Origin of the sequence: Duganella sp. 1224 (genome assembly GCF_013408245.1) — a bacterium.
Taxonomy (GTDB): Bacteria; Pseudomonadota; Gammaproteobacteria; order Burkholderiales; family Burkholderiaceae_D; genus Rugamonas.
In genome coordinates this window covers 112,404-225,853 of sequence record NZ_JACBYS010000005.1, presented here as the reverse complement: position 1 = coordinate 225,853, position 113,450 = coordinate 112,404, and the positions used below count along the sequence as shown (strand labels likewise).

Here is a 113,450-nt window from a genome sequence, read left to right as displayed (position 1 = left end):
GGCTCTCGACGCCGATCCAGCCGCGCACCACGTGGCCGGTCTTGATGATGGCTTCCATCACGTTCTTGGCGGTCGACACCGGAATCGCGAAGCCGATGCCGACCGAGCCGCCGGACTGCGAATAAATCGCCGAGTTGATGCCCAGCAGATTGCCGCCGGTGTCCACCAGCGCCCCGCCCGAGTTGCCGAAGTTGATGGCGGCGTCGGTCTGGATGAAGTTCTCGAAATGGTTGATGTGCAGGTTGTTGCGCCCCAGCGCGGAAATGATGCCCATGGTCACCGTCTGGCCGACGCCGAAGGGGTTGCCGATGGCCAGCACCACGTCGCCCACCTGCGCCTGCTCGGCCTGGCCCAGCACGATCACCGGCAGCTTGTCGAGGTTGATCTTGATGACGGCCAGGTCGGTCTCCGGATCGGTGCCGACCAGCCGGGCGGCGGCCTTGCGGCCGTCGGCCAGCACCACCTCGATCTCGTCGGCCGCCTCCACCACGTGGTTGTTGGTCAGGATGTAGCCCTGCGCCGAGACGATCACGCCCGAGCCCAGGCTGGACTCCTCGTCGTCATCGTCGCGCTCGCGGTTGTCGAAGAATTTCTTGAAGAACGGGTCGCGCAGCAACGGGTGCTTGCCGCGCTTGGGCATCTTGCTGGTGATGATGTTGACCACCGCCGGCATGGCGCGCGCGGCGGCCGCCCGGTACGAGCCGGCCGCCGACAGCGGCGGCTTGGACGGCCCGGCCTCCAGCATCGCCGCCGGATGGTCGGTGCTGCCCATCTGCTGCACCCGCACCGGCGCCGGACGCTCGCCGCCCACCGCCTTATAAACAAAATACAGTGCCAATACGACGGTCACCGTTTGCGCAAACAATAACCAGAGTCGTCGCATCGCAGTCCAGCCTGCCGCTCGTGAGGCGGCTTCCAATTATTTTTTCAGAGAATCGCGAATTTCGCGCAGCAGCACAATATCTTCCGGCGGTGGCGGCGGCGGCGCGGCGGCAGCGGCGGCCTCGTCCTGCTTGTGGCCCAGCGTGCGCGCCTTGTTCATCAACCGCACCATCTGGAAGATGACAAACGCCAGGATGATAAAGTTCAGCAGGATAGTAGCAAAATTCCCGTAGGCGAACACGGCGCCCAGTTTCTTGGCTTCCGCCAGGCTCAGATTGGCCGCCTGGCCGTTGAGCGGGATGTAGTAGTTGGCGAAGTCCAGCCCGCCAAACAGCTTGCCGATCGGCGGCATGATGATGTCGGCCACCAGCGAATCGACGATCTTGCCGAAGGCGCCGCCGATGATGACGCCCACCGCCAGATCGACCACATTGCCCTTCATCGCGAATTCTTTGAATTCCTTCATCATTGCCATATTTTTATCCTCGCTGTGTGGTCAATTGTGAACAAAACTGCACTTGGATCATACTATTTTTTCAATTGGATTCCAAACACGCTTGTCGTTTACGCATTTGCAAGCCGAATTACGCTATAAATTGACCTACATCAATTTCCGCTCATCCCCCGAGCCTCTATCATCGCACCGGGAACGGTGTTCAGCCTGTACAACTTGGGAATCGAGCAACGTTGGTGTAAAGAGTTGCATCTTGCATACCTTCTCATGTAAGGTTGCTGGATTTCGTGCTTTATCCAAGTTTTCAGGCTTTCAGGCTGTACACATTTCTCTAGATTTTGTTCGCACTTTGACTGATTGGGGTTTGTATGAGTAACGAAAAGCAGGTCGATTCAGGCCGCCGCGGATTGCTGGTGGCGACCGGCGCGGCGGGCGGGGTAGTGGGACTGGCCACCGCGGGCGCATTGGTAAGCACCTTTCAGCCGTCGGAACGCGCCAAGGCGGCCGGCGCGCCGGTCGAAGTGGATATCTCCACGCTCAACCCGGGCGAAATGAAAACCGTCGAATGGCGCGGCAAGCCGGTCTGGATCATCAAGCGCACGCCGGACATGATCGCGTCGCTCAAGAAAACCGACGGCAAGGTGGCCGACGCCGACTCCAAGCGCAATCCCGAAGAATTCACCCCCGAATACGCCCGCAACGAATGGCGCTCGCGCAAGCCCGAGCTCATGGTTGCGGTCGGCATCTGCACCCACCTGGGCTGCTCACCCTCGTCCAAGTTCACCCCCGGTCCGCAGCCCAACCTGCCGGACGACTGGGAAGGTGGCTTCCTCTGCCCTTGCCATGGCTCGACTTTCGACATGGCTGGCCGTGTATTTAAGAACAAACCGGCACCGGACAACCTGCAGGTGCCGCGCTATATGTTTTTGAGCGACACCAAGCTGGTCATCGGTAAAGACGAGAAAGGCGAGGCATAACATGGGCGCGTTCAAGGAGACAAAATTCCCGGCCGACGCACCGGCCGCACAAAAAGCCCTGGGCTGGATCGACGACCGCTTCCCGCTCAGCAAGCTGTGGAATGATCAGTGGGGCAAGTACTACGCCCCGAAAAACTTCAATTTCTGGTACATCTTCGGCTCGCTGGCGATGCTGGTGCTGGTGCTGCAGATCGTCACCGGCATCTTCCTGACCATGCACTACAAGCCGGACGCCAACCTGGCCTTCGGCTCGGTCGAATACATCATGCGCGAGGTGCCGTGGGGCTGGCTGGTGCGCTATATGCACTCGACCGGCGCCTCGTCGTTCTTCATCATCATCTACCTGCACATGACGCGTGGCCTGCTGTACGGCTCGTACCGCAAGCCGCGCGAGCTGATCTGGCTGTTCGGCTTTGCCATCTTCCTGTGCCTGATGGCCGAGGCCTTCTTTGGCTACCTGCTGCCGTGGGGCCAGATGTCGTACTGGGGCGCGCAGGTGATCGTCAACCTGTTCGGCGCCATCCCCTTCATCGGCCCCGACCTGTCGCTGTGGATCCGCGGCGACTACGTGGTGTCCGACGCCACGCTGAACCGCTTCTTCGCCTTCCACGTGATCGCCATCCCGCTGGTGCTGCTGGGCCTGGTGGCGGCGCACCTGATCGCGCTGCACGAAATCGGTTCGAGCAACCCGGACGGCATCGAGGTCAAGGAAAACCTCGGCGCCGACGGCCACCCGGTCGACGCCATCCCCTCGCACCCCTACTACACGGTGCACGACCTGTTCGGCGTGTCGGTGTTCCTGCTGCTGTTCAGCGCGGTGGTGTTCTTTGCGCCGGAAATGGGCGGCTACTTCTTGGAGTACAACAACTTCCTGCCGGGCGACTCGCTGAAGACCCCGCTGCACATCGCGCCGACCTGGTACTTCACCGCGTTCTACTCGGTGCTGCGCGCCACCACCGCCGACTTCATGTGGGTGCTGATGTGCTTTGTGGCGGTCTACGTGGTGTTCATCTGGCTCAAGTCGCGCCTGGCGCGCACCACCAAGATCGTCATTGCCGCGATCGCGCTGCTGGCCATCGTCGGCATGCTGCCGCAGGTGCTGGACGCCAAGTTCTGGGGCGTGGTGTTCTTCGGCTCGTCGGTGGTGATCCTGGCCTTCCTGCCATGGCTGGACAAGTCGCCGGTCAAGTCGATCCGCTACCGCCCGAGCTGGCACAAATACGTGTACGCCGTGTTCTTCCTGTCGTTCCTGACGCTGGGCTACCTGGGCACGCTGCCGCCGACCGACGGCCGCACCATCGTTTCGCAAGTGTGCACCCTGCTGTACTTTAGCTTCTTCCTGTTCATGCCCTGGTGGAGCGCCATGGGCACGTTCAAGAAGGTGCCGGACCGCGTGGTCTTCCACGCCCACTGACCGCTAAAGGATAAAAGGACAACACATGAACTTCCCGAAACGACTGCTTGCCATGCTGGCCCTGCTGCCGGCGCTGGCCCTGGCCAACGAAGGCGGCGTGGCGCTGGACAAGGCGCCGGACCGCTCCAACAACCTGGCGGCGCTGCAGCACGGCGCCAAATTGTTCGTCAATTACTGCCTGAACTGTCATAATGCGTCCTCCATGCGCTACAACCGCCTGAAAGACCTGGGCTTGAGCGAGGAGCAGATCAAGGCCAATCTGCTGTTTACCGGGGACAAGGTGGGCGAAATGATGACCACCACCATGAATCCGAAGGACGCCAAGGCGTGGTTCGGCGTGGTGCCGCCGGACCTGTCGGTGATCCAGCGCGCGAAAGCCTCGGGTGCGGGCACCGGCAGCGACTACCTGTACACTTACCTGCGCACGTTCTACAAGGACGACACCCGCCCCACCGGCTGGAACAATCTCGTGCTCAACAATGTGGCGATGCCGCATGTATTGTGGGAATTGCAAGGTATTCAGCGGAAAATTGACAAAGAAGTACCGGATCCGCACGAACACGGCAAAATGATTCACGAGTTTGCTGGATTTGAGCAGGTCACTCCGGGTAAACTAAGCAAGATTGAGTACGACACCGCCGTGGCCGACCTGGTCGGCTACATGGAGTGGATGGCCGAGCCGGCGGCGCAGACCCGCAAGAAACTCGGCGCCGCGGTGGTGCTGTTTATGGCCTTGTTCGCCTTCCTGGCCTGGCGCCTGAACGCGTCGTACTGGAAAGATGTGAAATAGACGAGAGCGCCGGCTGGTACGGCGCTTGTTTTTGCGAAGCCCGCATCGACGGGCCGATATGGGGTGATCCGTTCGCGGCCCACCCCCTTTTGTTCTTCTAAGGAACGATAAACATGATGGTTCTCTACTCGGGCACGACCTGCCCATTTTCGCAACGCTGCCGCCTGGTCCTGTTTGAAAAAGGCATGGACTTCGAAGTGCGCGATGTCGACCTGTTCAACAAGCCGGAAGATATCTCGACCATGAATCCGTATGGTCAGGTGCCGATTCTGGTCGAGCGCGAGCTGATCCTGTACGAATCGAACATCATCAACGAGTACATCGACGAGCGCTTCCCGCACCCGCAGCTGATGCCGGCCGACCCGCTGATGCGCGCGCGCGCCCGCCTGATGCTGTTCAACTTCGAAAAAGAACTGTTCGTCCACGTGCACACGCTGGAAAGCGAGCGCGCCAAGGGCAACGACAAGAGCCACGACAAGGCCCGCGCCGAAATCCGCGACCGCCTGACCACGCTGGCGCCGCTGTTCCTGAAGAACAAATACATGCTGGGCGACGAATTCTCGATGCTGGACGTGGCGGTCGCGCCGCTGCTGTGGCGTCTGGATCACTACGGCATCGAACTGTCGAAGACCGCCGCGCCGCTGATGAAATACGCCGAGCGCATCTTCTCGCGTCCGGCCTACATCGAAGCGCTGACGCCGTCGGAAAAGGTCATGCGCCGTTAAGCGGCCCGACCGTGTTAGTCTGAAGACCCGCGGCGCGCCGGCCGGCTCCCTGGCCGGCGGCGCGCCGTGTTTTTACCGCAGTCTGGAACCCCATGTCTGAAATCTCCACCAAGCCCTACCTGCTGCGCGCCATCTACGAATGGTGCACGGACAGCGGCTACACCCCCTACCTCGCCGTCAAGGTCGACGCCGCCACGACGGTGCCGATGGAATACGTCAAAAAGGGCGAAATCGTGCTCAACATCAGCTTCGGCGCCACCTCGGGGCTGAAGATGGACAACGACAGCATCCGCTTCCACGCCCGCTTCGGCGGCGTCTCGCGCGAGATCTTCATCCCGGTCAACAACGTGATGGCCATCTACGCCAACGAAAACGGCCAGGGCATGGCCTTCGAACCGCAACTGGGCCAGCCCTCGGCGCCGGCGCCGGAAGCGGCCGAAGACGTGCCGGCCGCGCCGGTGCTGTCAGCCGTCCCCAGCGCCGCGGGCGAGGCCAAAACCGAGCCGTCCGAGCCGCCAAGCGACGACACCGACCCGCCCAAAAAGGGCGGCCGCCCCACCCTGACGCGTATTAAATAGCGTATAATTCGCCCCGTAAAAGTCACGCCGGCTTAGCTCATTTGGTAGAGCAGTTGATTTGTAATCATCAGGTGGCCAGTTCGAAACCGGCAGCCGGCACCAGTAAATCAAACACTTAGCCCAACCTCACGAGGTTGGGCTTTTTGTTATATGAGCCTAGCGATCTCCCCAGATATGCAGTCACAGGGGATCTACAGTCCCTATCGGACTATGCGTTCCGATTGGCAGTATCCATGCAGTTTCGACCAGAAAATTGATATAGTTCTATCTTCAATCAGCCGCTTGCGCCCCAACACTGCGCGGTCCGGCGTTTTGTTCTCACCCAATCCCGTGAGTCTTCTTCGAGGTGAGAACTATGCAATCCCGTACCAACCAACGCTTCGCCGAAGCGGTCGAGCAGGCTGTGGTCATTGATGCGCTCAGCGGCGCCGCCACCGCCTGGGCTTTCCTGGAGGCGCACGATGTGCCGCGTGACACGATTCTGCGCGTCCTGTCCAAGGCCTCCGTCCGTCGCCGCTCGGATAATCCGACCGCCAGCACCCTCGACAAGTGCCGTTGAAATTTTCTTTTTAGCATCTTTACTTCATGCAATAATATCGTTTTCTCAATAGACGTTATTTTAATGAAGCTGAAGATTTGCTGCGCGCTACTGCTGGCATGGGCGCAGGTGTACGCGGAGGATGGGCCGCAAACCGTCGTGGTCAATGGTCAGACGGATGTGGAAGCGAGCCGCGATTTCGTCGCCGGCAAACTGATCATCAGCAGGAAGACGCTGGAGGACAGCGGCCAGCAAAACGTCGGCGATGCGCTCAAACGCGAGCCGGCGGTCACCATCGGCAAGGACGGCCGCCTTGGCCTGCTCGGCCTGCCCGGCTACACGCAACTGCTGGTCGACGGCAAGGAAAGCAGCTTCGATCCTTACGCGATGGATCTGGCGCAGGTGGAGCGCATCGAGATCATCAAGTCCGCCACTGCCGCCACCGGGCCGTTCGGTATCGCCGGCACCATCAACATCATCCGCCGCAAGATCGCCCGCCAGACGATGACGCAGTTGAAGGCCGGCGCCACCACCGCGTCCGGCTACGGCGGCGCCAACGCCACGCTGGTCAGCAGTCAGCTGCCGTCCAGCCTGCCGTTGAGCTACAACGTCGTGCTGATGGCAAGCAGCCGCACCACGCCCAGCGCTACCCAGTACCAGCAGACGCAAAGTTTGAACGGCGCGGCGCCGGCGCCGCAATTGCAGGGCGACACCACGAGCGCAAGCCGCTTCGACATGCTGATGGCCAGCAGCGAGATCGCCTGGACCGTCGATCCGCGCCACAAGCTGTCGTTCAATCCGGAAGCATCGTATTTTGGCACGCGCGCCCATGGCGATGAACAGCGGCGCTGGGTGGATGACAGCAGCTTGTCGGTCGCGCGCCGGCAGCGCCAGGATTCGGCCCTGATCGGTCTGCCGTTCGTCTGGGAGTGGAAAATCAGCGACGACAGCCGTTTGTCGCTGAAGCCGCGCTTCAACCGCATGCACATCGACGATACCACGCACCGGCGCGAAGACTGGTCGGCCGAGGGTGATCACTTGCGTGAGCAGGGCCGCGACCGCGACATGATCAACCGCTTCCTCGATCTGACGTTCAATACCAGCGTTGCCGGCGGCCACGATGTCTCCACCGGCCTCAAGCTCGTAAAGAACGATGCCAGCAACGATTACACCGATCTGATCGACGGCCGGCCCGACCTGAGCCAGGCTGTGCTGGGCACCAGCGCGCACGCGCGCGTCGAGCGCTACCAGGTGTTTGCCCAGGACGAGTGGCGCGTGAACAAAAACCTGTCGCTCAATCTCGGCTTGTCCGGCGAGCAGCGCCAACACGCGCTGGACGAGGGTGACGTGCACCACCAGCCGCGCTTCCGCGTCTGGTCGCCGACGGCGCACGTGGCGTACAAGATCGACGGCAATAGCAAGCGTCAGTTGCGCGCTTCGGTGGCGCGCGCCTTCCAGGCGCCCGAGTCCGATCAATTGCTGCTGCACCCAAGCATCAACCCGCTGGCGCCCTGCTACGACCGCGCGCTGTGCGGCGCCAACACGCTGGACACGGCCGACAGCGCCGGCAATCCTGATCTGTCGCCGGAGCGCTCGCTGGGCGTCAATCTGTCCTACGCGCACGGACTGGGCGCCAGCAGCGAGGCCAAGATCGAAATCTACACGCGCGATATCCGCCACAAGATCGGCACCGAACTGGCGCTGCAAAACGTGGCGTGGGCCAGCGTGCCGCGCTATGTCGTGCGGCCGGCCAATCTGGGCGACGCCACGCTGCGCGGCATCAATCTGGACGGCCGCCTGGCCTTGCGCGATGTGTGGAAGACGGCGCCGAACCTGGATCTGCAAGGCAGTGTCGGCTACGCGCATTCCGCGCTGCGCGACCTGCCAGGACCGGACAACCGCCTGGACGGCCAACTGCCCTGGCGCGCCAAGCTGAGCGCCGGCTATGCGCCGGCCGAAGCGCCGGTCAAGCTGAACCTGGACGCCAACTGGCTACCGGGCGACTGGTTCCGCAACAACCTCACGCAGCGCACGTATCAGTCGTACCGATACACGCTGAACGCCAGCGCCAACTGGAAGGTCAACGCCACGCAGCGCGTCATCGTCAGCGCCGACAATCTGCTGGCGAAAGACAACCGCAGCATCAGCGAATACTACGGCCTCAACCAGACGCTGCGCCGCTACACCAATAGCGACGCCTACACCCGCTTCTCGGTGCGGCTGGAAACCAGCCTGTAGGCTACACTGCTCTCACTTTATTGTTGAATGGAGTGAGACATGACCCGCAAGACCGCCGCCGATTTCGATCCGCAAGTTCTTCAGCTGTTCGACCAGTACGTCCATGGCGGCATCAGCCGCCGCGATTTCCTGTCGTCCGCCACGCGCTACGCGGTCGGCGGCACCACGGCGGCCGGCCTGCTGGCCGCGCTGAGCCCGAGCTTTGCCGCGCCGCTGGTCACACCGGACGACAAGCGCATCCACGCCCGCTACGTCGAGCTGCCGTCGCCGCAGGGCAACGGCAAGGTGCGCGGTTATCTTGTGTCGCCGGCAGGCGCCCAGGGCAAGCTGCCAACGGTGCTGGTGGTACATGAGAATCGCGGCCTGAATCCGCACATCGAGGACATCGCGCGCCGTCTGGCGCTGGACGGTTTCATCGCCTTCGCGCCGGACGCGCTGTATCCGCTGGGCGGTTATCCGGGCGACGAGGACAAGGCGCGCGACCTGTTCGGCAAGCTGGACCAGACCAAGACGCGCGCCGATTTTATCGCCGCCGCACGCTGGCTGCAGCAACAGCCGGACGGCAACGGCAAGCTGGGCGTGGTGGGCTTCTGCTACGGCGGCGGCATCGCCAACTACCTGGCGACACAGCTGCCGGATCTGCTGGCGGCCGTGCCCTTCTATGGCGCCCAGCCCAAGGCCGAGGACGCCGCGCGCATCAAGGCCCAGTTGCTGATTCACGACGCCGGCAAGGACGAATGCATCCGCGCCGGCTGGCCGGCCTACGACAAGGCACTGAAGGAGGCGGGGGTGCGGTACGAATACCACGTCTATGAAGGCGTCGAGCACGGCTTCAATAACGACACCACGCCGCGCTATGACGCGGCGGCCGCCAAGCTGGCCTGGCAGCGCACCGTCGACTTCCTGCGCGCCCGCCTGGCATAAAAAACCCCGCGTCGTGCGCGGGGCGGTGGCTTACGATTTGGCGAAGGCCAGGAAGTCGTTGTGGAACTTCTCTTTGTGCGTATCGGTCAAACCGTGTGGCGCACCTGGGTAGACGATCAGTTTCGACCCCTTGACGATCTTGGCCGAAGCGATGCCGGCGGCTTTGATCGGCACGATCTGGTCGTCATCGCCGTGGATGATCAGCGTTGGCTTGTCGAACTTTTTCAGGTCTTCACGCATATCGGTTTCCGAGAAGGCCTTGATCGAGTCATAGGTGTTTTTAAAGCCGCCTTGCATGCCCTGCGAGTACCATGCCTGGATGATGCCTTGCGATGGCTTGGCGCCAGGGCGGTTGTAGTTGTAGAACGGGCCGGAGGCCAGGTCCAGGTACAGCTGGCCGCGATCCTTGATCGAGGCGGCGCGCAGGCCGTCGAACACTTCGATCGGCGTGCCGTCCGGATTGTCGGCGGTTTTCAGCATCAGCGGTGGCACCGCCGAAATCAGGCCCAGCTTGGCGATGCGCTTGGTGCCGTGGCGGCCCACGTAGCGCGCCACCTCGCCGCCGCCGGTCGAGAAGCCGGCCAGGATGATGTTGTTCAGGTTAAGCGCTTCGATCAGTTGCGCCAGGTCGTCGGCGTAGTGATCCATGTCGTTGCCCTCCCATGGCTGGCTCGAACGGCCGTGGCCGCGGCGGTCGTGGGTGATCACGCGGAAGCCGTTGTTGGCCAGGAAGAACGCCGCCGATTCCCAGCTGTCCGAGCTCAGCGGCCAGCCGTGGCTCAGGATCACCGGCTGGCCGTTGCGCGGACCCCAGTCCTTGTAATAGATCTCGACGCCGTCGCGGGTGGTGATGGTGCTGACGCTCTTGGTCACCGGACCTTTGCCGGCAGCGACCGGCGCGGCTTCCGCGCTGCCGCCCGCCAGCGCGGCCAGCGGCACGGCGACAGCGGCCGCAGCGGCGCCAGCGCCACTGAACATTGCGGAACGACGGGACAGGCTTACTTGGTCTTGGGTATTTTTGCTCATGATGGGCTCCATTTATATAGATAACTATTAAGTAGCAAGCTATTCTTTTCGGTCTTGCCGGGCCGCGATGCGCTGCCCATGTGCATAATATATATCGCGCACTATCCAATAGCAAGCAATTTTTAAAAAAGACTGGTTGACGGCAAAACCATCAAGTTAGCGTTTGATGAGTCATTCCGGCGCAGGCCGGAATCCATGGACAGCCTGCGTCATGACACGCTAGCGTTCTATGGGCTCCGGCTTTCGCCGGAGCGACGGGCTTAACTGAACGGTATTACCTATCGGGGGCTTTTATCGGCTCACGACTTGGCGAAGGCCAGGAAGTCGTTGTGGAACTTCTCTTTGTGCGTATCGGTCAAACCGTGTGGCGCGCCTGGGTAGACGATCAGTTTCGACCCCTTGACGATCTTGGCCGAGGCAATGCCGGCGGCTTTGATCGGCACGATCTGGTCGTCATCGCCGTGGATGATCAGCGTTGGCTTGTCGAACTTTTTCAGGTCTTCACGCATATCGGTTTCCGAGAAGGCCTTGATCGAGTCATAGGTGTTTTTAAAGCCGCCTTGCATGCCCTGCGAGTACCACGCCTGGATGATGCCTTGCGATGGCTTGGCGCCAGGGCGGTTGTAGTTGTAGAACGGGCCGGAAGCCAGGTCCAGGTACAGCTGGCCGCGATCCTTGATCGAGGCGGCGCGCAGGCCGTCAAACACTTCGATCGGCGTGCCGTCCGGATTGTCGGCGGTTTTCAGCATCAGCGGTGGCACCGCCGAAATCAGGCCCAGCTTGGCGATGCGCTTGGTGCCGTGGCGGCCCACGTAGCGCGCCACCTCGCCGCCGCCGGTCGAGAAGCCGGCCAGGATGATGTTGTTCAGGTTAAGCGCTTCGATCAGTTGCGCCAGGTCGTCGGCGTAGTGATCCATGTCGTTGCCCTCCCATGGCTGGCTCGAACGGCCGTGGCCGCGGCGGTCGTGGGTGATCACGCGGAAGCCGTTGTTGGCCAGGAAGAACGCCGCCGATTCCCAGCTGTCCGAGCTCAGCGGCCAGCCGTGGCTCAGGATCACCGGTTGGCCGTTGCGTGGACCCCAGTCCTTGTAATAGATCTCGACGCCGTCGCGGGTGGTGATGGTGCTGACGGTCTTGGTCACCGGGCCGCCCTTGGCGGTGGCGGCTTGCGCTTCGGCGGTGCCCAGCGCGGCCAGTGGCAGGGCCACGGCGGCGGCGGCGGCGCCAGCGGAGTGGAACAGAGCGGTGCGGCGGGACTGGTTGACGTTAGCGTTCATGATCTTTTCTTCCTTTTGGTCGATGTATATATATGCAGTGTTTGTGCTACAGTCGTTTGCTACTGCAGCTGCGATGGAGTGAATCTTAGGCCTTGGCCGACATTTGCGGAACAGACAACACTGCAAGGCCACTTTGCAAAAATGCAGACCCCTTCATGCCCACTAGCAACGACTTCGACTGGAACGACATCCCGCTGATCCTGGCCCTGGCGCGCAGCGGCAGCATGAGCGCCACCGGCCGCCAGCTGGGCGTGGACGCCTCGACCATCAGCCGCCGCATCGCCGCCGCCGAAAAGGCACTCCAGCTGCGCCTGTTCATCCGCGATAACACCGGCTACCAGCTGACCGATGCCGGCCAGGTGTTCGTGGCCCATGGCGAGGCGGTGTACGGCAGCGTGCAGAGCATGCTGCAAGCCTCGGCGCAGGAGGCGGATGCTACCGCCGGCCCGGTCAACATCACCTCCATCGATTTCCTGTTCGACTACTGGCTGCTGGACCATGTCCCGGCGCTGCACGCCGAGCATCCGCACCTGCAACTGACGCTGCAGGCGGAAAACCAGAACCTGTCCTTCACCCGCCGCGAGGCCGACTTCGCGCTGCGCCTCGGCAAGCCGGGCGAGGACGCGGCGCTGGTGATGCGCAAGCTGGGCGATCTCGGTTTTGCCGTCTACGGCCATCCGCAGTTTGCCGACACGCCACGCGCCTGCTGGGGCACGCAGCCGTGGATCGCCTATGCCGACAACCTGTCCGCCACCGGCGAGATGCAATGGCTGGCCGGCATGCAGCCGCAGCCGCGCCGCGTGCTCAAGGTGAACAGCCTGAGCACGATGGTGCGCGCCTGCCGCGCCGGCGTCGGCATGGCGCTGCTGCCGTGCATCATGGGCCAGCAGGAGGGCTTGCAGCGCATCGGCGACCGGGTCGAGGTGCTGCGCGATATCTGGCTGCTCAGCCACCGCGACGCCGGCTCAATCGCCCGCTTTAAAACCGTGTCCGCGTGGCTGACGCAGACCTACGCCGCCAACGCGCAGCTGTTGTGCGGCGCCGCTTCCCACCGCTAAAACGCATTCTGTCCCCCGTTTTTCGCAGTTCGTCACATCCCGGTGGATGGACGGATAGCCCTTGTCTATAGTTCACTCAACGCAACGAACTAACCACCCACAAGGAGCTCAAAATGAACATCGCAAAAAACATGGAAGCCATCTTCGTCGCCGCCATCGTGGTCGCCAGCGCAACGTCCTTCGCCACCGCCGCTGTGCGCACCCCGGCCGCTGACGTGCCAGTGATCGCCGCCAAAGCCGATGCCGCCACGATGCCCACCGTGACCGTCACCGCCAAGCGCCTGACCGCCGAAGAAAAAGCAGCCCTGTAACAGCAACCGATCCGACGGAGCGCATGATGAAAAAATACCTGAAGGCCGCGATGATGGCGGCGGTACTGAGCAGCGGCGCACAGGCCGCGCTGGCCGACGACATCATCAGCGAGAGCCGCAGCGTGGACCCGCGCGCCGTCAAGCTGGAACTGGATGGCGTCATCAGCGTCAAGGTGAAGCAAGGCCCGGCCGCGCTGACGATCTACGGCGAACCGGAAGCCATCAAGAAAGTGGTGGTCGAGCAAAGCGGCGAGACGCTGCGCATCGGCACCAAAAAGATCAACTCGGTCCACTTCGGCAACAAGCGCGAACTGCGCGCCGAACTGACGCTGCCCAACCTGCGCTCGGTCACTTCCGGCGGCGTGGGCGCGACCGAGGTGAGTGGATTCAGCGGCGACAATCTGCGGCTCGCGCTTGATGGCGCGGGCTCGGTGAAGGTCGACGCACAGTATCGCAATCTCGATGTGCGCCTTGGCGGCGTGGGCGGCATGACCGTCAACGGCGGCAACAGCGACAACGTCGAGCTGCAACTGAACGGCGCTGGTCGCATCGAGATGACAGGCCAGGCCAAACAATTACACGCCAGCCTGGGCGGCGTGGGCAGCCTGGATGCGCAGCAGTTGCGCGCCGACGCCATCGACGTCGACATGACGGGCCTCGGCAGCGCCACGATGTATGCGAAGACCAGCGCCAATCTGAGACTGACGGGCATGGGATCGGCCAAGGTGTACGGCAATCCGCTTAATCGCAATGCGAGCGCGCGCGGCATGGGCAGCGTGAGCTGGCAGTAAGGAATGCGCCGGTGTGAGACACCGGCACAGCAGGAAACACATGGGTGTGTTTTTTACCGTCCGGAAGGTGATCCCCTCTGGACGGTTTTTTTATTTCAGATCGCGTTTGTCGTGGCCCAGCACGATGCGTACGTCGGCGTATGCCGGCGCCGCTCCCGTTGCACGCTGCCGCAGTTGCAGGCCAAGGCGCAAACCCAGTGTCTGCGCCAGCCGCTGCTGCTCCGGCGCATACTCGATGCGGCTGACCGGCACCACGAACGGCCGCAGATTCGACAGCCTCACCATGGTCACGCCATCGGACCGCAGTGCGCGCGCCAGGCGCGCCGCCGCGCCCCGGACGCCGTTGCCATTGCTGATCTCCAGTCGCGGCGCCGTCCGCGCCTGCGCCGCGAACGGTGCGTCGGCACGCACCACCTCCACCAGCGCCGGACCGAGGCGCCGCACCCGGGTGCGCGGCATGCTGTCGTCCAGCGCCTCGTCGCGCGCCTGCTTGAGCGTGGTGTAGTCCTGCCGCACGTCGTGCGCGCGCAGCGACGCCGCTTGCAGATACATGGTGGCCGCGCGCTCGCGCTGCCCAGCCAGCGCCAGGGCTGCTGCCAGTTGCTCCCAGCGCTCGGGGTCGAGCGGATCGCGCAGGCAGGCTTGCTCCAGCGGCGTGATCGTGTCGGCGACCGGCTCGGCCAGTTCTGTGCTGCCGCATGCGGCCAGCAGCGCGCAGCTAGTGATCCAGGTTTTTTTCATCATGACGCATGCTGCATGAGTCGGAAAATCTGTATGCCCGCCGGGCCAATCAGCACCAGCATGAGGGTCGGGAAGATGCAGAAGATCAGCGGGAACAGCAGCTTCAGCGCGATCTTGGCGGCGGCCTCCTCGGCCAGCACGCTGCGCTTGCTGCGCAGGTTGTCGGAGTGGACGCGCAACGAATCGCCCATGCTGGTGCCGAAGCGCTCGGACTGGATCAGCATCGCCACCAGCGTGTCCACATCCTCCACGCCGGTGCGCAAGGCCAGGTTGCGCAAGGCGCGCTCCTTGGTGAAGCCGGCGCGCATTTCCATCAGCGCCAGTTGCAGTTCCTGCGCCAGCGCCACGCTCTTGATGTGGATCTCGCCGGCCACCTTGGCCAGCGCGCGCTCCAGACTCAGGCCGGCCTCCACGCAGACCGTCAGCAAATCCAGCGCGTCCGGGAAGTTCTCGAAAATCTCGCGGCAACGCGCCGCCGCCCTGTGCGACAGCACGGCGTTGGGCAGGTAGTAGCCGATGCCCGCCACCAGCAGCAATAGATACATGAAGCCTGTTTGCGGAGCGTCCAGCGCAAAGGCGCCGCACAGCGCCACGATGGCCGGAAGGCCCAGGGCCAATATGGTCTTGGCGGCGAAGTACAGCGACGGCGCCGACGCGCTGCGCCAGCCGGCGTTCATGAAGCGCGTGCGCAGCGGCGACTTTTCCCAGCCCTCCTCGGGCAGCGACAGGCGCGAGAACGGCTGCGCCACGTGCGCCACCCTTTCCACCCAGCCGCTGGCCACCGGCTCCGGTGCCGTCGCCGCCGGTTCCACCACATCGTTCAGGCGCTCGCGCAGCGCCACCGGCGAGAACACCAGCAAGGCCGCCACCGCGATGCCGGCCGCCACCACGAACACAATGGCCAGGAAGAGGATTTGCGTGCCGCCCATCGCCATCTCCTTAAATGCGGATGCGTATCAGCTTACGCATCCACCACACGCCAAACATCGCCACGCCCACCGCGTACCAAGTCAGCCTGACGCCGATCGGATCGGTCCACAGCACGCGCACGTAGGCCGGGTTGGACAGCATCATCAGCAGCACTACGCCCAGAGGAAGCAGGGCCAGTACCCAGGCCGACATCCGCCCCTCGGCCGACATCACCCGCACCTGCGCCAGCAGCTTGAGACGCGCGCGTATCAGCCGGCTGATGTTGCCGAACACCTCGGCCAGATTGCCGCCGGACTCGCGCTGTATCAGCACGGCGATGACCAGGTAGCGCAGATCGGTCAGCGGCACGCGCAGGGCCAGGTTGTGCAAGGCCTCGTTCATCGGCACGCCGTAATTGATTTCCTCGTAGGCGAACTTGAATTCGCTGGCGATGGGATCCGGCAGCTCCTCGCCCACCATCTGCATCACATTGGCGAAGGAGTGGCCGGCGCGCAGCGCGCGGCCGAGGAAGTCCGCTGCTTCCGGCAACTGCTGTTCCAGCTTGCGCAGGCGCGCACCACGTGTGCGCATCAGCAGCAGCCAGGGCAGCGCGGCGGCGCCGCACAGCATGCCGGCGGCAGGCAGGAAGGGCATGCGCAATATCTGCGGCAGCAGCAGCCCCGCCACCATCATCGCCAGCGACGCGCCGAGAAACTGCGCCACCGACCAGCGCACACCGGCCTGCAACAGCAGACGATCCAGCAGCGCCAGGCGCGCGACACGACGCAACAGCCGGTCCAGCGCCGGACGGCTGCTGTAGGTGCGGCGCTTGAGAATGTCCACCCGTTCGACGCCGTTCGGACTGGTGGCCGCCATCAGCCGCAGGCGCTTGGCGATGCGGCGCGCGGCGCCACCGTGCGCGCCGGACCACCACAGCCACGCGCCTTCCAGCATCAGGATCACGGCCGCGAACAGCAGCACGGCAAACCCGGTAAAGATGCCGTCCATGGCGCTTACTCGTAGACCCGTTCCGGGTCGAACACGCTGTCCGGCACCGCCACGCCGAACATGCGCAAGCGGTCGGCGAAGCGCGGCCGCACGCCGGTGGCATAAAAGCTGCCCTGCACCGCGCCGCGCGCGTCCACGCCCTTTTGCTCGAAACGGAAAATCTCGTGCATGGCGATCACCTCCCCTTCCATGCCGGTGACTTCCTGCAGGCTGACTAGCTTGCGCGTGCCGTCGGTGAGGCGCGACACCTGCATCACCACCGTCACCGCAGAACAAATCTGCTGGCGCGTGGCGCGCGGCGTCAGGTTCACGCCGGCCATGCCGACCATGTTCTCCAGCCGGGACAGGGCATCGCGCGGCGTGTTGGAGTGGATGGTGGCCAGCGATCCTTCGTGGCCGGTGTTCATGGCCTGCAGCATGTCCAGCGCCTCCGGCCCGCGCACTTCGCCGAGGATGATGCGGTCCGGCCGCATGCGCAGCGCGTTGCGCACCAGCGAACGCTGGTTGACTTCTCCCCTGCCCTCGATGTTGGGCGGCCGCGTTTCCAGCCGCACCACGTGCGGCTGCCGCAGCGCCAACTCCGCCGCATCCTCGATGGTGACGATGCGCTCGTGCGCCGGAATGAAGCCGGACAGCACATTCAGCATCGTGGTCTTGCCCGACCCCGTGCCGCCGGAGATCAGGATGTTGATCTTGGCCTGCCCCAGCGCCTGCAGTACCTGCACCATGGGCGGCGTCAGGCTGCGGTAGTCCAGCAGGTTGTCGATGCTGAGCGGGTTGACGGCAAAGCGGCGTATCGACAGGATGGGCCCATCGATGGCCAGCGGCGGAATGATGGCATTGACGCGCGAACCATCCGGCAGGCGCGCATCCACCATCGGGCTGGATTCGTCCACCCTGCGGCCCACGCGCGAGACGATCTTTTCGATGATCTTCATCAGGTGGGCATTGTCATTGAAGCTGGTGTCGGTCAGTTCCAGCTTGCCGGCGCGTTCGACGTACACCTTGCTGGCCGTGTTGACCAGGATGTCCGACACGCCGGGATCGGCCAGCAGCGGCTCCAGCGGCCCGAAGCCCAGCATCTCGTGCTGGATGTCCAGCACCAGGTTATGCCGCTCGTGCTGATTGAGCACGATGCGCTCTTCCTCAATGATGCGCTGGACCAGCAGCGCCAGCTCGTGCTTGAACTGCTCGGGCGTCAGGCGCTTCAGCCGTTCCAGGTCGATGCGGTCGAGTATGGTCTGGTGCATGCTCTTCTTCAGTTCCTGGTACGCCGCCGCGGCCAGTCCCGGCGGACCGTTGCCGCCGTGATGGCCCTCATCTGCGTAGGACAGGCGTTCGCGTAAGCTCATTTCATCCTCCATCGTTGCGGCCAAACAGGCGGTCGAACAGGCCCTTGCTCTCGGCGACGCGGCGCGACGCCACCATCTCCACCAACTCCGCCAGGCTGCGCGCCACAGTGCTGCTGCGCGACAGCTGCAGCACCGGTATGCCCTGGTTGACCGAGTCGGTCGCGGACAGGTAATCGTTGGGCACCGTGTGCACCACGTCCGCCCCCAGCGCCTGCTCCAGGTCCATCAGCCGCAGCTTGCCGCCCTTCTCGTAGCGGTTGACGATCAGGCGTATGCGCTCGTTGGGGTAGCCCAGCGAACGGAAGATGTCCAGCAGGCGGCGGCCGTCGCGGATGTCCGGCAGCGCCAGTTGCAGCACCGGGTAGATGGTGTCCGCCTGGTCCAGCGCGCGCAGCGAGATGGCGTCGATCTGGCGGCCCACGTCCAGCACCACAAAGTCGTAGTGCTGGCGGGCGACGCGCAGAATGGTGTCCATGTGCTCTGGCTTCATGTCGACGGTGCGATTGGGATCATCGGCCGCCGCCAGCACGCCGAAGTTGGACGCCACGTGCACCAGGCAGGAATCGAGGAAGGCGCCGTCCATGCGGCTGATCTGCGCGCAGATATCGGACAGCGTCATGGCCGGCTTCTGGTCGGAGACGTACAGCGTGGCATCGCCGAACTGGCCGTGCAGGTCGATCAGCAGCACCTTCTTGTCCGCCAGCGCGGCCAGCGCGTAGCCGAAGTTGGTCGACAAAAAAGTCGCGCCGCTGCCGCCCTTGCAGGAGATAAAGGCCAGTACCTTGCCCTCGCGGACGGGGCTCAGGCCCGCCGCCACCTCGATGCGGTCCATGGCCTCGTGGAAGGCGCGATGCGCCAGCGGCAGCTGCAACACCTCGCGCATGCCGGCGCGCATGGCGCGGATCAGCAGATCCTGCTGCGGCTCGCGCGTCAGCAGCATGAAGGTGGAGGCGGGATACTGCTTGCTCAGGCGCTCCACCAGTTCGCCCTCTTCGGCGGTGACGTCGCTGGCGTCCAGTATCACCAGCTCCGGCACTTCCGGCAACTGGCGTTCGACCGCGTCGCGCAGGCCATTGCGCGACGCGGCCAGCTGCACCGCCGGCATCCGCGCAGAACCCTGGGCCACAATCTCGGCGCGCAACAGGCTGTCTTTGCTGATCAACAGCGCTTTCATTTGGCGCCACCGTTCAGCACCGACGGCTGCTGCTCGCCGCCGGCCTTCTGATAGCGCTCGTAGGCGGCACGCGCGGCGTGGCCGTCCATGCCGGCCACCGGATCGGTATTGCGTCCGGCGGCCGGAACGGCGATCTGCAGCGCCAGCGTGGCGCGCGTGTCGACGCCGAAGCGGCTGTCCCATTGCGGCGTGGTCTGGGCGCAGGCGGAGAGCATGCCTGCGGCGAGCAGGATCAAGAGATGGCGCATGGTGGTTCCCTGTTTAGTTGCGGTCCGGCGGCGCACCTTCCAGCTGGCCGCCGAGGAACAATCTGGCGCGGCCGGGAGAAGTCACGCTGTCGGTCGGCAGCGTGTAATTGGCCGGTAGCGGTTGCACCAGGTGGGGTGTGACGACGAACAGCAGCTCGGTGCGATCCTGCTGGAAGTCGGTGCTGCGGAACAGCGCGCCCAGCACCGGCACTTCGCCCAGCACCGGCAGGCCGTGGATGCTGCTGGTCTGGCTGTTTTTAATCAGGCCGCCGATGGCGAAGCTCTGGCCGTCGAACAGTTCCACCGTGGTGGCGGCGCGGCGCGTCGTGAACAGCGGCAGAATGGCGGCGCCGGAAAAGCCGGCGGCGGAGATGCCGATGCCTTCGCGCGATATCTCGGACACTTCCGGCGCCACGCGCAGGTTGATGCGGCCGCCGGCCAGCACGGTGGGCGTGAAGCGCAGTCCCACGCCGAATTCCTTTTCCTCCAGCGTGACCTTGTTGTTGTCCTGCGCCACCGGCACGAAGATGCGGCCGCCGGCGAGGAAGCTGCCTTCCTGTCCGCTGATGGCCATGACCGTCGGTTCGGCCAGGATGCGCACCAGCGCGTCCTGCTTGTCGGCGGCGATGCCGGCGTGATTGCCGTTGGTACGGCCGATATTCAGCAGGCTTTTCAGCGTGCCGCTGACGAAGTTGGCGTTGAGCGTACTGGCCCAGCTGCCGCCGCCAAAGCTGAAGGCGACGTTGGCTTCCAGCTTGTCCAGCAGGGACTTGGACACCTCGGCGATTTTCACCTCCAGCATCACCTGCTGCGGCGCGCCGACGTTGAGGAAGTTGACGATGCGCGTGCTGGCCTGCGCGGCGGCGGCGCTGGCCGTTTGCGCGGCGGCGGCATCGGCGCCGTCGCGCCGGGCACCTTCCAGCGGCTGCGCCGGACGGCGCACGAAGGCGGCAGCCAGTTCCAGCACGCGCGCGGCGGTTTGCGCGTCGTCCACGGTGCCGCTCAGGACCAGCGTGTCGCCGGCGGCGCTGACCTGGATGTTTTTCTGCTCGGGCAGCAGCGCGGCCAGCGCCTGCTGCAAGGCGGTGGGGTCGATGCCCACGACCACTTCCACCACGTTGCACAACCCGCTGCGGCCTTGGATGATCATGTTGCTGCTGCCGATGTCCACACCCACCACGTACAGCGTGTCCGGCGCCACCAGCATCGCCTGCAATATGCCGGGATTGCCGACGCTGCGCGCCTGCACCGCTTCCGGCATGCGCATCAGCGTGGACTTCCCGAGCTGCAGCGACAGGCTCCCCGGCTGCGCCGCCTGGCCGGTGCAGCGCAGGCCAGCCCCTTCGCCCGAGTGCGGGACCGGCGCTCTGGCTGGCGCCTTCACTGGCGTGGCGGCCGGCGATGCGGCCAACAGCGGGCCGGCCGGCCCCATCGCGATGATCAGCGCGAGGGTCAGCGGCGACAGCAGCGCACGGGCATGATGGTGGAGGGCCATGATGCACTCACAGGCATTCCTGCGTGCGCTGCACGCCCGAGATCACGCCCACGCAAGCGTGCGGCGCGGCGGCGGCGACCTGAAGTCGCGGCCTGGCCACTGACGCCCGCGCCTGTGCCGGTGGCGGCACGGCCGGCAGTGCGGCGGTGGCCGGCATCGGCGCCGGCGCGCCGAGCAGCGTGCCCTTGGTGGCGCCCTCCGTGGTGCCGGGACGCGGGTCCACCTGGTTGCGCAGCACCAGCGACAGCACGCCGACGCTGCGCGCCAGGTCCAGGTTCTCGGCCTGCGCCGGCGTCACCTCCAGCGTGACGGCGTTGACCACGCGCGGCCGGGTTTCGTCGCGCGCCACTTCCTGCGCCACCGCCAGCACCAGTATCCGCTCCAGCACAATCTTGGAAATCGCGCTGTTGTTGGACTGCGTGTTGACGATGATGTCGACAAAATTCCCCGGCAGCGCAAATCCCGCCACGCCCACCACATCGTTGACGCGCACGGTAATGGCGCGCTTGCCCTCGGCGATCAGCGCCGACAGGCCGCCCAGCGTGCCGGCCGGCGCCAGCTTGGCCTCGCTCAACGGCTCGTCGCGCAGCACGCTGGTTTTCAACACGCGGCCAACCAGCTTGCCGCCGTCGCGCAGCGCGCCGCGCGGCAGCGTCTCGGCCGGCCAGTCGATCTGCTTCAGCATCTCCGGCGTCAGGCGCTGGCCCAGGTTGACGTCCACCGCCGCCACCACGATCTTGTTCGAGCCGCCCGGCGTCTGCCGCAGCAGCCAGTGCGACGCCAGCGCCACCGCCGCCAGCCCGAACACGACGGCCAGCGCCATCATCCACAGTGCGCGCCGGTTCTTCATGCTATCCGCGTCCCAGGGTCTTCTTCCGCCGCGCGCGCATCCGGCAACGCGCCGGCGAACATGCTGATCCAGGCCTGATCCAGCGCGGCGACCGAGATGCGCGCCGGCTCGCCCATGTAGCCGGCAAAATCCGCCACCCGGCCGATGATCTCGCGCGGGTAGCAGGCCAGCAGCGGCAGGCCGCTGCCAGCGTGCAGCTCGTCCAGCAGATAGCGCAGCCCCGCCTCGTCGTACACCACGCCCATGCTCAGGCACTGCTGGCGGAACAGCGTGCGGTAGTTGGCGGCGTTCAGCGCACCGACCGGAATCTTGTAGCCCACGCGGCGCAGCGCCGCGTCATCCAGCAACGACGACGGCGGCAGGCTGGTGGCAAACACCAGCCGCAGACGGCACGGCACCTGGAAGTGATAGCCGCCCGCCAGCGACAGCACGCCGCGCGCCGCCTCCTGCGCCTGCGCGAAGCGGTTCAGCAGTTCGGCGGCAGGCAGGCGCTGGCGGCCCAGGTCATCGACAATCAGCAGGCCGTTGTTGGCCTTCAGCTGCGGCGGCGCGCGGTAGCAGCCGCTGGCCGCATCCGGCTGCAAGTCCAGCATCTCGGCGTCCAGCGCGCCATCCAGCGCCACCACCGGCCGCTGGCACAGCACCCAGCGCGGATCGCTGCTGCGGCGTTCCGGCGTCTGCCGCATCTGGCGCGCCAGCGGCGGGCGGTGCAGCGCCGCGTCGTACACCTGCACGATGTCCTGTCCCACCACCAGCGCGTGCGGCACGGCCACCAGCCCTTGCTGCAGGGTGCCCAGGCGCCGCGCCAGCGTGGACTTGCCGCCGCCGGAGGGACCGTACAGCAGCACACTGCGGCCGGCGTACATGGCCGCGCCCAGCATGCGCTGCACCGCCGGCGACAGGAAGTCGTCGGCAAATTCGGCCGCCAGGTCGTCGGCCGATGGCTGCGGCGCCTGCGTCGCCTGGCGTTCGACCATGGCGCGGTAGGCGTCCAGCGTCACCGGCGCCGGGCCGGCGTAGGCGCTGCGTTCCAGCCAGGTGGCGGCGCGCTGCTTGCCGGCGCCGGTTAGTTGGTACTGCACGTCGATGTCCGACTCGCCGCGCCACGCCACTTCCGCCACGTGCTCGGCCACCATGAAATCCAGCACCTCGCGCAGCACGTTGATCGACAGGTGCAGCCGGGTGGTCAGCACCGGCAGATGGCTTTTGCCGTTCAGGTACAGCACCTTGGCGATCAGCTCGACGATCAACTGCTGCGGCAGGCCGGTGTCGCGCACCGATTTTGGCTGCGGCGGCAGCGGCGCGTCCGGCTCGGCGTCGAGCAGCTGGGCGTAGGGGGCAGACGGTTCCAGGGCGAGCATCGTGTTCTCCGCGAGACAATTATTTCGGGGTTGGAATTAAGTCTATCCAGCAATGACCTTGCCGACCTTGACGTGCAGCAAGATCTGATCAGTGATGGCGCCAGGCCAGCATGCCGGCCGTGCCCAGCGCCACCGCCACGCCATACGGAATGCCGCCGACGCTGGCGGTGGGCGCCAGCGGCACCGGCACCAGCGGCACGCCAAGCAGGCGCAGCAGCGTCGGCTTGCAGATCTGCCACAGGTTGCGCGCACTGTCGCGCCAGCGGCCGCTGGCCAGCAGCAGCAGCAGCGCCATCACGCCGCCGATCAGGTAGGACAGCACGGCGATCTGCAGCGCCAGCCACGGCCCGGTGAAGCCGCCCACCATGGCCATCAGCTTGACGTCGCCGGCGGCCATGCCGCGCAGCAGATACAGCGGCAGGAATAAAAAAAAACCGGCCACGATGCCGGTCAGCCAATGCGTCAGCGGCGCCCACGGCGGCCCGCTCAGCAGGTGCAGGATCAGCGCCAGCAGCAGGCCGCTGAGCACCAGCACATTGGGGATCTTGCGCATGGCCAGGTCGGTCAGCGCCGCCTGCGCCACCAGGCAGATCAGGATGATTTCCATCGCGTTCAGCATGAGTTCTCTCCACGGAAAGGCTTTCCAGCCCGACCGCGGCTGGAAAGCCCACTACAGCCTGCTGCTTACGGCGACTTGATCTTGTCACCGATGGCCTTGAACGCGTCGCTCAGCGCCGGCGTCAGCAAACCGAACGCGGCCACCACGGCGGCCACCATGGTCGCCGCGATCAGGCCGTACTCGATCGCCGTGATACCGTCCTCGTCCCGCGCAAACTCCTTTGCAACTGCAATCAGCGAGTGCATGTCGTACTCCTTGCTTGGTTGATGAAGAACCTCTGGCGCCCTGTGCCGCGCCATTGCGTTCCACTATACGGAGACCAGTTTCGAGAGAGTTGACGCTACGCAAGTTTTCCGTACGGAATCTTTTTTAGTCTATGATGCAGATGACTGTCGGAAAAAGACCGCATTCTTCATTCATGTAAGTTTTTTTTCACAAACAAGAATTGCCTTGATTGCAAAAAGCTATTATCCTGATCAGCTGTTTTTTGGAAAGGCAAATGGATTCCCTACTGAAACACATGGTGGACATGACCGGTCACCGCGATCACACGATGCTCGACATCTCGGTGATTTCGGCGGTGCAGGAGCTTGCCCACGCCAGCCAGGTCCGTGTGTTGACGCTCGCCACGGTCAGGGGGAAGGTGTTTGTCCGTCCGCGCGCCATCATCCACGCCGGCGAGGCGGCGCGCATGGTCGACACCTCCGATCAGCAGCACCCGGGCGACCCGATCGACCGCTACCCGGCGCTGGCGCAATGCATCGCGCGCCACGAGTCGGGCGCCGACATCGCCAACGAGGCCGACGAGCACACGCTGTGGCTGCCCATCTGGCTGGGCGACAAGGCCGACACCTGCCTGGAAATCGTCAACCCGACGCCGTACACCAAGGAAACCATCCACGTCATCGGCGGCATCGTCAGCGTCTACCGCAACTTCCAGAACCTGCTGGACTACAGCGAACGCGATTCGCTGACCGGCCTGCTCAACCGCAAGACCTTCGACGACCAGCTGTCCAAGATGCTGGCCGCCAGCACCGAACATGAAGCGCTGACGCTGCCGGGCGAGCCGGAGCGCCGCGTCCACCGCGAGGAGGAAAAGCAGTGGCTGGCCGTGGTCGACGTCGACCACTTCAAGCACGTCAACGACCGCTTCGGCCACTTGTACGGCGACGAGGTGCTGATCCTGATCGCCAACCTGCTGACCTCGTCATTCCGCGCGCAGGACCGCGTGTTCCGCTTCGGCGGCGAGGAATTCGTCGTGCTGCTGCGCTCGGCCACGCTGGACGATGCCAAGAAAATCATCGAACGCTTCCGCATGAACGTGGCCGCGCACGATTTCCCGCAGGTGGGCAAGGTGACGGTGAGCGTGGGCTTCGTCAGCATCAGCGCACTGGAGGCGCCGGTGATCATCCTCGGTCACGCCGACCAGGCGCTGTACTACGCCAAGAGCCACGGCCGCAACCTGGTGTGCCACTACGACGAACTGGTCAGCGGCGGCCTGCTGCAGACCATCGAATCCAACGACACCGCCGAATTCTTCTAGGCCGCCACCGTCAGGAAGCGCATCGGATCGACATTCCACTTGGCCGGCGACTCGTGGCCGACGATCTTGTCGCCGCCGCCAAAGCCGAGCGCGCGCGACAGGTCGACGGTTTCCGGCTTGATGTAGACATTTTTCTTGGTGTGGAAGAACACGTTGACCTTGGGCGCCAGCAGATTGGTCTCGTGCGGCTCCACCACCACGCCCAGGCGGCCCGATTCCAGCAGCACCATGGTGCCCACCGGATAAATCCCGACGCAGCGCATGAATTCCTGCGCGTACTGCGGGTTGAAGTGGAACTTGCTCCACTCATAAATCTTGCGCAGCGCCGCCGCCGCCGACATGCCCTTGTGGTAGCAGCGGTCGGCCGTGATGGCGTCGTAGACGTCGACAATGGCGGCCATCTGCGCCAGTTCGCTGATGCCGTCGTCGGCCTGCTTGCCCGGGTAGCCGCTGCCGTCGCGCCGCTCGTGGTGGTGCAGCGTGATGTCCAGCGGGATCGGGCCGATCTCCGGCGACTGCTTCAGGATGCGGTAGCCATCTTCCGGATGTTTCTTGATGATGGCGAATTCCTCGTCGGTCAGCGGCCCCGGCTTGTTGAGGATGGCGTCCGGCACCAGCGCCTTGCCGGTGTCGTGCAGCAGTCCGCCCAGGCCGGCCTGGTGGGTGATGTCGGCCGCCATGTTGCGCGAGCGGCAGAACGCCACCAGCAGCGTGCACACGCTGACCGAATGCAGGAAGGTGTAGTCGTCCTTGGTCTTGATGCGCAGCAGGCCGACCAGCGCGCCGGGATTGCGCAGGATCGATTCGGTGATGCTCTGCACCACCGGCTGCACCTGGTCCAGCTCGATGGCCTTGCCCAGCCGCGCGTCCTGCATCACGGTGCGCACCAGCGTCGACGCCTGGTGGCGGATCTGCACCGCGCGCTGCATCTCCTCGCCCAGCGACACCTTGGTCTGCACCGGCGCCTTGGCGACGATTTCGACGATTTCGCGCTCGGTGGCCGCTTGCGCTTCGGCCAGCGTGGGCGCATCCTGTACATCCAGCCCCTTGGCGCTGTCGATCACCACATCGTGGATGCCGGCGTTGTGGATCTTGCGGATTTCGTCCTGGCTGGAAATCAGGAAGCGGTTGCGTACAAACGGATGGGTCATCCAGTCGCAGCTCAGGTCATGGATGTACATGCCCACTTTCAGCTGAGAGGAGTCGACTTTCTTTAACATGCAAATACCCGTCAAAATAGGGGCTGAACGACGACCCGCAATGCAATCAGTATAACAAATGTGTTTCCCACCGGGATCAAATTTACAACTACAACTACTTGTAGGCAAGGAAAACCCTCTTACTTATTGGATATGGAACTACGCCAACTGCGATACTTTGTTGCGATCGTCGACCACGGATCGTTGTCGCGCGCCGCGCTGATTTTGCACGTCGCCCAGCCCGCGCTGACCCAGCAATTGCGCCAATTGGAAGAGGAACTGGGCGTCCAGTTGTTGCACCGCTCGGCCCAGGGCGTGCTGTCCACCGACGCCGGCAAGGTGTTCTACGAGCACGCCCAGGCCATCCTCAAGCAGGTGGCGGACGCCCGCTCGGCGGTGGCACAGTCGGCCGAGCGCCCGAGCGGCGCCGTCACGCTGGGCCTGCCGCACAGCATTTCCGGCGCGCTGGCGCTGCCGCTGCTGACCGCCACCCGCGCCCAGCACCCGGAAATCACGCTGCAGCTGACCGAGGAACTGACCGGCAACCTCGGCGATCAGCTCAAATCCGGCCGCCTCAACCTGGCCGTGCTGCTGGACGACGGCCAGCTGGGCCAGTTCGCCAGCACCCCGCTGGTGGAAGAAGAGTTGCAGTTCATCTGTCGCACCGATGCGGCTTACGCCCAAGGTAAGCAATCACTCACGCTGCGCGAGGCGCTGGCCGCCACGCTGATCCTGCCGGGTCTGCAGCACGGCGTGCGGCCGCGCATCGAGGCGGTGGCGCGCGAGGCCGGCCTCAGCGTCGGCAACGTCATCGAGATCAACTCCATCGCCATCCTCAAGTCCGCTCTGCTGGCGGACATGGGCGCCACCTTGCTGCCGTCCGCACCGGTGCTGGACGAATTGCAACGGGGCAGCTTGCGTGCCCAACGCATTGACCAACCGTCAATTTCCCGCACAGTCGTGCTGTGTCATTCACGCAACATTCCACTGACCAACGCCGCCGCCGCCATCCGCCGGCTGGTGCGCCAGGTCAGCGAACAATTGTGCGCGGAAGGCCGGTGGCCGGGTGCCACACCCATAAGTTAATCTTATACCCCTATTGGCAAACGGTATTTCCGTATACGTCAACTCGCGCCCATACTGGGAATAAGCCGCCAACCATGCGGCACGCCGGCTTGTGCCTGGCCCGCCTACCCGGCGTCCTCCAGTCCGAGCGCGATCTGATACCAAAAACGGAGACACCACCATGCCAGACGGCACCAGCTCGCTCACGTCCGTGAGCCTCGACGACAAGTACACGTCCACCAACGGCAAAATCTTCCTGTCCGGCATCCAGGCGCTGGTGCGCCTGCCGATGATCCAGCACGTGCGCGACAAGACCGCCGGCCTCAACACCGCCGGCTTCATCTCGGGCTACCGCGGCTCGCCGCTGGGCGGGCTGGACGAAAACCTGTGGAAGGCCAAGCCGCACCTGGAAGCGCACAACGTGCAGTTCGTGCCGGGCGTGAACGAGGACCTGGCGGCCACCGCCGTCTGGGGCTCGCAGCAGGTGGACCTGATCGGCGAGTCGAAATATGACGGCGTGTTCGCCATGTGGTACGGCAAAGGGCCGGGCGTGGACCGCTGCGGCGACGTCTTCAAGCACATGAACCACGCCGGCACGTCGAAACATGGCGGCGTGCTGCTGGTGGCCGGCGACGACCACGGCGCCTACTCGTCCACGCTGCCGCACCAGTCGGACCACATCTTCTCGGCCTGCATGGTGCCGGTGCTCTACCCTTGCAATGTGCAGGAATACCTGGACCTCGGCATCCACGGCTGGGCCATGTCGCGCTTCTCCGGTTGCGCGGTGGCCTTCAAGGCGCTGGCCGACACGGTGGAATCGTCCGCCTCCATCGACGCCGATCCATTCCGCGTCGAGACCAGGATACCGAAGGACTTCGTGATGCCGCCGGGCGGCCTGAATGCGCGCCTGTCGTCGGTGCCGCTGGGCCAGCAGGCGCGCAATCAGGAAGCGCTGATGCAGGACTACAAAATCTACGCCGCGCTGGCCTACGCGCGCGAGAACAAGCTGAATCACACCACCATCGATTCGCCCGACGCCAAACTCGGCATCATCGCCTCCGGCAAATCCTACCTGGACGTGCTGGAAGCGCTGGAAGAACTGGGCATCGATGAAGCGATGGCCGCCAAGGTTGGCCTGCGCCTGTTCAAGGTGGCCATGCCATGGCCGCTGGAGCCGGACAGCGTGCGCGAGTTCGCCCAGGGCCTCGATGAAATCCTGGTGGTGGAAGAAAAGCGCCAGTTCGTCGAGTACCAACTGAAGGAACAACTGTACAACTGGCGCGACGACGTGCGCCCGCGCGTGATCGGCAAATTCGACGACAAGGGCGAATGGGTGGCGCCGCGCGGCGAATGGCTGCTGCCGCCGAAGGCCGACTTCTCGGTGTCGCAAGTGGCGCGCGTGATCGCCAGTCGCGTGGCGCGCTACATCAGCGACACCCACATCCAGGAGCAGATCAAGGCGCGCCTGACTTTCCTCGACGCCAAGGATGCGGTGCTGAAGAAGGCCATCAACACGCCGTTCCGCCCGGCCTTCTACTGCTCCGGGTGCCCGCACAACACCTCGACCAAGGTGCCGGACGGCTCGTTCGCGCTGGCCGGCATCGGCTGCCACGTGATGGCCACGTCGATCTACCCCGAGTACAACAAGCTGACCACGCACATGGGCGGCGAAGGCGCGCCGTGGATCGGCCAGGCCGCGTTCTCCAAGGTGCCGCACGTGTTCCAGAACCTGGGCGACGGCACCTACTTCCACTCCGGCTACCTGGCGATTCGCGCGGCGGTGGCGGCCAAGGTCAACATGACCTACAAGATCCTCTACAACGACGCGGTGGCCATGACCGGTGGCCAGCCGGTGGACGGCCAGACCTCGGTGCCGATGATCGCGCAGCAAATGGCGGCGGAAGGCGTCAAGCGCATCGCGCTGGTGACGGAAGACCTGTCGCGCTACACCGACCGCGGCGCCCTGCCCGCCCTCGTCTCCCTGCACGACCGCAAGGACATGGACGCGGTGCAGCGCGAGCTGCGCGAGGTGCCCGGCGTGTCGGTGCTGATCTACGACCAGACCTGCGCCGCCGAAAAGCGCCGCCGCCGCAGAACCGGCGCTTACCCGGACATCGCCAAGCGCATGGTCATCAACGAAGCCGTGTGCGAAGGCTGCGGCGATTGTGGCATCCAGTCGAACTGCGTCTCCATCCTGCCTAAGGAAACCGAGTTTGGCCGCAAGCGCACCATCGACCAGTCGTCCTGCAACAAGGACTACTCGTGCGTGAAGGGCTTCTGCCCAAGCTTCGTGACGGTGGAAGGCGGCGCGCTGAAAAAATCCAAGGCCGGCGCGGCGCAGACTGACGATGGCTGGCCTGAACTGCCGTCGCCGTCGCTGCCGGGCTGCGACCACCCCTACAACATCCTGATCAACGGCATCGGCGGCACTGGGGTAATCACCGTCGGCGCGCTGATGGGCATGGCCGCGCATATCGAAGGCAAAGGCGCCTCGGTGCTGGACATGACCGGCATGTCGCAGAAAAACGGCTCGGTCACGTCGCACGTGAAAATCGCCCGCACGCCGTCGCACCTGCGCGCGCAGCGCATCGCCACCGGCGAGGCCGACGTGGTGCTGGGCTGCGACATGCTGACCGCCGGCGCCGCCGACGCGGTCTCCAAGATGCGTCCGGGCCGCACGCTGGCCATCGTCAACCTGCACGAACAGCCGCCCGGCACCTTCGCGCAAAACGCCGACTGGGACTACCCGGCCGACAGCGTGCGCGCGCTGATCGAGGAATCGGTGGGCGAAGGCGCCGCCGACTTCATCGACGCCACCAAACTGGCCACCGCGCTGATAGGCGACTCGATCGCCGCCAACCTGTTCATGCTGGGCTACGCCTGGCAGCGCGGCCGCATCCCGCTGAAAGAAGAATCCCTGCTGCGCGCGATTGAATTAAACGGCGTGGCCGTCGCCTCGAACAAGAAGAGCTTCCTGTGGGGCCGCCGCGCCGCCGTGGACCTGAAGCGCGTCGAGCGCACCGCCACGCCGGCGCAGCCCATCGTGCTGCAGATGCCGCAAAGCCTGGACAGCATCATCGCCAAGCGCATGGAATCGCTGACCGCCTACCAGAACGCCGCCTACGCGGAGGCGTACTCCCAGCTGGTGGCGCAGGTGCGCGCGAAGGAAACCGCGCTAGGCCTGGGCAACAAGCTGTCCACCGCAGTCGCCAAGTCCTGCTACAAGCTGATGGCCTACAAGGACGAATACGAAGTCGCGCGCCTGTACACCGACGGCCGCTTCGTCGAACAACTGCGCCAGCAGTTCGAAGGCAAATTCAGCGTCAAATTCAATTTGGCGCCGCCGCTGCTGGCGAAGAAGGACGCCAAGGGCCACCTGGTGAAGGCGGAATTTGGCTCGTGGATGTGGAGTGCCTTCAAGCTGCTGGCCAAGTTCAAAGGCTTGCGCGGCGGCGTGTTCGACATCTTCGGCTACACCGAAGAACGCAAGATGGAGCGCGCGCTAATCGCCGAGTACCGCGAGATGGTCACGACGCTGATCGACACGCTGAACGCGGACAACCACGCGACGGCGGTCGAACTGGCCGCGCTGCCGGAGAAAGTGCGCGGCTACGGTCACGTGAAGGACGCCGCCGTGGCGACCTACCGCAGCGACAAGGCGCGCCTGCTAGCGCAGTTCGCCCAACAACGCGCCGCCTGACCGGTCGTCCCGGCGAAAGCCGGGACGACGATTGAATTGACGTTAACGTAAACGTCATATAATGGACAAAAATTATTAGGGACACCAATGAACGACCTCTCCACTCCGAAAATCGCGGCGGTGCAGGATCAGCCACGCCTCGCCAATAAAATCCGCTTCGTCACGGCGGCCTCGCTGTTCGACGGCCACGACGCCTCCATCAACATCATGCGCCGCATCCTGCAATCGAACGGCGTGGAAGTCGTCCACCTCGGCCACAACCGCTCGGTGGACGAAGTGGTCACCGCCGCGCTGGCGGAAGACGTGCAGGGCATCGCCATCTCCAGCTACCAAGGCGGCCATGTCGAGTACTTCAAATACATGATCGACCTGCTGCGCCAGCGCGGCGGCGCGCACATCAAGGTGTTTGGCGGCGGCGGCGGCGTCATCGTCCCGCACGAAATCGAAGAGCTGCACGCTTACGGCGTCACCAAAATCTTCAGCCCCGAGGATGGCCAGCGCATGGGCCTCGTCGGCATGATCCAGTGGATGGTGCAGCAGTGCGACATCGACCTGTCGCAGTACTCCCCCACCTCGCTGGCGCCGCTGCGCGCAGGCGCGGACATCGCCGCCCGCCACCGTCCGCTGGCGCAACTGATCACCGCACTGGAAAACGACAAGGCCGCGCCGTCGCTGCGCGCCGAGCTGCTGGCCGCCGCCGAAGACCTGTCGGTACCCACGCTCGGCATCACCGGCACCGGCGGCGCCGGCAAGTCCTCGCTGACGGATGAACTGATACGCCGCATCCGCCTCGACCAGGCCGACGCGCTGAACATCGCGGTGATCTCGATCGACCCGTCACGCCGCAAATCCGGCGGCGCGCTGCTGGGCGACCGTATCCGCATGAACGCCATCAATCCGTGGGCTGGCCAGTCGCGCGTGTTCATGCGCTCCCTGGCCACACGCGAAGCCGGCTCCGAGATTTCGCAGGCGCTGCCGGACGTCATCGCCGCCTGCAAGGTGGCCGGCTTCGATCTGGTCATCGTCGAAACCTCCGGCATCGGCCAAGGCGATGCCGCCATCGTGCCGCACGTGGACGTGTCGATGTACGTGATGACGCCGGAATTCGGCGCCGCCTCGCAGCTGGAAAAAATCGACATGCTCGATTTTGCCGACTTCATCGCCATCAACAAGTTTGACCGCAAGGGCGCGCAGGACGCGCTGCGCGACGTCGCCAAGCAGTACCAGCGCAATCGCGAACTGTGGAGCAAGCGTCCGGAAGAGATGCCGGTCTACGGCACCCAGGCCTCGCGCTTCAACGACGACGGCGTGACCGCGCTATATCAAGGCCTGCTGCCCAAGCTGGCGGAATTCGGCCTGCGCACGCAGCCGGGCAAGCTGCAAACCACCGATCTGCGCCACTCCAGCGGCAAGAACGTCATCGTACCGCCGGCCCGCGCACGCTATCTTGCCGAAATCGCCGACACCGTGCGCGGCTACCACCGCTTTACGCGCAAGCAGGTCACGCTGGCGCGCGAACGCCAGCAACTGAGCGAGGCCAAACGCATGCTGGCCATCGCCCACAAGTCAGCGGATTTCGATGACCTCATCGCCGAGCGCGACGCCGAAATGGACGCCGGCGCCAGGAAGCTGCTGAGCCAATGGCCCGACATGCAAGCCGCCTACGCCGGCGACGACTACGTCGTAAAAATCCGCGACAAGGAAATCCGCACCCGCCTGGTGCAGCACACGCTGTCCGGCACCCGCATCCGCAAGGTGGCGCTACCGCGCTACGAAGACCACGGCGAAATCCTGCGCTTCCTGATGCTGGAAAACGTGCCCGGCTCCTTCCCCTTTACCGCCGGCGTGTTCGCCTTCAAGCGCGAAGGCGAGGACCCGACGCGCATGTTCGCCGGCGAGGGCGATGCCTTCCGTACCAACCGCCGCTTCAAGCTGGTGTCCACCGGCATGGAGGCCAAGCGCCTCTCGACCGCGTTCGACTCCGTCACGCTGTACGGCGCCGACCCCGCGCTGCGGCCGGACATCTACGGCAAGGTCGGTAACTCCGGCGTTTCCATCGCCACGCTGGACGACATGAAAGTGCTGTACGACGGCTTCAACCTGTGCAGCCCGAGCACCTCGGTGTCGATGACCATCAACGGCCCGGCACCGACCATCCTGGCGATGTTCATGAACACCGCCATCGACCAGCAGATCGACAAATTCGTCGAAGAGAACAAACGCCAGCCCAGCGCCGACGAAGCAGCCAAGATCAAGGCCTGGGTGCTGCAAAACGTGCGCGGCACCGTGCAGGCGGACATCCTCAAGGAAGACCAGGGCCAGAACACCTGCATCTTCTCCACCGAATTCTCGCTGAAGGTGATGGGCGACATCCAGGAATACTTCGTTCACCACCAGGTGCGTAACTTCTACTCGGTGTCCATCTCCGGCTACCACATCGCCGAAGCCGGCGCCAATCCGATCTCGCAGCTGGCATTCACGCTGTCCAACGGCTTCACGTTCGTGGAAGCCTACCTCGCGCGCGGCATGCACATCGACGACTTCGCGCCCAACCTCTCGTTCTTCTTCTCGAACGGCATGGACCCTGAATACACGGTGCTGGGCCGCGTGGCCCGCCGTATCTGGGCCGTGGCCATGCGCGACAAATACGGCGCCAACGACCGCTCGCAAAAGCTCAAGTACCACGTGCAGACCTCGGGCCGCTCGCTGCACGCGCAGGAGATCGACTTCAACGACATCCGCACCACGCTGCAAGCGCTGATCGCCATCTACGACAACTGCAACTCGCTGCACACCAACGCCTACGACGAAGCCATCACCACCCCGACCGACGAATCGGTACGCCGCGCGCTGGCGATCCAGTTGATCATTAACCGCGAATGGGGCCTGGCCAAGAACGAGAATCCCAACCAGGGCGCCTTCATCATCGACGAACTGACCGACCTGGTGGAAGAAGCGGTGCTGCAGGAATTCGAACGCATCGCCGAACGCGGTGGCGTGCTGGGCGCGATGGAAACCGGCTACCAGCGCGGCAAGATCCAGGAAGAATCGATGCTGTACGAGCACCAGAAGCACGACGGCACGCTGCCCATCATCGGCGTCAACACCTTCCGCAATCCGAAAGGCGTGGCCGCGCCGGCACAGATCGAACTGGCCCGCTCCACCGACGACGAGAAGCAGTCGCAGCTCAAGCGCCTGGAAGACTTCCACACGCGCCACGCCGCCGAAGCGCCGCAAGCGCTGGCGGCGCTGCAGCAAGCCGCCATCGACAACGCCAACGTGTTCGACAAGCTGATGGACGCCGTCCGCGTCTGCTCCCTCGGCCAGATCACCACCGCGCTGTTCGAGGTCGGCGGCCAGTACCGACGTAATATGTAGATAGAACCAACGAGGAAGGGGGTAAATCAACGTTTGCCACCTTCTCTTGCCTCCGCATCAGGACTAAACTGATCGAATACACTGGGAGTCGATCATGGTCAACCTACAAATTTCCATCCCCGAAGATTTGGCACTTGATGTCGAGCACCTAGGTCTGTTAAAGCCTGAGACGATCACAGAAATCTTGCGTGAAGAAGTGCGTAAACTCGCGCTAGAACACTTGCTCAGCATTGCCCCGAAGCTGGCGGCTACAGGCGACGTGCCGATGAGCGCGGAAGAAATACAGGAAGAAATTCGTGCTGCTCGAAGCGATCAGCATGCGCCTCGTTCTTGATACGAACACGATTGTGTCCGGCACTCTTTGGCCAGGGACGCCCTATTTGCTGTGAGCAGCGGCACATGCCAAGCGTTATATGCCTTGTACATGCCGGGAAGTTCTTCAGAAATTACTTGGGGTATTAAGCCGTCCTAAATTCGCGACCAGGTTAGCGCTCAACAAAAGCAGTGCACGCCTTATCGTTATTGATTACCGGCGTCAGGCACTTGTTCTGTCCTTACCCTCAACCATTCCCAAAGTGTGCCGCGATCCGAATGATGACATGTTCCTTGCGTGTGCCATCCAAGCCGCTGCCGACGCCATCGTTTCAGGCGATAAAGATCTACTAAGCTTGTTTCACTACCAGAGAATTCCCATTTTGACTCCCACGCAAGCTCTTAATGGTCTGCCGTAAACCACGCGGCATCAAGTGGACAAATTAGTCGCGGATCGTCATCTTCAGCGCGGCCTTGTACAGTCGGCACCGGCGTGCAGCAGGAGATCTACTGGGCGTGGCAGCGCTCGGCGCGATAGAAGTAGAAACCATCGAAGTTGACGAATTCCGCCGACGGGCCGAAGCGGTAGGCCAGCTCGCGGCGTTGCTCGTTGTAGGCTGTCAGTCCGCCGATATGCTTGGGCAGCTGTGCCTTGTACAGCTCCGCCGGGAACGGCGCCTTGCCGCCGACGGTAATCATCAGCAGGTCGGCTTCGCGGCGCCAGGCGCTCGGATTGTAGAAATCGAAGCCGCCCTTGAACAGCAGGCTGCCGTCCGATTGCAGCAGCATGCACATGGTGGGAAACTCGGTGCCGGTATTCTCCAGCACTTGCACGGTCCGCACAGACGGCGCACTCGCGCAGCCACCCAGCAGCAGAACAACCAAGCCGTAAGCCAGATAAGGTTTCATGCGCAAGCCTGAAGAAGTGACAGAGTAGTTAATCTACCCTAACAATCAGCGGTGATGAGTGATCCGGCCCACGGTGGCGCCTTCTTGCAACACTGGTTGCCACAATTCCTGCAGGTCGGTGGCGGGAGTGCCATCGATGAGGGCGAGCAGCATGTCGACCATGCGGGCGCCGGCCTGGTGCGGGTCCGGCTGGTCGATGGTGGTGACGTGGGCGCCGGCCAGCGTGTCGGCCATGCTGCCCCAGACGATGACGGACATCTCCTTGCCGATCTCCACGCCCGCGTCCAGCAGCGCGCGCACCGCGCCCACGCCGGACAGGTGATTGTCGACGATGACGGCCGTCGGCCGCGGAGAGCAGGCCAGCAGCTGCTGCATGGCCTGGTAGCCGCTGCGGCGATCGAGCGTGTTGTCGATCAGGTAGCGCGGATCGGCGCTCAGGCCCGCCGACGCCAGCGCAGCGACAAAGCTGTCCTTGCGCTGGCGCGCGAAGTTCAGTTCCAGCGGTGCGCTGATCAAGGCCACGCGCTGGTGGCCCAGTCCCAGCAAGCGCTCCATGGCCATGCGGATGCCGGCCTCGTTGTCGTAGTCGAACCACGCATAGGGCGCGTTCAGCTCCGTGCGTCCATGCGCGACAAAGGGGAATTTGGCTTTGCTCAGGAAGGCGATGCGCTCGTCGCGCACCAGCGTGCGGCCCACCACCAGGCCATCGACGCGCCGCCCGCGCACGATCTGCTGGTAGGCCGGCTGCTCGGCTGCCGGCGACACCGGCGCGATGATCAGGTTCTTGTTGACCGCTTCCAGCGCGGAGGACATGCCGGCCACCACGTCCAGGAACATCGGATCGCCCAGATCCGTCGGCAGCAGCGGATAGATGATGCCAAACACATTGGTGCGCCCCAGCGCCAGCGAACGCGCCATCGGGTTTGGCTGGTAGCCGACCTCCTTGGCCGCCTTCAGCACGCGCTCACGGGTGCGCACGTTGACCTCGGGGTAACCGTTTAACGCACGGCTCACCGTCGTCTTGGACATGCCAAGGTGATTTGCCAGATGCGCGAGGTTCATAGCTTTCTTCTTAATGTTGACTACTGATTATAGCGGTGGCGTCAAATTCGCCGCCACCGCCATCGACTGCCTTTTTGAAGAAATACAACATCACCAGCACGATCGTGATCGGCACCAGCGTCAGGTAGAACGCGAAGTGACCGCTGAAGTTACCGAAGACGTAACCGGTAATCAACGAGCCGGTGGTGCCGCCCAGCGCGGAAAAGATCACCAGCAGGCCGGTCATGGCCGAGTGCTGGTGCTTCGGCAGGGAACTGAGCATCACCGAGTTGATGCCGGGGTAAATCGGCGCCATGAACAGACCAATCAACGGGAACAGGAAGGTGGCCAGCGGCGCGGTCGACCAGGTGATGCGCGGATCGGCCACCACGTCGTGCGTCAGCGGCAGCGCCAGCAGCACCATGGCGGCCATGCCCAGCACGCAGCCGTTCATCACCGGATACCAGTTCAGTTTGCGCATCAACACGCCGGCCGACAGACGGCCCACAGCGAGACACGCGGCAAAGATGCTGGTCACTTCCACGCTCATCGCCGCCGGCAGCTTGAGGATTTCGTTGTTAAACGTCGGCAGCCAGGTGCCGATGCTTTGCTCGATCAGCACGTACAGGAAGGCGGTGATGATGAACACGCACACCAGCGGCTTGAAGAACAGCTTGAGCATGCCGGCGAAGTCCTGCGCGATGCCGCGTCCCTCGGGCGGCGCGGCCAGCGATTCGTTGAAGGGCGTCGACAGTATCAGCAGGAAGGTCGCCGCGCACAGCACCGCCAGCACCCAGTAGGTATGCAGCCAGCTTTGCGATAGCGGATTGTGCGAATCGATAAAGTAGCCGAACACCCAGTAGGCGCTCAACACGCCCAACATGAAGAAGCCCTCCAGCAGGTTCATGGTGCTGGCGTGCTGCTTGCGGTCGGCGGAGATCAGGCCGAGCGTGGAGTACACCGACACCTTCACCAGCGCGAACGACACGCCGACACAGAAGAACAAGGCCTTGGTGGTGGCGAAGGACGGCAGCAGCGGCATCGCCACGCAGGCGGCGGTGACGATGGCCAGGCCGATCAGCATCGCCTTCTTGTAGCCGATGCGCGGCAGGAAGGACGCCACGAGGAAGGACACCACCGCAATCGGCAGATCCTTGAAGCCTTCCAGCACGCTGGCGGCAGATTTGCTCACGCCATAGTTGCTGATCACCTGCAGGATCACCGTGCCCACGCTGTTCAGCAGAATGGCGAACACGAAGTAGATCAGGAATAGCGCAAAGAGTATTTTGTTATTTTTCATGCTGTCTCCAATATTCTGCCCCCGTCATTCCCGCGCAGGCGGGAATCCATAGAACGCGGGCTGGCTTGCGGCGTATGGACTCCGGCTTTCGCCGGAGTGACGGCAGGGATTCAGTAGGCGGCGAGGTTAAACTCCCTCAGGCTCGTAATGACCACATCGGCTTCGCTCAGCACGAAGGGATGACCGATACCCAGTGCGAACATGCCGGCCGCCTTGATGGCCGCCACGCCGGCCACCGCATCCTCCACGCCCAGACAGTCGGCCGGCGCCACCCCCAGCTCCCGCGCGGCCTTGAGGAAAATCTCCGGATCGGGCTTGCCGCGCGCGATGGTGGCGGCGTCCACCACGTAATCGAATTTATCGGTGATGCCCAGGCGCTCCAGCACCGTAAAGGCGTTCTTGCTGACCGAGGCAAGGCCGATGCGCAGGCCGGCGCGGCGCACGGTGTCCAGCGCCTCCACCGCGCCGGGCAGCAGGTCCTTGGACGACATGGTCGCGATCAGCTCCTGGTAGCGCGCGTTCTTGCGGTCCGCCAGCGCCAGCTTTTCCTCCGGCGTGTACTGGCGCGCGGACGACGCCAGGATCAGGTCCAGGGAACCCATGCGGTCAATACCTTTGAGGCGCTCGTTGAACTCCAGGTCAAAGTGCACGCCCTGCGATTCCGCCAGCTCCTTCCAGGCCAGGTAGTGGTAATGGGCGGTATCGGTGATCACGCCATCCAGATCGAATATGACTGCCTTGAAGCGGCTCATACCATGCTCCTCGATTGCTTTGGTTGCGACAGGGTCAGCGTGACGTGCTCGCCGCCGTGGGTAAAGTCCAGCACCTCGCCTTGCAGCAGGCGATATTCCACCTGGCCTGGCTGCACGTGCACCTCCAGCAGCGCGCCGCGGAAGTGCACCTTGAAGGTGTAGTGCTGCCACTGCTTCGGCAGCTTGGGCGCGAAATGCAGCTCGCCGCCGACCACGCGCATGCCGGCGAAACCGTAGGCCACGCCCATCCAGGTGCCGGCCATCGCCGCCGTGTGCACGCCGTAGTGCGTGTTGCCGTGCGTGTCGTCAAGATCGAGGCGCGCGGTTTCCATGAAGTAGTCGTAGGCCTTGTCCTCATAACCCACTTCCGCCGCGATGATGCTGAAAATGCAGGTGGACAGCGACGAATCGTGCGTGGTCACCGCCTCGTAGTAATCGAAGTCGCGGCGCTTGTCGTCCAGCGAGAACTGTTCGCTCAACAGCAGCAGCGCCAGCACCACGTCCGCCTGTTTGCAGACCTGGTGGCGGTAGATCACCATCGGGTGGTAGTTCAGCAGCAGCGGGTAGTTTTCCTTCGGCGTGTTGGCGAAGTCCCACACTTTCTTCGACAGGAAGCTGTCGTCCTGCGCGTGGATTTGCAGCGCGCTGTCGTACGGAAGATTCATCAGCGACGCGGCGCGGCGCCACTCGGCCGGCTCGTTCGCCTCCAGCGCCATGGCGGCGGCGATGCGCGCGAATTCAGACGGCGCCTGTTCCCGCAACTGCTCGGCGATGGCGGCCGCGAAGTTCAGGTGCATCCGCGCCATGGCGTTGGTGTAGTAGTTGTTGTTGACCAGCGCCGTGTACTCGTCAGGCCCCGTCACCTGGTTGATGCAGAAGCGGCCCTCGCGGTCGTAGGAACCGATGCCGGTCCAGATGCGCGCCGTCTCCATGACGATTTCCGCACCGGCCTGGATCAGGTAATCTTGGTCGCCGGTTGCTTCCATGTAGGTCTTGATCGAATAGGCGATATCGGCGTTGATGTGGTACTGCGCCGTCCCCGCCGGGAAGTAGGCCGAGCACTCGTCGCCGGCGATGGTGCGCCACGGGTACAGCGCGCCCTTGTCATGCGACATCTGGCGCGCGCGCTCGCGTGCCTTCGGCAGGCCGGCGTAGCGGTACTCCAGCAGCTTGCGCGCGATCTCCGGCTTGGAATACAGGAAGAACGGGAAGATGTAGATTTCCGTATCCCAGAAATAGTGGCCTTCGTAGCCTTCGCCGGTCACGCCCTTGGCGGAGATGTTGGTCTTGCCGTCGCGGCCCACCGACTGCAGCAGGTGGAACTGGTTGAAGTGCATGCCTTGCTGCAGCGCGTCGTCGCCGGCGATCTGCACGTCGGCCTGCTGCCAGAAGTCAGCCAGGTACTGTTCCTGCGCCAGGCGCAGCGCGTCGAAGCCGGCGGCGGCGGCGCTGGACAGCGTGTCCTTGCTGCGCCACATCAGCTCCTGCGCGTCGTAGTCGCGCGACGAGTAGTAGCTGCCGTACTTGGTGAGCGTGACCGGCTGCCCGGCGCTGGCGGCCAGCTCCCAGGTGTGCGTCAGCCGCTGGCCTTCCTGCGCCGTCGCCGCCGGCAATGCGGCGCTCAGCACCGTCTCGGTCGCGCTGACCAGGGTGAAGCCGCTGTTGTGCGTCTTCTGCACCAGCGCCGACAGGCTGCCGGTTTGCTCGCTGTCGATCATGTGCAGCGTCGGGCCGGACACCGCCGATCCCACGCGCGGATCGTCGCCCGCCTCCAGATTCTTCACCGCGCCATCCAGCGCCGACTCCAGCCGCAGCGTGCCCACATTGGCCAGCGGCGTCACCTCGAACTCGATCGCAAACAGGTGCTTGTTGTCGAAGCTGACCAGGCGGCGGCTGCGCACACGCGCGCTGCGGCCTTGCGGCGAGGTCCACTCGACCACGCGCGTCAGCAGGCCGGTGCGGAAATCCAGCACGCGCTCGTAGGTCTGCACGGTGCCGGTCAGCAGGTCGAAGCGCTCGCCGTCCAGCCACAGCCCGATGCCTTTCGCGTTCGGCACGTTCAGCATGAACTGGTTGACCTTGGCCAGCGCGTATGCCGTTTCCGGATAGACGATCGGTTCCGACTCGTAGAAACCGTTCAGGTAAGTGCCATCCAGCGAGGTGCCGGCCGGACCGCTGTAGCCTTCCTCGGCGGTGCCGCGCAGGCCGATGTAGCCATTGCCCAGCGCGAACAGCGTCTCGTCGAGGAAGTGGGAGGCGGTATCGAAGCTGGTTTCGCGGATGCACCAGGCTTCAAGCGGATAAGTGTGTTTCTGCACGACGAATTCCTTAGAGAGCTATTCAAAGCGGTTTGAATTTACAAAAGCGCCTGGTTTTTCCTTTTTTTTGGCGATTTTCTGGAAAAACTAGGTCTGGCGTACCATCAGGGTGGTCGGCAGCATTTCGGAAGCGACCGGGTGGCCTTCGATCAGGCCCAACATCTTTTTAGCCAACAACACGCCGCCGTCGCGCAGATACTGGTGCACGCTGGTCAGCGGCGGCACGAAACTGGCCGCGCCGGGTGTATCGTCGTAACCGATGACGGAGACGTTCTCCGGCACCCGCAAATTCTTCTCGGCCAGCGCGCGGATCGCGCCCATGGCCAGCAGGTCGCTGGCGGCAAACACGCCGTCGAACGACGCGCCCTTCTTTTTCAGCAGCGCCGAAATGCTGTCAAAGCCGGCCTCGAAGGTGAACGCCTTCGGCCGGATGATGTGCACGGCGGCCGCGCCGCCCATGGCGTCGATGAAGCCGGCGCAGCGCTCCTGCACCTCGGCGTGGTCAACGTCGCCCAGGAAAACCAGTTTCTGCCGGCCCTGCGCGATGAAGCGCTCGGCCGCGCTGATGCCACCCTTGCGGTTGTCCGAGCCCACCACGATGTAGTCGGCGCCCTTCTCCGGCGCGCCCCACACCACCAGCGGCATGCCGGTCTGCTGCAAGGTGCGCACCGCCTCGCCGTGCGAGCCCTGGCCCAGCAGGATCAAGCCGTCCGCGCCCATCACCGGCGCCGTGTTCATCAGCTGCTTTGACGTCAAAACAACACTGTAGCCGGCCGTCGTCAGTTCCTGCGTGATGCCGCCCAGCAGCTCCAGCGGATACGGATCGGACATCGGCCGGCCGCGCACCGGTGTCATTTCCACCACCACCGCCACCGAATAGCTGCGGCCCATGCGCAGGTTGCGCGCGCTCACATTCAGGCGATAGCCCTGCTGCTCGGCCAGCGCGCGGATCTTCTCGCGCGTCTCGGGCGTGACCAGCGGGCTGTCGCGCAACGCCCGCGACACGGTGATCTTGGACACGCCGGCCAGCTTGGCCAGGTCTTCCATCGTCAGCGCGGCGGCGTCGGTTTTCTTTGCGGGCATCGTTGTTATCAAGTCAAAAAGCGCAATTGCGGACGCATTATGACAGAAATTTTTCGTTTGTCGCGAAAAATGACATCGATAACATTTCAATTGACATCGATAACATTTCTTGTTTCAATGACTAAATCGGCGATGGCGGCACGCTGTCTCCGGGAGACGATAGACCCTATAAGAAAGAAGAGACACGATGAAAAACCCGTTCCTGCCCTCGGCCATCGCGGCCGCCGTCCTGATCCTTGTCAACCAGAGCGCCGCCCAGGCCCAGACCGCTGAAGCCCCGGCCGCCGAACCGTCCAAAGAAGTTTCCAAAGAAATCCAGCAGGTCGTGGTGACCGGCGTGGCCTCGGCGCGCGGCGTGCGCAAGGTCGACTCCGCCTTCTCGATCACCACCGCCAACGAAGAGCAACTGAAGCAGGCCGCGCCCAGCAGCACCGCCGACATCATGAAAATCGTGCCGGGCGTGTACGCGGAATCGACCGGCGGCCAGTCCGGCGCCAACATCGAGGTGCGCGGCTTCCCGTCGGGTTCCGACTCGCCGTTCGTCTCGGTGCAGCTGATGGGCAACCCGATCTACCCGCCGCCGACGCTGTCGTTCTTTGAAGGCTCGTCGGCCTTCCGCCTGGACGACACGGTCGAGCGCGTGGAAGTGCTGCGTGGCGGCCCGTCGACCATCTGGTCCAACGGCCAGCCGGGCGCCACCATGAACTTCATCCTGAAGGAAGGCACCGACACGCCGGAAGGCACGGTGCGCTTCACCACCGGCACCGGCAGCCTGCGCCGCGTCGACATGTACTACGGCGGCAAGATCAGCGATGGCTGGTACGGCTCGGTCGGCGGCTTCTACCGCAAGACCGACGGCGTGCGCGACGCCGGCTTCCCGGCCGACGATGGCCACCAGATCACCGCCACGCTGACGCGCAACCTCGACCAGGGCAAGCTGACCCTGTACGCGCGCAACACCGACGACAAGAACGCCTTCTACACCGGCGTACCGCTGATTTCCAGCAACGGCGGCCGCACCATCTCCGCTTTCCCCGGCTTTGACCCGCTGACCGGCACGCTGATGAGCGGCGAGATGCGCAACTTCACCATCGAAGCCGGTCCCGGCAAGACGCTGACCAAGGACCTGGGAGACGGCCGTGGCCTGAAGGCCACCGTGTTTGGCGCCGACTTCGACCAGAAAGTCGGCGATTGGAGCATCTCCAACAAGTTCAACCGCTTTGACGGCGACATGAACACCATCGCCATGTTCACCGGCAACAACCCGCTGTCGATGAGCGACTACATCAGCCAGGCCATCGCCTCGGCCAACAGCAACCCGGCGCTGGTGGCAGCGGCCGGCGGCCCGGCGACTTCGGGCACGGCCTCCTACGTGCACGGCGGCGCCGTGGCCGGCAACCAGCAGGTGGTGCAGGCCGGCTTGTGGGCAGTGGAGAAAAAGCTGAAATCGTTCACCGACGAGCTGCGCGTCAGCAAGGAACTGTTCAAGGGCAACACCATCACCGTGGGCGGCTACTTTGCCGACTACTCGTCGCACGACGTCTGGTATCTGGGCAACAGCCACCTGATGACCGCCCAGCCGCAAGCCAGCCTGATCAATGTCACGCTGAACAACGGCGTGGTGGTGTCGAAGAACGGCACCGACGGCCCGGTCAACTTCGCGCCGGTGGCCTCGTATGACGGCCGCAATACCGCCGGCTTCATTTCGGACGAATGGCAGATCAACGACAAGATCAAGGTGGACGCCGGCATCCGCCACGAACAGCAGAAGATCAGCGGCACCATCTCCAACCTGTCGTCCGGCGACACCGACAACAACGTGCTGACCGTGTACAACAACGGCACCTCGATGCCGAACGGTTCCAACACCTACCTGAGCCGCACCGACAGCGCCAATTCGTTCACCATCGGCGGCAACTACAAGCTGGCGGCCAACAGCTCGGTATTCGTGCGCGCCAACCGCGGCCACACCTTCATCTCGTTCGACGACATGCGCGGCGCCGGCACCCAGGCCAATGTGAACGACCGCAACTTCCTGCCGACGCCCAAGGTGAGCCAGTACGAGATCGGCTTCAAGACGGCTACGCCGTTCTACACCGCGTATATCAACGCCTTCCACACGGATTTTGATGGTATCGCGTTCACCCAGATCCTCACCGACGGCACCGAACTGCACCGCACCAGCGGTTCCAAGGGCAACGGCCTGGAGTTCGAGGTGGCGGTGCGTCCGATCGAGAACCTGCAATTGTCGCTGACCGGTGATTACCAGAAGTCGGAGTACAAGGACAATCCCGAGACGGCGGGCAAAGTCGTGCAGCGCCAGCCGAAGCTGCAATTCCGCTTCACGCCGACCTACCGTATTCCGTTCGGCGACGGCAACTCGGCCAAGCTGTACGCGACCTACACCTCGATTGGCGAGCGCTGGGCGGACCAGTTGAACACGCAGTACCTGCCGTCGTACCGCACGGTGGACGCGGGCGTGCTGTTCTCGTTTGGCGACAAGATCGAAGTGCGCCTGGCCGGGACCAACCTCAACAACGAGTTGGGCCTGACCGAGGGCAATTCGCGTCTGACGACGGGCAATGTGGGGCCGATCAATGCGCGGCCGTTGTTTGGCCGCACGTGGGAAGCGTCGCTGCTGTACCGCTTCTAAGACACCACCCGCACGCAGTTGCCTCGACATCAGCGTCACCACTTAAGGGTCGGCCCCCGTACAGGGTCCGACCCTGCATGGCCGTGCGGGTCTGCTTGCCTTTTCCAATTCCATGGTCTAATCTACAATAAACCTGCCCATCATCTGCGGAAGAGGAATTCACCGTGCCCTCGCTGTCCTCGATCAACGCGCTGCAAGCATCGGTTGTACAGGCTGAAAGGCAGGTACAGCGCGATCAGGTGCGCGTGAACGAAGACGCGGACCGGCTGGAAGCCAGCCGCGACCAATTGGCCAAGGACAAACAAACGCTGGCCGACAACCAACGCGACAGCAACCAAGCCACGCAAGCGGCGCAAAAGCCGCTGCCCACGGTCAATCTCCCCCGCGCCATCGAAAACCCGCCGCGTTCCGAGCAGCAGCTACCGCCGGAACTGGCCGTGCCCAAGCCTCAGATCAACACGCTCGGCCAGACCATCGGCAAGTTCATCAACATCACCGCCTGATCAGGCGTGCGCGGCCGCTGCGGCGGCTTCCCGCTGCGCCAGCGGCTCCCACCATTTGGTCTCTGCGTGCGGCTGCAGGATATCCAGCGGCTGGCCGATTTCCGGCGTGGCGATCGGCAACCGGCGCTCCTCGGCCAGCTGGGCGATGCGGTCGAACGGATCGTGCCACGCATGCAGCGACAGGTCGAACGTCCCGTTATGAATCGGCAGCAGCACCTTGCCCTGCAAATCGATGTGCGCCTGCAAGGACTCCTCCGGCTGCATGTGCACATCCGGCCATTGCGGATCATAGGCGCCGGTTTCCACCATGGTCAGGTCGAACGGGCCATAACGCCGGCCGATCTCCTTGAAACCATCGAAATAGCCGCTATCGCCACTGAAGAAGATCCGAACGTCGCGATCCTCGATCACAAACGACGCCCACAGCGTCTTGTTGCGGTCGCCCAGGCCACGGCCGGAGAAATGCTGCGCCGGCGTTGCCACCAGCTTCACGCCCGCCACATAGGTGCTCTGCCACCAGCTCAGCTGCTGCACCTTCTTCGCCGGGATGCCCCACGCAACCAGGCGGTCGCCCACGCCCAGCGTGGTGATGAAATGCTCGGTCTTGCCGGCCAACTGCTTCACTGCCGCGTAGTCCAGGTGATCATAATGGTCATGCGACAGGATCACGCCCTTGATCGGCGGCAGCTCATCGATGCTGATCGGCGGCTGGTGGAAGCGCTGCGGCCCGGCCCACTGCACCGGCGACGCGCGCTCGGAAAACACCGGATCGGTCAGCCAGAAATTGCCGTTGAGCTTGAGTAGCACCGTCGAGTGGCCGAGGCGGAACAGGCTGCGATCCGGAGCATCCAATAACTGCTGCTGCGTGATCGCGTGAACGGGAATCGGGAGCGAGGGCACGGTGTCTTTCGGCTTGTCGAACATGAAGCGCAACATGATGCCCAGCGATTTGAACAAGCCCATCTTGTGCATCTTGACCGGATTGCGGAAACGGCCGTCGGGCTGCGCGGCGCGCTGGGGACGGACAGGGTATCCAGGCTATCGACGGCGGATGGAAAAGTCATGATGGCGCTCCTGCGATTTAAAATGTACACTACACAGTGTAGTTCCAGTTTTGAGAAAAGTAAACTAGCCGGTGTAAAATAAAGCCATGAACGCGCCCCTTAAACTGACCGACCGCAAGCGCCAGGCCATTGTCGATGCGGCAATCGCCGAGTTTCGCGCGACCGGCTTCGAAGCCACCAGCATGGACAAGATCGCCGCCACGGCCGGCGTTTCCAAGCGCACCGTCTACAACCATTTCCCCAGTAAAGACGAACTGTTCGCGCAAATATTGCATGAATTGTGGAGCAGCACCGCCGCCATGCCGCCGCCGCCCTACGACCCGGCCAGGCCGCTGCGCGACCAGTTGCACCAGTTGCTGAACAATAAGATGGACATGCTGCAGGACGGCTACTTCCTCGACCTGGCGCGCGTGGCCATCGCCGAAGCCATCCACTCGCCGGCGCGGGCGCAGGAAATGGTGGCGCGCCTGACCGAGAAGGAAGAAGCCATCACCACCTGGCTGCGCGCCGCGCAGGCCGACGGCCAGCTGACCCGCGCCGATCCGGTGCTGGCCTCGCAAATGCTGCAAGGGAATCTGAAGACCTTCGCCTTCTGGCCGCAAGTGACGCTGAACCAGCCGCCACTGGACGCGGAAACGCAGCGCAAGGTGGTCGACGCCACCGTCGAGATGTTCCTGTCCTACGCGAACGCCACCGCGTAAATCGGCGGCAGGTGGGTGGAGATCGCCTGCCACTGGCCGCCGCCATCCTCCGACACCCAGGCCCCGCCGGTGGTCGAGCCCATCAGCAAAATCTGGCCGTCATCGCTGACCGCCAGCCCGTGCCGGTACACCAGGTCGTAGCACTGCGCGTGCGGCAGGCCGCCACGCCAGGCGGTGAAGTGAGCGCCGCCGTCGGTGGTGCGCGTGACCGCCAGCGAGGCGTGCGGCGGGATCCGCTTGCTGTCCGCCTCGGCCGGCACAAACCACGCCGTCTCGCCATCGCGCGGGTGCACGGCGGTGACGAAGCCGAAATTCGACACCGGCGCCGCCGGCTTGACCTCGGTCCACAGCGCGCCGTTGTCGACGCTGCGCCAGATGCCGTTGTGATGCTGGCACCACAACTTGTCCGGCTCGCCCGCGCAGCGCACGATGCGGTGCGGGTCCTGCACCGCTTCTGACGTTTGCAGCTCGGGCGGCATGTAGCTGGCCACCATGCCCCGGGCGCGCAGCGTCCAGCTGGCGCCGCCATCCCCGGTCAGCCAGGCGCCGCCGCAGGACACGCCGACCAGCACCGCGTTGCTGTCACGCGGATCGACGCAGATGCTGTGGATGCCCGGCACATCGTAGCCGCCGCCCATCCACTGCGCCCGCTCCGGCACATTCCACAGCCCCTCCACCAGCCGCCAGCTGTCGCCGCGGTCGTCGGAACGGAACAGGCCGCCCGGCAGCGTGCCGGCCCACAGCACGCCCGGCTGGTCCGGCCCGCCGGCCGCCAGCGACCAGATCTGCCTTACTTTCCACTCGACCGGATCGCCGCTGTCGGCCGGCTTTTCCGGGAAGGCTGGCGCCGCCACCTCGACCCAGTCATTGCTGCCGGCATCGCGCCGGTGCAGCTTGGCGCCGAAATGGCCGAGGTTGAGCGCCGCGTACAGCGTGCCGTCGCGCCGGTCCGGCAGCACCATCGACACCGGATCGCCGAGGAAATGCTGCTGGTCCAGCAGCCACGCCTCGTGCGTGCGGTAGGCTTCGAACAGCCCCTTGCGGGTGGCGATGTAGGCGCGGTCGGACATGGTCAGCCTCCTGACAGAGCTTGCAGAATATAGACGTGGGATTGTGGCGCCAGAACATCATCGAGCCGCCGGGGATCGCGGGCGCGCTGGCCGTCGATGAAGATGACCACGTTTTCGCGCAGGTGTCCCTGCTCGTCGAGCACGTAGCCGCGCAGCCGCGGGTGGTCGGCAAAGCACGCGTCCAGGGCGCCGCGCAGGTTGGCCGCATCGGTCTCCACCTGCGGCACGGTCATGAAGCGCCCTAATTGTTGTGTGAAGATGAGATGCGCCATGCGAACCGATTCTATGCCGATTGGCGCTAAAATGAAATCGCCTCAATCAATGGAGTCCTGCATGTCGATTACGCCGCAAGAACTGGAACTGCTGATGCAGGAAGTGGAAAAGGAAGATCCCATCGATTTCGCCGACCTGCCGTTCGACGAGCACGAGCTGCGCGGCCTCATCTCCAACCACCTGTGCGAGATGGCCGACGCGATGGAGAATTTCAGTGAGGAGGATAAGCAACTGACGCTGCTGGCCGTGGCGGCCAAGCTGGTGTTGGAGAACCTGGTGCTCAACATCCAGCTGCTGCGCCGCCACGGCGTGCCGCTGAGCGATAGCACCGAAGCGCTGCTGCAGCGCCTGCGCAAGCCCGGCGAGGAGTAACCCACCCCGTCGTTCCGGCGCAAGCCGGAACCCATGGAACGCACGCCTGGCAGAAGCGCACGCCTTCCATGGATTCCGGCCTGCGCCGGAATGACGGCGGGCGACCGTCAGGCGGCGCGCGGGAAGTCGATCTCGGTCACGTTGACCCGGTTGAACAGGTTGGTGAACGTGATCGACGTGATCGCCAGCAGCGTGTCGACGATCTGCGCGTCGCTGTAGCCGGCTTGCTTCACGGCCAGCACCACGTTGGCCGGCACGTCGCCGCTGGTGGTCACCACGCTGTGCACGAAGCTGGCCAGCGCATCCAGGCGCGCGTCGCCGCTGGCGGTGCCGTGGCGCACGCCGACGATGGCGTCCGCGCTCAGGCCGGCCTTGCCGCCCATCAGCGTGTGCGCGGCCAGGCAGTAGTCACATTGCGCATCCTGGCTGACGGCCAGCTTGATCACTTCGATTTCCTTCGCGCTCAAGCTGCTTTTGCGCAGCGCGCCATCCAGGTTCAGCGCAGCTTCCAGCGCCACCGGGCTGTTGGTGCCGATGCCGACATAGGCGTTTGGCACCTTGCCGATCGCGCCTTTGATGGCGGTGAACAGTTGGGCAGCGTGGCCGGTGGCTGCCGAGACAGGTTGGGTGAACAGACGGGACATGATGTGTTTCCTTTCAAAAGTGTGTTTGCATGGGAAACAGTGTAGGCGCGCAAGGTGCGATGATGAATACCTCAAATGCTCTATAATTTGCTCCATCGTCTCATCTCTGACTTATGGACCCACTCAGCCACCTGCTCTCCCTGTACCCCGTGCGCACCGCGCTGGACGTGCGCTGCCGCTTCGGCGCGCCGTGGGTGCTCGACCATGAAGGCGCGCCGCACGGCGTCGCCCCCTACCACCTGATCGTGCGCGGCGAGGCGCAGACCGACGGCCAGACGCTGCAGACCGGCGACATCATCGTCTTCCCGCACGGCCACGCGCACCGGCTGCACATCGGCGACCCGGCGCAAGCCTCGCCCACGCACAGCGCGCCCGGACTGCTGCGCTTTGAAGGCAACGACGGCGACGGCCCGCAGACCGACATCCTGTGCGGCGAATTCCGCTTCGACGCCGACGGCGGCGGCGGCCTGCTGGCGGCGCTGCCGGACGTGCTGGTGGTGCGCACCGCCGGCCGTCCGGACGCGCAAAGCCTGCGCCACCTGCTGCGCATGCTGCACGAAGAGGCGGAAACGCCGCGCGGCGGCTCGGAAGCCATCATCCGCCAGCTGGCGTCGGCGCTGTTCGCGCTGCTGATCCGCACCTGGCTGGAGCAGGCGCTGACGGTGCCCGGCCTGTTTGGCGTGCTGGCCGAGCGGCGCCTGCAGGCCGCCATCAACGGCATGCTGACCGCGCCGGAAAAACCGTGGACGCTGGAAGACCTGGCCGACGCCAGCCACATGTCGCGCGCCACCTTCGCGCGCCTGTTCAAGCAGGCCGCCAATGCCACGCCGGCCGACGTGCTGACGCAGCTGCGCATGGCGCGCGCCGCCCGCCTGCTGGACGCCGGCCAGCCGGCCGGTGCCGTCGGCGAGGCGGTCGGTTATCAGTCCGAGGCGGCGTTCAACCGCGCCTTCAAGCGCCAGTACGGGGTGGGACCGGGAGCTTACCGGCGGCGGGCGCCTGAATGACCAGATCGGTCTCGGCGATGGCGACGCAGGGCAGGATGTAGCCGTCGCGCTTTTCGTCCGGGCTCAGGCCCGGCCAGTCGATCTTGTAGCGCACCGCGCCGCTGGTGGCCTGGCAGATGCAGGTGCGGCAGGTGCCGTTGCGGCAGGAACTGGGCAGGCGGATGCCGGCACGGTCGGCCGACTGCAGCACAGTGTCCGGCGCCGCCGTCTCAAACGTCCATCCCTGCCCCGCCAGCGTCACCTTCATGCCTGCCATCCCGATTGCCCCGAAAGGCAATATGATATCAAGCGGGCAGGCGCAACTGCGGCTTGGCGCTGGCCGGCGGCCGCGAAGGCTGCCCGCCCACCGGCCGACCCGGCCGCGCGTGGCCCGGTCCCTGCTGCAGCTTGAACACCGCGATCGCCTGCGACACGCAGCGCGCCTGCTGCGCCAGGTTGCCGGCCGCCGCCGCCGCCTGCTCCACCAGCGCCGCGTTCTGCTGCGTGATGTCGTCGATCTTGATCACCGCCTGGTTGACCTGGCCGATGCCGGAACTCTGCTCGCGGGTGGAATCGGAAATCTCGCCCATCACCTTCGACACCCGGCACACCGATTCGATCACCTCGTTCATGGTGACGCCGGCGTTGTTGGTCAGCGCCGTGCCGGCCTGCACCTTCTGGATCGAGGTATCGATCAGCTCCTTGATTTCCTTGGCCGCCGTGGCCGAACGCTGCGCCAGTCCGCGCACCTCGCTGGCCACCACCGCGAAGCCGCGTCCCTGCTCGCCGGCGCGCGCCGCCTCCACCGCCGCGTTCAGGGCCAGGATATTGGTCTGGAAGGCGATGCCGTCGATCAGGCCGATGATGTCCAGGATCTTGTTGGACGACGCGCTGATATCGCCCATGGTCGACACCACCTGCGACACGATGTTGCCGCCCTGCGTGGCCACCTCGCGCGCGCGCTCGGCCAGCTGGTTGGCGCTGGCCACGTTGGTCGCGCTCTGCTGCACGGTGGCGGTCAGCTCCTCCATGCTGGAGGCGGTCTGCTGCAGGCTGGACGCCTGCGACTCCGTGCGGCCGGACAGGTCCATATTGCCATCGGCGATTTCGTCGGTGGCCTGCGAGATCTGGTCGAAGTTGGCGCGCACGTCGCCGATGATGCTGTGCAGGTTGATATTGGTCTGGCGCAGCGCCGCCAGCAATTGGCCGACCTCGTCGTCGCGCTGGATCTCGATGGTGGCGGTCAGGTCGCCGCCCGCCATCATGCGTGCCGCCTTGGTGGCGCGCCGCAACGGCAGCGCCACGTTGACGTACAGGTGGCGCCCAAACGCCAGCGTGCCCAGCATGGCCGCCAGCGCGGCGCCGGCCAGCCAGCCGTTGGCCCTGGCCACGGCGCCGTCGTCCAGCACCAGCAGCAGCAGGGCCAGCGCCGCCAGTGCGCCCACCAGCAAGCTGGTGGCGGCGGCGATCTGCGTCGGCAGCGACATCGCCGTCAGCGCTGTCAGGCGTGCCAGCATGCCGGTGCGCACCGCCCGCCCTTTGACGATGCGCAGCTGGCGCGGATTGCCTTGGCTGATTTCGCGGTACAGCGCGTCGGCCTCGCGCACCTGCTCGCGTGACGGCTTGGTGCGCACCGACAGATAGCCGACCGGCTTGCCGTTCTCGATCACCGGCGTGACGTTGGCCAGCACCCAGTAGAAATCGCCGTTCTTGCAGCGGTTCTTCACCAGCCCGGTCCAGGGCGTGCCGCTTTTGATGGTGGCCCACAGGTCGGCAAAGGCCTCGACCGGCATGTCAGGATGGCGCACGATGTTTTGCGGCGCGCCCATCAGCTCCTCTTCGGTAAAGCCGCTGACTTCGATGAAGTAGGGATTGGCGTAATTGATGTTGCCCTGCAAATCGGTGCTGGAGACGATGGTCTTGCCATCCTCCATCACATATTCATTGGACGTGACCGGGCTGTTTACTCGCATGACGGCTCCTTTATTTGCTTTTGTGGGATCAGTAGAGGCGAACCGGGGGCTGGGGGGCGCCACAGGCGCGCAACGGCCTGTGTACCCACAATAGAAGTTTTTTGGCGCGCGATAGTCACCAATTGTCGCAATGCCACAATTTTTGCGGCGATACAACAGGCAATCTAGTCAGGTTTGAAATTCTGACCAAGCGACATTGGCTTATTCAACAAGATTGTCTGCGGATTGCGGCAGATGATGACCAGCACCACGATCGTGGCGAGGTAAGGCAGCATCGACAAAAACTCGGACGGAATCGCCAGCCCCATGCCCTGGCCGTGGAACTGCAGCACCGTCACGCCGCCGAACAGATAGGCGCCCACCAGCACGCCGCGCGGCTTCCACGTGGCGAACACCACCTGCGCCAGCGCGATCCAGCCGCGTCCCGCGGTCATGCCCTCCACCCACATCGGCGTCAGCGCCAGCGACAGGTAGGCGCCGCCCAGTCCCGCCAGTGCGCCGCCAAACAGCACCGTGCCGTAGCGCAGGCCGATCACCGGAAAGCCGATGGCGTGGGCGCTGTGCGGCGACTCGCCCACCGCGCGGATGACCAGGCCCAGCCGCGTGCGCGCCAGCATCCAGCCGACCAGCGCCACCAGCGCCACCGACAGGTAGACCATGGCGTCGAAGCGGAACAGCAGCGGCCCGACAAACGGCAGCGCGGACAGCAGCGGAACATGCAGATGCGGCATCGGCGCCACCGTCTGCCCGACGAAGCCCTGCCCCAGGAAGGCCGAGGCGCCGATGCCGAACAAGGTCAGCGCCAGTCCGGTGGCCACCTGGTTGGTCTGCAGCGTCAGCACCAGGAAGCCGAAGATCAGCGACATCAGCATGCCCGCCGCCGCCGCCGCCAGCAGGCCGGCGACCATGCTGCCGGTACCGAGCGTGACGCCGAAGCCGGTCACCGCCCCCACCAGCATCATGCCCTCCATGCCCAGATTGAGCACGCCGGAGCGCTCCGTCACCAGTTCGCCCATCGACGCCACCACCAGCGGCGTGGCCGCGCCGGCGGTGCTGGCCAGGAAGGCGATCAACAATTCAGTGGTCATCATGCGGTGGCTCCTCGCGTGTGCGGCTTGATGCGGTAGTGGATGAACAGGTCGGCGGCCAGCAGGTAAAACAGCAGCAGGCCCTGGAAGATGCCGGTGATGGCGGACGGCGTCTGCAGCTCGATCTGCGCCGTCTCGCCGCCGATGTACAGCAGCGACATCAGCAGCGCCGACAGCACCACGCCCAGCGGATGCAGCCGCCCGACATAGGCGACGATGATGGCGGCAAAGCCATAGCCCGGCGACACCGACGGCTGCAACTGCCCCAGCGGCCCGGCCACCTCGCCCACACCGGCGATGCCGGCCAGCGCGCCGCTGACCATGAACGCCAGCCAGACGTTGCGCGGCTCGCTGAAGCCCGCGTACAGCGCCGCCGCCGGCGCCATGCCGCTGACCTGCATGCGGTAGCCGGCAAACGTGTGCTTGCAGAAGAACCACGCGGCGCCCGCCGCCAGCAGCGACAGGATGACGGCGGCGTTGACGCGCAAGCCCTCCACCAGCAGCGGCAGCGTGGCCGACTCGCTGAACATCTTCGACTGCGGGAAGTTGAAGCCGGCCGGGTCGCGCATCGGCCCGTGCACCAGATAACTGAGCAGGTGGTAGGCCACGTAGACCATCATCAGGCTGACCAGGATCTCGCTGGTGTTGAAGCGCGTGCGCAGCAGCGCCGGTATCGCCGCCCACAGCATGCCGCCGGCGGCGCCGGCCAGCAGCATCAGCGGCAGCACCCACCATGCCTGCACTTCATCGAAATACAAGGCCACCGCGCCGGCGCAGATCGCGCCGATGGTCAGTTGGCCGTCGGCGCCGATGTTGTTGACGTTGGCGCGGAAGCCGAGCGCCAGCCCGACGCCGCACAGGATCAGCGGCGTCGCCTTCAGCAGCAGCTCGCCCACGCTGTACAGCGTGGTCCACGGCTTGACGAAGTAGACGTAGAACGCGTGCAGCGGCGCCTGGCCGATGAAGAAGAACAGCAGCGATCCGCTCAGCAGCATGGCCGCCGCCGCGATCAGCGGCGACGCCAGCATCATGCGGCGCGAAGGTTCGGGACGTCGTTCAAGCCGGGACATGCTCTGCTCCTTGATCATGGAAATCGCCGCTCATCCACACGCCGATCTGGTTGATGCTGGTGGCCTTGGCCGGCACCGCGCGCGACAGGCGGCCATCGGCCAGCACGGCGATGCGGTCGCTCATCATGAACAATTCGTCCAGTTCCTCGGACAGCACCAGCACCGCCACGCCCTGGTCGCGCATGTCGATGATGGCCTGGCGTATCAGCATGGCGGCGCCAATGTCCACGCCCCAGGTGGGCTGCGCGAACACCATCACCTTCGGCGCCAGCATGATCTCGCGGCCGACGATGAACTTCTGCAGGTTGCCGCCGGACAGGCTGGCGGCGGCCGACTGCGCGCCGCCGCACTTGACCTTGAAGCGCTCGATGACCTGCCGCGCGAACGCCTGCACCGCGCCGCGCTGTATCAGGCCACGCCGGACCATGCCGGTGGCGGCGGCCGGCACGTAGCCGGTCAGCAGCGCGTTGTCGGCCAGCGACAGTGCGGGCACGGCGCCGCGCCCCAGGCGCTCCTCCGGCACGAAGCCCAGGCCGAGCTGGCGGCGCTGCGCCGCGTCCAGCGCGCCGACATCGCGCTCGCCCAGCCGTATCGCGCCCTCGCGCTGGCCCAGCGTGCGTTCGCCGGAAATCACCTTCAGCAGCTCCTGCTGGCCATTGCCCGAAATGCCGGCGATGCCGACGATCTCGCCGCCGCGCAGCGCCAGGCTGATGTCCTTCAGGCGGGTGCCGAATGGATCGCCGCTCCGCACATTCAGGTTCTCCAGCGACAGCCGCACCTCGCCCGGCGCGCGCGGCTGCTGCACGCACACCGGCAGTTCGCGGCCGATCATCAGTTCCGCCAGCGACTTCGCGCTTTCCTGCTTCGGCAGCGCGGTGCCGGACACGCGGCCGGCGCGCAGCACCGTGGCCTTGTCGCACAGCGCCTGGATCTCATCGAGCTTGTGGCTGATGTACAGGATGCTGACGCCCTCCGCCGCCAGCCGCCGCAGCGACTCGAACAGCTTGAGCACCGCGTCCGGCGTCAGCACCGAGGTCGGCTCGTCCATGATCAGCAGCTTGGGCGACTGCAGCAGGCAGCGCACGATCTCCACCCGCTGCCGCTCGCCGACCGACATGCTGTGCACCAGCCGCTGCGGATCGAGCGGCAGGCCATATTGTTCCGACACCGTCTTGATGCGCGGCGCCAGCGCCGCCGGCGACAGCTTCTGGTCCAGCGCCAGCGCGATGTTCTCGGCCACCGTCAGCGTCTCGAACAGCGCGAAGTGCTGGAACACCATGCCGATGCCCAGCTTGCGCGCGTCGTGCGGCGAGTGGATATGCACCTGGCGGCCTTCCCACATGACCTGGCCATCGTCTGGCTTGACCACGCCGTAGATAATCTTCATCAGCGTGCTCTTGCCGGCGCCATTCTCGCCCAGCACGGCGTGGATCTCGCCCGGCATCACGCTCAGGTTCACATCGGCGTTGGCCACCACCGAGGGATAGATCTTGGAGATGCCCAGCATCTGCAAGCGCGGTTCAGTCATCGGCGCCTTCCTTCATCGTATACAAATCGGATGCCGCATCAGACGCAATTAGCATGCCACGCGCAGCCCAAGGGAGATGCGCTGTTTTGGCGGCGCACTGCACTAAAGCGGGATGCCGCGCTCCCCAAAACCGTGCGAATGGTGCAATAACTTTGTATACGACTTAGCACGCTTCCTGCTTTATCGGAATCGTATCCACAGATATCGGAGTTTTTCCCATGCCTACCAAGCGCGGTACCACCGCCATCGATATGCGCATCTACAAGGCGGTGGTCAACGCCGTCATGAGCCACCGCCTGCCGCCCGGAACCCACCTGGGCGAAGCGGATTTCTGCGAGCTGTATAACGTCAGCCGCACCATCGTGCGCAAGGCGCTGCAACGGCTGGCGCACGATCACATCATCGAGCTGCGGCCCAATCGCGGCGCGGTGGTGGCCTCGCCCACGCCGCAGGAGGCGCGCGACATTTTCGCCGCCCGCCGCGCGCTGGAACGCGAGATCGTGCCGCTGGTGATCCAGCACGCCACACCGGAATCGCTGCAGCAGATCCGCGCCGCCATCGCGGCCGAAGACGCGGCGCGCCGCGGCGGCGACCGCGCCGCGTGGATACGATTGGGCGGCGAGTTCCACCTGCTGCTGGCGGAACTGGCCGGCAACCGCGTGCTGCAGCGCTTCATGGCGGAACTGGTGTCACGCTGCTCGCTCATCATCGCGCTGTACGAAACGCCCGGCAGCGCCATGTGCGAGAACGGCGAGCACCAGGATCTGGCCACGCTGATCGAGAAGCGCAAGGTCAAGGAAGCCACCCACCTGATCGAGCACCACCTGCTGGAGATCGAGGCGCGGCTGCGTCTTGCCGAGCAATACAAGAAAGTGAATCTGGCGGAAGCGTTGTCGGGTTTCTAAGAACTTGGCCCGCTTATTGCTAAAGGGGGTAGACGAGATTGAATCCAATTATCTAAACAAATTGGATACAAAAACAAAGTGCTTTCAAACCCACCATGGAGTTCACAATGCCACGTCTCGCCCGCAGCACCGCAGTCCTCGCCCTCTTCGCCGCTTGCAGCGCGCAAGCCGCCGACTGGACCGACACCTCGCTCAGCTACCGCTACGGCACCAAATTCGCCGAGCCATACAACAACAACGACATCACCAAGAACATCGTCAACCTGAGCAGCGTGTCCGGCTACAAGTACGGCAAGAACTTCTTCAGCGTCGACCTGCTGATGTCGTCGGAGCTCGATCCGTCGGCGGCCGGCTCCAACGCCGGCGCGCACGAGGCCTACGTGGTGTATCGCCACACGCTGGACTTCGGCAAGATCTTCAACAAGAGCTACGCCTTCGGCCCGGTGCGCGGCGTCGGGCTGAGCGGCGGCTTTGACTACAACAGCAAGACCGATGCCGGCTACAACTCCAAGAAGCGCATGCTGGTGCTCGGCCCCACGCTGATGATGGACGTGCCGGGCTTCCTCGATATCAGCCTGCTCGCGCTGTGGGAATCCAACGCGCCGTACAACGGCTACACCAACCAGGCCACGCCGCGCTACGCCTACAAGACGCACGCCATGCTGACCGGCGCCTGGGGCATCCCGTTCAACATCGGCATTCCGCTGTCGTTCGAAGGCTACGCCAACTTCATCACCGGCAAGGGCACCAACGAATTCGGCGGCGGCACCGCCCCCGAGACCAACATCGACATGCAGATCATGTACGACATCAGCGAGACTTTCGGCACGCCGAAGAACACCTTCAAGATCGGCGTCGAGTACCAGTACTGGAAAAACAAATTCGGCAACCCCGACCGCATCGTGCCCGGCGCCACCGCCAAGACGCCGATGGTGCGCGCGGAATACCACTTCTAACTTCTTCTCAACGTAAAGGAAACCGTATGATGAATCGTCGCACAGTACTGGCTACCCTGGCCGCAGCAGCAACCCTGGCCGCCGCGCCATCGTTCGCGGCGGAGCCGCTGAAGATCGGCTTCGTCTACGTTGGCCCGGTCGGCGATGCCGGCTGGACCTACGCCCACGACCAGGCCCGCCTGGCGATGGAGAAGGAGCTGGCCGGCAAGGTCAAAACCACCTACGTGGAAAACGTGCCGGAAGGCGCGGACGCCGAGCGCGTGATCCGCAAGCTGGTGGCGGAAGGGAACAAGCTGATTTTCACCACCTCGTTCGGCTACATGAACGCGACCGAGAAAGTGGCCCGGAGCGCGCCGGGCGTGGTGTTCCTGCACGCCACCGGCTTCAAGACCGGCAAGAACATGGGCACCTACGAATCGCGCCTGTACGAAGGCGCTTACCTCGACGGCATCCTGGCCGGCAAGATGACCAAGTCGAACACGCTGGGCTTCATCGCCTCCTTCCCGGTGCCCGAGGTCATCCGCAACATCAACGCCTTCACGCTGGGCGCGCAGAGCGTCAACCCGAAAATCAAGACCAAGGTTATCTGGGTGAACTCGTGGTACGACCCGGCGAAGGAGCGCCAGGCGGCGGAAACCCTGGTGGCGCAAGGCGCGGACGTGATGGCGCAGAACACCGACTCGCCGGCCACGCTGCAGGTGGCGCAGGAAAAGGGCGTATATGCGTTCGGCTGGGACTCGGACATGTCCAAGTTCGCGCCCAAGGCGCACCTGACCGCCGCCACCAACGACTGGACCGGCTACTACGTCGACACCGCCAAGGCCGTGCTGGCCGGCACCTGGAAGACCAACGAATATCGCGGCGGCCTGAAGGAAGGCATGGTCAAGATGTCGAAGATTAACGCGGTGGTGCCGGCCGACGCCGTGAAAGCGTTCGAGGAGAAAAAGGCCGCGCTGACCGCCGGCACCTTTGCGCCGTTCACCGGCCCGATCAAGGACCAGTCGGGCGCCATCAAGTACGCGGCCGGCGTCAAGGCGCCGGAGAAGGACCTGCTGGGCATGAACTTCTACGTGCAGGGTGTGGAAGGCACCATGCCGAAGTGAGCATGGACCCGGTCCTGCTGAACGACTGGCACCCGGTCGCGCTCTCCACGCAGATCGCGGCCGGCGCCCTGCTGGCCACCGACCTGCTGGAGACGCGCGTGCTGCTGTGGCGCGACAGCGGCGGCGTGCTGCGCGCGTGGGAAGACCGCTGTCCGCATCGCGGCACGCGGCTGTCCATGGGCGCGCTGCGCGACGACACGCTGACCTGTCCTTATCACGGCTGGGCGTTCGGCAAGCAGGGCCGCTGCACGCACATCCCCGCGCTGCCGCACGCGCCGTTGAAGGCGCAGGTGGCGGTGTACCACGTGCTGGAACAGTATGGCCTGGCGTGGGTCTGCCTCGGCACGCCGGCGCTGGACGGGCCGCCGGCGTTTCCGGAATTCGGCGATGCGCGGCTGCGCAAGGTGTGGTGCGGTCCTTACGATGTGCGCAGCAGCGGCCCGCGCATCGTCGAGAACTTCCTCGACATGGCGCACTTCGCGTTTGTGCACGAGGGCATACTGGGCGACCCGCGCCATCCGGTCATCGCCGACTACCGCGTCGAGATCTTCGACGATGCCGACTATGGCAGCGGCGTGTGGGCGCGCCAGTGCCACGCCTACCAGCCGCAGGCCAGCAAGGCCGCCACCGGCGGCAGCGATATCGAATACAGCTACCGCGTGGTGCGCCCGCTGACGGCCATCCTGACCAAGCACCCGCCGGGCGCCATGCCGGAGGCGATCGCGCTGCTGCTGCAGCCGCTGACCGAAACCACCACGCGCGCGTGGATCGTGATGGCGCTCAACGACTTCACCTCCAGCGACGAGGCGCTGCGCGGATTCCAGGACACCATCTTCGCGCAAGACCTGCCCATCCTGGAAAGCCAGCACCCGGCGCGCCTGCCGCTGACGCCCGGCGCCGAAGTCTCGGTGGCCTGCGACCGCATGTCGCTGGCCTACCGCGCCTATCTCAAACAACAGAACCTGCATTACGGAGTACTACGATGACCGCCACCGCACAAGACCACGACTTCCTCACCCGCGTGCTGGCCCTGGCGCAGCGCTCGCGCGACGAGGGCCACCATCCGTTCGCCGCCATGGTGGTGGCGGCTGACGGCACCATCATCGCGCAAGCCATGAACGCCTCCAGCAGCGACCGCACCGCGCATGCCGAGATGAACGCGCTGCGGCTGGCGTCGCAACAATACAGCCCGGCCGAACTGGCGAGCGCCACGCTGTACGCCAATGCCGAGCCGTGCGCCATGTGCGCCGGCGGCACCTACTGGAGCGGCGTGGGACGGGTGGTGTACGCGATGTCCGAAGCCAGCCTGCTGGAACTGACCGGCAGCGATCCCGAGAACCCGACCCTGTCGCTGCCCTGCCGCGCCGTGTTTGCCGCCGGCCAGCGCCCGACCGACGTCATCGGCCCGCTGCGCGAAGACGAGGCGCGGCTGGCGCACGCGGACTTCTGGCACAAATAACAAAGTTCCACGGCGAAGTGATGTTTCCGTGAGACACCACGGTCCGGTTGAATGAAACTGGATTGATTAATTCGCGCAATCGGATCAAAGTATCTTCCTGAACCATGCATCATCGGGATGCGGGGAGACAACCATGAAGATTTTGCAATTAGTCATGCTGACCGCCGTGGGAATGACGGCCCTGTCGCATGCCGGCGCCCAGGCGCCGCAACCAGACGCGCCGGCCGCGATGCGCGGTGCCGAACCGTATCTGCCCCCCGCCCTGCGCAAGCCGCTGCGCGACGCGACCGGCACGGCCTTGCTGCGCTACCAGCCAATGCAGAAACTGAAAAAGCGCTTCGAGGCCGCCGACGTGGACGGCAGCGGCACGCTCAGCCGCGAGGAAGCCCGCCAGGCCGGGCTGACGGTGGTCGACAAGAATTTCGACCACATCGACACCGCGCAACGCGGGGCGGTGAGTTTCGATGATCTGAAAACCTTCCTGATCCAGCGCCGCGAAGAAGCGCATTCGCGGTAGATTTAAAGTTTCCTTTCCCCCCAAACGAAAGGGTCTGACCCCGTACGGGGTCAGACCCTGGCCGCAGCGGTGTGCGGGGTTTGGCGGTGCCGTCCGCTGCTACGGCGCTCACTCCGGCGGCGCATCGCGGCGTGGCAAGGTCAGGCTGAAGGTGGAACCCTCGCCCGGCTTGCTGTGCAACGTCAGACTCCCCTCGTGCACCTCGGCCAACTGACGCGAGATATACAACCCCAACCCCAGCCCCGCCGGCGCATCGCTGCCCACGCCACGCTCATACGGCTCAAAAATCTTGGCCTGATTCTCCGGCGCGATGCCGGGACCGCAATCGCGCACATCCACGCGCGCCCAGTCGGTATCCACCGTCAGCGTCACGCTGACCGGCTGCTGGCAGCCGTAGCGCATGGCGTTGGTCAGCAGGTTGACCACGATCTGCTCGATGCGGAACTCATCCCACCAGCCGCTGACCGGCGTGCCCGCGTCCAGCGTGATCGCGGTGCCGGCCGTATTCGCCTGCGGCGTCAGATCATGCACCACGCGCCGCAGCAGGCCGGACAACTCCACCCAGCCCGGCCGCAACGACAGCTTGCCGCTGCGGATGCGCGACACGTCCAGCATGTCGTCGATCAGCCGGATGATGCTCTGGATCTGCCGGTCATCCCGCGCCACCATGCGCTGCAACTGCTCGGCGCCAAACGCCGCCATGTTGCCGCGCTCCAGCTGCATCTTGCGCAACTGCGTCTCCAGGTACAAGGTATTCAGCGGCGTGCGCATCTCGTGCGACACCATCGACATGAACTCATCCCGCATCAACAGCGCCCGCTCCAGCTGCGCCTGCGTGGCGGCCTGTTTCTGCTGCGCCGTCTCCAGCGCCTCGACCTGGCGCCGCATCGCCTCGCGCGCCTCGTACAGCGCCACGAACACCTGCACCTTGCCCTTCACCGCGCGCGGATCGAGCGGCTTGTACAGCACGTCCACCGCGCCCGCCTCGTAGCCCTTGAACGAGTAATTCAGCTCCTTGCCGGCCGCCGTCACGAACACGATCGGTATCTGCCGCGTCTTCTCGGTGCCGCGCATCAGCTCGGCCAGCTCGAAGCCGTCCATGCCCGGCATCTGCACGTCCAGGATGGCCATGGCAAAGTCGTGCTGCAACAGCAGCGCCAGCGCTTCCTCGCCGGAACCCGCCTGGAAGATTTCGCGCCCGTCGTCGCGTATCAGCGCTTCCAGCGCCTGCAGGTTTTCCGGCAGATCGTCGACGATCAGCAGCTTGGTGGGGGATGCGTCTTGCATTAATTATTCTCCAGCATCATCAACAGGGTGTGTATCTCTTCCAACGGCAAAATCAGGTCCGGCGCGCGCAGGCGGATGGCTTGCTGCGGCATGGTCGGCACCTCGGCCTCGTGCGGATCCTGCACCACGGTCAGGCCGCCGGCCTTGCCGATCGCGGCCAGCCCGGCCGCGCCGTCGTGGTTGGCCCCGGTCAGCAGGATGCCAACCAGCGCCGGGCCATAGGCGTCTGCCGCGGATTCCATCAAGTAATCAATCGCCGGCCGGGCGAAGTGCAGCGGCGCCTCGCAGCTGAGCGAAAAGCTGCGGTCGCGCTCTACCGACAAATGGTAGCCCGATCCGGCGAAATACAGCGTTCCGGACGCCACTTCCTCCTTGTCGCGCGCCTCGCGCACCGGCAGCCGCATGCGCTGCTGAAACACCCCGGCCAGATGGCTCTGGCGCCCATCGGGAATGTGCAGCACCGCCACCACCGCGCAGCCATAGCCGGCCGGCAGGTCCGGCAGCAGGCGCAGCAGCGCGCCAACGCCGCCGGCCGAGGCGCCGATGACCACCGCCTCCACCTTGCGGCCGGCCAGTGCTGTGCGGATATGGGAGGTGTCCATGATCAACGTTTGCGGAACAGGCGCTCACGCTTCAGCACCGGCTCAAAGCACGGCGCGTAGGCCGAGAAGTCGATGCTTTCCTTGCTGCCCAGGCCAAGGAAGCCGCGATGGCACAGCGACTCGTGGAACAGGCCGAAGGCGCGTTCCTGCAGCTTCTTCTTAAAGTAGATCATCACGTTGCGGCAGCTGATCAGGTGGGTTTCCGCGAACACGGCATCGGTGGCCAGGCTATGGTCGGCGAAGGTGACGTTGTCGCACAGCGACTTGTCGAACAGCGCGCCGTTGTAGGCGGCCGTGTAGTAATCGGAAAAGCTGCGGGTGCCGCCGGCCTGCTGGTAGTTTTGCGTGTACTCGCGCATGTCGTCGAGGTGGAACACGCCCTGGCGCGCCTTCTCCAGCGACTGCGGATTGATGTCGGTGGCGTAAATCATGCTGCGTTCGAGCAAGCCCTCCTCCTTGAGCAGGATGGCCATCGAATACACTTCCTCGCCGGTGCTGCAGCCGGCGATCCAGATCTTCAGCGACGGATAGGTGCGCAGCACCGGCACCACGTGCTCGCGCAACGCGGCAAAGTAGGTCGGGTCGCGGAACATCGAGGTCACCGGGATCGTCAGGAACTGCAGCAGCTGGCTGAAGGCGGCCGGCTCGTGGATCACGCGCGCCTGCAGCGCCGAGATGCTGTCGCAGTCCATTTCCTTCAGCGCGTGCAGCACGCGGCGCTTTTGCGAGGCGCCGGTGTAGTCGCGGAAGTCGTAGCTGTACTTGAGGTAGATGGCCTCGGTCAGCATCTTCAGCTCGATATCGGTGTCGCTCGGGTGATGCATGCTCAACTCCGCTCGGCGTTCGGCATCCACACGCGCAGCAGCGAATACAGACGGGACAGATCGATCGGCTTGGCCAGGTAATCGCTGGCGCCGGCCGCCAGGCATTGCTCCTGGTCGTCCTTCATGGCCTTGGCGGTGATGGCGATCACCGGCAGGCGGGCGAAGCGTGGATCGTCGCGCAGGCGGCGCGTGGCTTCCAGGCCGTCCATGCCCGGCATCATCACGTCCATCAGCACCAGGTCGATGTCCGGCACGGTGTCGAGTTTTTCCAGCGCCTCGTGGCCGTTGCGGCCGACTTCCACCAGCGCGCCCTTCTGTTCCAGCGCGCTGGTCAGCGCGAAGATGTTGCGCACGTCGTCGTCCACCAGCAGAATGCGGCGGCCCTCGAACACCCGGTCGCGCGAGCGCACCGTCTTCAGCATGCGCTGGCGTTCGCTGGACAGGTCGGCCTCGACCTTGTGCAGGAACAGCGTCACCTCGTCCAGCAGGCGCTCCGGCGAGCGCGCGCCCTTGATGATGATCGAGCGCGAGTACTTGTGCAGGTCGGCCTCCTCGGCGCGCGACAGGTTGCGGCCGGTGTAGACGATCACCGGCGGGAAGGCCGCCAGCGATTCGGCCGACATCCGCTGCAGCAGCTCGTTGCCCTGCATGTCCGGCAGCTTGAGGTCGATGATCATGCAGTCGTAGATGGTGGTGCGCAGCAGCGCCAGCGCTTCCTCGCCGCTGCCGACGGCGACGATTTCAACGTCGTCGTCCGAGATCAGCTGCACCACGCTGTCGCGCTGGCGGTCGTCGTCCTCCACCAGCAGCACGCGCTTGATCTTCTGCGTCAGCTTGGACTCGATGCGGCGGAACACTTCCATCAGCTGCTCGCGCGTGGTCGGCTTGAGTGCGTAGCCGATGGCGCCCAGGTGCAGCGCCGCCTCGCCGTTGTCGGAGCCGGACACCACGTGCACCGGGATGTGGCGCGTTTGCGCGTCATCCTTCAGCAGCTGCAGCACCGACAGGCCGGAGCGGTCCGGCAGGCGCACGTCCAGCAGCACCGCGTCCGGCTTGTACTGGCGCGCCAGCGCCAGCCCTTCCTCGGCGTCGAAGGCCACCAGGCACTGGTATTTCTTCTCGTGCGCCAGGTCGTACAGGATGTGGGCAAACGGCACGTCGTCCTCGACCACCAGCACCAGGCGGCCGCGCACGGCGTCCGGCGCGTCCAGTTGCGCGCGGTCGTCGTCGAACGCGCGCGGCGCGGCTGGCGCCGGCGCCGGTGCCGGCGTGGCCGCCGGCTCGAGTGGCCGCGGCAGCGCGCTCAGGCCGGTTTCCACTGCGGCCGCCGTGGTGGCGCTGCCGGCGCGCGGGCCCGGCGCCGGGTCGGTCCACACGGTCGGCAACGTCAGCGTGAAGCAGCTGCCCTTGCCCGGCTCGCTCACCAGGCTGATGGCGCCGCCCAGCAGATGCGCCAGGTCGCGCGAGATCGCCAGGCCCAGGCCGGTGCCGCCGTACTTGCGGCTGGTGGTGCCGTCGGCCTGCTGGAAGGCGTTGAAGATGCCCTGCTGGTCTTCCGGGCGGATGCCGATGCCGGTGTCCTGCACCGCGAACGCCACCGCGCCATTGGCGGCCGGCTGCACCGACAGCGTGATCTGGCCGCTGCTGGTGAACTTGAGCGCGTTCGACAGCAGGTTTTTGAGGATCTGCTCCAGGCGCTGGCGGTCGGTCACCATCTGGCCGTCGGCGCCGTCGGCCACCTGCAACTGGAAGGCCAGCTTTTTCTGCTGCGCCAGCGGCTCGAACACCATCGCCATGCCTTCCACCACGTGGCGGATCGACAGGTTTTCCGGCACCAGGTCCAGCTTGCCGGCTTCCACCTTGGAAATGTCGAGGATGTCGTTGATCAGGTTCAGCAGGTCGTTGCCGGCCGAGTAAATGGTGTTGGCGAAGCGCACCTGCTCGTCGTTCAGGTTGCCCAGCGCATTCTCGGCCAGCAGCTTGGCCAGGATCAGCGAGCTGTTCAGCGGCGTGCGCAGCTCGTGCGACATATTGGCCAGGAATTGCGATTTGTACTGGCTGGCGCGTTCCAGGTCGCGGGCGCGCTCTTCCAGGTCCTGCTGGGCTTTGAGCAGTTCGGCGTTCTTCTGGTCGAGCGCGCTGCTCTGCTCGGCCAGCTGCTCGTTGGTCTGCTCCAGCTCGGCCTTCTGGTTTTCCAGGCTGGCCTGCGATTCTTCCAGCACGCGTGACTGTTCTTCCAGCTCTTCGTTGGCGGTGCGCAGTTCTTCCTGCTGCACCTGCAATTCCTCGTTCAGCTGCTGGGTTTCGGCCAGCACTTCCTGCAGGCGCTGGCGCGAATGGCTGGCCTCGATGGCGCTGCCGATATTGCCGCGCACCAGCGTCAGCAGATCGATGTCGCGCTCGGCGACTGGGCGCAGCAGGCCCAGTTCGATGACGCCGTTGACCACGCCATCGCTATCCACCGGCGCCACCAGCACGCTGGCCGGCGCGCCGCCGCCGAGGCCGGACGCGACCTGGATGTAATCGGCCGGCACCGGCTCCAGGCGCAGCACGCGGCGTTCCAGCGCGGCTTGCGCCACCAGGCTCTCGGCCGGCTTGATCTGCTGGTCGCGCTGTTCCCAGGCATCGCTGAAGCCGTACGAGGCCACCCGGCGGAAACTGCCGTCGGCCTGGCGCAGATACAGCGCGCCGACCACCACGCCCATGTAGCGCGCCAGGAAATGCAGCAGCGCCGACGACAGCTGCGGCAGCGCCATCTGGCCGATGCCCTGCTGCGCCAGCTCGCTCTGGCCGGTGCGCAGCCAGGCCTGCTGCTGCAGCTGCCGGGCATGTTCGGCATGCTCGCCCAGCGCCTTGGTGTAGACGCGCGACAGGCCGGTCAGCTCGCGCCGGCCGAACCAGGCCAGGATGCCGCCCACGCCCAGCGTCAGAATCAGGTAGACCACCGCCACCCAGGTGGTGACGGTGCGCGCCTCGTCGTTGCGGTCCTGGCGCATGCGCACCTCGGTGGCGACAAAGGTATCGAGCTGGCGGCGGATTTCATCGAACTGGGTCTTGCCGCGGCCGGTCTTGACCGGGCCGGTGACATCGCCGTTGGCGGCGCGCAGGCGTATCATTTCCTGGGCGTACTGGTCCCATTGCTGCTGCTGGTACTGGATGGAGCGCAGGCGGTCGACCTGGGCCGGATTGTCCTCCACCAGCTTCATCAGGCCGGCTAGGTTGGCCGCCACCTTGGGCTTGGAGATGATGTAGGGCTGCAGAAAGACCTCGTCGCCGGCCAGCATGTAGCCGCGCAGGCCGGTTTCCATGTCGACCATCTCCTTGCCGACCTGGTTGGCGTTGCCGATCACCCGTTCGCTGTGCTCGACCCAGTTCATGGTGGTGATCAGATACGCCAGCAACACGACGAACACGCCGGCGCTGACCACGCCAGCGGCCAGCGGCAGCGTGACATTACGAACAAGGATACGACGAAAGGCGCGGTCGTCCAGCGTGGTGGAATTCGGCATGGTCTGGGCCAGATTAGCTTAAGAAACAAGAAGTTTATCTCAAACGCAAGCTTAACTGGCCCGTCATTTCAATCGTGCGTGAGGGAAATAACATATCCCCCACGCAAATATCCTCAGGCCGCCCGTTGCGCTCCGCCGTCATACCAGATGACGCCGTCGGCGCGAACGGTGGTGCGGTTGAGGATGCGGCGCGTGGCGGGCGTGATCGGCGTCGCCTTGTGGGCCACGTGCAGGTTGTCGGCCACCACCACGTCGCCCGGCAGCCAGTGGTGGCGGTAGGTGGCGCCATCCCGCGAGTAATGGCGGTCCACCGCGTCCATCAGCGCCCGCGAGTGGTCGGGGCTGTAGCCCAGCACGCCGGCCGTCAGGCCGATGTTCAGGTACAGCGCCGGCACGCCGGTCTTCGGGTGGCGCAGCACCAGCGGATGCACCACGCCGTTGCGGTGCGCCGTGCTCAGGCCGTCGAACTCGCGCTGGATCTCCGGCTGCAGCTCGGCGTAGGCGCGCTGCAGGTCGGTAAACAGCGTGTCGCCGCCCTCCTCCGACCGCACTTCCGAATACCAGAAGCTGATCGGCGTGGGGTCCTCGCGGAACGAGCCGTCCGAGTGCCAGTAGCGGCCCACCTCGACATGGCCATCCTCCGGCCGGCTGGCGACGCGGAAGATCTCCGGCCAGCCCTGCAGCTGGCCGCGCATGGTCGGGAACGTCTCCAGGCTGCCGAACAGCCGGCTGGCCGCCAGCTGCTGTTCCGGCGTGAATGACTGGCCGCGCACGACCAGCATGCCGTATTCGAGCAAGGTCGACCGCAGCAGCTCGGCCACGCCGGCATCTGCCTGGCGCAAATCGACGCCGTCGATCTCGGCGCCAAAACCAATGGGGAGCGGGGTGATTTTCATACTGCCTCCTAAAGCATTTAAGGTTGAAATCACTATAATCCCGGCCCAGTCTGCTGATAATATAGGCAGATTCGCACACACCTTTGCGCAGGACGCAATACATGGACCGCCTATGGACCGATTCGCCGAACTGAAAGCGTTTTGCCTGGTCGCCAGCAATGGCGGCTTTTCCGCCGCCGCCCGCCAGCTGGGTGTGGCCACGTCGTCGGTGACGCGGCTGGTCGATGCCCTCGAACAGCGGCTCGGCGCGCCGCTGCTGAACCGCTCGACGCGCAGCATCACGCTGACCGACAGCGGCCGCAGCTACTTCGACCACGCCAGCCAGATCCTGGCCGCGCTGGACGAGGCCGACGACGCCGCCGCCGGCCGCGACGCCGAGCCGGCCGGCGTGCTGCGCATCGCCGCCCCGGTCACGCTGGCGATCCGCTACATCGCCCCGCTGCTGCCCGAGCTGGCGCGCCGCCATCCGAAGCTGGAGCTGGACATGCGCCTCAGCGACGCCCTGAGCAATATGGTGGACGAGGCGATCGACGTCGCCATCCGCATCGGCAATCCGGAGCGGCAGCCCAACCTGATCGCCCGCAAGCTGGCCGGCCACCAGCGCCACATCGTCGCCAGCCCGGCCTACCTGGCCGCGCACGGCGCGCCGCAGACGCCGGACGAACTGGGCCGGCACAACTGCCTGCTGTTCGCCTATGGCGCCAGCCGCTCGACCTGGCGCCTGCGCAACGCCGACCTGGCCACCGAGGTGGAGGTCGGCGGCAGCCTGCATGTCAATAACTCGGAAATGCTGCGCCAGGCGGCGCTGCAAGGACTGGGCCTGGCCTTGCTGCCGGGCTGGCTGATCCAGCCCGACCTGGACGCCGGCGCGCTGGTGCCGGTGCTGGCCGGCTACCAGGCCAATCCGGGCGAGATGGACGTCGGCATTTACGCGGTGTATCCGGCCAACCGGCGCGGCGCGTCCAAGATCCGCGTGTTCACCGACCTGCTGGCCGAGGCCCTCGCCGCCGTCGTTCCGGCACACGCCGGAACCCATACAACGCCTGCATTCGCGCCTGCGCGGGAATGAGGGGCTAGTGGCGCGCCCCGGCGTCGATCTGCTTGCGGATCTTCGCCACCTGGCCGGCATCCGCCGCCGAAGCCTGGTTGCCCCAGCTCTGGCGCACGAACGTCACCAGCTGCGCCGTCTCCTCGTCCGACAGGCGCCAGGCGAAGCCCGGCATGCCGAGCGGCGACGGCGCGCCCCTGGTCGACGGCAGCGCGCTGCCGGCCAGCACCAGCCGGATCAGCGAGGTCGGATCATCCGACAGCACCGACGGATTGCCGGCCAGCGCCGGGAACACCTTGGCGTTGGCGGTGGCATCCGAGCGATGGCAAGCGGCGCAGTTGTCGAGGTACAGCTGGGCGCCGCGCGTGTCGTCATGCCCGGCCTTCAGCGCCCTGGCGGTCGCGTCGCTGGCGGCGTAGCGCGCCTTCTCGTCCGGCCCCGGCGTCAGCGACTTCAGGTAGGCGGCGATGGCCTTCAGGTCCTCCGCCGACATATTCTGCGTGCTGTGCTCGACCACATCGGCCATCGGCGAACCGACCACCGCCGAATGCGCGTTGCGCGCCTTGCTCAGCGTATCGATGATGTCCTGCTCGCTCCACCGGCCCAGGCCGCCGGCCGGATTGCTGCGCAGGTTGACCGCCAGCCAGCCGTCGATCACCGGGCCGCCGGACAGGAAGGCCGGGCTCGACTCATCCAGCGCCAGCTCCTGCTGCGTGGCCGCGCGCGGCGTGTGGCAGGCGCCGCAGTGGCCCAGCGACTGCACCAGGTAAGCCCCGCGCGCCAGCGCCTCGCCCTGGTACTTGCTCAGCACCAGCGGCGCCACCGGCGGCGCGTAGGTCTTGCGCCAGATCGCCAGCGGCCAGTTCATCGACAGCGGCCAGGCGATGCCGTGCGCGTGGTTGGCCTGCGCCACCGGCTGCACGCCATGCATGAAGTAGGCGTACAGCGCGCGCAAGTCGTCGTCGGTGATCCTGGCGTAGGACGGATACGGCATGGCCGGATACAGCGTGGCGCCGGACGGCGCGATGCCGTGCCGCACCGCGCGGTCGAAGTCATGCAGGCTGTAGTTGCCGATGCCGGTCTGCTTGTCCGGCGTGATGTTGGAGCTGTACACCGCGCCCACCGGCGTGGCCATCGCCAGCCCGCCGGCGAACGGCTGGCCCTGGGGCGCCGTGTGGCAGGCCACGCAATCGGCCGCCACCGCCAGGTAGCGGCCCTTGTCGATCAGCTGCGCGCCCGGCGCCGCTAGGTTCGCCGTGCCCGGTCCGATGTCCCTGGTGGCGCTGGCCTGGGTGGCATACGCGTACGCGCCCGCCACGCCAATCACCACCACGCCAGCGACGACCGCCATACCTTTTTTCAGATTGTTCATGTGGTCGTCTCCTTAAGCCTGCACCAGCGGGCCGGGGTTTTTCAGATACAGCTCGCGCACCGCCTTGGCGCACCAGTAGGTCAGCGCGCCCACCATGCCGGTCGGGTTGTAGCCATTGTTCTGCGGGAAGGCGTTGGCGCCCGGCGCGAACACGTTCGACACGTCCCACGACTGCAGGTAGCGGTTCAGCGCCGAGGTCTTGGGATCGCTGCCCATGATGGCGCCGCCGCAGGTGTGGGTCGACTGGTACTGGGTCACGTTGTAGTGGTCGCCGTCCTTCTTGGCGTCGCCCTTGATGGCTTTAGGGCCCAGCACCTTGCACATGTCGGACGCCTTCTCCACCAGGTACTGCGAGGCCTTGATCTCGTTGTCGTGCCAGTCGAACGTCATGCGCAGCAGCGGCCGGCCGAAGGCGTCCTTGTAGGTCGGGTCCAGGCTCAGGTAGGCATCCTGGTAGGACATGCACGAGCCCTGCACCTCGTAATAGAACGAATGGCGGAACGCTTCCTTGACGCCCTGCTTCCACGCGCTGCCCCAGTTCGGCACGCCCGGCGCGGTGGCGATGCCGCGCACCGGACCGCCGCCCGGCTGGCGTGCCCACACCAGGCCGCCGCCGATAAAGCCGGACTTGGTGCTGTCGTTCTGGTTGCCGTTCAAGTCGTCGATGGTGGTACCGCCGCCGCCGATGCCAATGAACTGGTTGGCCTGCACCGTCTCGTCGAAGAACAGCGACACCCGGTTCAGGTTCTGGTACGAGTAGTTGCGGCCGATGGTGCCGGTATTGCTGACCGGATCATACGGCGTGCCGATGCCGGACAACAGCATCAGGTGCACATTGAACAGCGAGAACGCGCACAGCACCACGATGTCGGCCGGCTGCTCGGTTTCGCGGCCCTGCGCGTCGAGGTAGGTGACGCCGGTGGCCTGCTTCTTGTCGGCGCTCAGGTTGACCTTCAGCACCTGCGCCAGCGTGCGCAGCTCGAAGCCCTTGCGGCCGCGCAGCACCGGCATGATGCAGGCGTTGGGGCTGGCCTTGGAATAGTTGAGGCAACCATAGTCGGAGCAGAAGCCGCAGAAGTTGCACGGCCCCATCTGCGCGCCATACGGATTGACATACGGCGCCGAGGCGTTGGATGCCGGGATCGGATACGGGTGATAGCCCATCTCGCGCGCCGCCTTGTAAAACATCTCCGCGCCGAGGTAGTTGGGGTTCGGCGGCAGCGCGAACTCGCGCGAGCGCGAGCCTTCGAACGGGTTGCCGCCCTCGACCACCTTGCCGTTCAACACGCCGGCCTTGCCGGAGGTGCCGCACACATATTCAAAATGGTCGAAGTGCGGTTCCAGGTCCTCGTAGGTGACGGGGAAATCCTGGATCGTCATGCCCTGCGGGATGAACTTCTTGCCGTAGCGCTGCTCGACATTGCTGCGCACCTTGAAGTCCTCCGGCAGCGCGCGGAAATGGCAGCCCGACCAGTGGCTGCCGGCACCGCCGACGCCGGTGCCCGGCTTGAACGAGCCCATCTGGCGGTACGGCACCGCCGTGTCGTTGACGCCGTGGCGGATGGTCACGGTTTCCTTGTTCAGCGATTGCAGGTACTTGCGGTGCACCGATCCCTCCAGCTCGTCGACCACGCGCGGATAGGCGAAGTCCGGCTGGGTGTCGCGGTCCGGGCCGCGCTCCAGGCACACCACGCTGAGGCCGGCGTCGGTCAGCTCCTTGGCCATGATGGCGCCGGTCCAGCCCATGCCGACGATGACGGCGTCCACTTTGTTTTTTACGATACTCATGTCTTAACCTCTGCGTCCAGCCAGATCGACGGGGCCGATCGGATATGGTTTGTCACGGACCTCCACCCAGTCCAGATAGTCGGCGCGCATGCCGGGATAGCCGATCATCTTCCACGCCCCCATGCCCTGGTTGCCGCCGTGCTTGGGATCGGCGAAGTAGCCGTTGCGCGTTTCGTTCAGCAGATTGGTGAAGAACAGCTTGGCCGAGATCTCTTCCAGCTTCAGCTTGCCGCCCTCGCAGCCCTTGAGGATCTCTTCCTGCTGCTTGCGGTCGAGGTCGGCGAACGCCTTGCCGCCGAACTGCGAGGCGCAATAGCCGTCCACGTTCTTGATGCCGACGCGCAGGATGTCGCGCAGCGGCAGCTTGCCCTGGTAGCCGAACTCCGGCTTGGCGCTGACGTACGGGCCCTGCATGTACCAGATGTCGCCGGCGGCGTACGGCGTCTGCATGTGGCGGTCGAGGAATGCCAGCACGCCCAGTTCGATGGCGCCGGGGCCGTGCTCGTCGTGCGGAATCAGGCGGTCGACCGCGGCGCTCAGGAACTTCCACTCCGCCTGGTTGAAGAAGGCCGGCGTGTACGCGTCCGGCTTGCCCTCGGGCGCGCTGGCGTCGGCCGCCGTGGCCGACTGCAGCGCGCGCACCGCGCCGGTCGCGGCCACCGCGCCGATCGGTACGAACACCATGCTTTTAATCAGGTTGCGCCGCGACGGCGACTGTGTATCGTCTGACATTGCTTTCTCCTAGTTGTGAGACGTCAGGGTTGCCGCGCGCTGCGCGCTTCCCATCGATAGCCGACCCCGTAGACGGCCGAAATCGCCTCGGCCAGACCGGCTTCCTCCAGTTTCCGGCGCAGGTTCTTCACATGCGTATCGATCGTGCGGTCGTGCACGATGCGCCGGTCCTCGTACACCCGGCTGCGCAAGTCATCGCGTGACAAGGCCAGGCCGGGCGCGTCGCGCAAGCGTTTCAGCAAGCGGAATTCCACCGGCGTCAGCGCCAGCTCCCTGCCGTGAACGAAGGCGCGCATGCCCTGGTCGTCGATCTGCAGGCCCGGCTGCGGCGTGCCGGACGGCCGGCGCCGCAGCACCGCGCGCACCCGCGCCACCACCTCGCGCGGGCTGAACGGCTTGCAGATGTAATCGTCGGCGCCGCTGTCGAGGCCGTCCAGGCGGTCCTCCTCCTGCGCGCGCGCGGTCATCATGATGATGGGAATATCGCTGCTGGCGCGCAGCGCGCGGCACAGGCTCAGGCCATCGATGCCGGGCAGCATCCAGTCCAGCAGGATCAGGTCGACGTCGCCGGCCGCCACCGTGGCCTGCACCACCAGGCCGTCGTGCTGCGCCGTGGCGCGGTAGCCGGCCGCCTGCAGATAGCTGACCAGCAGCCGCGCCAGCCGCTGTTCGTCCTCCACCACCAGCACGTGCGGCGCGTTCATGCGCCCGCTCCGGACAGCGGCAGCGTGACGCGGATGGTCAGGCCGCGCCGCGCGCCGGCGGGCAGCTGCGGGTGGGTGTGCGCGGCGCCGATGGCGCCGCCGTGCGCCTCGACGATGCTGCGGCAGATCGCCAGCCCGAGTCCGCTGCCGCCGGTGCTGCGGCTGCGCGCGTGGTCGCCGCGCCAGAAGCGCTCGAACAGCAGCGGCAGACCGGCGTCGCTGACGCCGGCGCCGTTGTCGGCCAGCACCAGCAGCGCCTGGTTGCGCATCACGTGCAGGCCGATGCGCAACTGGTCGGCGCCCTCGGCGTGGCGCAGCGCGTTGTTGAACAGGTTGCGCAGCAGCTGGCGCAGGCGCACCGTATCGCCGTCGATCAGCATCGCCGGCGGGCGCTCGGCCACGATGGCCATGCCGGCCTGCGCCAGCGGCTCGCGCCAGGTGTGGATTTCGCTGTCCAGCAGCGCCGCCAGGTCCAGCGGCTCGCGCCGGTAGTCGAAGGCGCCCACCTCGGACAGCGTGATCTGGCGCATGTCCTCGACCAGCCGGCTCAGCGTTGCCACCTCGGCCATCAGCGCCTGCAGGCTGCTGGCGTCGATCGGCTCGATGCCGTCCTCCATCGCCTCCAGCTGCGCCTGCAGCACCGACAGCGGCGTGCGCAGCTCGTGCGAGATGTCGGCCATGAAGTGGCGGCGCAGCGCCTCGTTGCTCTCCAGCGTGGCCACCATGATGTTGAAGTTGCGCGCCAATGTGCCCAGCTCGTCGCGCTGGGCGTGCGGCACGCGCACGCCGTAGTCGCCGGCCGCCACCTTGGACGCGGCCGCGATCAGCCGCCGCGTCGGCGCCACGAAGCCGCGCGCCAGCAGCACGGCCGCCAGCGCGGCCAGCACCAGCGTCGCCAGGCCGATGAACAGGCTGTCGCGCTGCTGCTGCGCCTGGAAAGTCTGTTCGGCCTCTTCCTGCAGGCCGCGCAGCGGCGCGCCGGCCAGCGTGCCGACCACCTGGCCATCCACCAGCACCGGCTGGTAGCGCAGGTCGTCGCCGGTCTGCAGGTTGCCGGCCAGGTGGTGGCCGTGCTGGTCATACAGGCCGAGGCGGCGCGGCGCCTTGTCCGGCACCGCGTAATAGATGGAATCGCCGCCGGGGCGCGGCGAGGTGGCGCGTTCGCGGCCGATGGCGCCGGTGTAGCGCTCCCAGGCCTCGCGGTTGTTGCGGATGAAGTCCCAGTTGCCATGCTGCTGGTAGGCGCGCGCGAACTCGAAGGCCATCGCCTCCATGCGGCGCGCCTCGACCTCGTTCAGATAGCCCTGGAAGCCGCGCTTGAAGCTCCAGCGCGTGCCCAGCCCGACCCCCACCGCCGTCAGCACGCTGACGATCAGCAAGGAGAGAAACAGGCGGGCGGTAATACCGATCTTGACCATCGGGCCATTTAGCCACGTTGGCGGGCCGGCCACAAGCGGCGCGGCGCAAACCACGCTAATTCTTCACAGAAACTCCACATTCTGGTGGCACTGTATGGCACCAGTTTCAGGCGCGCGGCAGGGTGACGGCAAACACCACTTGCGGCGCCTCGTAGCGGTAGGCGATCTGGCCGCCGTGCTGCTGGACGATTTCTTGCGCGATATGCAGGCCCAGGCCGAGGCCGCCGCGGTTGCGCACATTGCCGACCGAGGCGTGCTTGAGCGGGCTGTACAGCGTGGACAGCAGCTCGTCCGGAATGGCCGGCGCCCGGTTGCGCACCTCCAGCAGCACCGCGCCGTCGCGCTCCGCCAGGCATACCTGGATCGGCTCGCCGTGGTCGCCGTGGTGGCGGGCGTTGCTGACCAGGTTGCTCACCACCTGCAGCAGGCGGTCGCCGTCGACCCGCGCCACCAGCGCTGGCGGCAGGCGGGCGTCGATGCGCAGGTCGGCGTGGGCGGTGCGCACCTCGTCCAGCAGATCCTGCAGCAGCGGCACCAGGTCCAGCTCGGCGCGCTGCAGGCCCAGGCCCAGGCCGCCATTGATGCGGCTCATGTCCAGCACCTGGCTGATCAGGCGCTCCATGCGCGTGCTGGACGCCTGGATGCGGCTGCTCATGGTGCTGGCGGCGCCGCCGTGCTGCAGCACGGTCGCCGCCATATTGATCGAATGCAGCGGGCCGCGCAGGTCGTGGCCCAGCATGGCCAGCAGCTGGGCGCGGGCGCGGTCGGTTTCCACGTGCTTGGCCACGCTGGCGCGGTGCATCTCGCCCAGCAGCTGGCTGGCCGCCAGCTTTTCGGCCGGATCCCATGGCATGGCACGGCCGCGCACCGTCTCGCGCCACTCGTCGAACGAGCCGCGCGGCGTCAGGCGCGGCCCCAGCGGGCCGGCGCGCACCTGCTTTTCCGGCCGCCCGCCCCAGCGGATGGTGTGGATCTGCTCGCGCCGCAGGCCCACCAGCCAGCCGGACGTGGCCGGGTCGAAGCGCAGCGCCAGCAGGCCGGCCCACTGGCCCAGCGCCGGCCGCAGGTCCTCGGGCCAGTCGCCGACGGCGCTGCGCTCGACCAGGTCGTGGCCGCTGTCCGGCAGCGAGGCCACCATGCGCGCGGCCAGCTCGGCGTCCAGGTCGCCGTGCACCATCAGCTTGCCATACTGGGTGACCACCAGCGCTTCCACCTGCAACGACTGGCACAGCGCCGGCGCATGCTCCAGCAGCGCGCGCGCCGGCTCGTCGTGGTGCAGCAGCGCTTCCATCACGCGCGTGCGCACCTCGGCCGACTGCTCGACCCGCCCGGCGCGCTGGCGCGCCTCCATCGACTGCACCAGCGAGGCAATCACCTGGGCCATGACGTCGGCCGCCATGCGCACCGAATACGGCACCTGCAACGGCGCCATGTGATGGCAGGCCAGCAGGCCCCACAAGCGGCCGGCCACCACGATCGACACGCTCATCGAGGCGGCCACGCCCATGTTCTGCAAATACTCGATATGGATCGGCGACACGCTGCGCAGCACGCTTTGACTGAGGTCCAGCGGCGCCTCCCACTGGCGGCCCACCAGCGGCGCCGGCGTGTAGCCGACATCGGCGATCAGCCGCAGCGTGTTGATGATGTACAGCCGCCGCGCCTGCGCCGGAATGTCGCTGGCCGGATAGCGCCGGCCCAGATACGGTTCCAGGTCGTCGCGGCGCGACTCGGCGGTGACGTCGCCGCTGTCGTCCGGGTGGAAGCGGTAGGCCATCACGCGGTCGAAGCCGGTGATGGCACGCACCTGCTCGGTGGCCAGCTGCAGCAGCGCGTCGACCGATTTCTGCCGCTTGAGGCGGTCGATGGCGGCATGCGCCTTCAGCGCGAAGGCGGCCACGGCGTCGCTGGGCGTCTCGCGCCGCTCGAACTCGATGATCAGCCGCTCCTGGTAGACATGCACGATGCAGTCGAACTGGCGGCCGGCCAGCGCGACCGCCAGCGCGACCGCCGGCGCCTCGCCGTCCTCGACCCCGTCCAGGCACTCGGCCACCGCCGCGCGTACCTCGGCCGGCAGCGCCACGCTGTCCAGCGGCAGATTCAGCGCCAGCGCCAGGCCCAGCAGGTCGGGCGCGTTGGCGCTCCAGGCCAGCAGCGCGCCGGCCGGGTCGAACGCCAGCAAGGCGCCGTGCGGCTGGATGCTGCCGGGGATATGGATGGGCTCGTCCGCACAATTGTCCAGCGTGACGGGATCGATCGCTTGCATTGGCGCGACATCGCTTTCAGGGGGGGGAGGAAGCCGCGATTCTACCACCCTCCCCGCTGCCACAGGCGCCGCGCAGCAGCCTGTGTTCGCTACCGTACTTATAGCTTGTAGTTGAGCCCCAGCAGGAATTGCCGGCCATAAGTGGTGTAACGCTCCGGCGCGTACGAGCCGCCGGAGAACGGGTCGCCCTGGCGCGTCTGGTACGGCGAGTTGTTCAGGTTGTTGACCTGGAACAGCAACGACAAGCCCTTGTACCGGCCCTCCTCGATCGCATAGCCGAGCTGCAGGTCGATCTGGCGCTCGGCCAGGATCTCGCTGAAGGCGCGCTGCGCGAACAGGCCGGTGACCTCGCCGCGGTAGGCCGAACGGTAGCGGCGGCTGGCGCGCGCCGAGTAGCCATCCTTCTCGTAGTACACCGTGATATTGGACACCACGCCGGACAGGCCGGGCAGCTTCTCCTTGGTGCCCGGGCCGTTCGGGTGGATCGAGCTCTCGGTGCCGGAAATGCTGCCGGTGACGCCAAAGCCGGCCAGCGGATCCCAGACGATGCCGCCATCCAGCGCGCCGGACAGTTCGACGCCCTTGACCAGGCCGCCGGTGCCGTTGGCCGGGCGGTTCAACGTGCCGATGTCCTGGATCGGCACCACTGCCGACGGATTCGGGAAGCCGGCGAAGCTGAACGCGGTCTGCTGGTTGTAGATGTAGCTTTGCAGCTTCTTGTACCACAGCGCGCCGGCGATGTAGCTGCGCTTGCCGATGTACTTCTCCATCGACAAATCGTAGGCATTGGCGCGCCACGGCTCCAGCTGCGGATTGCCGCCGCTGCCGTTCCACATGCGGGTGGTGGAATCAACGCCGCCGGAAATGCCGGCGCGCATGTCCGACATCTGCGGCCGCGCCACCGTCTTGGCCAGGCCCAGGCGCAGGTTGGTGGTGCTCAGGTATTGATCGAGGTCGAAGTTCAGGTTCAGGCTCGGCAGCCAGTCGGTGTAGCTTTTGCCGCCGCTGATGCTGCCCAGCGTCCCGGCGTTGACGGTGGCGCCGCGCGACTGCTGATCGACATTGACCGCCTGCAGGCCCAGCGCGCCGCGCACCGGCACCGGACCGAGGTCGGCGTCGATGCCCAGCTTGGCGTAGGCGGTGGTGATCTTCTCGGTCACGCCCCAGTCCTGCAGCGCCTGGTCGTCCGGACGCGCCGGCTGCTTGTCGTAGTACTTGTTCAGCACGCCCAGCACGTCATAGCTCATCACCGCCGGAATGCCGGCAAACGCCAGCGAGGTGGACGGCTGCAGCAGGTCGGACGACACCGTGGCCGGCGCGCGGCCGTTCTTCAGGAACCAGTAGTTGTTGGTATCGGCGTGGGTTTTCTCGCGCTTGCTGTAGTTGACGCCGCCCTCCAGGCTGCGGAACATGCCGTCCAGCTCCTTTTTGGCCGAGAACTTGGCCGAGCCCAGCTTGTCGTCCACCACCGGGTGGTGCATGTCGGCGTCCTTGCCCCAGCCGCCGACGTCGGTCAGCTTGATGATCTTCGGATCGGTGTAGTTGAAGCTTGGCGTAAACGTCGGCAGTCCGCTGGCGGTGGGGATGTGGAACTCGAAGTTGTTGTCGGTGATGTGCGAGCCGGCCGGGCCCAGGCCGGCGTACGTCTCCAGCACCTCCTCCTTGCGCTTGGCGGTCGAGTACGACAGGTCGCCGACCAGCGTCCAGCCATCCTTCTTGAAGGTGTTGTTCCAGCCGAGCGCGCCCAGCGTGTCCTTGCGCTGGTTGTAGTCGTTGCGCACGATCGGTTCCAGGTTGACCAGCTTGCCGCCCACCAGCAGGCGCGTGCCGCCGATGGTCTGCACGACCGGATCGCGGTAGGTGACGTCGCTCCACTGGTGCGAATTCCACATCATGCCGCGCATGGTGGTGTTCTGCCTGAACTCGGAATAGTACAGGTCCAGCGTGGTGCGGAATTCCCTGGACGGACGGTACTCGATCACGCCCATCAGGCCGTCGCGCTTCTGCTCGCGCGACGAGGCGGTGACCTCGGCGCCCTTGAGCGCCACCACGTCCTCCATGCCGGCCGGCAGCTTGTTGTCGCGGCCCCACCACCACGACTTGTATTCCTGCTGCTGCCCCGGCGAATCGAGGTGCGCGTAGCCGACCGCCACGCCCAGCGTGTTGTTCAGGAACTGGTCGACGTAGGATGCGCTCAGGCGGTTGCCGTTGGCCGAGGTGTTGGAGTTGAGCTTGCCGTTGGAATTGTGCTCGGCGCGCGCGTTCAGCACGATGGTGCGCTGGCGCAGGTCGAGCGGGCGCACGGTCTGCAGGTCCACCGTGCCGGACAGGCCGCCCGACACCAGCGACGCATCCGGCGTCTTGTAGACGGTAACGCCGTTGATCAGCTCGGACGGATACTGGTCGTACTCGGCGCCGCGGTTGTTACTGGTGGACACCTGCTCGCGGCCGTTCAGCAAGGTGGTGGAAAAGTCCGGCGCCAGGCCGCGGATCGAAATCACCTGCGCGCGGCCCTCGACCCGCTGCGCGGTCAGGCCGGCCAGGCGGGCGATGGATTCGGCGATCGACACGTCCGGCAGCTTGCCGATGTCCTCGGCCGTCACCGCCTCGACGATGGAATCGGCGTCGCGCTTGATCGCCATCGAGTTCTCGATGCTGCGGCGGATGCCGGTCACCACCACTTCCTGCATGCCGTCCTCGCTCTTTTGCGCCTGCGGCGCGCTGCCCTGCTGCTGTTGCTGCTGTTGCGCCAGCGCCGGCTGGGCGGCCAGCGCCAGCACCGCGCAGGCGGCCGCAATCGGTGTCATCTTGGTCTGCATTTTTCTCGTCTCCCTTTTATCGTTTTATTTCCAGGTGAAGGTGGCCACACTGGTCGCCGGCAAGGTGTAATCGAAACTGCGCTGGCCGATGCGCACCGCGAAACTGCGCGGCGCCCTGGCAGAATTCGCCACCAGCAGCGCCAGTTCGCCATCGTCGGCGTTGCGGAACGCCACCGTGTCGAGCTGGTCGTAGCCGCTGGTGGAAGCGATGCGGCGCGCGCCCGGGCGCACGAAGCGGCTGGCGTGGGCCAGCGCGTAATACTCTTCGTTGCGGGTGATCTTGCCGTCGCGGCTGTCGATGGTGACGACGCCGCGGCAATCGTTGCAGCCGCCGAGGTGAGGGCCGTCGTGCTCATCCAGCGCCAGATTCCACAACAGCACACCCCTGGCCCAGCCGCGCGTGGTGCCGATCACCAGGGTACGGGCGAAGTGCTGCAGATTGTCCGACCACACCGGCGCCCACTTGCCGCCCGAGCACTCGGTGAAAAAGGTTTCCTTGTCGGGCCAGCGGTCGTGCAGCGCGGCCTGCACGCGCACATCGCCGCCGTAGCAATGCCAGGCGACGCCGGCCACGTACTGGTTGGCGGTGGCGTCCTTCAGCACCTCGGCCGGCGAGCCCGGCGCGTCCCAGTTGTGGTCCCAGTCGAGGATTCTGGTGTGCGGGTGTTCCTTGGCCAGCAGCGGGCCCAGGTGACCGCCGATGAAGGCCGCGCGCTGGGCCGGATCGACGCGCATGCCGGGATAATCCTTGGGCTCGAAGTGCGGCTCGTTCTGCAGGGTCAGGGCGTAGATCGGCACGCCTTCCTGTTGGTAGGCGCTGATGTAGCGCGACAGATAGCGGGCGAACGGTGCGTACGCCTCCGGCTTCAGGGTGCCCTGGATCAGGCTGTCGGTGGACTTCATCCAGCCCGGCGCGCTCCACGGCGAGGCCATCACGCGCAGCCGGGGATTGATCGCCAGCGCGGCCTTGGTCACCGGCAGCACGTCGGCGCGGTTGGGATCGATCGAGAAATGCCGCAGCTCCGGGTCGGTCTGGCCGGGCGGCATGTCGTCAAAGCTGTAGTGACTGCGCGAAAAATCCGAGGCGCCGATGGTCAGGCGCGTGAAGCTGAAGCCGGCGCCAGGGGCTTTGCCGAACAGCTCGTTCAGCAGGTCGGCGCGCTGTTGCGGGTTCAGCTTGTTCTGGATCAGCCAGGCCGAGGCGTCGGTGATGGCGGCGCCGAAACCGACCATGTCCTGGAAGCGCTGCCTGGGGTCGACCTCGATGATGGTGGCAGCCCGGGCGCCGGGGTGAAAACGCGCGTCGGCGCCGCGCGCCAGCAGTTGGGTCTGGTCGCCGGTGGTGATCCAGGCCTGCACGGTCTGCGCCAGCGCCGGCCCGGCGAGCGCGCCCAGCAGCATGACGGGGAAGATTTTTTTCCAGGACGACGGGCGCACCGCTCCATCGCCCGGCACAGGGGGGCTGGTCAACATGCTGTCTCCGTTTGTTTTATTTATGAATTAAATGGAATCGTTTCCATTTATTGCAGAAACTATAGCATCGGCAAATCTTCGGTGTCAACGAAGGCGCGGCGGGTGTGGGTTTTTTGTCGGTTTGCTGCGTAAAAGCACCCCGGACGAAAGGGTCTGACCCCGTACGGGGTCAGACCCTGGCGGCGGCGGTGTGCGGGTTTCGCGGCTGCCGTCCGCCGCTACCGCCGTTGCGTGGATGCTATGATGCGCCTGTTTTTTTTCACAGCCCGCACCCCTCTGCCCCCAACCCATGCGCAGTTTATTTTCACGGCTTTGCCTGCTGGCGGCCATGCTGTCCGGCCTGCCCCACGCGTGGGCGCTGGACCCGGCCGTCAGCCTGTTCGATTACCACCACGACACCTGGCGCCGCCAGGACGGCGCGCCCGTCAGCATCACCGCCATGGCCCAGACCAGCGACGGCTGGCTGTGGATCGGCACCGAACAGGGCCTGTACCGCTTCGACGGCCTGCGCTTCGAACGCTACCGCTCCCCCACCGGTCAGCTTCTGCTCAGCCCGCGCATCTCGGCGCTGACCGCCACCGCCGGCGGCGACCTGCTGGTCGGCCACATCAACGGCGGCGTCAACCTGATCCGCCAGGGCGAGATCGTGCCGCTGCCGGCGTGGAGCGCGGCCCAGGTCGACACGGTGTACGACCTCATCGCCGACAACGACGGCAGCGTCTGGATCTGCACCCGCTCCGGCCTGATCCACTACGCCAAGGGCGCGTGGCAGACCATCAACGCCAGCTGGGGCTTGCCGCGCCAGACCGTGCAGGAAGGCACGCTGGACCAGTACGGCCAGGTATGGGTGCGGCTGAGCAACGAGTGGTACAAGCTGGACCGCGAAGCGCGGCGCTTCCATCCCACCGGCCACGCCGGCGAGGACAACGCGTTTTACGCGCCGGACGGCGCGATGTGGCGGCGCAAGGGCCAGCTGATCGTGCGCGTGCCCAACGGCCAGCCGGGCCCGGTGCAGCCGCGCGAGGAATCGCGCCGCTACCGCATCGCCCAGGCCCATCACCTGTTCGACGCCGACGGCAACCTGTGGCTGTTCGGCCCCCCCAACGGCATCGCCCGCATCCGCAAGCAGGACCTGCCGCACAGCGACAGCTTCGATCCAAGCCAGCTGCCGGCGGAGCGCATCGCCCAGGGCTGGCAGCTCAGCAATCCGCGCGTGACCGGCATGCTGGAAGACCGCGAGGGCAATCTGTGGGCCATGACGCCCAGCGGCCTGGAGCGCTTCCGCAACCAGCGCATCCGCACCATCGCGCTGCCGGACAACGTCACCGTGCCGACGCTGGCCGCCGACGGCCAGGGCCGCATCTGGGTCGGCGGCGTCAATCTCGACCAGCTATGGGACGTCGCCGGCGCCGCCGCGCCAGCGCTGCGCGAGGGCGAACGCCGGCTGGCGGTGGCCGGCCGCGACGGCGCCATCCTCAGCGCCAGCGCGCGCGGCATCGAGATCCGCCGCGACGGCAGGCTGACCACGCTGCCGATGCCGCCCGCCTGCCCCGGCGCGCGCAGCGAGCAAGTCAACCGCCTGATGCAGGACCGCGACGCGCTGTGGGCCAGCCTGCGCGACTGCGGCCTGTTCCGCTACCGCGACGGCGCCTGGCGCGGCGCGGCCAGCCTCGGCATCGCGCCGCAGGAGCGGGTGATGACCGCCGCGCCCGACGGCGCGATGTGGTTCGGCCACCGCAACGGCAGCCTGCAGCACTACCAGGACGGCCGCCTGACCGACTACGCGCCGGCCGCCGCCGCCAGCCTGGGCGCGCTGCAACTGATCGATGCGCAAGCCGAGGTCGTCATTTCGGGCGCCGAGGGCACGGCGGTGCTGCGCCATGGCCGCTTCGAGCGGCTGCGCGCCGCCGATCCGGATGTGCTGAACAACCTGGCCGGCCTGGTCATCCTGCCCAACGGCGACCGCTGGCTGCACACCGGCCTCGGCCTGGCGCACGTGCGCGCCGCCGACTGGAACGCCAGCGTCGGCGACCCGCGCCGGCCGCTGCGCATGGAGCTGCTGGACGCCGCCGACGGCTATCCCGGCGCGCCGATGCTGGTCGCGCCGGTGGCCAACGGCGCGCTCGACGACAGCGGCAAGCTGTGGTTTGCCAGCACCGAGGGCATCGGCGTGCTGGACACCACCCGCATGTACCGCAACCCGTTGCCGCCGGCGCTGCAGATCACCGCGCTCAGCGTCGACAACCGCCCGTACGCGCCGACGCCCGGCCTGCTGCTGCCGCAAAAGCCGATGCGGCTGGACATCGGCTTCGCCGCGCTCAGCCTGACGATGCCGGAGCGGATGCAGGTCTGGTACAAGCTGGAGGGCGTGGACCGCGACTGGCAACTGGCCGGCACCCGCCGCGGCGCCAGCTATTCCCACCTCGGCCCCGGCAGCTACCGCTTCACCGTCAAGGCCGCCAACGCGGACGGCGTGTGGAACGAGCAAGGCGCCACGCTGCGCTTCGCCATCCAGCCCAGCTTCACGCAGACCGCCTGGTTCTACCTGCTGTGCGCCGGCGCCGCGCTGGCCGCCGCCTACGGCCTGTACCTGATGCGCATGCGCCAGCTGGTGCGCCGCCTCAACGCGGTGCTGGCCGCGCGCCTGCTGGAGCGCGAGCGCATCGCCCGCGCGCTGCACGACAGCCTGCTGCAAAGCGTGCAGGCGCTGGTGCTGCGCTTCAGCGCCGTCAGCCAGCGCCTGCCGGCCGACAGCGCCGCGCGCGCGCAGCTGGACGCGCTGCTGGCCGAGGCCGACGGCGTGATCGTCGAGGGCCGCAACGCCGTCATGGGGCTGCGCCTGGCCAGCGTGCACGGCGGCGACCTGGCCACCGCCTTCACCCGCCTGGTCGAACGCATGCAGGCCGAGCACCGGCTGGCGATCGCGCTGCAGGTGCGCGGCGTGCGCCGTCGCCTCGATCCGCTGGCGTGGGAGGAGGTCTACCACATCGGCGCCGAGGCGCTGCTCAACGCCTGCCGCCACGCCAGCGCCAGCCGCGTGCTGCTGGCGCTCGACTACGGCGCCCAGGAGCTGACGCTGACCGTCAGCGACAATGGCAAGGGACTGGCGGACGAGGTGCTGCGCCAGGGCGGCAAGGATGGCCACTGGGGCCTGGTGGGCATGCGCGAGCGCGCCGCCGCGCTGAACGGGGTGCTGACGCTGACGCCGGCCGTGCCGCGCGGGCTGCAGGTGACGGCCCGCATTCCGGCCGGCCGCGCCTACGACCGCGACAGCCGTCCCGGCTGGGGCCGGCGGCTGCGCGGCTGGTGGCAGCGCCGCCGCGGCTAGCGCGAGTTACAGCCGCAGGCCCGGCGGCAGGCGGCCGCCGGCGCCCATGCTGATGATGCCGCGCTGGATCGCCAGCAGCACCGCGTGGGTGCGGTCCTTGGCCTGCAGCTTGGCCATCACGTTTTTCATGTGGGTCTTGATGGTGCCCTCGGACAGGCCGAGCTGGTCGCCGATCTTCTGGTTGGTATTGCCGACCGCGGCCAGCCGCAGCACCTCGATCTCGCGCTGGCTCAGCGCCTCGGTGTGCATCTGCTCGGCCAGCGCGCAGGCCACCGCCGGCAGGATGCGGCGGCGCCCGGCGTGTACGCTGCGGATGGTGTCCTGCAGATCGTGGCGCACCGCGCTTTTCAGCATGTAGCCGACCGCGCCGGCGCGGATCGCCTGCGCCGCGTGGGCCTCGCCTTCATAAGTGGTCAGCACGATCACGCGCGCGCCCGGGCTGTCGCGGCGGATGGCGCTGATGGCGGCGCTGCCGTGCATGTCCGGCAGCTGCAGGTCCATCAGCGTGACGTCCGGGCGCAGCAGCCGGTGCAGCTCGATGGCCTGCTGGCCGGTGCCGGCGCGGCCGACCAGGCGCACATCGTCCATCGCGTCCAGCGCGCCGGCCACGCCGTCCAGAAAAATCGGATGATCGTCTACCATCAGTACGGTGATTGGTGCTGGCCCCATGTGCATCTGCCTTTCGCTAGAGCGGAAAAGCGCTACTTTGCCACAAATCGGCGCCGGCCTACCTACCCGATCGGACGAGCGCGCGGTATCGAGATCTAAGGATGGCAGATCGGGCCGCCGCTTCTACACTGCTCCTCGCTGTCTTTCCTTTCATCCGATAACGAGGAGTACACCATGCACCGCACCCACACCGCCCTGGCCGCCGCACTGGCGCTGTCGCTGACCGCGCTGGCCGGCAGCGCCGAGGCCGCCGACGCCAAGGACGCCGCCAAGAAGCCGACCGAAAAATGCTACGGCGTCGCCAAGGCCGGCCAGAACGACTGCGCGGCCGGCGCCGGCACCAGCTGCGCCGGCACCGCCAAGACCGACTACCAGGGCAACGCCTGGGTGCTGGTCGACAAGGGCACCTGCACCAAGATCAAGACGCCGAAAGGCTACGGCTCGCTGACGCCACGCTGAGCGCCGCGATGAAACTGGCCGACCTGCAACGCGATTTCGGCGCCTGGCTGGTGGCGCCGGACGCCGCGCTGGCGCAACGCCTGGGACCCGCCGCGCGGCTGGCGGTGTACCAGAACAACTACCGCAGCCAGCTGGCGGGCTGCCTCGAACACGCGTTTCCGCTGCTGCGCGGCTGGATGGGCGAGGACGCCTTCCTCGGCATGGCGGTGCGCCACATCGACGCCTGCCCGCCGCACGGCTGGACGCTGGACGCCTACGCCGACGGTTTCCAGCACACGCTGGAACAAGCCTACGCCAACCACCCGGACCTGCACGAGCTGGCCTGGATCGAGCACGCGCTGAACGCCGCCTTCGTGGCAGCGGACGCCGCGCCGCTGACGGCCGAGCGGCTGGCGGCGGTGGACTGGGACCGCGCGGTGCTGCGGCTGACGCCGTCGCTAAGGCTGCGCGCCGCCACCACCAACGCCGAAGCCATCTGGAGCGCGCTGTGGGAGCAACGGCCGCCGCCGGAGGGCGAGATGCTGGCCGCGCCCGGCGGCTACATCGTCTGGCGGCGCGGCCGCACCAGCGTGCTGCGCATGGCCGAACCGCTGGAGTACGCGGCGCTGCTGCAAGTGCGGCGCGACGGCCGCTTCGCCGAGTTGTGCGACTGGCTGGTTGACCACTGCGGCGAGCAGGACGGCATCGCCCAGGCCGGCGCGCTGCTGGCGCACTGGCTGGGCGCCGAACTGATCACCGGCATCGACACCCCGACTGAAGGAATGTTATGACCCCCCTCCACCTGCAAGACACGGCGCCCGCCTGGCGCGCCTGGCTGCGGCGCGCCGTGCCCGACAGCCTGCTGCTGCTGATTGCCCGCCTCGGCATCGGCGCGGTGTTTTTCCTGTCCGGCCGCACCAAGGTCGAAGGCTTCCTCACCATCAAGCCCTCGACCTACGACCTGTTCCGCAGCGAATACGCGCTGCCGCTGATTCCGCCGGAAGTGGCGGCGCAGCTGGCCACCGCCGCCGAGAACTTCTTGCCGGTGCTGCTGGCGCTGGGCCTGGCGACGCGGCCGGCCGCCCTCGGCATGTTCTGCATGACGCTGGTGATCGAGATCTTCGTCTACCCGGACGCCTGGCCCACGCACCTGAGCTGGGCCGGCCTGCTGCTGCCGCTGATCGCCCGCGGCGCCGGCGCGTGGTCGCTGGACCACCTGCTGTGGCGCCGCCTGCACCCTTCCCAACCTGATGGAGAAAACGCATGAAACGCATCCCCACCCTGGCGGCCGCGCTGGCCCTGGCCGCCGCACCGGCGCTGCACGCCAACGCCAACGCCAGCGCCGCGCCGGTCAAGAACATCGTCATCGTCAGCGGCTCGTTCGTCGACGGCTCCGGCTGGCGCGTGATCCACGACATCCTGACGCAGAAAGGCTACAAGGTCACGGTGGCGGCGCAGCCCCACACCAGCCTGGACGACGACGTCGCCGCCACCCGCGACATCCTCGACCAGCAGGTCGGCCCGGTGGTGCTGGTCGGCCACAGCTCGGGCGGCGCGGTGATCTCCGCCGCCGGCGAGCGCGACAAGGTGAAGGCCCTGGTCTACGTGTCGGCGCTGCTGCCGGACATCGGTGAAAGCGTGGCGCAGGTGATCGGCTCGATGCCGTCGCCAAGCAACAGCGTCCGGCCGACGCAGGACGGCCACCTGTTCGTCGACCCGGCCCGCTTCCACGCCGATGTCGGCGCCGACCTGCCGGAAAACCGCACCAACTACATGGCGATCTCGCAGGTGCCGGCCACGGTGGCCGCCTTCAACACGCAGATCTGGGCCGCCGCCTGGCACCACAAGCCGAGCTACGCCATCCTGTCCACCGAAGACCGCGCGCTGAGCCCGGACCTGCAGCGCTGGATGTACCAGCGCGCCGGCGCCAAGGTCACCGAAGTCAAGGGCAGCCACCTGACCTACATCTCGCAACCCGACCAGGTGGCGAAGGTGATCGACGACGCGGCCCACGGCCGCTAACCATTTTTTTTCAACCAAGGAGAACACCATGACCCAGAACACCGCCTCCCGTTCCGCCCGCGCCGCCGCCTCGATGCTGCTGGCCCTCAGCGCCCTGGGCGCCGCCGCCCACGCCCAAGCCGCCGACAAGCCGGCCGACGCCGCCGAGCCGAAAGGCCGCTGCTACGGCATCAACACCTGCAAGGGCACCAGCCTGTGCGCCACCGCCAAGAACGATTGCAAAGGCCTGAACAGCTGCAAGGGCGAAGGCGTGCTGGTCAAGACCAAGAGCGAATGCCTGGCCGCCGGCGGCACGCTGACCGAGCCGAAGAAGAAATAACCGTCACGCCCGCGCGGCGCGCCCCGGGCGTGCCGCGCGGTTTTTCCCTTTATGATCGGGCACGCGATGAACCCCTTTTCCGGCTTCGGCCTCGGCCTGCGCAAGGAACACTACGCCGACTTCCTCGACCAGCAGACGCCGGTGGCGGTTGATTTTGTCGAAGTCATCTCCGAGAATTTCATGGTGGACGGCGGCCAGCCGCGCCACATTCTGCGCCAGGTGCGCGCGCGCCATCCGGTGGCGCTGCACGGCGTGTCGCTGTCGGTCGGCTCGGCCGACGGCCTGCGCGGCGACTACCTGCGGCGCCTGCGCGCGCTGGCCGACGAGATCGACCCGCTGTTCGTGTCGGACCACCTGAGCTGGTCGCGCATCGACAACTTCAATTCGCACGACCTGCTGCCGCTGCCGTACACGCAAGAGGCGCTGAACATCGTCTGCGACAACATCGACCGCGCGCAACTGGCGCTAGGACGCACCATGCTGTTTGAAAATCCGTCCAGCTACCTGTGCTTCGCCCCGGCCGAGATGAGCGAGTGGGAATTCCTGTCCGCGATGTGCGCGCGCACCGGCTGCGGCCTGCTGCTGGACGTGAACAATATCTACGTCAGCGCGGTCAACCACGGCTACCGGCTGGACGACTACCTGGCCGGCCTGCCGTTCGGGCACGTGCGGCAAATCCACCTGGCCGGCCACACGCCGGGCGAGCTCCTGATCGACACCCACGACCGCGACGTCTGCCGCGCCGTGTGGGCGCTGTACGCGCGCGTGATGACGCTGGCCGGCCCGGTCGCCACCATGATCGAGCGCGACGCCGACATTCCGCCGCTGGCCGAGCTGCTGCGCGAGCTGGACATCGCGCGCCGGCTGGCCGGCAGCGCCGAAGGGGCGCTGGCATGAACCCGCTGCAACGCCGCCGCCTGCTGCTGGGCGCCGCCGCCGGCGCGGCCGCCGGCCTGTCGCTGGACAGCCTGGCGCTGGCGGCCGCCGCCTCGTCCAGCGCCGCCGCCGCGCGCCGGCTGGCCGGGATGCCGACCCGGCAGGTCGAAGCCGGCGTGCTGGACGTCGGCTACCACCAAGCCGGGCCGGAGAACGGCCATCCCGTCATCCTGCTGCACGGCTTCCCCTACGACATCCACAGCTACGCCGAGGTGGCGCCGCGCCTGGCGGCGCAAGGCTACCGCGTGATCGTGCCGTACTTGCGCGGCCACGGCAGCACCCGCTTCCTCGACCCCGCCACGCCGCGCGCCGGCCAGCAGGCCGCGCTGGGCCAGGACGTGATCGACCTGATGGACGCGCTGCACATCCCGGAGGCGGTGCTGGCCGGCTACGACTGGGGCGGCCGCGCCGCCTGCGTGGCGGCCGCCATGAAGCCGACGCGCTGCGTCGGGCTGGTGGCGGTCAACGGCTACCTGATCCAGGACATCGGCCGTGCCGCCACGCCGGCCCCGGCCCCGGTGGAGGCCGGCCTGTGGTACCAGTACTACTTCCTGACCGAGCGCGGCCGCGCGGGATTGACCGCCAACCGCGCGGCCATCGCGCGCGTGCTGTGGAAACACAATTCGCCCGCCTGGCGCTTCGACGACGCCAGCTTTGCGCGTGCGGCGCGGGCCTTTGACAATCCCGACTACGTGGACGTGGTGCTGCACGCCTACCGCCACCGCCTGGGCCAGGCCGCCGGCTATCCCGATTACGAGGAAACGGAAGCCCTGCTGGCCGCCCAGCCGGTGATCAAATCGCCGGCCATCACGCTGGACGGGCTGGCGGACGGCCTGCTGCCCGCCACCGACGGCCGCGCCGACGCCGCCCGATTCAGCGGCCCGCGCCAGCACCGCCAGATTCCCGGCGCCGGCCACAACCTGCCGCAGGAAGCCCCGCGCGCCTTCGCCGACGCCGTGGCCGCACTGGCCCGCGGCGGCAAGTGGCGCACCTGATGCAGCCATGCAGCCATAGCGCACGATAAGCTTGAATCATCGTTGCCGGCGGCATGCCATCGGCCATCGCATTGCCAACGCTCATCGCGCCTCACTGGGGCGGGCATCACAGCGCTTCTTCCCGCAACACGGTGCTGCTGTCAGCCATTTTTTTCACGAGAAAGTCGATGAAGGCGCGCAGCGCCGGCGGCTGGACCAGGCCTTGCGGGAACACGGCATGCAAGGGCGGGCAGCGGCCCAGCCAGCCGCTCAGGATCGGCCGCACGCGGCCCGCCTTGACCTCGTCGTGCATGATCAGGTCGGTGGCCATCATCAGTCCGGCGCCCGCCGCCAGGGGCGCCTTGAGGACCTCCGGATCATCCGCTTCAATGATGGGCGTGACCTCGAAACTTTCCATGGTCTCGCCGTTGCGCATCAGCCAGGCATAGCCGGCGGCGGAACGCGCCACGCGCGTCACCAGCGCACGATGGTTGCGCAATTGCGCCGGATGCGTGGGTTCGCCGAATTTTTCCAGGTAAAGATCGCTGGCATACACGCGGTTCGGCAGCACGGCCAGGCGTCTGGCCACCATCGACGAATCGGGCAAGTTGCCCAGGCGCAGGGCCACGTCCACCTTGTCGCTGATCAGGTCCACCACGCGATGGCTCAGCATCAGGTCGACGTGGATGCGTGGATACAGGCCGTGGAATTCACCCAGCAGCGGCGACAGCAGGCTGATGGCGACGGAATAGGGGCAGGTGATCCGCAAGCTGCCCGCGGGCTGGCCCTGTATTTCGCGCAGCGCCGATTCGGCGTCGCGCAGGGTGGCGGGAATCTGCCGGCAATGCTCGAAGTAAAGCTTGCCCGCCTGGGTCAGGCTCAGACGGCGCGTGGTCCGGTGCAGCAGCTGCGCGCCGAGACGTTGTTCCAGCTCGCGCACCTTGCGACTGACCGTGGTTTTGGGCAATAACAAGGCCTGGGCGGCCTGGGTGAAACTGCCCAGCTCCGCCACGCGGAGAAACACCACGATGTCGTTCAAGTCCGCTTGCATGGGGCTATATTGAGCCATTATTGGGATAATCTTTCCCAATTATATGCAATTATCATTTCAATCGCGCGCGCCTATCATGGACAGCATGTCCACTTACCGCAGGAGAACGATATGCGCCACTGTCTCACCCGTGCTGTCCTCGCCGCCGCGCTGATCGCCGGCCCCGCCAACGCCGCGCCGGCAACCACCGCCGCCGGCGGCGGCGGCTGGCAGCCGCAACAGACACCCGGCTTTTACCGACTGCGCCTGGGCGACTTCCGCGTCACCGTGTTGTCCGATGGCGTGGCGTCGCGCGACGTGTCCAGCATCATGAGCAATCCGGCCACCGTCCGCCGCGCCTTTGCGGACGCGCACCAGGCCTTGCCGGTCGAGCTGTCGATCAACTGCTACCTGATCGACACCGGCAGCCAGCGCGTGCTGGTCGACACCGGCGCGGGCGAACTCTTCGGCGATACCGCCGGCAGCCTGGTGGCGAATTTGCGCGCCGCCGGCTATGCGCCGGAGGATATCGATGTGGTGCTGCTGACGCACATCCATGGCGATCATTCCGGCGGCCTGAGCGTCGGCGGCAAGCGCGTCTTCCCGCGAGCCTTGGTGTACGTCGACCGGCGCGATCCGGCCTACTGGCTCGACGTCCAGCACGAAACGCAGGCGCCCAGCACGCGCCGCCTGAGCTTCCAGCAGTCGCGGCAAACCGTGAACCCGTACGTGGCGGCGGGCATGCTGCGCACTTTCGATGGCGATACGGAAATCATCCCTGGCATCCACAGCGTGACGGAGTACGGCCACACGCCCGGCATGAACGGTTACATGGTGGAGAGCAAGGGCCAGCGACTGTACTTGTGGGGTGACATCATCCACGCGGCGGAGGTGCAGTTCCGCCACCCGGAAGTGACGATCGATTACGACGTGGACGCCGCCGCGGCCAGCGCCACCCGCGCCACCCGGCTATCGGACGCGGCCAAGCAAGGCTACCTGGTCGGCGGGGCACACCTGTCCTTCCCCGGCCTGGGCCATGTGCAGGCGCTGGACCAGGGATACCAGTGGATGCCCCTGCCCTATAGCGCCAAACCGTAACAAAGGCCTCAATTAACGCATTTTTTGATGCACATCAAAAAGCCGCGAGAAATTCCCGGCGATTTGCTGCGGTGGCACAATACAACTATCCAGACCGCGCGCGCTTGCCGGCTATCGGCCAAGCCGCGCCGCGCGTGCGCCGGCCTGGCCATGCGGCATACCGCACGCGATAAGCGATTGATTCTATGGGAAAAATTGGTGCGGCTGACTGGGATCGAACCAGTGACCCTTGGCTTCGGAGGCCAATACTCTATCCACTGAGCTACAGCCGCGACAGGGAGATACGCGAAGGCGTGCCGTAGGATACCGTGTTTACCGGCGGCCGTCCATGGGGCCGCTGTCGTTTTGTACATGTTTGCGTTTCCTTCGCAGCATTCTTGTGTCTATAATCAGCCGTTTGGTGAAGGTTTTTACAAGGCTGCTGCTGATCAACTCTTCGCGCCACCCCGGCCTGAAATCTGTTTCTGAAGGAAATCATGAGCGACGCACACAACGAACACGAATCCGTCATCCGTACCCCAAAACAGCTGGTTGGAGCCGTGATCGGCTTCTTCGCAGTCACCATCCTCGGCATCATCCTGCTGGTCCAATACGTCACCACCACCAAGCTCACGGGCGCCGGCTCCAACAGTCAGGCGCCGGAGGAAGTGGCCGCGCGCATCGCGCCGGTGGCTAACGAGGGCTTTACGCTGAAGGACGCCAACGCGCCGAAGGTGCTGCAGTCCGGCGAGGCGATCTACACCTCCACCTGCGCGGCCTGCCATGGCACCGGCGCCGCTGGCGCGCCGAAGTTCGGCGATGCCGGCGCCTGGGGCGCGCGTATCGCCCAGGGTTACGATACCGTCGTCAAGCACGCCATCGAGGGCTTGCGCGCGATGCCGGCCAAGGGCGGCAATCCGGATCTGGACGATGTGGAAGTGGCGCGCGCGGTGGTCTACATGGCCAACCACGCCGGCGCCAAGTTCAAGGAGCCGGACGTGCCGGCCCCGGCGGCTGCGGCTGCCGCGCCGGCCGCGTCGGAGCCGCAGAAATAAGCGGCCTCGCGCCGCCAACGCAAAACCGGCCCGCGCGGCCGGTTTTTTATTAGCTGCACAAACCGTAGGCCTTGCGGTCCGGGAAATAGCGGTAGGTGAAGGTGCGCATCGGGTACTTGTGCAGCGCGATCTCGAACGCTGGCGGCGTGACGTCGAAACGCGCCGGCAGCTTGTCGGTCACGCGCAGGCGCACGCGCCAGATGGTTTCCTCGCCGGTGGCGCCGGCAATCAGCATGTCCGGCACCTTGGGGATCACCTCGACGATTTCGGCCGGCGAATTGGTGGTGCGCTGGTAGAAGCTGACCAGCTGCGGCTTGGCGATCACCGGTCCTTTCGGCTGTGTCACGGCGTATTCGCGGCTGAGGAACAGCGCGCGCTCGCCGCGCGGCACCAGGTAGACGAAGGTGAACTCGGCGCCGCCGTCCGGCAGCGTCACCGGCGGCGTGGTCGACACGCTGATGCCGCGCGGCAGCGCGAAGCGCGAGCCTTCCTGCCAGCTGGCGCACTCCGGCGTCTTGGCCATGTAGACGTCCACCGGCGTGTAGGAATCGCCGCAGGCACTCAGCAGCAGCGGCAAGACAAGAGCAAGGGTATAGCGCATGACAATCGGGGTGGTTGAATCGGAAGCCGCTAGTTTACTCTGAAATGAAAAAAGGCCGCATCGCTGCGGCCTTCGCTGACGGGCTTACCCGCTTACCACATGATCACGCGGTCTTTTGGCGGCAGGTACATCTTGTCGCCCGGCTTGACGCTGAAGGCGTCGTAGAAGCCCGGCTGGTTGCGCATCGGGCCGTTGGCGCGGAACTGGCCCGGCGAGTGCGGGTCGGTCTTGATCTGCTGGATCTGCGCCGCCTCGCGCATCTTCATGCGCCACACTTGCGCAAAGCCCATGTAGAAGCGCTGATCGCCGCTCAGGCCGTCGATGACCGGTGCCTTCTTGCCGTGCAGCGACAGCTTGTAAGCCTTGTAGGCGATCGCCACGCCGCTGTTGTCGGCGATATTTTCGCCCAGCGTCAGCTCGCCGTTGACGTGGTAGCCCGGCAGCGGGCTGAACTGGTTGTACTGCTCGACCAGCATCTTGGTCTTGGCGTCGAAGGCCTTGTGGTCGGCCGGGGTCCACCAGTCACGCAGGTTGCCGTCGCCGTCGTACTGCGCGCCCTGGTCGTCGAAGCCGTGGCTGATTTCATGGCCGATCACGCCGCCGATGGCGCCGTAGTTGACCGCGTCGTCGGCGTCGGCGTTGAAGAACGGCGCCTGCAGGATCGCCGCCGGGAAGACGATTTCATTCATCTCCGGGTTGTAGTAGGCGTTGACGGTCTGCGGCGTCATGCCCCACTCGTCGCGGTCGATCGGTTTGCCCAGCTTGTTCAGCTCCTTGTTGTACTCGAACTGGTGCGAGCGCAGCACGTTGCCGACCAGGTCATCCTTGCGGATCTCCAGCGCGCTGTAGTCGCGCCATTTGTTCGGGTAGCCGATCTTGGTGGTGAACTTGGCCAGCTTGGCTTGCGCCTGCTGCTTGGTGGCCGGCGTCATCCAGTCCAGCTTGTCGATCGAGGTCTTGTAGGCGGCCAGCAGGTTTTTCACCAGCGCTTCCATGCGCGCCTTGCGCTCGGCCGGGAAGTACTGCTGCACGTACAGCTTGCCGACGGCCTCGCCCAGCGCGCCTTCGGTCACCGACACGCCGCGCTTCCAGCGTGGACGCTGTTCGGTCACGCCGCTCAGCACGGTGCCGTAGAAGGCGAAGCTCTCATCCACGAAGGCTTTGCTCAGGTAGCCGGCGTGGGCGCGCACCAGCTGCCACTGGAAGTAGGCTTTGAGCGTGTCCAGCGGCGTGCTGTCCAGCAGCGCGGTCATGCCCTTCAGGTAGCTCGGCTGGCTGACGATCACGTAGCCGACCTTGCCTGCGATGCCGGCGTCGGTCAGGTAGGCGTTCCAGTCGTAGCCCGGCGCCACCTCGCCCAGCTTGGCGACGTCGACCTTGTTGTAGGCCTTGATCGGGTCACGCAGCTCGACCTTGGTCCATTGCAGCTTGGCCAGTTCCTTTTCGAACTCGACCACGGCGTGGGCGGTGGCGGCGCCGTGCGGGTCGCCGGCCAGCGTCAGCATTTTGCCGACGTGCAGTTCGTACTTGGCCAGGATGTCGGCCAGCTTCTTGTCGTCGGCCTTCAGGTAGTAGTCGCGGTCCGGCAGGCCCAGGCCGTCCTGGCCGATGTCGACCACGTACTTGGTGGAATCCTTGTTGTCCTGGTGGATGCCGTAGCCGTACGGCGCGGTCACGCCGATCTGGTTGAAGTGCGAGATCAGCTGCGGCAGCTGTTTCTTGTCGCTGATGGCGGCCACCTTGGCCAGTTCCGCGTTCAGCGGCGTCAGGCCCAGTTGCTCCAGCCGGGCCTCGTCCATGAAGCTGGCGTAGAAGTCGCCGATGCGCTGCGCCTCGGGGCCGCCAGCCTGGTTGGCGGCGGCGCCTTCGATGATGGCGCGCAGTTGCGGCTGGATGTCATCGCGTAGCTTGGCAAAGCTGCCCCAGCTCGATTTGTCGGCCGGGATCTCGGTCGTCGCCAGCCACTTGCCGTTCATGTGCAGGAACAGGTCGTCCTGCACCCGCACCGACGGGTCGGTGTATTCGACGGCGATGCCGGACACCGGCTTCTTGCTAGCTACCTTGGCGCTGGCTGGAGCGCTGCTTTTGGCAGTGTCCGCGGCGCCGGCCAGGCCTGCGATCAGGCTCAGCATCAATGCACTTACGAGATGACGTTTCACGAGGATTTCCTTCTATGAATGTATATGAAAGGCCCATTGCTCAGATGGGCCGTGTTGCTTTATATCACATCACCACATGATGACGCGGTCTTTGGGCGGCAGGTACATCTTGTCGCCCGGCTTGACGCCAAAGGCTTGGTAGAAGCCCGGCTGGTTACGCACCGTGCCATTGGCGCGGAACTGATCCGGCGAGTGCGGATCGGTTTTCAGGTAGACGATTTGCTGGGCGTCGCGGATCTTGCTGCGCCACACCTGGCCAAAGCCCATGTAGAAGCGCTGCTCGCCGCTCAGGCCGTCGATCACCGGCGCCGGCTTGCCGCCCAGCGAGATGAGGTAAGCCTTGTAGGCGATGGCGGCGCCGCTGTTGTCGGCGATGTTTTCGCCCAAGGTCAGCTCGCCGTTGACGTAGTAGCCCTTGACCGGGCTGTAGCTGTTGTACTGCTTGACCAGCATCTTGGTCTTGGCGGCAAAGGCCTTGTGGTCGGCCTTGGTCCACCAGTCGCGCAGGTTGCCGTCGCCGTCGTACTGCGCGCCCTGGTCGTCGAAGCCATGGCTGATCTCGTGGCCGATGACCGCGCCGATGGCGCCGTAGTTGACGGCGTCGTCGGCGTCGGCGTCGAAGAACGGCGGCTGCAGAATCACGGCCGGGAACACGATCTCGTTCAGCTCCGGGTTGTAGTAGGCGTTGACGGTCTGCGGCGTCATGCCCCACTCGTCGCGGTCGATCGGCTTGCCGAGCTTGTCGACCTCCTTCTGGTAGTCAAACGCGTGCGAGCGCAGCACGTTGCCGACCAGGTCGTCGCGCGACACCGTCAGCTTCGAGTAATCGCGCCACTTGTTCGGGTAGCCGATCTTGGTGGTGAACTTGGCCAGCTTGGCCTGCGCCTGCAGCTTGGTTTCCGGCCCCATCCAGTCCAGCGTGTTGATGCTTTCCTTGAACGCCTCCAGCAGATTTTTCACCAGTTGCTCCATGCGCGCCTTGCGCTCGGCCGGGAAATGCTGCTCGACGTACAGCTTGCCCAGCGCCTCGCCCAGCGCGCCGTCGGTGGCGTTGACGCCGCGTTTCCAGCGCGGCTGCTGTTCGTCGATGCCGCTCAACACCTTGCCGTAGAAGGCGAAGTTCTCCTGCGCGAAATCCTTGGCCAGATAGGGCGCGTTGGCGTGCAGCACCTGCCACTGGAAGTACACCTTCCAGGTGCTCAGCGGCGTCTTGTTGAGCAGCTTGTTGAAGCCGCTAATGAAGCTCGGCTGGCTGACGATGACGTAATCGACCTTGCCGCCGATGCCGGTGTCGTTCAGCCACGTGGTCCAGTCGTAGCCCGGCGCCAGCCTGGACAGCTTGTCCAGCGGCACCTTGTTGTAGGCCTTGACCGGATCGCGCAGCGCGACCTTGGTCCACTGCAGCTTGGCGATCTCGGTTTCCAGCGCCACGATGGCCTTGGCGTCGGCCGCGCCGTTGGCGTTGCCGGCCAGGGTCAGCATGCGGGCCACGTGCTGTTCGTATTTGGCCAGCGTGTCGGCCAGCTTCTTGTCCGCATTCTTCAGGTAGTAGTCGCGGTCCGGCAGGCTCAGGCCGTCCTGCACCAGGTCGGCCACGTATTTAGTGGAGTCCTTGTTGTCCTGGTGGATGGCGAAGCCGTAGGGCGCGGTGTAGCCGTAGCGGTTGAAATGGGCGATCAGCGCGGGAATCTGCTGCTTGTCGCTGAGCGCGGCCACGCGGTCGAAGTCGGCCTTCAGCGGCGCCAGGCGCAACTGCTCCAGTCTGGCCTCGTCCATGTAGCTGGCGAAGAAATCGCCGATGCGCTGGGCGTCCGGGCCGCTTGGATTGGCGGCGGCCGCCTCGATGATGGCGCGCAGCTGCGGCTTGGTGTCGTCGTCCAGCTTTTCGAACGAGCCCCAGCTCGACTTGTCGGCCGGGATTTCGGTCTTGGCCAGCCACTTGCCATTCAGGTTGAGGAAGAAGTTATCCTGCGGGCGCACCGACGGATCGATGTTGGCCAGGTCCACGCCCGAGGTTTTTTGTTGCGCCTGTACGCCGGCCGAGGCCAGCAGCGCCAGCATCAGCGCGCTGAGCAAATATTTTTTCATTGATGAGCTCTCCCAAAGTCTTGAAACAATAGCAAAAAAGCCACGCGAGGTGGCTTTTTTGCTGAGACTAAACGATTACCAGATGATAATGCGCTGTTCCGGCGCAACATACAGCTTGTCGCCCGGTTTGACGCCAAAGGCCTCGTAGAAGCCCGGCTGGTTGACCACCGGGCCATTGGTGCGGAACTGGCCCGGCGAGTGCGGATCGGTCTTGATCTGCACGATCTGCTGTTTCTCGCGCATCTTCACGCGCCAGATCTGGCCGAAGCCCATGTAGAAGCGCTGGTCGCCGGTAAAGCCGTCGATCACCGGCGCCGCCTTGCCGCCCAGCGAAATCTGGTAAGCCTTGTAGGCGATGGCGATGCCGCTGTTGTCGGCGATGTTCTCGCCCAGCGTCAGCGCGCCGTTGACGTGGTAGCCCGGCAGCGGGCTGTAGCCGTCGTACTGCTTGACCAGGGCGTCGGTCTTGGCCTTGAAGTTGGCCTTGTCCTCCTTGGTCCACCAGTCGCGCAGGTTGCCGTCGCCGTCCGACTGGCTGCCGCCGTCGTCGAAGCCGTGGCTGATCTCGTGGCCGATCACCGCGCCGATGGCGCCGTAGTTGACCGCGTCATCGGCCTTGGCGTCAAAGAACGGCGGTTGCAGGATGGCGGCCGGGAACACGATCTCGTTCATGGTCGAGTTGTAGTAGGCGTTGATGGTTTGCGGCGTCATGCCCCATTCCTCGCGGTCGATCGGTTTGCCCAGCTTGGCGATCATGCGCTGGTGGCGGTAGTTGGCGGTGCGCAGCACGTTGCCGACCAGGTCGCCCTTGACGATCACCAGCGCCGAGTAATCGCGCCACTTGGTCGGGTAACCGATCTTGGGCGTGAACTTGGCCAGCTTGGCTTGCGCCTCCACCTTGGTGGCCGGGCTCATCCAGTCCAGGTTGTCGATCGACGATTTGTAGGCGGCCAACACGTTCTTCACCAGCTCATCCATGCGCGCCTTGCGCTCCGGCGGGAAGTATTCCGCCACATACAGCTTGCCCAGCGCTTCGCCCAGGCTGCCTTCCACCAGGGCGACCCCGGTCTTCCAGCGCGGCGGCTTGACGGCCACGCCGGTCAGCTCGGTGCTGTAGAAATCGAAATGGGCGTCGGCAAAATCCTTGGACAGGAACGGCGACATTTCGCGCAGCAGTTGCCACTCCAGGTAGGACTTCCACGTGGCCAGGTCGGTCTTCTCCAGCAGCGCGGCAAAGCCGGTCAGGTAGCTCGGCTGGTTGACGATCACGTAATCGACCTTGTTGGCCACGCCGGTCGAGGCCAGCGCGTGGCCCCAGTCGTAGCCCGGCGCCAGGTCGGTCAACTGCTTGATCGGCATCTTGTTGTAGCGCTTGACCGGGTCGCGGTTCTCGACCTTGGTCCACTGCACTTCCGCCAGCGCGGTTTCCAGCGCAACGATTTTTTTGGCGTTGGCACTGGCGTTGTGGTCGCCGGCCAGCGTCAGTACCTTGGCGATGTACAACTCGTACTTGGCCAGGGCGGCGGCCAGCTTGGCGTCATCTTTTTTCAGGTAGTAGTCGCGGTCTGGCAAGCCCAGGCCGCTCTGGCCGATGTACACCGCGTACCTGGTCGATTCGCGCGCGTCCTGACGCACGCCGACGCCGTACGGCGTGGTGATGCCGACCTGCGCCAGGTGGGCGAACAGGATCGGCAGACCCTTCTTGTCCTTCAGGCCGCGAATGCGGTTCAGCTCGCCGGCGAGCGGGCGGATGCCCAGTTCGTTCAGCCTGGCCTCATCCATGTAACTGGCGTACAGGTCGGCGATCTTTTGCGGCTCGGTGCCGTTCTTGGCTTTCTCGGCCTGGGCTTTTTCGATCAGGCCGCGCAGCTGCGGCAGCGTGTCGTCGCGCAGCTTGGCAAACGTGCCCCAGCTGGATTTGTCGGCCGGGATCTCGGTGGTCTTCAGCCAGCTGCCGTTGAGGTAGGTGAAGAAATCGTCTTGCGGACGCACGCTGGTGTCCATGTTCGGGAGGTCGATGCCGGATTGCAAAGGCGCGTCGGCGGCGAAGGCGGTCATCAGGGTCAGGGTCAGCGTGGTCAGCAACAGTCTTTTTTTCACAGCAGGTCCTTATGGTTAGAACTTCATTTCGTATTTGACGCTCCAGACGACGTAGGTCTGGTTGATCGTGTTGGCCAATTGTGTCAGGCCGTTGGTGCGCACGGTGTTGGCGCCGATGGCGTCCTCCGCCACCAGGTTGTTGGCGGAGATGCGCAACTGGTTGTTGGCGTTGAAGCGCCACAGGCCGTAGGCGTCGAACGAGCGCTTGCGGCTAGTGTAAACCAGCTGCGACAGGCTGCTCTGGATCAGCGTTTCCGGCGTCCAGTTGAGGCTGCCGCCCAGCGTCAGCGGCAGCGCCTTCATGCGGTAGTCGGCGCCGATATTGGCGGTCTGCCTGGGCTGGGCGTCGAGGCGGTTGTTGGGGCCGGGAATATCGTCGACGCTGGACCAGAAGTGGCTGTAGTTGCTGCGGAAATCGATGGCCGGCGCGTCGGCCACCAGCTCCTGCAACTGGAACTTGGCCTCCAGCTCGATGCCCTTGCTCTGCGCGTGGCCGATATTGCGCGGCGTCGACACCCAGCGCGGGCCGGTGCTGGTGCTTTCCAGCGCAATGTCGCGGCGGATCAGGTCTTCGATATTACGGATAAAGCCGCTGACGCTGAGGATGCCGGCGCGGCCCAGGTAATGCTCGTAGGCGAGGTCCAGCCCGGTGGCCAGTTCCGGCTTCAGGTTGGGATTGCCGGTGCGGTCCGGGCGCGTGGCGCTGTTCAGGCGCGACAGCGACGGCAGCGCGATCAGGTCCTGGATGTTGGCCGCCTTGTAGCTCTTGGTCAGGCTGGCGCGCAACTGGTCCTTGTCGTGGCCGGGGATGCGGTAGACCACGTGCAACAGCGGGCTGAACACGCTGCTGGTATTGCTGACGTCGCCGGTGCTGGCGCCGCTGCTGGTGGTGCGGATGCCCTCCCAGCGCACGCCGGCATAGCCCGACCATTGCGCCGAGATGTCCCACTCGTCCTGGGCGAACAGCGCCACGCGTTTCGTTTCGGCGGTGAGGTTGTCGCCGGAATCGGCAAACTGCGGCACGCCATTCTTGTCGACCGAGACCTTGGTCTCCTCGCGGTGGCCCAGTTCGATGTCCCAGCCGGCCGCCAGCGAGTGTTGGCGGCCGATCGGCGTGCTGTACTTGCCGCCGGTGTTGGCGCTGCGGTCGCGCACGGTGGCGGTGTCGGTGTAACGGTCCAGCAGGTTGTCGGCGTTGTCGTACTGGTAGCGCAACGAGTCGTTGTCGCTGTGGCCGGCGCCGAAGCCGAATTTGACGTCCAGCTTGGCCGCGCCCTCCAGCTTGTGCACCCAGTTGCCGAAGCCGCGCAGGAAGGTCGACTCGCTGTGCGCGCCGGTCAGCGCCAGGTTGTATTCCGGCGGCAGCAGCAAGTTCGGCGGCACCAGGCCGGCGTTCTGCGTCAGGTCGCTGCGGGCGTCGCTGTCGCTGCGGTTGACCATCAGGAAGGGCTGGAAGTTCAGCGTGTCGCCGCCGTCGAACTTGTACGACAGGCGCGGCGTCAGGAACAGGCCGCGCGTCGCGCGCCGGGTGGCGTCAATGACGTTCTCGTCCTTGACGGCCACGCCATCGTCGCGCGTGTCGAGGTTATGCGTTTCGGTCTGGTCGTGCTGGCGGTTCTCGAATACCGAGCCAGTCAGCAGCCAGGTCAGGCCGCCGGTCTTGCCGGGCACGGTCAGCGACACGTTTGGCGAATGGCGGCCCTGCTCGATCGAATCGGTCAGCTTGAGCTGCTTGTCGCGCTGCTGGTAGCCGTCGCGCAGGATGATGTTGATGGTGCCGGCGATGGCGCGCGTGCTGTGCTCGGCCACCGGGCCGCGCATGATCTCGATGCGCTCGACCTGGTCGGGCGCCAGCGACTCCATCGAGAAGCCGGCCGGCGGCCGTTCGCCGTTGACCAGGATCTGCGTGTAGCCGCTGCCCATGCCGCGCATGCGCACGTCGCCGCCGCGGCCCGGACGACCGCCCAGCGTGACGCCGGGCAGGCGCTTGAGCACATCGCCGAGATTGGTGTCGCCATTGCGGTCCAGTTCCTCGCGGCCGAAGACCTGCTTGCCGGCCACCGAGTTGCGGCGCTCGTCCATGTCGCTGGCGCGGCCGCCGCTGATGGTGACTTGTTGAATCTGCTTGTCAGCGGCCTTGACCGCCGGCTGCTCCTGCGGCGCGCTGTCGGTTTGCGCGCACACGTCTGCCGCGCCCAGCATGGCCAGCCAGGCGAGGGATAGTAATTTGCTCATGTTCGTGATCGGATGGAATGCTTGAGAAGAATTCTACATTCATGCCATCCGGCAAAAGGCCTTGGCGGGGGCTTTTTACTTTACGATACAGTAGCAACAACACTTTGCCGCCGCAGGTTTAGCCGCCGCTGCCCGGCAGGTTGACGTTGACGCCGCCAGGGCCCGCCCCCATGCCCATGCCGCCGCGGCCGCCGCCCCGCCCGCCGCGGTGTTCGCCGCCGCCCTCCTCGCGGCGTGGCGGACGGGCGCCGCCGCCGGCGCTGTCCGGCGCCCGCTGCAATTGCTCGCTGAGGGTCTGCGCCACCGTCTGACGCTGGCTTTCCGACAAGGCATCATTCACCGTCAGCCACCATTCCCGCAATTCTTTTTCCTCGGCCGCGCTGATCGTGGTTTCCTCGTCTATCGCTTTCGCCAGATCGCGCAGTTCGACATTTGCGCCCTGGGCGCCGGCCAGCGTGGCCGCCTGCAGGCGCTCGCGGCGGGCCTTGCGTTCGCGCAGCAGGTTGCGTGTCCTGGTCTCGGTCTGCGCCCACAATGTTTGCTGATTGGCATTCAGGCTCAGAGACTTCTTCAGCTCGTCGGCCATCGGCAAATAATCCTCCGCCCGCAACTCCATCACCGGCAGGGCAAAGGCCGGCGCCAGCAGCGCCGACAAGGCCAGCGCGACAGCGGCGCGGCGCACAACGGACAAGGACAAATGGGACAAGAATCGCATGTGGGCTCCGTAGGCAAAAAAAAGCCAGCGCTTGGGGCGCTGGCGAAAAACCACTTCAGGGTAGAGAGAAATACGAGCTCAGTGTAGGCCGCGAATTCGCACGTTTCAGGGGTTCTTACAAATACTTACCGTCGTGTACGCCAGAGATACACTGTACACAAAACGGTAAACATGGCGTTTCGCCAAGCCGGCGCTGGTGCCCCTTCAAAGTCAACAGCGACCGTTGTAAAACCTCGTAAAGGTATAAATCATTTCGTGAGGGCTACTACGTTTGCTGGCAATCAGGTTTATACTGAACCGCAGCCGCCGCATCGTCGCCGCGGCGCTTCCGGACAGGTGAAACATGGGCAAGAAGTTAAAGAATTCCGGTCTCGTTGGACTGGGCGTGGTGGCCGGCGTGGCCATCTCTTTGCAATTTTCCGCCATGGCGCAAAAGCCGGTCGATCCGCCGCTGCCGCTCGAAGAGCTGCGCCAGTTGGCCGATGTGTTCGGCCTGATCAAATCCGACTACGTCGAGCCGGTCGAGGACAAGAAGCTGCTGACCGAGGCCATCTCCGGCATGGTCGCCTCGCTCGACCCGCACTCCGCCTACCTGGACAAGAAAGCCTACGCCGAGCTGCGCGAAGGCTCGCAGGGCAAGTTCGTCGGCCTGGGCATCGAGATCGGCCAGAGCGACGACGGTTACATCAAGATCGTCGCGCCGATCGAGGACTCGCCGGCCTGGCGCGCCGGCATCAAGCCGGGCGACCTGATCAGCCGTCTCGACAACGTGCCGGTCAAAGGCATGACGCTGGACGACTCGATCAAGAAGATGCGCGGCGAACCCGGCAGCAAGGTCAGCATGACCATCCTGCGCAAGGACGAGGCCGAGCCGCTGGTGTTCAACATCACGCGCGAGGAAATCCACCAGAAGAGCGTCAAGGGCAAGCTGGTCGAGCCGGGCTATGCGTGGCTGCGCATCTCGCAGTTCCAGGAGCCGACCGTGGATGACATGGCCGCCAAGATTGTCGAACTGTACAAGCAGGACCCCAACATCAAGGGCCTGATCCTCGACCTGCGCAACGACCCCGGCGGCGTGCTGCAGGGCGCCATCGGCGTGGCGGCCGCCTTCCTGCCGAAGGACTCGCCGATCGTCTCGACCAACGGCCAGTTGCCGGACCAGAAACAGATCTTCTACGGCCGTCCGGAATACTACGAGCTGCGCGGCGAAAACGACGCGCTGGCCAAGCTCCCGGCCGCCATCAAGAAAGTGCCGATGGTGGTGCTGGTCAACACCGGCTCGGCCTCGGCCTCGGAAATCGTCGCCGGCGCGCTGCAGGATTACAAGCGCGCCGACATCGTCGGCTCGCAAACCTTCGGCAAGGGCTCGGTGCAGACCATCCGCCAGCTGACGCCGGACACCGCCGTCAAGCTGACCACGGCGCGCTACTACACGCCGAACGGCCGCTCGATCCAGGCCAAGGGCATCACGCCGGACGTGGCGGTGGACGAGAACGCCGACGGCGACGGTCTGAACGCGCTGCGCACCCGCGAGGCCGACCTCGACAAGCACCTGGTCAACGACAAGGAAGCCGAAGGCGCCAAGAGCAAGCGCGACGAGCTGGAAGAACAGCTGCGCATCGTCGCGCTGGAAAAGAAACGCAAGCCGCTGGAATACGGCAGCGACGACGACTTCCAGCTGCAACAGGCGCTGAACCATCTGAAGGGCTTGCCGGTGCAACTGGCCAAGTCGGGCACCACCGTGGTGTCGGTCGACACCAGCGCCGGAAAAAAATAACCGTGTGCTGACGGCACCCGCACACCCCGCACACCGCTGCGGCCAGGGACTCGGCGTCCCCGTCTGACCCTACGGGGTCAGACCCTTTCGTTTGGGGTTCATGTAAAATTTGCCTCATTATTGGCAGATGCCATTGCTTAATTTGAAAGTTTATCCATGAAACAAGCCGTCATCAGCGGTACCGGCCTCTTCACCCCTGCGCAGTCGATCAGCAACGAAGAGCTGGTGGCCTGCTTCAACACCTACGTGGAACAGTTCAACGCCGACAACGCCGCCGCCATCGCCGACGGCACGCTGACGGCGCTGGAGCCCTCCAGCGTGGCCTTCATCGAGAAAGCCTCCGGCATCAAGGCCCGCTACGTGATGGAAAAAGCCGGCATCCTCGACCCCAAGCGCATGGTGTCCCACATCCCCGAGCGCGCCGACGAGGAACTGTCGCTGCAGGCCGAAATCTGCGTGGCCGCCGCCCGCCAGGCGCTGGACCGCGCCGGCCGCAGCCCGGCCGACATCGACCTGGTGCTGGTGGCCTGCTCCAACATGCAGCGCGGCTACCCGGCCATGGCGGTCGAGGTGCAGGGCGCGCTGGGCATCGACGGCTACGGCTTCGACATGAACGTGGCCTGCTCGTCGGCCACCTTCGGCATCCAGCAGGCGGTGGCGGCGGTGCAGAGCGGCCAGGCGCGCGCGGTGCTGGTGCTGAATCCGGAAATCACCTCCGGCCACCTGAACTGGCGCGACCGCGACAGCCACTTCATCTTCGGCGACGCCTGCACGGCGATGGTGATCGAGGCGGCCGACACGGCCAAGGGCGCGCACCGCTGGGCCATCCTGGACAGCAAGCTGAAGACCAGCTTCTCCAACAACATCCGCAACAACTTCGGCTTCCTCAACCGCTTCGACGAAGCCGGCGTCGGCCAGCCGGACAAGCTGTTCCGCCAGCAGGGCCGCAAGGTGTTCAAGGACGTGTGCCCGATGGCCGCCGAGATGATCAAGGACACCATCGCCCACGCCGGCCTGGAAGTGCCGCAGGTCAAGCGCTACTGGCTGCACCAGGCCAACCTCAACATGAACCTGCTGATCAGCCGCCTGGTGCTGGGCCGCGACGCCGAGCCGGGCGAAGCGCCGGTGATCCTGGACGAATACGCCAACACCTCGTCGGCCGGCTCGATCATCGCTTTCCACAAGTACTCGGACGACATGGCGCCGGGGGAGCTGGGGGTGATCTGCTCGTTCGGTGCCGGCTACTCGATTGGCTGCGTGGTGGTGAAGCGCATCTGAAGTCAACGCGGACGGCACCCGCGCAACCCGCACACCGCTGCGGCCAGGGTCTGACCCCGTACGGGGTCAGACCCTTTCGTTTTGGGGTGCAAGGCGAGTGTGATAACCTCAGGGTTTCCCTTATATTTTTTGAAGGAACCCCGCACGCATGCCCCACAATATCAGCCTGATCACCACCATCGCCGCCGCACTCGGAGCAGGCCTCCTGTTCGGCTACCTTGCAACGCGCCTCAGACTGCCGGCGCTGGTGGGCTATCTCGCTGCGGGCATCATCATCGGCCCGGCCACGCCGGGCTACGTGGCGGATGCCGCGCTGGCCGGCCAGCTGGCCGAAATCGGCGTCATGCTGATGATGTTCGGCGTCGGCCTGCACTTCTCGCTGGATGACTTATGGGACGTGCGCAAGGTGGCGCTGCCCGGCGCCGTCCTGCAGATCGCCGTCGCCACCGCGCTCGGCATGGGGCTGGCCCACTTCTGGGGCTGGACGCTGGGCGGCGGGCTGGTATTCGGCCTGGCGCTGTCGGTGGCCAGCACCGTGGTGCTGCTGCGCGCGCTGGAGGAGCGCGGCATCCTGGATAGCTTCAACGGCCGCATCGCGGTCGGCTGGCTGGTGGTGGAAGACCTGGTGACCGTGCTGGTGCTGGTGCTGCTGCCCGCATTGGCCGGCTCGCTCGGCGGCGAAGCGATCGACGCCGTGCATGGCGGCGGCCACGGCGCCGGCGGCGACAGCCTGTGGACCACGCTGGCCATCACGCTCGGCCAGGTCGGCGCCTTCATCGTGCTGATGCTGGTGGTCGGCCGCAAGCTGTTCCCATGGATCCTGTGGCAGGTGGCGCGCACCGGCTCGCGCGAGCTGTTCACGCTGTGCGTGATCGCCGCCGCCGTCGGCATCGCCTACGCCTCCACCCACTACTTCGGCGTGTCGTTCGCGCTCGGCTCCTTCTTCGCCGGCATGGTGCTGCGCGAATCGGCGCTGGCGCACCGCGCCGCCGAGGAATCGCTGCCGCTGCGCGACGCCTTCGCGGTGCTGTTCTTCGTCTCGGTCGGCATGCTGTTCGAACCATCGATCCTGATCGAGCAGCCCATGAAGCTGTTGGCGGTGGTGGCCATCATCATCGTCGGCAAATCGGTGGCGGCGTTCCTGCTGGTGCTGCTGCTGCGCTACCCGGCCAAGACCGCGCTGATGGTGTCGGCCAGCCTGGCGCAGATCGGCGAATTCTCCTTCATCCTGGCCGCGCTGGGCCTGTCGTTGAAGCTGATGCCGGTGGAAGGCCAGAGCCTGATCCTGGCCGGCGCCATCATCTCCATCGCCCTCAACCCGGTGGTGTTCCGCGTGACCCAGCCGCTGGAGCGCTGGCTGGGCAAGGACCGCGGCCTGGCCGCGAAATTCGACCGCCCCGCCGACCCGCTGGCGGAGCTGCCGATGACGGTGCCGCACGAGCACCTGCGCGGCCAGGTGGTGCTGGTCGGCTACGGCCGCGTGGGCCGGCGCATCGCCGCCACGCTGCAGGAAAGCGGCATCCCCTTCGTGGTGGCGGAGCAGAACCGCGAAGTGGTCGACCAGCTGCGCAAGGACGGCGTGCACGCGGTGGCGGGCAACGCCGGCGAACCGGCGGTGCTGATCCAGACCCACATCGCCCATGCGGCGATGCTGGTGATCGCCACCCCGGACACCTTCCATGTGCGCGCCATGATCGAAACCGCGCGCGCGCTCAACCCCAACATCAAAACCGTGGTGCGTACCCATAACGACGCCGAGGCCGACCTGCTGCGCAGCGAGCGCGCCGGCGAAATCTTCATGGGCGAGCAGGAACTGGCCAAGGGCATGTCCGCCTATGTGCTCGACAACGTCAAACACACCGGCAGCCATCACGCACACTGATGAAAAAAACTGTACTCGCTTTACTGGCGTCCGCCACATTGCTGCCGACGGCTCCCTTGCGGGCCGACGAGGCGCAGGCCGAAGTGCCGGTGCTGGTGGCCGAATCGATCGACCAGCATGGCCACCAGTTGCCGATACCGCCCATCATCACCGCCGTCATCGGCATGGTGGCGCAGGAGTCGGGACTGAACCTGGTGATCCGCCCCTACCCGTGGCGGCGCGCGCAGATGATGGCGGAAAACGGCGAGGGCCTGCTGTACGGCGCAGCCATCACGCCGGAGCGGCTGCGCGTGTTCAACTTCAGCCGGCCGGTGTACAACGCCAATCAGTGGCTGGTGTCGTCGTCGCGCACGCCGGTGAAGTTCCGGCGCTGGGACGACTTGCGCGGCAGGGTGATCTCGATCGGCAACGGCAGCAAATACGGCCCCGAGTTCGAGCGGCGGCGCGAGAAACTGTTCAAGGTCGAACAGAACGCCGTGTCGATGGAAAGCCGCCTGAAGATGCTGGACGCCCACCATGTGGACGCGGTGCTGGTGGACAGCTTCCGCAACGCCACGCAGCTCGGCATCAGCCTCAATTGCCTGTTCCCCGGCAAGGACAAGTGGGTGGTCGCCAGCAAGCCGGTCGGCTTCGAGCCGCTGCTGATCGCCGTGCCCAAAAGCGCGCCGCTGGGCGACGTGCTGCCGGCGCTGAACAAGGCGCTCGACCGGCTGAACAAAACGGGCGCCATTCAGAAGGCGGTCGATGCCCGCTCGATCGCGCCGCCCTGCTGACGCTTACAGCCGCGCCGCCAGTTCCGCGCCTTCCTTGATGGCGCGCTTGGCGTCCAGCTCCGCCGCCAGCGCGGCGCCGCCGATCTTGTGGAAGCGCGGCGTGCCGGCCGCCTTGGCCTCGGCCTCGGACGGCATCAGCTCCGCCAGGCTGTCCTGCCCCGCGCAGATCACCACGTTATCGACCGACAGCAAACGCTGCTCGCCGCCGACGGTGATGTGCAGCCCCTGGTCATCGATGCGGTCGTACTGCACGCCGCCCAGCATCACCACGCCGTTGCGGGCCAGCACCGCGCGGTGCACCCAGCCCGAGGTCTTGCCGAGCCCCGCGCCGAGGCGCGACGTCTTGCGCTGCAGGAGATAAAGCTGGCGCACCGGCTCCGCCTGCGCCGGCGGCACCAGCCCGCCCGGCGTATCGACCTTCATGCCGACGCCCCACTCCTTCGCCCAGACGTCCAGCGCCAGCGGCAACGGATGACGGGTATCGTGCAGCAGGTACTCGCCCATGTCGAAACCGATGCCGCCGGCGCCGATGATGGCCACGCGCTTGCCGACCGGCGCCTTGTCGCGCAACACGTCCAGATACGACAGCACCTTGGGATGATCGATGCCCTCGATCGGCGGCTTGCGCACCTTGATGCCGGTGGCGACGATCACCTCGTCATAGCCGCCGGCCAGCAGCTGCTCGCGCGTGACGCGCGTGTTCAGTTGCAGCCTGACGCCGGTCAGTTCGATCTTGCGCGTGAAGTAGCGGATGGTCTCGGCGAATTCCTCCTTGCCCGGCACCTGCATGGCGATCTTGAACTGGCCGCCGACGCTGTCCGAGGCATCGAACAAGGTCACATCGTGCCCGCACTCCGCCGCCACCGTGGCCGCCGACAAGCCGGCCGGCCCGGCGCCCACCACCGCCACGCGGCGCCGCTTGGCGGCCGGCGCGTACACCAGTTCCGTCTCGTGGCAGGCGCGCGGATTCACCAGGCAGCTGGCGCGCTGGTTGGAAAAGGTGTGATCCAGGCAGGCCTGGTTGCAGCCGATGCAGGTGTTGATTTCATCGGCGCGGCCCTGCGCCGCCTTCTCGACGAAATACGCATCGGCCAGGAAGGGACGCGCCATCGAAATCAGGTCCGCCTCGCCGCGCTGCAGAATGCCTTCCGCCTCGGCCGGCATGTTGATGCGGTTGGACGCCACCACCGGGATCGTCACCTCCAGCCGCAGGCGGCCGGCCAGGCTGGCGAAGGCGCCGCGCGGCACCGAGGTCACGATGGTCGGCACGCGCGCCTCGTGCCAACCGTAGCCGGTGTTCAGGATCGACACGCCGGCCTGCTGCAAGGCCTTGGCCACCGTTACCACATCGTCCCAGGTGTTGCCGCCCTCGACGAGATCCAGCAGCGAATGGCGGTACATGATGATGAAGTCATTGCCGACCGCCGCGCGGATGCGCTTGACGATTTCCACCGACAGCCGCATGCGGTTCTCGATGCTGCCGCCCCACTGGTCGGTGCGCAGGTTGGTGCGCGCGCACAGGAACTGGTTCAGCAGATAGCCCTCGCTGCCCATCACCTCCACGCCATCGTAACCGGCGTCGCGCGCCAGCCTGGCGCAACGGGCGTAATCGCGGATCGTCTCCTCGATGCCGGCCTCGCTCAGCGCGCGCGGCTTGAACGGCGATATCGGCGACTTTTTATCGGAGGCCGACACCACCAGCGGCTGATAGCCATACCGCCCCGCGTGCAGGATCTGCATCAGGATCTTGCCGCCCTCCTCGTGCACCGCCCTGGTCACGCGGCGGTGGTTGACCACGTCGCCCTTGAAGTTGAGCGTACCTCCAAAGGGGAGCAGCCAGCCGGACCTGTTGGGAGAGATGCCACCGGTGACGATCAAACCGACGCCGCCGCGCGCGCGTTCGCGATAAAATGCCGCCAGTTTGCCGTAGTTGTAGAAGCGGTCTTCGAGGCCGGTGTGCATCGATCCCATGATGACGCGGTTGCGCAGCGTCGTGTGTCCAAGGTCGAGGGGCGCCAGCAGATGTGGGTATGGTGTCGTTTTCATAATGCGCGCATTTAATCTGAAATCTCTAGACCTGGGCTTCTAAAGTCCCCGCGTGCTGCTCTTGTATTCTGCCACCCTTTCCCGTACGCTGGCCAAATGATGCGATTCCTTGTGTTTTTGTTGTTGGGTGTGACCGCCCCGGTGATGGCGCAAGCACCAAGGCCTGAATTGCCCAAGCTGGAAGTGTCGGTCAACCGCGTCGACCAGGACGGCCAACATATGTATGAAGTGGACGCCACCGGCACCGTGGCCGCGCCACTGCCCAAGGTATGGCGCATCCTCACCGGCTACGACCGCATGGCGGAATTCGTGCCGGACATGGAATCGTCCAAGGTGTTGTCGCGCAATGGCGGCGAGGTGATCATCGAACAATTCGGCGTGGCGCGTTTTTTGTTCATGAGCCGCACCATCCATTTGATCGTGCGCGCGGTGGAGCAGCCGATGTCGTCGATCGACATCTCGCTGATCTCGGGCGACATGAAGCACTACGAATCGCGCTGGGAACTGGTGCCGGTGCCGGAAACCGGCGGCACCAAGATCATCTACCACGGCAAGATGCTGCCGAATTTCTACGTCCCCAGCCTGCTCGGCGCCAAGATGGTCCGCGGCGACATCGAGCGCATGATGAACGCCGTGCTGGCGCGCCTCGACCGCCGCGACGCGCCGCGGGTGGAAGCCATCCCGCAGCAGTAATCCGGCTCAGGCCAGCGCTCAGGCCAGCGCTTAGGCCAGATACGTATCGCGCGAGCGCAGCTCGGCGAAGTTCTCCAGGCTGCCGATCTTGATCAGCACCGGATTCAGGCTCAGTTGCGCCTGCATGGCGCGCCACGCGAACTGCCACTCCTGCTCATGCGCCTCGGCCGCCGTCTTGGTGAAGGCCGCGCCCAGCGCCGCGCGCGTGCCGTATTCGACGGCGCCATCGATGCCGGCCCAGCTCGGCAAGGTGCGCTGCACCGCGCGGTGGATGCGCTCGCCGAATTCCTCGGTGTTGTGGATGATCAGGCAGGCGTCGGCCGAGAACAGTTCGAACAGCTTGCGGTCCCAGGCCTGGGAAAAGCTCAGCGTCAGGCAGTTGGAGGCCGGACGCAGGATGAACTGGCCCTGGGTCAGCGCCAGTTCCAGGTCTTCGCGCACGCCGTAGCGGTACAGGGTGGGCGGGCGTTGGTAGTCGTGCATGGTGTTCTCACAAAAAAAGTTTAACGCTTGCGGCGGACGTGGCGCTGGGAGCGCATCCACGCCGACGCAATGAAGATTTCGCGCAGCAGGGAAACAAAGCTGCCGACCAGGCACACCACCGCCACCACGAAGGTGCCGGCGATGTATTTGTCCAGCTCGAAATTGGTGATATCGCCGAGGAACAGCATGGCCACGATCACGCACACGAACAGGCCGCAGGCGGTCGACAGGAAAATCGACATATTGATCAGGTGCGAGCGGCTGTACAGCACATCCAGCTCATTCAGGTAGGGATCGCTGTAGGCGACGTCCAGCCGGTCCTCCAGCACGCGCGAGCGGTCGATGATGCGCGCCAGCCGGTTGGTCAGCACGATCAGGTTGGTGCACACGCCCGACAGCAGGAACACCGGCGCGATCGCCAGCTGAATGATGTGACCGATGTCGCCGGTCTGGAGGTTCATGAGGGCCATACGTTGGTTCTTATCGATTAGTCTACAGTGTAGCAGCCCGCGTCCCGGACGGGCTGTTTTTCAGGCAAAGCGGCGATGGCGCTTGAATTGCTCGGTGGCGCCGACCAGCGCGTTGGCGATGCCTTTTTCCATGGCGCCATGGCCGGCGTCCGGAATCATGTGCAGCACCGAGCCCGGCCAGGCCTGGTGCAGGCGCCAGGCCGACACCGGCGGGCAGATGACGTCGTAGCGGCCCTGCACGATCACCGCCGGCAGGTGGGCGATGCGGCCGAGGTTGTGGATCAGCTGGTCGTCGCTGAAGAAGCCGAGGTTGGCCATGTAGTGCGATTCGAGGCGGCCGACGCCGAGGTCCAGCGTGT

The 113,450-nt window shown here is 65.7% G+C and carries 99 protein-coding genes, 2 tRNA genes and 1 pseudogene (2 of these 102 cut by a window edge); 45 read left to right on the top strand and 57 right to left on the bottom strand.

Going from position 1 to position 113,450, the window contains the following annotated elements; genetic code table 11:
* Positions 1-883: the 5' portion of a S1C family serine protease gene (locus FHW58_RS21065; RefSeq protein WP_179675133.1), read on the bottom strand. 281 nt of this gene lie to the left of the window's left edge; the window shows 883 of its 1,164 coding nt (coding positions 1-883); it begins with the start codon at positions 881-883; its stop codon lies beyond the left edge, outside the window.
* A gap of 36 nt (positions 884-919) precedes the next feature.
* Positions 920-1,357, bottom strand: coding sequence for a large conductance mechanosensitive channel protein MscL (mscL, locus tag FHW58_RS21060; protein WP_304506275.1), 438 nt, complete (start codon positions 1,355-1,357; stop codon positions 920-922).
* Between the two features lie 347 nt (positions 1,358-1,704).
* On the opposite strand from mscL, the gene petA reads away from it, so the two are divergent.
* The 9 genes from petA to FHW58_RS21015 all read left to right on the top strand — a co-directional run bounded on the left by petA (position 1,705) and on the right by FHW58_RS21015 (position 9,520).
* Entirely contained in the window at positions 1,705-2,313 is a 609-nt protein-coding gene (petA, locus tag FHW58_RS21055) for a ubiquinol-cytochrome c reductase iron-sulfur subunit (protein WP_179675132.1), read from the top strand.
* 1 nt (position 2,314) lies between these two features.
* A complete protein-coding gene (locus FHW58_RS21050) occupies positions 2,315-3,727 on the top strand; it encodes a cytochrome bc complex cytochrome b subunit (RefSeq protein ID WP_179675131.1) in 1,413 nt (470 codons plus the stop codon).
* 25 nt (positions 3,728-3,752) lie between these two features.
* Positions 3,753-4,517, top strand: a complete 765-nt coding sequence (locus FHW58_RS21045) for a cytochrome c1 (RefSeq protein ID WP_179675130.1) — start codon at positions 3,753-3,755, stop codon at positions 4,515-4,517.
* A 113-nt stretch (positions 4,518-4,630) separates the two neighbouring features.
* Entirely contained in the window at positions 4,631-5,242 is a 612-nt protein-coding gene (locus FHW58_RS21040; protein ID WP_072788101.1) for a glutathione S-transferase N-terminal domain-containing protein, read from the top strand.
* Between the two features lie 92 nt (positions 5,243-5,334).
* Positions 5,335-5,820 (top strand): ClpXP protease specificity-enhancing factor, encoded by a 486-nt coding sequence (locus tag FHW58_RS21035; protein ID WP_179675129.1) that lies wholly within the window; start codon positions 5,335-5,337, stop codon positions 5,818-5,820.
* A 26-nt stretch (positions 5,821-5,846) separates the two neighbouring features.
* Positions 5,847-5,922 (top strand) — tRNA-Thr (locus tag FHW58_RS21030).
* Between the two features lie 253 nt (positions 5,923-6,175).
* Positions 6,176-6,379 (top strand): hypothetical protein, encoded by a 204-nt coding sequence (locus FHW58_RS21025; RefSeq protein ID WP_179675128.1) that lies wholly within the window; start codon positions 6,176-6,178, stop codon positions 6,377-6,379.
* Between the two features lie 63 nt (positions 6,380-6,442).
* The gene (locus FHW58_RS21020; protein ID WP_179675127.1) at positions 6,443-8,596 is read left to right on the top strand and encodes a TonB-dependent receptor; all 2,154 of its coding nucleotides are present in this window, start codon (positions 6,443-6,445) and stop codon (positions 8,594-8,596) included.
* 39 nt (positions 8,597-8,635) lie between these two features.
* Positions 8,636-9,520 carry a dienelactone hydrolase family protein gene (locus FHW58_RS21015; RefSeq protein WP_179675126.1) on the top strand — a complete coding sequence of 295 codons (885 nt, stop codon included), beginning with the start codon at positions 8,636-8,638 and terminating at the stop codon, positions 9,518-9,520.
* 30 nt (positions 9,521-9,550) lie between these two features.
* Here the strand turns inward: FHW58_RS21015 and FHW58_RS21010 are convergent, their stop codons facing one another.
* On the bottom strand, positions 9,551-10,546 hold the full coding sequence (locus tag FHW58_RS21010; RefSeq protein ID WP_179675125.1) for an alpha/beta fold hydrolase: 996 nt from the start codon (positions 10,544-10,546) through the stop codon (positions 9,551-9,553).
* A gap of 299 nt (positions 10,547-10,845) precedes the next feature.
* Entirely contained in the window at positions 10,846-11,823 is a 978-nt protein-coding gene (locus tag FHW58_RS21005; RefSeq protein ID WP_179675124.1) for an alpha/beta fold hydrolase, read from the bottom strand.
* Positions 11,824-11,978: 155 nt separating this feature from the next.
* Here FHW58_RS21005 and FHW58_RS21000 point away from each other — a divergent pair, with 155 nt between their 5' ends.
* The 3 genes from FHW58_RS21000 (at position 11,979) to FHW58_RS20990 (ending at position 13,983) form a co-directional block, all read left to right on the top strand.
* Positions 11,979-12,881 carry a LysR family transcriptional regulator gene (locus FHW58_RS21000; RefSeq protein WP_179675123.1) on the top strand — a complete coding sequence of 301 codons (903 nt, stop codon included), beginning with the start codon at positions 11,979-11,981 and terminating at the stop codon, positions 12,879-12,881.
* Positions 12,882-12,994: 113 nt separating this feature from the next.
* Entirely contained in the window at positions 12,995-13,192 is a 198-nt protein-coding gene (locus tag FHW58_RS20995; protein WP_179675122.1) for a hypothetical protein, read from the top strand.
* Positions 13,193-13,218: 26 nt separating this feature from the next.
* Positions 13,219-13,983, top strand: coding sequence for a GIN domain-containing protein (locus FHW58_RS20990; protein ID WP_179675121.1), 765 nt, complete (start codon positions 13,219-13,221; stop codon positions 13,981-13,983).
* A 90-nt stretch (positions 13,984-14,073) separates the two neighbouring features.
* Here FHW58_RS20990 and FHW58_RS20985 read toward each other — a convergent pair whose 3' ends face one another.
* The 11 genes from FHW58_RS20985 to FHW58_RS20935 all read right to left on the bottom strand — a co-directional run bounded on the left by FHW58_RS20985 (position 14,074) and on the right by FHW58_RS20935 (position 23,985).
* Positions 14,074-14,727 carry a LytR C-terminal domain-containing protein gene (locus FHW58_RS20985; protein ID WP_179675120.1) on the bottom strand — a complete coding sequence of 218 codons (654 nt, stop codon included), beginning with the start codon at positions 14,725-14,727 and terminating at the stop codon, positions 14,074-14,076.
* Positions 14,724-15,653 carry a type II secretion system F family protein gene (locus tag FHW58_RS20980; protein WP_179675119.1) on the bottom strand — a complete coding sequence of 310 codons (930 nt, stop codon included), beginning with the start codon at positions 15,651-15,653 and terminating at the stop codon, positions 14,724-14,726. Before FHW58_RS20980 ends, FHW58_RS20985 begins: the two co-directional genes overlap by 4 nt.
* A 10-nt stretch (positions 15,654-15,663) precedes the next feature.
* A complete protein-coding gene (locus tag FHW58_RS20975) occupies positions 15,664-16,641 on the bottom strand; it encodes a type II secretion system F family protein (protein WP_179675118.1) in 978 nt (325 codons plus the stop codon).
* A gap of 5 nt (positions 16,642-16,646) precedes the next feature.
* Complete coding sequence (locus tag FHW58_RS20970) at positions 16,647-17,993, bottom strand: CpaF family protein (RefSeq protein WP_179675117.1); 1,347 nt, start codon at positions 17,991-17,993, stop codon at positions 16,647-16,649.
* A gap of 1 nt (position 17,994) precedes the next feature.
* Positions 17,995-19,167, bottom strand: coding sequence for an AAA family ATPase (locus tag FHW58_RS20965; RefSeq protein WP_179675116.1), 1,173 nt, complete (start codon positions 19,165-19,167; stop codon positions 17,995-17,997).
* Positions 19,164-19,415, bottom strand: a complete 252-nt coding sequence (locus FHW58_RS20960; protein WP_179675115.1) for a hypothetical protein — start codon at positions 19,413-19,415, stop codon at positions 19,164-19,166. Before FHW58_RS20960 ends, FHW58_RS20965 begins: the two co-directional genes overlap by 4 nt.
* 13 nt (positions 19,416-19,428) lie before the next feature.
* Positions 19,429-20,910, bottom strand: a complete 1,482-nt coding sequence (locus tag FHW58_RS20955; protein WP_229265426.1) for a type II and III secretion system protein family protein — start codon at positions 20,908-20,910, stop codon at positions 19,429-19,431.
* Between the two features lie 7 nt (positions 20,911-20,917).
* A complete protein-coding gene (gene cpaB / locus FHW58_RS20950) occupies positions 20,918-21,760 on the bottom strand; it encodes a Flp pilus assembly protein CpaB (RefSeq protein ID WP_179675114.1) in 843 nt (280 codons plus the stop codon).
* Positions 21,757-23,121 (bottom strand): ATP-binding protein, encoded by a 1,365-nt coding sequence (locus FHW58_RS20945; RefSeq protein WP_179675113.1) that lies wholly within the window; start codon positions 23,119-23,121, stop codon positions 21,757-21,759. The genes cpaB and FHW58_RS20945 overlap by 4 nt, the downstream gene beginning before the upstream one ends.
* 88 nt (positions 23,122-23,209) lie before the next feature.
* Positions 23,210-23,740, bottom strand: a complete 531-nt coding sequence (locus FHW58_RS20940) for a prepilin peptidase (RefSeq protein WP_179675112.1) — start codon at positions 23,738-23,740, stop codon at positions 23,210-23,212.
* A 65-nt stretch (positions 23,741-23,805) separates the two neighbouring features.
* Complete coding sequence (locus tag FHW58_RS20935) at positions 23,806-23,985, bottom strand: Flp family type IVb pilin (protein WP_179675111.1); 180 nt, start codon at positions 23,983-23,985, stop codon at positions 23,806-23,808.
* Positions 23,986-24,239: 254 nt separating this feature from the next.
* Between FHW58_RS20935 and FHW58_RS20930 the strand changes: the two genes are divergently transcribed.
* The gene (locus FHW58_RS20930) at positions 24,240-25,283 is read left to right on the top strand and encodes a GGDEF domain-containing protein (RefSeq protein WP_179675110.1); all 1,044 of its coding nucleotides are present in this window, start codon (positions 24,240-24,242) and stop codon (positions 25,281-25,283) included.
* On the opposite strand, the gene FHW58_RS20925 is transcribed toward FHW58_RS20930, so the two are convergent.
* Positions 25,280-26,503, bottom strand: a complete 1,224-nt coding sequence (locus FHW58_RS20925; protein WP_179675109.1) for an HD-GYP domain-containing protein — start codon at positions 26,501-26,503, stop codon at positions 25,280-25,282. The genes FHW58_RS20930 and FHW58_RS20925 overlap by 4 nt on opposite strands.
* 132 nt (positions 26,504-26,635) lie before the next feature.
* Here FHW58_RS20925 and FHW58_RS20920 point away from each other — a divergent pair, with 132 nt between their 5' ends.
* The 5 genes and pseudogenes from FHW58_RS20920 to FHW58_RS27965 form a co-directional block, all read left to right on the top strand.
* The gene (locus FHW58_RS20920) at positions 26,636-27,568 is read left to right on the top strand and encodes a LysR substrate-binding domain-containing protein (protein WP_179675108.1); all 933 of its coding nucleotides are present in this window, start codon (positions 26,636-26,638) and stop codon (positions 27,566-27,568) included.
* Between the two features lie 160 nt (positions 27,569-27,728).
* Entirely contained in the window at positions 27,729-31,247 is a 3,519-nt protein-coding gene (locus FHW58_RS20915) for an indolepyruvate ferredoxin oxidoreductase family protein (RefSeq protein ID WP_179675107.1), read from the top strand.
* 87 nt (positions 31,248-31,334) lie between these two features.
* Entirely contained in the window at positions 31,335-34,625 is a 3,291-nt protein-coding gene (icmF, locus tag FHW58_RS20910) for a fused isobutyryl-CoA mutase/GTPase IcmF (RefSeq protein WP_179675106.1), read from the top strand.
* Between the two features lie 94 nt (positions 34,626-34,719).
* Positions 34,720-34,959, top strand: a complete 240-nt coding sequence (locus FHW58_RS20905; protein ID WP_179675105.1) for a hypothetical protein — start codon at positions 34,720-34,722, stop codon at positions 34,957-34,959.
* 70 nt (positions 34,960-35,029) lie between these two features.
* Positions 35,030-35,356 (top strand): annotated as a pseudogene (locus FHW58_RS27965) (putative toxin-antitoxin system toxin component, PIN family); the annotation flags it as partial.
* Between the two features lie 88 nt (positions 35,357-35,444).
* Here FHW58_RS27965 and FHW58_RS20895 read toward each other — a convergent pair.
* The 6 genes from FHW58_RS20895 to FHW58_RS20870 form a co-directional block, all read right to left on the bottom strand.
* Complete coding sequence (locus FHW58_RS20895; protein ID WP_179675103.1) at positions 35,445-35,846, bottom strand: hypothetical protein; 402 nt, start codon at positions 35,844-35,846, stop codon at positions 35,445-35,447.
* Between the two features lie 45 nt (positions 35,847-35,891).
* The gene (locus FHW58_RS20890; protein WP_179675102.1) at positions 35,892-36,908 is read right to left on the bottom strand and encodes a substrate-binding domain-containing protein; all 1,017 of its coding nucleotides are present in this window, start codon (positions 36,906-36,908) and stop codon (positions 35,892-35,894) included.
* 10 nt (positions 36,909-36,918) lie between these two features.
* Complete coding sequence (locus FHW58_RS20885) at positions 36,919-38,187, bottom strand: sugar MFS transporter (RefSeq protein WP_179675101.1); 1,269 nt, start codon at positions 38,185-38,187, stop codon at positions 36,919-36,921.
* Positions 38,188-38,297: 110 nt separating this feature from the next.
* The gene (gene pgmB, locus FHW58_RS20880; RefSeq protein WP_179675100.1) at positions 38,298-38,939 is read right to left on the bottom strand and encodes a beta-phosphoglucomutase; all 642 of its coding nucleotides are present in this window, start codon (positions 38,937-38,939) and stop codon (positions 38,298-38,300) included.
* On the bottom strand, positions 38,936-41,257 hold the full coding sequence (locus FHW58_RS20875) for a glycoside hydrolase family 65 protein (protein WP_179675099.1): 2,322 nt from the start codon (positions 41,255-41,257) through the stop codon (positions 38,936-38,938). Before FHW58_RS20875 ends, pgmB begins: the two co-directional genes overlap by 4 nt.
* An 87-nt stretch (positions 41,258-41,344) precedes the next feature.
* Entirely contained in the window at positions 41,345-42,340 is a 996-nt protein-coding gene (locus FHW58_RS20870; protein ID WP_179675098.1) for a LacI family DNA-binding transcriptional regulator, read from the bottom strand.
* Positions 42,341-42,527: 187 nt separating this feature from the next.
* Here FHW58_RS20870 and FHW58_RS20865 point away from each other — a divergent pair, with 187 nt between their 5' ends.
* Positions 42,528-44,993, top strand: coding sequence for a TonB-dependent receptor (locus FHW58_RS20865; protein WP_179675097.1), 2,466 nt, complete (start codon positions 42,528-42,530; stop codon positions 44,991-44,993).
* Between the two features lie 164 nt (positions 44,994-45,157).
* Positions 45,158-45,496: a hypothetical protein gene (locus FHW58_RS20860; protein ID WP_179675096.1), complete on the top strand. Its 339-nt coding sequence runs from the start codon at positions 45,158-45,160 to the stop codon at positions 45,494-45,496.
* On the opposite strand, the gene FHW58_RS20855 is transcribed toward FHW58_RS20860, so the two are convergent.
* Positions 45,497-46,459, bottom strand: coding sequence for an MBL fold metallo-hydrolase (locus FHW58_RS20855; protein WP_373996715.1), 963 nt, complete (start codon positions 46,457-46,459; stop codon positions 45,497-45,499).
* A 187-nt stretch (positions 46,460-46,646) separates the two neighbouring features.
* On the opposite strand from FHW58_RS20855, the gene FHW58_RS20850 reads away from it, so the two are divergent.
* Entirely contained in the window at positions 46,647-47,261 is a 615-nt protein-coding gene (locus tag FHW58_RS20850; RefSeq protein ID WP_179675094.1) for a TetR/AcrR family transcriptional regulator, read from the top strand.
* On the opposite strand, the gene FHW58_RS20845 is transcribed toward FHW58_RS20850, so the two are convergent.
* Positions 47,240-48,331, bottom strand: coding sequence for an exo-alpha-sialidase (locus tag FHW58_RS20845; RefSeq protein ID WP_179675093.1), 1,092 nt, complete (start codon positions 48,329-48,331; stop codon positions 47,240-47,242). The two genes, FHW58_RS20850 and FHW58_RS20845, sit on opposite strands and share 22 nt — an antisense overlap.
* A gap of 2 nt (positions 48,332-48,333) precedes the next feature.
* Complete coding sequence (locus tag FHW58_RS20840) at positions 48,334-48,603, bottom strand: MoaD/ThiS family protein (RefSeq protein ID WP_179675092.1); 270 nt, start codon at positions 48,601-48,603, stop codon at positions 48,334-48,336.
* Between the two features lie 61 nt (positions 48,604-48,664).
* On the opposite strand from FHW58_RS20840, the gene FHW58_RS20835 reads away from it, so the two are divergent.
* Complete coding sequence (locus FHW58_RS20835) at positions 48,665-48,976, top strand: hypothetical protein (protein ID WP_179675091.1); 312 nt, start codon at positions 48,665-48,667, stop codon at positions 48,974-48,976.
* A gap of 107 nt (positions 48,977-49,083) precedes the next feature.
* On the opposite strand, the gene FHW58_RS20830 is transcribed toward FHW58_RS20835, so the two are convergent.
* Positions 49,084-49,620, bottom strand: coding sequence for a carboxymuconolactone decarboxylase family protein (locus FHW58_RS20830; RefSeq protein WP_179675090.1), 537 nt, complete (start codon positions 49,618-49,620; stop codon positions 49,084-49,086).
* Positions 49,621-49,733: 113 nt separating this feature from the next.
* Between FHW58_RS20830 and FHW58_RS20825 the strand changes: the two genes are divergently transcribed.
* Positions 49,734-50,627 (top strand): cupin domain-containing protein, encoded by an 894-nt coding sequence (locus FHW58_RS20825; protein WP_179675089.1) that lies wholly within the window; start codon positions 49,734-49,736, stop codon positions 50,625-50,627.
* Here the strand turns inward: FHW58_RS20825 and FHW58_RS20820 are convergent.
* The 5 genes from FHW58_RS20820 to FHW58_RS20800 all read right to left on the bottom strand — a co-directional run bounded on the left by FHW58_RS20820 (position 50,572) and on the right by FHW58_RS20800 (position 56,265).
* On the bottom strand, positions 50,572-50,883 hold the full coding sequence (locus FHW58_RS20820) for a 2Fe-2S iron-sulfur cluster-binding protein (RefSeq protein ID WP_179675088.1): 312 nt from the start codon (positions 50,881-50,883) through the stop codon (positions 50,572-50,574). The two genes, FHW58_RS20825 and FHW58_RS20820, sit on opposite strands and share 56 nt — an antisense overlap.
* 28 nt (positions 50,884-50,911) lie before the next feature.
* Entirely contained in the window at positions 50,912-52,579 is a 1,668-nt protein-coding gene (locus FHW58_RS20815) for a PAS domain-containing methyl-accepting chemotaxis protein (protein WP_179675087.1), read from the bottom strand.
* 164 nt (positions 52,580-52,743) lie between these two features.
* Positions 52,744-53,670: an ABC transporter permease gene (locus tag FHW58_RS20810; RefSeq protein WP_179675086.1), complete on the bottom strand. Its 927-nt coding sequence runs from the start codon at positions 53,668-53,670 to the stop codon at positions 52,744-52,746.
* Positions 53,667-54,737: an ABC transporter permease gene (locus FHW58_RS20805; RefSeq protein WP_179675085.1), complete on the bottom strand. Its 1,071-nt coding sequence runs from the start codon at positions 54,735-54,737 to the stop codon at positions 53,667-53,669. Before FHW58_RS20805 ends, FHW58_RS20810 begins: the two co-directional genes overlap by 4 nt.
* Positions 54,724-56,265, bottom strand: coding sequence for an ABC transporter ATP-binding protein (locus FHW58_RS20800; RefSeq protein WP_179675084.1), 1,542 nt, complete (start codon positions 56,263-56,265; stop codon positions 54,724-54,726). Before FHW58_RS20800 ends, FHW58_RS20805 begins: the two co-directional genes overlap by 14 nt.
* 218 nt (positions 56,266-56,483) lie before the next feature.
* Here FHW58_RS20800 and FHW58_RS20795 point away from each other — a divergent pair, with 218 nt between their 5' ends.
* The 6 genes from FHW58_RS20795 to FHW58_RS20770 all read left to right on the top strand — a co-directional run bounded on the left by FHW58_RS20795 (position 56,484) and on the right by FHW58_RS20770 (position 61,205).
* Positions 56,484-57,170 carry a GntR family transcriptional regulator gene (locus tag FHW58_RS20795; protein WP_179675083.1) on the top strand — a complete coding sequence of 229 codons (687 nt, stop codon included), beginning with the start codon at positions 56,484-56,486 and terminating at the stop codon, positions 57,168-57,170.
* Between the two features lie 107 nt (positions 57,171-57,277).
* Entirely contained in the window at positions 57,278-58,126 is an 849-nt protein-coding gene (locus tag FHW58_RS20790) for an outer envelope protein (RefSeq protein ID WP_229265425.1), read from the top strand.
* 26 nt (positions 58,127-58,152) lie between these two features.
* A complete protein-coding gene (locus tag FHW58_RS20785; RefSeq protein ID WP_179675081.1) occupies positions 58,153-59,229 on the top strand; it encodes a BMP family ABC transporter substrate-binding protein in 1,077 nt (358 codons plus the stop codon).
* Positions 59,230-59,231: 2 nt separating this feature from the next.
* Positions 59,232-60,215, top strand: a complete 984-nt coding sequence (locus FHW58_RS20780) for an aromatic ring-hydroxylating dioxygenase subunit alpha (protein WP_179675080.1) — start codon at positions 59,232-59,234, stop codon at positions 60,213-60,215.
* Positions 60,212-60,688 carry a nucleoside deaminase gene (locus FHW58_RS20775; protein WP_179675079.1) on the top strand — a complete coding sequence of 159 codons (477 nt, stop codon included), beginning with the start codon at positions 60,212-60,214 and terminating at the stop codon, positions 60,686-60,688. Before FHW58_RS20780 ends, FHW58_RS20775 begins: the two co-directional genes overlap by 4 nt.
* Positions 60,689-60,821: 133 nt before the next feature.
* Entirely contained in the window at positions 60,822-61,205 is a 384-nt protein-coding gene (locus tag FHW58_RS20770) for an EF-hand domain-containing protein (RefSeq protein WP_229265424.1), read from the top strand.
* A gap of 108 nt (positions 61,206-61,313) precedes the next feature.
* Here the strand turns inward: FHW58_RS20770 and FHW58_RS20765 are convergent, their stop codons facing one another.
* The 5 genes from FHW58_RS20765 to FHW58_RS20745 all read right to left on the bottom strand — a co-directional run bounded on the left by FHW58_RS20765 (position 61,314) and on the right by FHW58_RS20745 (position 68,323).
* The gene (locus FHW58_RS20765; RefSeq protein WP_179675078.1) at positions 61,314-62,492 is read right to left on the bottom strand and encodes a hybrid sensor histidine kinase/response regulator; all 1,179 of its coding nucleotides are present in this window, start codon (positions 62,490-62,492) and stop codon (positions 61,314-61,316) included.
* Complete coding sequence (locus FHW58_RS20760) at positions 62,492-63,094, bottom strand: chemotaxis protein CheB (RefSeq protein ID WP_179675077.1); 603 nt, start codon at positions 63,092-63,094, stop codon at positions 62,492-62,494. The genes FHW58_RS20765 and FHW58_RS20760 overlap by 1 nt, the downstream gene beginning before the upstream one ends.
* 2 nt (positions 63,095-63,096) lie before the next feature.
* Positions 63,097-63,918: a protein-glutamate O-methyltransferase CheR gene (locus tag FHW58_RS20755; protein WP_179675076.1), complete on the bottom strand. Its 822-nt coding sequence runs from the start codon at positions 63,916-63,918 to the stop codon at positions 63,097-63,099.
* Between the two features lie 2 nt (positions 63,919-63,920).
* Positions 63,921-67,427: a response regulator gene (locus tag FHW58_RS20750; protein WP_179675075.1), complete on the bottom strand. Its 3,507-nt coding sequence runs from the start codon at positions 67,425-67,427 to the stop codon at positions 63,921-63,923.
* A 113-nt stretch (positions 67,428-67,540) separates the two neighbouring features.
* Positions 67,541-68,323 (bottom strand): TauD/TfdA family dioxygenase, encoded by a 783-nt coding sequence (locus tag FHW58_RS20745; RefSeq protein WP_179675074.1) that lies wholly within the window; start codon positions 68,321-68,323, stop codon positions 67,541-67,543.
* Between the two features lie 112 nt (positions 68,324-68,435).
* Between FHW58_RS20745 and FHW58_RS20740 the strand changes: the two genes are divergently transcribed.
* On the top strand, positions 68,436-69,392 hold the full coding sequence (locus FHW58_RS20740; protein ID WP_179675073.1) for a LysR family transcriptional regulator: 957 nt from the start codon (positions 68,436-68,438) through the stop codon (positions 69,390-69,392).
* A gap of 4 nt (positions 69,393-69,396) precedes the next feature.
* Here FHW58_RS20740 and FHW58_RS20735 read toward each other — a convergent pair whose 3' ends face one another.
* The 8 genes from FHW58_RS20735 to FHW58_RS20700 all read right to left on the bottom strand — a co-directional run bounded on the left by FHW58_RS20735 (position 69,397) and on the right by FHW58_RS20700 (position 81,943).
* Positions 69,397-70,743, bottom strand: coding sequence for a cytochrome c (locus FHW58_RS20735; RefSeq protein ID WP_179675072.1), 1,347 nt, complete (start codon positions 70,741-70,743; stop codon positions 69,397-69,399).
* A gap of 12 nt (positions 70,744-70,755) precedes the next feature.
* Complete coding sequence (locus FHW58_RS20730) at positions 70,756-72,531, bottom strand: GMC family oxidoreductase (protein WP_179675071.1); 1,776 nt, start codon at positions 72,529-72,531, stop codon at positions 70,756-70,758.
* 3 nt (positions 72,532-72,534) lie between these two features.
* Positions 72,535-73,263, bottom strand: a complete 729-nt coding sequence (locus FHW58_RS20725) for a gluconate 2-dehydrogenase subunit 3 family protein (RefSeq protein WP_179675070.1) — start codon at positions 73,261-73,263, stop codon at positions 72,535-72,537.
* A gap of 23 nt (positions 73,264-73,286) precedes the next feature.
* Positions 73,287-73,967 (bottom strand): response regulator, encoded by a 681-nt coding sequence (locus FHW58_RS20720; protein ID WP_179675069.1) that lies wholly within the window; start codon positions 73,965-73,967, stop codon positions 73,287-73,289.
* Complete coding sequence (locus FHW58_RS20715) at positions 73,964-75,385, bottom strand: ATP-binding protein (RefSeq protein WP_179675068.1); 1,422 nt, start codon at positions 75,383-75,385, stop codon at positions 73,964-73,966. Before FHW58_RS20715 ends, FHW58_RS20720 begins: the two co-directional genes overlap by 4 nt.
* Before the next feature lie 106 nt (positions 75,386-75,491).
* Positions 75,492-77,651: an ATP-binding protein gene (locus FHW58_RS20710; protein ID WP_179675067.1), complete on the bottom strand. Its 2,160-nt coding sequence runs from the start codon at positions 77,649-77,651 to the stop codon at positions 75,492-75,494.
* A 98-nt stretch (positions 77,652-77,749) separates the two neighbouring features.
* A complete protein-coding gene (locus FHW58_RS20705) occupies positions 77,750-80,470 on the bottom strand; it encodes a TonB-dependent receptor (RefSeq protein WP_179675066.1) in 2,721 nt (906 codons plus the stop codon).
* A gap of 24 nt (positions 80,471-80,494) precedes the next feature.
* Positions 80,495-81,943 carry a glycoside hydrolase family 30 beta sandwich domain-containing protein gene (locus FHW58_RS20700; protein ID WP_179675065.1) on the bottom strand — a complete coding sequence of 483 codons (1,449 nt, stop codon included), beginning with the start codon at positions 81,941-81,943 and terminating at the stop codon, positions 80,495-80,497.
* A gap of 289 nt (positions 81,944-82,232) precedes the next feature.
* On the opposite strand from FHW58_RS20700, the gene FHW58_RS20695 reads away from it, so the two are divergent.
* Complete coding sequence (locus FHW58_RS20695) at positions 82,233-85,271, top strand: two-component regulator propeller domain-containing protein (RefSeq protein ID WP_179675064.1); 3,039 nt, start codon at positions 82,233-82,235, stop codon at positions 85,269-85,271.
* Between the two features lie 6 nt (positions 85,272-85,277).
* Here FHW58_RS20695 and FHW58_RS20690 read toward each other — a convergent pair whose 3' ends face one another.
* Positions 85,278-85,946, bottom strand: a complete 669-nt coding sequence (locus tag FHW58_RS20690; RefSeq protein WP_218892828.1) for a response regulator transcription factor — start codon at positions 85,944-85,946, stop codon at positions 85,278-85,280.
* A gap of 168 nt (positions 85,947-86,114) precedes the next feature.
* Here FHW58_RS20690 and FHW58_RS20685 point away from each other — a divergent pair, with 168 nt between their 5' ends.
* The 7 genes from FHW58_RS20685 (at position 86,115) to FHW58_RS20655 (ending at position 90,650) form a co-directional block, all read left to right on the top strand.
* Complete coding sequence (locus FHW58_RS20685; protein ID WP_179675062.1) at positions 86,115-86,399, top strand: DUF2282 domain-containing protein; 285 nt, start codon at positions 86,115-86,117, stop codon at positions 86,397-86,399.
* 8 nt (positions 86,400-86,407) lie between these two features.
* Positions 86,408-87,169, top strand: a complete 762-nt coding sequence (locus FHW58_RS20680; RefSeq protein WP_179675061.1) for a DNA-binding domain-containing protein — start codon at positions 86,408-86,410, stop codon at positions 87,167-87,169.
* A complete protein-coding gene (locus FHW58_RS20675) occupies positions 87,166-87,645 on the top strand; it encodes a DoxX family protein (protein ID WP_179675060.1) in 480 nt (159 codons plus the stop codon). The genes FHW58_RS20680 and FHW58_RS20675 overlap by 4 nt, the downstream gene beginning before the upstream one ends.
* Complete coding sequence (locus FHW58_RS20670; RefSeq protein WP_179675059.1) at positions 87,642-88,400, top strand: alpha/beta fold hydrolase; 759 nt, start codon at positions 87,642-87,644, stop codon at positions 88,398-88,400. The genes FHW58_RS20675 and FHW58_RS20670 overlap by 4 nt, the downstream gene beginning before the upstream one ends.
* A 28-nt stretch (positions 88,401-88,428) precedes the next feature.
* Positions 88,429-88,719 carry a hypothetical protein gene (locus FHW58_RS20665; protein ID WP_179675058.1) on the top strand — a complete coding sequence of 97 codons (291 nt, stop codon included), beginning with the start codon at positions 88,429-88,431 and terminating at the stop codon, positions 88,717-88,719.
* Positions 88,720-88,785: 66 nt separating this feature from the next.
* Entirely contained in the window at positions 88,786-89,616 is an 831-nt protein-coding gene (locus FHW58_RS20660; protein WP_179675057.1) for a DUF692 domain-containing protein, read from the top strand.
* Complete coding sequence (locus tag FHW58_RS20655) at positions 89,613-90,650, top strand: alpha/beta fold hydrolase (protein ID WP_179675056.1); 1,038 nt, start codon at positions 89,613-89,615, stop codon at positions 90,648-90,650. Before FHW58_RS20660 ends, FHW58_RS20655 begins: the two co-directional genes overlap by 4 nt.
* A gap of 106 nt (positions 90,651-90,756) precedes the next feature.
* Here FHW58_RS20655 and FHW58_RS20650 read toward each other — a convergent pair whose 3' ends face one another.
* Entirely contained in the window at positions 90,757-91,680 is a 924-nt protein-coding gene (locus tag FHW58_RS20650) for a LysR family transcriptional regulator (RefSeq protein ID WP_179675055.1), read from the bottom strand.
* 111 nt (positions 91,681-91,791) lie between these two features.
* Between FHW58_RS20650 and FHW58_RS20645 the strand changes: the two genes are divergently transcribed.
* The gene (locus FHW58_RS20645) at positions 91,792-92,757 is read left to right on the top strand and encodes an MBL fold metallo-hydrolase (RefSeq protein ID WP_179675054.1); all 966 of its coding nucleotides are present in this window, start codon (positions 91,792-91,794) and stop codon (positions 92,755-92,757) included.
* Between the two features lie 196 nt (positions 92,758-92,953).
* On the opposite strand, the gene FHW58_RS20640 is transcribed toward FHW58_RS20645, so the two are convergent.
* Positions 92,954-93,029: transfer RNA gene (locus tag FHW58_RS20640), tRNA-Arg, on the bottom strand.
* Positions 93,030-93,233: 204 nt separating this feature from the next.
* Here FHW58_RS20640 and FHW58_RS20635 point away from each other — a divergent pair.
* Positions 93,234-93,791 (top strand): cytochrome c5 family protein, encoded by a 558-nt coding sequence (locus FHW58_RS20635; RefSeq protein WP_179675053.1) that lies wholly within the window; start codon positions 93,234-93,236, stop codon positions 93,789-93,791.
* A gap of 49 nt (positions 93,792-93,840) precedes the next feature.
* Here the strand turns inward: FHW58_RS20635 and FHW58_RS20630 are convergent, their stop codons facing one another.
* The 6 genes from FHW58_RS20630 to FHW58_RS20605 all read right to left on the bottom strand — a co-directional run bounded on the left by FHW58_RS20630 (position 93,841) and on the right by FHW58_RS20605 (position 103,689).
* A complete protein-coding gene (locus tag FHW58_RS20630; RefSeq protein WP_179675052.1) occupies positions 93,841-94,392 on the bottom strand; it encodes a hypothetical protein in 552 nt (183 codons plus the stop codon).
* Between the two features lie 92 nt (positions 94,393-94,484).
* Positions 94,485-96,524 (bottom strand): M13 family metallopeptidase, encoded by a 2,040-nt coding sequence (locus tag FHW58_RS20625; RefSeq protein WP_179675214.1) that lies wholly within the window; start codon positions 96,522-96,524, stop codon positions 94,485-94,487.
* Positions 96,525-96,620: 96 nt separating this feature from the next.
* Positions 96,621-98,639 (bottom strand): M13 family metallopeptidase, encoded by a 2,019-nt coding sequence (locus tag FHW58_RS20620; RefSeq protein ID WP_179675051.1) that lies wholly within the window; start codon positions 98,637-98,639, stop codon positions 96,621-96,623.
* A gap of 75 nt (positions 98,640-98,714) precedes the next feature.
* Positions 98,715-100,697 carry a M13 family metallopeptidase gene (locus FHW58_RS20615; RefSeq protein WP_179675213.1) on the bottom strand — a complete coding sequence of 661 codons (1,983 nt, stop codon included), beginning with the start codon at positions 100,695-100,697 and terminating at the stop codon, positions 98,715-98,717.
* A gap of 57 nt (positions 100,698-100,754) precedes the next feature.
* Positions 100,755-102,974, bottom strand: a complete 2,220-nt coding sequence (locus tag FHW58_RS20610) for a TonB-dependent siderophore receptor (RefSeq protein WP_179675050.1) — start codon at positions 102,972-102,974, stop codon at positions 100,755-100,757.
* 118 nt (positions 102,975-103,092) lie between these two features.
* Complete coding sequence (locus FHW58_RS20605) at positions 103,093-103,689, bottom strand: hypothetical protein (protein WP_179675049.1); 597 nt, start codon at positions 103,687-103,689, stop codon at positions 103,093-103,095.
* A 343-nt stretch (positions 103,690-104,032) separates the two neighbouring features.
* Here FHW58_RS20605 and FHW58_RS20600 point away from each other — a divergent pair, with 343 nt between their 5' ends.
* The 4 genes from FHW58_RS20600 to FHW58_RS20585 all read left to right on the top strand — a co-directional run bounded on the left by FHW58_RS20600 (position 104,033) and on the right by FHW58_RS20585 (position 109,399).
* Entirely contained in the window at positions 104,033-105,466 is a 1,434-nt protein-coding gene (locus FHW58_RS20600; RefSeq protein WP_179675048.1) for a S41 family peptidase, read from the top strand.
* Between the two features lie 156 nt (positions 105,467-105,622).
* A complete protein-coding gene (locus FHW58_RS20595; RefSeq protein ID WP_179675047.1) occupies positions 105,623-106,744 on the top strand; it encodes a beta-ketoacyl-ACP synthase III in 1,122 nt (373 codons plus the stop codon).
* Positions 106,745-106,892: 148 nt separating this feature from the next.
* The gene (gene ybaL, locus FHW58_RS20590) at positions 106,893-108,626 is read left to right on the top strand and encodes a YbaL family putative K(+) efflux transporter (RefSeq protein WP_179675046.1); all 1,734 of its coding nucleotides are present in this window, start codon (positions 106,893-106,895) and stop codon (positions 108,624-108,626) included.
* Entirely contained in the window at positions 108,626-109,399 is a 774-nt protein-coding gene (locus FHW58_RS20585; RefSeq protein WP_179675045.1) for an ABC transporter substrate-binding protein, read from the top strand. Before ybaL ends, FHW58_RS20585 begins: the two co-directional genes overlap by 1 nt.
* Positions 109,400-109,402: 3 nt before the next feature.
* Here FHW58_RS20585 and FHW58_RS20580 read toward each other — a convergent pair whose 3' ends face one another.
* Positions 109,403-111,445, bottom strand: a complete 2,043-nt coding sequence (locus tag FHW58_RS20580) for an NADPH-dependent 2,4-dienoyl-CoA reductase (protein ID WP_179675044.1) — start codon at positions 111,443-111,445, stop codon at positions 109,403-109,405.
* A gap of 96 nt (positions 111,446-111,541) precedes the next feature.
* On the opposite strand from FHW58_RS20580, the gene FHW58_RS20575 reads away from it, so the two are divergent.
* Positions 111,542-112,138: an SRPBCC family protein gene (locus tag FHW58_RS20575; RefSeq protein WP_229265423.1), complete on the top strand. Its 597-nt coding sequence runs from the start codon at positions 111,542-111,544 to the stop codon at positions 112,136-112,138.
* Positions 112,139-112,168: 30 nt separating this feature from the next.
* On the opposite strand, the gene FHW58_RS20570 is transcribed toward FHW58_RS20575, so the two are convergent.
* The 3 genes from FHW58_RS20570 to pip all read right to left on the bottom strand — a co-directional run.
* Complete coding sequence (locus FHW58_RS20570; protein WP_179675043.1) at positions 112,169-112,621, bottom strand: hypothetical protein; 453 nt, start codon at positions 112,619-112,621, stop codon at positions 112,169-112,171.
* A 20-nt stretch (positions 112,622-112,641) separates the two neighbouring features.
* Positions 112,642-113,082 (bottom strand): DUF2721 domain-containing protein, encoded by a 441-nt coding sequence (locus FHW58_RS20565; protein WP_179675211.1) that lies wholly within the window; start codon positions 113,080-113,082, stop codon positions 112,642-112,644.
* 69 nt (positions 113,083-113,151) lie between these two features.
* Positions 113,152-113,450: the end of a prolyl aminopeptidase gene (gene pip, locus FHW58_RS20560; RefSeq protein ID WP_179675042.1), read on the bottom strand. Its footprint extends 658 nt past the window's final position; only the last 299 of its 957 coding nucleotides appear in the window; the start codon falls outside the window, past its right edge; it ends in the stop codon at positions 113,152-113,154.

Coding starts and splice junctions, on each gene's coding strand:
- pgmB (WP_179675100.1), bottom strand. CDS start 38,939: ATGAGCCGCTTCAAGGCAGTCATATTCGATCTGGATGGCGTGATCACC.
- FHW58_RS20635 (WP_179675053.1), top strand. CDS start 93,234: ATGAGCGACGCACACAACGAACACGAATCCGTCATCCGTACCCCAAAA.
- FHW58_RS21025 (WP_179675128.1), top strand. CDS start 6,176: ATGCAATCCCGTACCAACCAACGCTTCGCCGAAGCGGTCGAGCAGGCT.
- FHW58_RS20980 (WP_179675119.1), bottom strand. CDS start 15,653: ATGGGCGGCACGCAAATCCTCTTCCTGGCCATTGTGTTCGTGGTGGCG.
- FHW58_RS20610 (WP_179675050.1), bottom strand. CDS start 102,974: ATGAGCAAATTACTATCCCTCGCCTGGCTGGCCATGCTGGGCGCGGCA.
- FHW58_RS20620 (WP_179675051.1), bottom strand. CDS start 98,639: ATGAAAAAATATTTGCTCAGCGCGCTGATGCTGGCGCTGCTGGCCTCG.
- FHW58_RS20690 (WP_218892828.1), bottom strand. CDS start 85,946: ATGCACATGGGGCCAGCACCAATCACCGTACTGATGGTAGACGATCAT.
- FHW58_RS20670 (WP_179675059.1), top strand. CDS start 87,642: ATGAAACGCATCCCCACCCTGGCGGCCGCGCTGGCCCTGGCCGCCGCA.
- FHW58_RS21040 (WP_072788101.1), top strand. CDS start 4,631: ATGATGGTTCTCTACTCGGGCACGACCTGCCCATTTTCGCAACGCTGC.
- FHW58_RS20715 (WP_179675068.1), bottom strand. CDS start 75,385: ATGGTCAAGATCGGTATTACCGCCCGCCTGTTTCTCTCCTTGCTGATC.
- FHW58_RS20870 (WP_179675098.1), bottom strand. CDS start 42,340: ATGCCCGCAAAGAAAACCGACGCCGCCGCGCTGACGATGGAAGACCTG.
- FHW58_RS20895 (WP_179675103.1), bottom strand. CDS start 35,846: ATGAAACCTTATCTGGCTTACGGCTTGGTTGTTCTGCTGCTGGGTGGC.
- FHW58_RS20820 (WP_179675088.1), bottom strand. CDS start 50,883: ATGGCAGGCATGAAGGTGACGCTGGCGGGGCAGGGATGGACGTTTGAG.
- FHW58_RS20975 (WP_179675118.1), bottom strand. CDS start 16,641: ATGGACGGCATCTTTACCGGGTTTGCCGTGCTGCTGTTCGCGGCCGTG.
- ybaL (WP_179675046.1), top strand. CDS start 106,893: ATGCCCCACAATATCAGCCTGATCACCACCATCGCCGCCGCACTCGGA.
- FHW58_RS20830 (WP_179675090.1), bottom strand. CDS start 49,620: ATGTCCCGTCTGTTCACCCAACCTGTCTCGGCAGCCACCGGCCACGCT.
- cpaB (WP_179675114.1), bottom strand. CDS start 21,760: ATGAAGAACCGGCGCGCACTGTGGATGATGGCGCTGGCCGTCGTGTTC.
- FHW58_RS20775 (WP_179675079.1), top strand. CDS start 60,212: ATGACCGCCACCGCACAAGACCACGACTTCCTCACCCGCGTGCTGGCC.
- FHW58_RS20645 (WP_179675054.1), top strand. CDS start 91,792: ATGCGCCACTGTCTCACCCGTGCTGTCCTCGCCGCCGCGCTGATCGCC.
- FHW58_RS20855 (WP_373996715.1), bottom strand. CDS start 46,459: ATGGGCTTGTTCAAATCGCTGGGCATCATGTTGCGCTTCATGTTCGAC.
- FHW58_RS20705 (WP_179675066.1), bottom strand. CDS start 80,470: ATGCAGACCAAGATGACACCGATTGCGGCCGCCTGCGCGGTGCTGGCG.
- FHW58_RS20995 (WP_179675122.1), top strand. CDS start 12,995: ATGAACATCGCAAAAAACATGGAAGCCATCTTCGTCGCCGCCATCGTG.
- FHW58_RS20615 (WP_179675213.1), bottom strand. CDS start 100,697: ATGACCGCCTTCGCCGCCGACGCGCCTTTGCAATCCGGCATCGACCTC.
- FHW58_RS21015 (WP_179675126.1), top strand. CDS start 8,636: ATGACCCGCAAGACCGCCGCCGATTTCGATCCGCAAGTTCTTCAGCTG.
- FHW58_RS20680 (WP_179675061.1), top strand. CDS start 86,408: ATGAAACTGGCCGACCTGCAACGCGATTTCGGCGCCTGGCTGGTGGCG.
- FHW58_RS20925 (WP_179675109.1), bottom strand. CDS start 26,503: ATGTTAAAGAAAGTCGACTCCTCTCAGCTGAAAGTGGGCATGTACATC.
- FHW58_RS20755 (WP_179675076.1), bottom strand. CDS start 63,918: ATGCATCACCCGAGCGACACCGATATCGAGCTGAAGATGCTGACCGAG.
- FHW58_RS20785 (WP_179675081.1), top strand. CDS start 58,153: ATGATGAATCGTCGCACAGTACTGGCTACCCTGGCCGCAGCAGCAACC.
- FHW58_RS20580 (WP_179675044.1), bottom strand. CDS start 111,445: ATGAAAACGACACCATACCCACATCTGCTGGCGCCCCTCGACCTTGGA.
- FHW58_RS21010 (WP_179675125.1), bottom strand. CDS start 10,546: ATGAGCAAAAATACCCAAGACCAAGTAAGCCTGTCCCGTCGTTCCGCA.
- FHW58_RS20665 (WP_179675058.1), top strand. CDS start 88,429: ATGACCCAGAACACCGCCTCCCGTTCCGCCCGCGCCGCCGCCTCGATG.
- FHW58_RS20780 (WP_179675080.1), top strand. CDS start 59,232: ATGGACCCGGTCCTGCTGAACGACTGGCACCCGGTCGCGCTCTCCACG.
- FHW58_RS20660 (WP_179675057.1), top strand. CDS start 88,786: ATGAACCCCTTTTCCGGCTTCGGCCTCGGCCTGCGCAAGGAACACTAC.
- FHW58_RS20565 (WP_179675211.1), bottom strand. CDS start 113,082: ATGAACCTCCAGACCGGCGACATCGGTCACATCATTCAGCTGGCGATC.
- FHW58_RS20720 (WP_179675069.1), bottom strand. CDS start 73,967: ATGAACGCGCCGCACGTGCTGGTGGTGGAGGACGAACAGCGGCTGGCG.
- FHW58_RS20605 (WP_179675049.1), bottom strand. CDS start 103,689: ATGCGATTCTTGTCCCATTTGTCCTTGTCCGTTGTGCGCCGCGCCGCT.
- FHW58_RS20960 (WP_179675115.1), bottom strand. CDS start 19,415: ATGCGCCATCTCTTGATCCTGCTCGCCGCAGGCATGCTCTCCGCCTGC.
- FHW58_RS20745 (WP_179675074.1), bottom strand. CDS start 68,323: ATGAAAATCACCCCGCTCCCCATTGGTTTTGGCGCCGAGATCGACGGC.
- FHW58_RS20570 (WP_179675043.1), bottom strand. CDS start 112,621: ATGCACGACTACCAACGCCCGCCCACCCTGTACCGCTACGGCGTGCGC.
- FHW58_RS20825 (WP_179675089.1), top strand. CDS start 49,734: ATGGACCCACTCAGCCACCTGCTCTCCCTGTACCCCGTGCGCACCGCG.
- FHW58_RS20695 (WP_179675064.1), top strand. CDS start 82,233: ATGCGCAGTTTATTTTCACGGCTTTGCCTGCTGGCGGCCATGCTGTCC.
- FHW58_RS20850 (WP_179675094.1), top strand. CDS start 46,647: ATGAACGCGCCCCTTAAACTGACCGACCGCAAGCGCCAGGCCATTGTC.
- FHW58_RS20685 (WP_179675062.1), top strand. CDS start 86,115: ATGCACCGCACCCACACCGCCCTGGCCGCCGCACTGGCGCTGTCGCTG.
- FHW58_RS20595 (WP_179675047.1), top strand. CDS start 105,623: ATGAAACAAGCCGTCATCAGCGGTACCGGCCTCTTCACCCCTGCGCAG.
- FHW58_RS20625 (WP_179675214.1), bottom strand. CDS start 96,524: ATGCTGAGCCTGATCGCAGGCCTGGCCGGCGCCGCGGACACTGCCAAA.
- FHW58_RS20935 (WP_179675111.1), bottom strand. CDS start 23,985: ATGCACTCGCTGATTGCAGTTGCAAAGGAGTTTGCGCGGGACGAGGAC.
- FHW58_RS20965 (WP_179675116.1), bottom strand. CDS start 19,167: ATGAAAGCGCTGTTGATCAGCAAAGACAGCCTGTTGCGCGCCGAGATT.
- petA (WP_179675132.1), top strand. CDS start 1,705: ATGAGTAACGAAAAGCAGGTCGATTCAGGCCGCCGCGGATTGCTGGTG.
- FHW58_RS20750 (WP_179675075.1), bottom strand. CDS start 67,427: ATGCCGAATTCCACCACGCTGGACGACCGCGCCTTTCGTCGTATCCTT.
- FHW58_RS20865 (WP_179675097.1), top strand. CDS start 42,528: ATGAAAAACCCGTTCCTGCCCTCGGCCATCGCGGCCGCCGTCCTGATC.
- FHW58_RS20920 (WP_179675108.1), top strand. CDS start 26,636: ATGGAACTACGCCAACTGCGATACTTTGTTGCGATCGTCGACCACGGA.
- FHW58_RS20815 (WP_179675087.1), bottom strand. CDS start 52,579: ATGCGAGTAAACAGCCCGGTCACGTCCAATGAATATGTGATGGAGGAT.
- FHW58_RS20770 (WP_229265424.1), top strand. CDS start 60,822: ATGAAGATTTTGCAATTAGTCATGCTGACCGCCGTGGGAATGACGGCC.
- FHW58_RS20700 (WP_179675065.1), bottom strand. CDS start 81,943: ATGTTGACCAGCCCCCCTGTGCCGGGCGATGGAGCGGTGCGCCCGTCG.
- FHW58_RS20725 (WP_179675070.1), bottom strand. CDS start 73,263: ATGTCAGACGATACACAGTCGCCGTCGCGGCGCAACCTGATTAAAAGC.
- FHW58_RS21000 (WP_179675123.1), top strand. CDS start 11,979: ATGCCCACTAGCAACGACTTCGACTGGAACGACATCCCGCTGATCCTG.
- FHW58_RS20740 (WP_179675073.1), top strand. CDS start 68,436: ATGGACCGATTCGCCGAACTGAAAGCGTTTTGCCTGGTCGCCAGCAAT.
- FHW58_RS20805 (WP_179675085.1), bottom strand. CDS start 54,737: ATGTCCCGGCTTGAACGACGTCCCGAACCTTCGCGCCGCATGATGCTG.
- icmF (WP_179675106.1), top strand. CDS start 31,335: ATGAACGACCTCTCCACTCCGAAAATCGCGGCGGTGCAGGATCAGCCA.
- FHW58_RS21035 (WP_179675129.1), top strand. CDS start 5,335: ATGTCTGAAATCTCCACCAAGCCCTACCTGCTGCGCGCCATCTACGAA.
- FHW58_RS20765 (WP_179675078.1), bottom strand. CDS start 62,492: ATGCAAGACGCATCCCCCACCAAGCTGCTGATCGTCGACGATCTGCCG.
- FHW58_RS20810 (WP_179675086.1), bottom strand. CDS start 53,670: ATGATGACCACTGAATTGTTGATCGCCTTCCTGGCCAGCACCGCCGGC.
- FHW58_RS20800 (WP_179675084.1), bottom strand. CDS start 56,265: ATGACTGAACCGCGCTTGCAGATGCTGGGCATCTCCAAGATCTATCCC.
- FHW58_RS20985 (WP_179675120.1), bottom strand. CDS start 14,727: ATGATGAAAAAAACCTGGATCACTAGCTGCGCGCTGCTGGCCGCATGC.
- FHW58_RS20760 (WP_179675077.1), bottom strand. CDS start 63,094: ATGGACACCTCCCATATCCGCACAGCACTGGCCGGCCGCAAGGTGGAG.
- FHW58_RS20930 (WP_179675110.1), top strand. CDS start 24,240: ATGGATTCCCTACTGAAACACATGGTGGACATGACCGGTCACCGCGAT.
- FHW58_RS20835 (WP_179675091.1), top strand. CDS start 48,665: ATGTCGATTACGCCGCAAGAACTGGAACTGCTGATGCAGGAAGTGGAA.
- FHW58_RS20915 (WP_179675107.1), top strand. CDS start 27,729: ATGCCAGACGGCACCAGCTCGCTCACGTCCGTGAGCCTCGACGACAAG.
- FHW58_RS20650 (WP_179675055.1), bottom strand. CDS start 91,680: ATGCAAGCGGACTTGAACGACATCGTGGTGTTTCTCCGCGTGGCGGAG.
- FHW58_RS20885 (WP_179675101.1), bottom strand. CDS start 38,187: ATGAAAAATAACAAAATACTCTTTGCGCTATTCCTGATCTACTTCGTG.
- FHW58_RS20630 (WP_179675052.1), bottom strand. CDS start 94,392: ATGCGCTATACCCTTGCTCTTGTCTTGCCGCTGCTGCTGAGTGCCTGC.
- FHW58_RS21005 (WP_179675124.1), bottom strand. CDS start 11,823: ATGAACGCTAACGTCAACCAGTCCCGCCGCACCGCTCTGTTCCACTCC.
- FHW58_RS20845 (WP_179675093.1), bottom strand. CDS start 48,331: ATGTCCGACCGCGCCTACATCGCCACCCGCAAGGGGCTGTTCGAAGCC.
- FHW58_RS20990 (WP_179675121.1), top strand. CDS start 13,219: ATGAAAAAATACCTGAAGGCCGCGATGATGGCGGCGGTACTGAGCAGC.
- FHW58_RS21050 (WP_179675131.1), top strand. CDS start 2,315: ATGGGCGCGTTCAAGGAGACAAAATTCCCGGCCGACGCACCGGCCGCA.
- FHW58_RS20575 (WP_229265423.1), top strand. CDS start 111,542: ATGATGCGATTCCTTGTGTTTTTGTTGTTGGGTGTGACCGCCCCGGTG.
- FHW58_RS20790 (WP_229265425.1), top strand. CDS start 57,278: ATGCCACGTCTCGCCCGCAGCACCGCAGTCCTCGCCCTCTTCGCCGCT.
- FHW58_RS20905 (WP_179675105.1), top strand. CDS start 34,720: ATGGTCAACCTACAAATTTCCATCCCCGAAGATTTGGCACTTGATGTC.
- FHW58_RS20655 (WP_179675056.1), top strand. CDS start 89,613: ATGAACCCGCTGCAACGCCGCCGCCTGCTGCTGGGCGCCGCCGCCGGC.
- FHW58_RS20945 (WP_179675113.1), bottom strand. CDS start 23,121: ATGCTCGCCCTGGAACCGTCTGCCCCCTACGCCCAGCTGCTCGACGCC.
- FHW58_RS20955 (WP_229265426.1), bottom strand. CDS start 20,910: ATGGCCCTCCACCATCATGCCCGTGCGCTGCTGTCGCCGCTGACCCTC.
- FHW58_RS20940 (WP_179675112.1), bottom strand. CDS start 23,740: ATGCTGAACGCGATGGAAATCATCCTGATCTGCCTGGTGGCGCAGGCG.
- FHW58_RS20730 (WP_179675071.1), bottom strand. CDS start 72,531: ATGAGTATCGTAAAAAACAAAGTGGACGCCGTCATCGTCGGCATGGGC.
- FHW58_RS20710 (WP_179675067.1), bottom strand. CDS start 77,651: ATGCAAGCGATCGATCCCGTCACGCTGGACAATTGTGCGGACGAGCCC.
- FHW58_RS20840 (WP_179675092.1), bottom strand. CDS start 48,603: ATGGCGCATCTCATCTTCACACAACAATTAGGGCGCTTCATGACCGTG.
- FHW58_RS20795 (WP_179675083.1), top strand. CDS start 56,484: ATGCCTACCAAGCGCGGTACCACCGCCATCGATATGCGCATCTACAAG.
- FHW58_RS20890 (WP_179675102.1), bottom strand. CDS start 36,908: ATGAACCTCGCGCATCTGGCAAATCACCTTGGCATGTCCAAGACGACG.
- FHW58_RS20735 (WP_179675072.1), bottom strand. CDS start 70,743: ATGAACAATCTGAAAAAAGGTATGGCGGTCGTCGCTGGCGTGGTGGTG.
- FHW58_RS20970 (WP_179675117.1), bottom strand. CDS start 17,993: ATGAGCTTACGCGAACGCCTGTCCTACGCAGATGAGGGCCATCACGGC.
- FHW58_RS20675 (WP_179675060.1), top strand. CDS start 87,166: ATGACCCCCCTCCACCTGCAAGACACGGCGCCCGCCTGGCGCGCCTGG.
- FHW58_RS20585 (WP_179675045.1), top strand. CDS start 108,626: ATGAAAAAAACTGTACTCGCTTTACTGGCGTCCGCCACATTGCTGCCG.
- mscL (WP_304506275.1), bottom strand. CDS start 1,357: ATGGCAATGATGAAGGAATTCAAAGAATTCGCGATGAAGGGCAATGTG.
- FHW58_RS21020 (WP_179675127.1), top strand. CDS start 6,443: ATGAAGCTGAAGATTTGCTGCGCGCTACTGCTGGCATGGGCGCAGGTG.
- FHW58_RS20600 (WP_179675048.1), top strand. CDS start 104,033: ATGGGCAAGAAGTTAAAGAATTCCGGTCTCGTTGGACTGGGCGTGGTG.
- FHW58_RS21045 (WP_179675130.1), top strand. CDS start 3,753: ATGAACTTCCCGAAACGACTGCTTGCCATGCTGGCCCTGCTGCCGGCG.